We start from the raw sequence: 97,079 nt of genomic DNA, 5'->3' as shown, positions 1-97,079 counted from the left end.
GCGGGAAGGATTCCGGCGGAACTGCTGCAAAGCAAGACACGTACAGTCTTTGGACTGTCCGTGCCTTGCGATTCCCCGGCCGGGGGCCGCTCAGAGTGCTTCGTATTCCGCGTCGCTCACCGGCTCGCACCACTCGTTGGAGCAGGCCTCACCGGGCATCTCGACGGCGATGTGGCTGAACCAGCTGTCCCGCTTGGCGCCGTGCCAGTGCTTGACCTCCGCCGGGATGACGATGACTCTGCCGGGCTCCAGGCTGACCGCCTCTTTGCCCTCCTCCTGGTACCAACCCTCGCCGGCGGTGCAGATCAGCAGCTGCCCGCCGCCCTCGGAGGCGTGGTGGATATGCCAGTTGTTCCGGCACCCGGGCTCGAAGGTGACGTTGGCCAGAAACAGCCCGTCCTCCGGGCGGGTCAGGGGATTGAGATAGGACCGGCCGGCAAAGTACCGGGCAAAAGCGTCGTTGGGCGCGCCCAGGCCAAACACGTTCTGTTCCTCAAATGTAGCCTTGTCCATGATCTTCATGCAACATACCTCCCAATGCTTTCTTATGAATGCGGGGCAGACCGCCGCCCCGGTGTGGATGTTCTGCCGCCAGCGTGTCTCCTGCCGCTCACGGGTGTGAATATCCGCCAGCGCGGCGGCCCGTATCTCCACCAGTAGCCGCAGCCGCATATAGCCCCCCGTCTCCTCTCCGGTGAAGCCGATGTCCCGAAGCGTCAGGATCAGGTTCAGCCGCTCCGGGTCGCGGCCTGCCCGACCTCAGGACCTCCATGGAGATCTGATCGCACTCGCTGGCCTCCTGGATCGTCATCGCCCGCACCTCAGGGCAGAAAGTGGAGACGTCCCCGCAGGGACGCCTCCATTCTAAATCCGGAACTTCGCCTTGTCCAATGCCTATACCGGATGGTCTGATATTCCGCCGACGTATTTCTCGGCAAATCGCAGCAGGGCAGCAGCGGTGGCAGAAAGGACCTCGGTCTTCTTCCAGGCCAGAACCGTGCCCGACTCCAGCGGCGGAGAGAGGGGCACGAACCGCAGCCCGTCATAGGCGCAATCCAGCCGGATCACCAGATAGATCCCCAGCCCCTCCCGGGCCAGCTGGGTCTGGTTGTAAGGCAGGTTGCCGCTGGCCGCCACCTGGATCCGGTCTGCGTAAGGGCCGAACCAGCGGATCATTTCCCGGCGCATCAGCTCCCGGGTGGTCAGGATCAGGGGGCTGTCCGCCAGGTCCCCGGGCGTCACCGCCTCCCGCCGGGCCAGAGGCGAATCCTCCGGCACCAGGACGCCCCAGGATTCCCGGACAGGCAGCCGGAGGATCTGGTAGCGGCTGGTGTCCACCGGCTCCAGCAGAAGTCCCATGTCCAGGAGTCCCTGCTCGATCCGCTCCTTGATCCCGTCGGAGTCTCCGCTGTAAATCTCATACTGGACCCGGGGATGCTGGCGGTGAAAGGCAGCCAGGAGCTTTGCCAGATACGTCATGCTCCGCAGGTCGCCGCTTCCGATGGAGATCCGGCCTGTGATCTCCTCCGCCGGTCGGAGCTCCCGGGCCGTCTTCTCCGCCAGCTCTACGATCTCCTGAGCCCGGCGGCGCAGCAGCATCCCGGCCTCCGTCAGAACGACGTGGTGCTGGCTGCGACGGAACAGCTTGACTCCCAGTTCCTCCTCCAGCTGCATCAGCTGGCGGGACAGGGTGGGCTGCGTCAGATGGAGCAGCGCCGCCGCCCGGGTGATGTTCTCCTCCCGGGCCACAGTCAAAAAATACTTCAGCGTCCGAAATTCCACCGGGCCGCACCTCCTCTTCTCCCCTACCATATCATGGCCGCAGTGGGGCCGCAAGTGTGATATGTGTGAAATGTATGTCTCAGCATAGAAAACAGGTATTCGCTATTTCTCATTTCAGGCGGTATAATAGGGTCATGTGAGGCGCGGCGCCCGGACTCCGGCTGCCGCAGAGCTGCAACAGGAAAGGATGGTTTCGACCTATGGAATACCGTGTCAACCGCCGCACCGGGGACCGGATCAGCGTCCTGGGCGTGGGCACCAGCGGCCTCCCCGCCGTCGGGGCGAAAGAGGGTGCCGCCACGCTGGAGATGGCCCTGGAGCAGGGGATCAACTACTTCGACCTGGCCACTGCCGACTCCGCCTGCTTCCCCATCTTCGGCGCCGCCCTTGCGGGTGTGCGCAGGCAGGTGCTCTACCAGGTCCACTTCGGCGCCAATTACGCCGCCGGTAAACCTTACAGCTGGACCACGGATCTGGAGACCGTCAAGCGGTCGGTAGCGTGGCAGCTGGAGCAGCTGCGGACGGACTACATCGACTACGGCTTCATCCACTGTATGGACGAGTCTGGCGACTGGCGCCGGTATGTGGACAACGGCGTTCTTCAGTATCTGGAGGCGCTGAAAGCCCAGGGCGTCGTCCGCCACATCGGCCTCTCCACCCATACGCCGGCCCTGGCCCGGGAGGTGCTGGACACCGGCCTGGCGGACATGATGATGTTCAGCATCAACCCCAGCTACGACTATCAGCACGGCGAGTATGCCAACGGCAGCGCCACGGAGCGGATGGCCCTTTACCGCCGGTGCGAGGCGGAGGGCGTGGGCATCTCCGTGATGAAGGCCTTTGCCGGCGGACAGCTGCTGGATGCTCGTACCTCTCCCTTCGGTCAGGCCCTGACGGAATATCAATGCATCCAGTACGCCCTGGACAAGCCCGGCGTCCTGACGGTGCTGCCCGGTGTCCGAGACCGGGCGGATCTGGAACGGGTCCTGGGCTTTCTGCGGGCTGGGGAGGCGGAGCGGGACTACTCCGTCATCAGCTCCCTCACCCCCAGAGACGCGGAGGGCACCTGCGTCTACTGCAACCACTGCCAGCCCTGCCCCGCCGGCCTGGACGTGGGCCTCATCAACAAGTATTATGACTTGGCCCGTGCGGGGGATGCCTTGGCGGCAGAGCACTACCGGAGCCTGTCTCTGGGTGCGGATGCCTGCATCAGCTGCGGCCACTGTGACCGCCGGTGCCCCTTCCATGTATCCCAGTCGGCGCGGATGCGGGAGATCGCATCCTACTTCCGGCAGGCGTGAGGGCCCTGGCCGTTCCTTGCACCTTTGCCGGCTACATCAATGAGCGGCTGACTGCTGACATCCCCACCGTCCTCCGCTCCGCCACCGCCCTGGTGCCCCTGAAGATGGAGACGCCCGTCCCCTTCACCGGCACCTGGGCGGATGCGGAGGCCTGTCTGAAGGAATTCTACTGAGTGCCCTTCCCGTATCCATCTCCCAAAATCACCAAGACGGCTGCCAACCCGGCAGCCGTCTTTTTTTCGTTGATTCCCGCCTCCCCCGGAGGTGCGCCGGAATCAGAACTGTTTCAGTTATCTCCGATAGGATAGGGCGGGGGTGCGCGCTCCCGTTTTCACGGGTGTCCCCGCGGCCGGAGCCGCCGGCGGACGGTCAGTCGTCACGTGCCTCGTCCGCCGGCTTCTCCCGCGGGGTCTGCTGTTCCTTTTTCAGGGATTCCAGTCCCAGCCGGATCAATTCCACGGTCGCCTCCGAACGGGTCTGGAACCGGCGCTCAAAGCGGAAATCCTCGATCTGCTGAAACAGCTCATTGTCCACGGATACCGTGTAACGCGGTCTGTCTGTTGCCATCCTTATCACCTCTGGCCCTATTATACACGAGTGAACCACCGGTGTAAAGAGAGCCGCAGCCCCCTTGGCTTCGGTTCAGTGAACCACTATAATAACTTTAATAGGTTCACCAATTCACTTAACCACTATATGGAAAGGAGCTGCGTACATGAACAGAGATCAAAAACGGTTCACCATCTCCGTGACGCCGGAGCTGGCGGCGGAACTGACCGCGGTAAAGCAGAGCAGCTACCCCGGCGTCCCCCGGGACGCGATGTTCCGGGACCTAATCATCCGGGGCCTTGTGGCGTGGGGGAAGCAGTCCGGCAAGAATAGCCAGCCCGTGTGACGGGTGGGGTGCCGGGCCCCATCGAAGCTCCTTCGGCTCTCCCGGCAAACGGCGGCAGACAGAAACAGACAGAAACACGGTGAAAGTCAGAGGCGGCAGGTACGCCCGGTGCGGGCACCCGTGGGCAGCTGCCCGCACCCGCCATCCCATGGAGACAGCAGAACAATTCTGGGCGTTCCTGACCGGGAGCGTCCAAAGCGGTGCAGGGTTCAGTCCGTATGTCATACGGTCGTAACCCGCCGTTCATCGCTCCCCCTGACCGGGAGGAGACGGAACGTGAGCAAAGTAACCATGAGACGGCCGGATGCCCGGGCCATGGCCCAGCTTCTGGCGGAGCAGACGCAGACGGCGGCGGGGCTGATCCTCCGCCTGGCCTGGCGGCAGGGGCTGACCCGGGAGGAGATCCAGCGCCTCGCTTGGAACGATGTGGACTTTTCTGCCCATCAGCTCCGGCTGCCGGACCGGACCATCCCGCTGGAGACGGAGACCGAGGACTGCCTGCGCCGGCAGGCGGAGCGCCCCGACCCGCCTACTCCCTTCGTGGTGGTCTCGGACCGCCGCAGGCAGCAGATGCCGCCGGAGTCCATTTCCCGCCTGGCCAGAAAAACTCTGGACCGGGCGGGGCTGGGCGGCATCAGCCTGATGGATCTGCGGCACGACTTCATCATCCGCCATCTGGAATCCCACGACTGGCCCTATGTGGCCCGGATCAGCGGCATCGCCGTCCCCACTCTGTATGCCGTTTTCTCCGACTATCTGCCGGAGGGGCGGCAGAAGGACTCCCGCCCTCGGCGGGAGGTGGACGGTTTTTTGATGTGGAAGCTGCTCCAGGCGGAGGGCAGCTCCCCGGTGGGGCTTGCCCTTTGGATGGGTTGGAAGCTGGGGATGCAGGTCCGGGAGATGACAGCCCTGACCTGGGACCAGGTGGATCTGGACCGGGGTCTGGTGCGGCTGCCGGACCGGGACCTGGCCCTGGGCGTCACCCTGCGGCGCCTGCTGCGGGCGGCGGCGGGACGCCGGCGGCCGGGTGAGGACCCGCACGTGCTGCTGACGCCCAACTCCCGGCGGCCCTTGGACCAGCCCCGGCTGTCCAAGATGGTGCGGACCGCCCTGATCCGGGGCGGGATGGAGCACATCAGCCTGGGAGATCTCTGCCGGGAGGAGCGCCGGGAGAACGAGGACGCCCGGCTGCTGGCCTACGCCGCCGAAAAAGGCACCATCTCCCGGTCGGAGGCCATGTCGCTGCTCGGCCTGTCCAAGGTGGCGGCCTACGAGCGTCTCCGGCAGCTGGCTGAGCGGGGAAAGCTGGTGCGGGTCGGCGGCAAATACTACCCCGCCGGCCAGGTGGTGCCGCCGGAGGAGCAGTATGACGTCATCCGTACATTTCTGGAGCAGTCCGGTCCGGCCTACCGGCAGGATCTGGCGGCGCCCCTGCACGTCGGCGACAGACAGTGTGCCCTGATCCTCAAGCACATGGTGGAGGACGGGCGTCTGGTGCAGGCCGGGCAGCGGTACGCCCTTCCCATTCGGGAGGAGGTTCTGCTGTGAACGGCGCAAAAGGAGAGCGGCCCTCAGGGGCCGCTCTCTTTTTTGGCCCGCGCCGCGGCCGGAGCAGAAATCGCGTCCGTGTTATGATGGCGTGACATGGCTGTCCATGCGGTTTGTGCGCCGTTTTTCAATTGGATTAAAAGGTTTGCGAAACGCTGGACACCGGCAGTTTTTTCCCGTAAATTGGCCTTGCGAACGGCGGAAGCGCCCCGCATCCGGCTCTGCGGTTGGTGTAGGCCGACACAAGTTGGTTGGCTAGCCCCCACACGAATCCCAGACCCGCCTGGGGTCTTCCGGCGGACCGCAAATTTTTTGAAGGAGGAGAAATCCCAAATGAAGAAGTTCCTTTCTCTGGTGCTTGCTCTGGTGATGACCATGTCTCTGGTCACCGTCAGCGCCGGCGCCAAGGACTTCACGGACGACAGCGAGATCACCTACAAGGAAGCTGTGGATGTGATCTCTGCTCTGGGCGTTGTCGACGGTTATTCCGGCGGCGACTTCCGTCCCGATGATGTCCTGACCCGCGGTGCGGCCGCCAAGATCATCTGCAACCTGATCCTGGGCCCCACCACCGCATCCGCTCTGGCGGCCAGCACCGCCCCCTTCAAGGATGTTCCCGTGACCAACACCTTCGCGGGCTACATCACCTACTGCTCTCAGCAGGGTATCATCAGCGGCTATGCTGACGGCACCTTCCGTCCCACCGGCACCCTGAGCGGCAATGCGTTCATGAAGATGCTGCTGGGCGCTCTGGGCTATGACAGCTCCATCGAGGGCTACACCGGCGCCAACTGGCAGGTCAGCGTCATCAAGCAGGCCAGCGGCATCGGTCTGGACGACGGCAACGACGAGTTCGTGGGCTCCCAGGCTGTGACCCGTCAGGAGGCCGCCCTGTACGCCTTCAACATGCTGCAGGCCACCATGGTCGAGTATGACAAGAAGGACACCATCGTTGTGGGCGACATCACCATCAACACCACTTCCACCCGCAAGGACGTTGAAAACAATACCAACACCGACGGCAACATCGATGGCGAGCGCAACGGCGACGGCCTGATGCAGTTCGGCGAGAAGTATTTCAAGGACCTGGAGAAGGAGGATGCCACCGACATCTTCGGCCATCCCTCCAGCAAGTGGGTCTATGATGGCGACGATGTGGGCACCTATGCCAACGAGGCTGACGCCACTTATGTGGTGGAGGACGACGATATGGACGTCGGCCAGGTGGTCACCAGCTCCAGCTACATGAATTACAGCAACTCCGAAGCCAAGGACGCCAAGTACTTCCTGAACGGCGATGACAATGAGGTGAAGTCCTCTGAGCAGGTTGCCGTGGGCGATATCGTCGAGGCTTACGAGAATGACAACGGCGATGTGGAGACCGTTGTGGTTTCCCGCTACACTGTTGCCAAGATCGACAAGGTCGACACCGACGTCAGCACCGCTGAGAGCCGCAACGGCGCCTCCGAGGTCCTGACCCTCACCGATCTGGACGGCGACAACAGCAACGACTACTACGACAAGTACGACGACGCCGAGAAGACCCTGCGGGGCTATGCCTCCTCCTATGACGAGGGCACTGTTCTGGCCGTGGCCTTCCGCGACGGCAAGTTCGGCGATGAAGTCCTGGCTTCTTACGAGGCCGAGGCTGTCACCGGCGAAGTCACCGCTTTCCGTGAGGACGAGACCGTCACCATGGACGGCACCAAGTATGAGTTTGCCCGCAGCAAGGATGGCACCGCTGGTTTCGTGGACGGCATCACCAGCAACTTCGACTTCGACAAGGAATACACCATCTACCTGACCGCCGACGGCTATGTCATCGGTGTGGAGGGCGCCGCTGGTGCGGACCTGTCTGACGTGTACTATGTGGCTGGCGTCTACGGCGAGGAGAGCCGGTACAACGCTAGCAAGATGACCTATTATGCCCAGGCCGTGTCTCTGGCGGATGGCTCTGTCTCCGACATTGAGCTGGATGAGAAGGACTCCAAAAACGAGTTGGTAAAGTTCCTAGATACGACTGATGGCGATTACGCTCCTGTCAAGGGCCTCTTTACCTTTGATGATGATGTTGCTACAGAGTGGGACGGCGATGATGACTATGTGATCTACGGTATTAACTCTACCGCCGCTAACATTCAGGATAAACTGAATACTGCTCTGAGTGCTGACGGCCTGGCGATGGACGATACCCGGTTCTCTACTGTTGATACCCTGAATAATACTGATCGCTTCTATGTGGACGAAAATACTCAGTATCTGGGTGTTGAAGATTATGCCGATGACATTGATACTGTCTACGCTGCGGGTGGTATGAAGGCCGACAACTCTGGTCATGTCATCGTGATTGCTGACCAGGATGAGGACCGCGATGCTCTGTATGTGATTCTGGTTGACAGCAGCGCTTCCGTTGGCTCCGCCGACATCCTGTACGCCGCCGGCAGCAGCACCGACAAGGTGGGCACCGACAAGTACGTCCGCGAGTTCTGGTCCATGGAGGACAACACCAGCGAGGACATCACCATCGATGAAAAGCTGAGTGCCCATGGCTTCTATGAGGTGGACAGCATCGACGAGGACGGCGTCTACACGCTGAAGGACTATGACAAGACCGCTCATTCTATCGATGAGGACTCCGACGGCATCGTCGTAGAGGATCTGGCGCTGGACAACACGGATCAGATCTATCGCAACGCTCTGAGCGGCACCATCGATAACGTCGAGTTTGACGATGTCAGCATCGCCAATGCCACCATCATCGACGGCCGCAGCCGTGCTGACCGGAACGACTCCGTGTATGACCGCGAGATCAACAGCATCTCCCGTCTGGAGGCCGCTCTGGATGCCGTGAGAGACGAGGACCCGAAGGATCAGGGCACTGTGGAGATCGACCTGTATGTGAAGGACGGCGAGATCACCTTCATCTGCGTCACCGATGTGGGCGGCGTTGCCAAAGACGACGGTGAGCAGGGAAGCAGCGAGCTGGACCTGACCGGTGTGGAGAATTTCGTCTGCAACAGCAATACCGTTACTGTTGACCTGGTCGGCACCGGAAAGATTCCCGCTAACTATCCTGTTACTGTGACTCTGATGAAGGCCAACAGCACCGAGGGCGATGCGGAAGTCGGCTCCAAGGAGCATGTAAACCAGACTGCCTATGAGGTTAATGATTGGAACAACCTGGGACAAATCGCGATCCAGGAAAGTGGTAATTACTATGTAATTATCACCATCGAAAATGAAGACGGCAGAGTTGTGGATGAGTTCACTTCCAACACTGTCCGCTTCGTCTACACTGTCCAGCCGTAAGGCAAATAGTTTCTTTCAAGTAACTTGTTGCGCAAGAAAGCCCCCGCTCATACGAGCGGGGGCTTTCCCTGTTTCCGTCACATCCAGGCCAGTAGTGCTGAACAACGTCGGCATCGTTCCCCCCTGACTGGCCGGTGCCTCGTGGTTGATGAAAAATCCATCGTCCTCCAGCCCCGCGTATTGGCCCGCAGCTTTCAAAAAGGTCTCTCCAGGAGTTGAAGGAGATCCTGTCTGCTCAGATAACTTTTCCCTCTTCCCCATGGGTGCCGGTCTTCCGGCGCTCATTTTTTTGTAAAATACAGCCAGATTCAAGACAAAAGTAAAAAAATATATTATGATAGATTGAAAGGGGGTTCCAAATTCTGGAAGGCAGGCCGCGCAGCCTCCCCACGCAATGGAAGATGTCGAATTTTCTGAGAGATGTCGTTTTTTCAGGCTTTGCTGTTTTTCGTCGTACAATCTTCTCATCGCAAATTTCGAGGAGGTGCTCTCCATGGACACGATCATCCGGGAAACGCTGCGCCCCTTTGGCATTACGCGCAATTACCGCGGTTACCCGCAGACGGTCCGCGCCATTGCTCTGGTCCTGGAAGACGAATCCCGCCTGCTCAACGTCACCGAAGAGATCTATGAAGTCGTGGCCCTGCAGACCCGGTGCCATCCCTCCAACGTGGAGCGGAACATCCGGACTGTCGTTCTCTGCGCGTGGCATACAAACCGACCGCTTCTGGTCAAAATGGCGGGATTTACGCTGACGGCTCCGCCCCGCGCCTCCCAGTTTATTGATATCATTGCCTCCTACATCCAGCGGGAAGTTTTGAGTGACCCCAACCGCCGTGTGCTGATCTGATGCCCCTCGCCTGTCTGTTCCGGGATTTGGTACCGACGGCCCATCTGCGGCCCCCGTGCGGCAGGGATTCCCGCGTCTGCTGATGCAGCGGAATTCCCGCTCTGCGCTGGCGGAAGTGCCGCCGCGGCGGCCTGCCGGAACAGCCGGCAAATCGCCCGCTCCCCTCTCCCCGGCCAATGAATCCGGCACAGGCGGCCGCCTCATTCCGCGGGGCGGCCGCCTGTCAGTCTCTCACTCTATTTCTGGCCGGTGATCAGCGCCAGCCGGGTCTCCACGGTGTCCAGCTGCTTCTTCACATTGCCCACGATATCCGCACCCACGATGTTTCCCTCGCTGTCCACGATATATGTAGTGGGATAGGTGGAAATATCCGCAACGAAGTCCTTGTAGAAATCGCCCTCCGGATCCGGAGAGATATTGTGATAGGTCACGCCCTTTTCCTTCAAAATCTCCCGGGCCGTGTCCAGCTGCTCCCGGCTCTCGCCGGAGTCGGTACCCACACCGATGAGGTTGATGTTTCGCTCTTTGAAATCCTGATACAGCTCCTCCAGTTCAGGCATCTCGGCGATGCAGGAACCGCAGCCATTGTTCCAGAAATTGACGATGGTGGCGTCATAGTCGGCGAAAATGTCGCTGGAGATCTCATCGCCCGCAATGTCCACCTCGGAAAATTCCGGGAAAGGTGTCTTGGACACCAGGGCGTCCTCTTCACCGGAGCTGCAGCCGGTCAATGCGGCGGTCATCAGTACCGCCGACAGCAATAGGATCAGAACACGTTTCATGTGGCAGTCTCCTTCTTCTCTTGTATTGTTTTGATCGAAAATACCCTGGTGATGGCCCCATGGGGGCAGGCAGCCGCACAGTCCCCGCAGCGGATGCACTCAGCATGGTTGGGCGTCCTGAACACATCCACATCCATCCTGCACGCACGACTGCACGCCCCGCAGGCGGTGCACCGGCCCGAGTCCACCTGCAGGCGGCAGATGGAAATTCTGTTGCACAGCCCGTAAAAGGCCCCCAGCGGGCACAGCCACTTGCAGAAAGGCCGGTAGAAAAACACCGCCAGCAGAGCTGTCCCCAGCAGGATGCAGCTCTTCCAGGTAAATAGTCCGCCCAGGCCGGCCCGGATGCCGGCATCGGCCAGCGCCAGCGGGATGCCGCCCTCCAGGATGCCGGCGGGGCAGATATACTTGCAGAAGAACGGGTCGCCCATTCCCACCTCGTTGACCACCGTCATAGGCAGGACAATGACGAAGAGCGCCAGAATCCCGTATTTCAGATAGGTCAAGATGCGGACCCGCCTGGTGCTGAACTTTTTTGCAGGGATTTTGTGAAGCAGCTCCTGGAACCATCCGAACGGGCACAGAAAGCCGCACACCCCCCGCCCCAGCAGCGCGCCTGCGAAAATGAGGAATCCCACCACATACCATGCAAACTGGAACTTGGAGGAGCCGATCACCGCCTGAAGCGCCCCGATGGGGCACGAAGCTGCCGCGGCCGGACAGGAGTAGCAATTCAGCCCGGGGACGCAGACGGCCTTCAGGCCGGTCCTGAAGATCCTTCCATGCAGGAAGTTCATCAAAAAGGGGTTGGAAGCCAGCGTGGCCCCCAGCTGGATCTTCCAGCGATGCTTGTTTTCAGCCAATGCCCACACACTCCAAACACAGGTTGACGCCCTTGTGCAGGACCATGTCCGCTTCCCCGCGCCACAGCCCCAGTCCAATCATCAGCAGGGCGGCTGCCAGACAACAGATCGTGATCTTTCTCATATCAGCCCATAGCCGCCATAGCGGCGCCGCCCTCTGCCGCCGTCCCAGACTGGAACGCGGCGTTCCGGCTCATCTCCACAAAGGCAGCCGCGGACGCAGGCAACTCCTCTGCGTCCACGACGGAATACCATGCAGAGAGGAATGCTCCCTTCACATACCAGGAGGCGACGTTTGGCATCTCCCCGTCCTCCACCATGCTTCTGTTGCTGCCCACAGCTGCTGCCAGAGAGTCGTTGTAGAGGATGACGGGGAAGGGTGCATCGGCAAACATCTCGCTGCCGGTTCCGCTTTTGGTGCAGACCAGGATTTCCGCCCCATTCTCCGCAACGCCCTCATATCCCTCCGCCAGTGCGTTATAGAAGACCTGCGTCCCCTCCGCTTCCGGGTCCAGGAAGGCAAAGAACACCACATCCCCCAGCTGTTCCCGGGTAAACGCCTCTCCGGACAGGGTGGTCGTGGCAAAGTCGCCCACCATGTTGCTCTCTGTTTTGCTGGCGGCGGGAACGCTGTTCTCCTCATAATAGGCATCCACCCACGCCTGATCGACCCAGCCCTTATCCAGGGCGTCCTCGATGGTAAGCGTACCAGCCTCGATGGATTGTTCCACGTCCTCCTGACTGGGCCGCTTCTCTCCGCAGGCCGCCAGGGACAGGGCCATGGCAGCGGCCAGACCCAGCACGGCCAGCTTCCGTTTGTTCTTGCATCGCTTCATAAAAAACCTCCTTGCCGCACCTGCGGCGGATTTTGGACAGGAGACATTGTAGCATGGAAAACGTAAATTTCCTGTCAAGACGGTCTTGATGGAAATTTTATCTGGATGTGCTATAATAGCCGCACATGGAAAAGGGCGGTGAGTGGGATGCGGATTTTGGTGGTGGAGGATGAGCGTCTCCTGTGCGACGGGATCGCGGAGGATCTGAGACTGGAAAAATACACGGTGGATTGCTGCTACGATGGTGCTGCGGCCTGTGAGCGGCTGTTTGTGGAACCCTATGATCTGGTGGTCCTGGATCTGAACCTGCCAGGCATGGATGGGCTGGAGCTGCTCCGGCACATCCGGACGGAACAGCCGGAGCTGCGGGTGCTGATTCTTTCCGCCCGGTCACAGCTCTCAGACAAGGTGGCAGGGCTGGATCTGGGCGCGGACGATTACCTGACCAAGCCGTTCGCCCTGGAGGAATTGGAGGCCCGGGTGCGGACGCTGCTGCGCCGGGAATTTCGTCAGCGGGAGTCCCTTGTACAGGTGGGCGCGCTGACCCTAAACACCGTGACCCGGGAGGTCTCCGGCCGTGGGGAACCCCTTCCCCTGACGCCCCGGGAATTTGCCATCCTGGAGCATCTGATGCTTCACCGGGGATGCTGGATCAGCCAGGAGGAGCTGATGGAGCATATCTGGGAGGCGGATGCCAACCCCTTCAGCAACGCCGTGCGGATGCACATCTCCTCGCTCCGGAAAAAACTGCGGAAGCGGCTGGGCCATGATCCGATCCAGACCAAGGTAGGTCGGGGCTATCGCCTGGCCGGAGAGGAGACGGCATGAGGAAACCGATGTCCCTGCGCCTGCGGGTCACTCTGCTCTGCGCAGCCCTGCTGACGCTCTGCTGCCTCCTGCTCACTGTGACTAACAATTTTTCGGCCATCCGGATGGCCGACGCCATTCAGGCGGTGCCGCTTCTTCCGGCGCAGCGCACAGAGCTGGAAGACAGTGTCAGCCTGCCCATGGCGGAACTGCATATCAGCGATACGATCCAGCAGGCTCAGGGGGCGTTCCACATGCAGAGCCTGCTGGCCATGGTTGCCATCCTGGCGTTGGGCCTGTTCCTCATATACCGGCTGGTTGGAAAAGCCCTTGCTCCGTTGGACACACTTACTTGCCGGATCCGGGAGCGGACGGCTGCGGATCTGGCGCAGCCCGTTGAGATCCCCGACAGCGGAGATGAGGCGGCCGCACTGGCCCTGGCGTTCAATCAGATGTCCCAGCGGCTGAACCAGGTCTTCGTCATGCAGAGGAACTTCTCCCGCAGCGCGGCCCATGAATTCCGCACACCGCTGGCAGTCCTGAAGACCCGAATCGGCCTGTTCCGCAAAAAGCAGGACTTCCGCCCCCGGGCCACACTGGAGCTGCTCCGGATCGTCGAGGGGGAGGTGGACCGCTTGTCCGCCATGGTGAGCGAACTCTTGGAGCTGACCAATCTGGAGCGGGCATCCCGCGGAGAGCGGCTCTCCTCCGGCCAGCCGATCCGGAGCGCCGCGGACCAGGCCGCCCCCCAGGCGGAAGCGCGGAGCATCACCATTTTGGTGGATGCCGCGCCCTGTACCCTGGCCGGAAATGCAGAGCTGCTCCGGCAGGCGGTATGCAATCTGGTGGAAAATGCCGTCAAGTACAGCCCGGCCGGCAGCGTTGTACACATCGCGGGCCACCGGGATGGGGAATGGTTCCAAATCGTGGTTTCCGACCAGGGACCCGGCATCCCGGAATCGCTCCGCCAGCGGATTTTCGAGCCCTTTTTCCGGGTGGATGATTCCCGCTCCCGACAGCTGGGCGGTGCCGGACTTGGTCTGGCACTGGTGCGGGCCATCGCGGAGTTCCACGGCGGTGCTGTTTATGTGGAAAAATCCCGGGGAGCGGGAAGCCGATTCGTCCTGAAGCTGCCATGCGAACAGGATCCTCCGCCGGATTGAGATACAAACTGACGTCTTTTGTCAGACGGGATCGGCGGAAACGCCTCGCGGCAGTTATTTTCATGCCCCTGGCTGTGGGCAAGCTGCCTTTCCGTGCGCCGCCCCCTGGGGCTCAGCTTTTGGGCGGAAGACGCTCTGCGGAGGGAACCGCCGTCCGGAAGCCTGCCTCCGACATGTGGCGGGTCATTCTGCGTACAACGTTTGAAGATATCAGCGTCTCTGCAAACGCGATTCCCGTTGCCTCTCCATACAGCCCTGTAATCTGTGCGCCATTTACAGTAGGAAAGCACCTGAAATCTAAAGATTTCAGGTGCTTTTTGCTTCTCAGCGGACAGTGCGCATCTGTTTTGGGCTTCGCACATCAAGTTTCCTGCGGATAGCAGCAGCGAAGCCCGCATGACGCCCGCATCTCTCCAGGAAAAATGTGCTTCCGGCACACGCAATTCTCCAATCGGCCTCTTAATAAATGCTGACAGTTCAGAAGGATGTACACCTCCAGATCCGTCAGTTGGTCTGCCGGGCTGTTTTCCCCGTGATGGGCTCCTGACTTATGATTGATGCGGCCCATGACGATCTTTGCCACGCCGCTGACCCTTGCGTATTCCGCGATCTGCACCGCAGGAGCCGTCCCGTACACCATGGAAATCTGCGCTTCCTGCTGCTCCGCCAAGTGCAGATTGCAGCGCAGTTGCTTTATATTCCCTGTGGTAAAGAAATTTTGCAGGACCTGTTTGGTCTGGCGTTTCCGACAGACTTTTCCCACCCGAAGAAGCCTCTCCACATCCCGATGCTTGGTATGCCGGCACCCCTGGGTGTTGTTGTGCGCCGCTTCATCCACCAGGACAGTTGGAATCTGATCAATATCAACCCTCCCGGAGTTGAGTGCCGCGGTATTCGTTTTTCTTATTCAGCAAGACCTCCCGTCCGTTCAGCAGGGACAATGTATCCGGTCTTACATGCGGCTCCACATAGCCCACCACCAGATCAGCGCCCTCTTTCTGCGCCTGATGCGCCGCTTACGACAGGGCATACGTTTTGCTCACGCGGCCGCATAGCCAAAAAGGATTTTTAGCCTCCCCGGAGGGGCCTCCGCTTCCGGATCGTATGGGAAATTCGCGCATTCATTGTTTGTCTGCCCCCTATGTACTCACCCTCCCACAACTCGTCATAGAATCAATACCTTGTCCCGTTATCGTATCACGCGTAATACTACCAAACCGTGAATAATGGCGTCATGATCGGAAGATAGAATTGGGGCGCTCCCACCAGCAGCAGGAAAACGAGCGCCAGAATCATTTGGCGCTCGTTTCATAACTGTGTGTATCGTCCCATCCCAAAATCCGTTTGGCCATCAGATAGATTCCCGGCTTGTAAAGGACCAGAACCACATCCAAGGCAGGACTCCGGCGTATAAAGTCCGTAATCGCTTGGCCGGCAATATAGATTGCTTCTTCTCGTGGGATGTGATATTCTCCCGAAAAAATAAGTGGAAACGCAATGCTTTTGCATCCGCTGGTCACTGCCCTTGTCATGGCGCGGCGGTAGCAGTCTGCCAGCAGTAACCGCTCTCGCTCCGCGCCTCCAAACCAGCCAGGTCCGGCCACGTGAATAATATAGCGGGCCGGCAGCCCAAAGGACGGCGTCATCACAGAATGCCCGATAGGACAATGGCCATGACGTCGGCAAGCCTCCTCCAGCTTTGCACTATCCGCTGCGGCGAAAATTGCCTCACAGATCCCCGGCGTACGCTTCAGTTCTGTGTTTGCAGCATTTACAATGGCATCCGTGGCAATATTTACGATATTTCCCATCCAAAGATGATACGGCATAGGCCTTCCTCCTTTACAGCAGAGCACCGCATACCAGATACCCCAAAGCGGAAATTCCGCTGGCACACAGCGCATACGGAATCTGAGACAACGCATGATCCATGTTCTCGATCTTACAGCAGCTGGATGTCAATACCGTGGCATCGGAATAGAAGCAGGCATGGCTGCCGAGCGTGGCGCCCGAGACAATCGCCCCCATGACCAGGAGCAGATTTGTGCCGATGCTCTCCGCCAGCGGCAGCAGGATTGGCGCAACGATGGCCGGAATCCCCCACACGCTGCCTGTACTGAAATTCAGGATCGCCACCACCAGAAATGTCACCAGAGGGAAGATCACGGCATTGACATGGGGCTGCACCAGGGTAATGATGTAATCGGCAATCCCGATATCGGTCATTGCCTCCTGCATGACAAACGCAAAGAAGATGATGGCCACCGTGGGAATCATGTTGCAAAAGCCGTGCATCGCCAGATCACAGAACCTGGAAAAGCTCATTTTGCCTCTGGGAATATAGAGCACAAAGCACACTGCAATCGCAGCAACCACGGCCAGAAACAGCTCTCCGGAAATGATTGCCAAGATAATCAACACGCCCACCGGCAGGATAAAGTCCATGAGGCTGCCCTGTGTCTGAAATTCCGACTCATCCTCCTCGTTGAGCGGTGCGCTCTCCGGCGAATAGACCTTGCCGGTCTCCTGAAGGCGGCGGTAAGCGGTCCGCATCCGCCCCAGCTTGGGAACAACGCCAACGATAAACAGCGGCACGATGATAACCGCTGCGATGGCGTAAAAGGCAAAGGGGATCACGTGATAGAATGTCTCTATCGCCGTTCCATAGCCCAGCTCCGCAATCCCCGGCTGCGTGAAAAATAGCCCGGAAAAGAAGATTGCCCAGGTAGAGAACGGCAGAATGGCACACACCGGCGCGCCGGTGGAATCGATGATGTAAGACAGGGCCTCCCGGGGCACACGGCGTTGGTCGGTCAGTTTTTTCATGCAGGTGCTCAGTGTCATGATATTCAAATAGTCATCCACAAAAATAAGAATCCCCATGATCCAGGTGACCATCATGGTGGACCTTGGCCCCCGGCAGAGCTTTCCAAGCGCCCTTGTAAATCCCAGTGTTCCATGGGATTCTCCCAACAGCGTAATGAGGCTGCCGAACAACGCGCACACCAAAAAGACCCATTGGTGCGAATAATCTGTCGCCACGCGGAAAAAAGCATCCATCCAGTCGGTGGCGATGTGAGACAGTGCATACACTCCCTCGGACGGGATCCGTGCAGCGCTGGTAATCACATAGGTCAGCAGAGTTCCAAAGATCAACGGTTCCAGAGTCCGCTTTGTTTTCAGCGCAAAGGCAATGACGAACAGGACGGGGATCAGTGTCCATATTCCATATTCCATGAGTACAACCTCGTTTCTACCACAGTCGCATTTATTGGAGTGCTTCTGGTGCCCGCTAAAGTCATAATAGAGCACTTCCGATGAAGATAGTGTTAGTTTCCCGGCTCTGGGATAAGGAATATATTAAGAACACCATTTGATTAACACCATTTGATTGAAATGACAAAATGATAGGCCGGCATTCCAGTCGATGGAATGCCGGCCTCTACTGTACAGCGGATATTCCTTTCCGGGCATTTTCTGAGTCCGGAATGTCCCCTGCGCAATTCATCAGCTGCCAGTTTATTTGCCACGCTCCAGATAGTCTGCCGCAAACTGCGCATACAGTGCGGCCCCCCTCTGCAGCACCGGCTCATGGACTGTATAGCGGTCGTTGTGGTTCCCCACCGTCATACCGAGTTCCTCATTTCTCGTTCCAAGAAAACCGAACACCGCTGGAATCTTATCGGCAAAGAAAGCAAAATCCTCACTGCCCATCATCTGGGGAAGTTCTTTCAAACACGCTTCCCCATAGAGTTTCACAGCTGCGTCATGGGCGATTTTATTCAATTCTTCATCATCGTTATAAAGAGAGTTTGCATAGTAATCATATTCAACCGTGGCAGTCGCGCCAAAAGCCTTGGCTGTGTTTTCAGCAATCCGCCGCAGCCCCGCTTCAATCTTCATACGGAATTCTGCGTTATAAGTCCGGGTGGTTCCAAACAGTTCCGCATGGTTTGCAATAATATTATACCGCTGTCCGGCGTGCATCTCTCCGATATTTACTACCAGCGGGTTTAAGGGGTCGTTCGTTCTGGAGACAAATGACTGGATATTGCTGACAATCGCTGCGGCAGCCAAAAGTGCGTCCACACCCAGATGCGGCTGTGTCCCATGGGCGGAAACGCCATCTACCTTGATTACAAAGTTATCCACACTGGCCATGCGGGGCCCCGCCTGCACATTGATGTATGGCTCCTCCAGTGTCGCCCACACGTGCTGGCCCATAATGGCATCCACGCCATCAAGGATGCCCGCTTCAACATAGTATTCCGCACCGTGGCAGGTCTCCTCCGCAGCCTGGAAAATCAGTTTGACGTTGCCTTGCAATTCGTCTTTCGTCTCCATCAGCATCTTTGCCGCACCGAGAAGCATGGAGATATGGCAGTCATGGCCGCAGGCATGCATGACGCCCTTATTTCGGCTTGCAAAGGGCAGGCCTGTCTTTTCCTCTACCGGCAAGGCATCAATATCCGCCCGGAGAGCCACAGTTCTGCACGCCTTTTCGGCCTTTCCCCCCCGCAGCATCGCACATAATCCGGTATGGTCCGGGAAGCGTTGGATCTCGGTATAGCCCATTTTCTGAAGCTCTGCCGCAATATGCTCTGTGGTCTGGACTTCCTCGAGGCTCAGTTCCGGGTTCTGGTGGCACCATCTGCGCTGTTCCACAATGTAATCCAATGCCTGTTCAGCCAGTTCTTTATAGTTCATAACAGTCCTCCTATTTCTGAAGAAGCATCTCCAAAATCAAATCATCACATTTAGAGGAACCCTCATTCCCAAGCCGCACGAAATTTCTGATCGTTTCTTCCGGGTCTGTTTCTACAATTCCATCTGTCGCTTTCACGCTTTCACTCCGAAGGGCCATAGCGGCACATTGGAAGGCGGCAAAGACACAGGTGCTGATCTTCAAGGCGCAGTCTGCCTTGGCACCGTCACAGAGCATTCCGCTCACATTCCCAAACATATTGTTTACAGCAAATCCGATCTGCTCCAGCGTGCCTCCTTGTAGATACACCAAGCCGCAGGCTGCGGCGGCAGCGGCAATGGTCGCCCCGCAGAGCCCGGAGAGCGGCCCGAAATCCGCGTGGATATGAATCGCCATCAGATTGCTCAGCGTGACAGCGCGAAACGTTCTCTCTTCATCAATACCAAGACTCTTCGCGGCAGACAAGATGGGAACTGTTGCGGTAATGCCCTGATTGCCGGATCCGGAATTTGTGATGACTGGGGCATTGGCTCCCGCCATTCTGGCGTCCACCCCGCTGGCAGTCATGGCTACGGCATCCATGACAACATCGTGCCCCATCAGCCCCGCTTCCTGATTGTTCCGGATACCATGGCCGATATTCAGTCCGTAATCACCCACTGCGCCCAGCTGCGCGATATGCCCATTGACTTCGATGGCCTCTTGGATCATGTGTAAATCATCCTGTCGGCGATCCATCGTCTCCACAAATTCATAGATCGTCCGGATATTCAGCGTCCTGCTGATCTGCTCCGGCGTGATATCCGTTTCCATCGTCTGCCCGGGCAGCTCACAGCCCACCCTCTGGTGGTCCCGCTCCACAAGGATCACATTGGTATGCGCTCCCTTAATAATGGCGCGGGACTGGTGTTCTTTATTCACCAGTTCAACTTCCACATACAGCTTGTCCGGATCAAACGCCCTTCTCACGTCCACATATCCATTTTCCACAAGATGGGCCGCTCTTTCAATGTCTTCCGGGCGGGCGTCATCCACAACCCGGAGCTGGCGGTCCACCGCCCCGCACACAGCACCCAAAGCAGCTGCATAATTTATTCCAGTATAGTTCGTTCCGGGTATCCCCGCAGACATCGCGTTCTTGATGATATTCGCGCTGGCCCTGACCTTGATATGCTCCAGTTCTCCATCCAACTGCTCTCGGGCAATGGCGGCTGTCAGCGCAATCGCGGCAGGCTCTGTGCAGCCGGTGGCCAGCATCATCTCATGATTCAATATTTGACAAATCAGTTTCCGATTCATAGCGATACGCTCCTATTCTATGATCCCAACCAACATTTGATTCTACAAAAGCGGAACACTTCGTGTCCCGCTTTTGTAGATGATATGGCCGTTACAATCAGAACATTTTGGCAAATACGCTTGCAATGATAACGGACGTGATCGTCACAGTGGTAAAGCCGCCGACAATCATGGGCGGGAACATCTTGCTCATCAGATATTCCTTTTCCTCCGGGGTCGCCGCCAGAGCGTTGCAGGTGTTTTCAGTGATAATTGCATTGGGCGGGAACCCATACAGGGCAGTCAATGCGGTGGCAAAGGCCAGCAGGAACGGGATCTTCAGTATTTTTGCGCTGACGAAGCACAATACCGCCATGCCAGCAACACCGACAACAATCAGAATGACCATCGGCCCGATGATGCTGCCCAGCATCTGGGGCGTGCAATCCTTCAGGCCGTCAAAGATATACATCATCAGAGCGAACATGACAATGCCATAGGAATTGCTTTTATTCAGTGCGTTCTCATCCAGAAAACCAATGCTGGTGAAAATAATGCCCAGAACCAGCGCATACACAGCGCCGCTGATCGTCATGTTCAGGCCGGGGATGACAACTCTTCCCAGCTGTGTGGCCAGCCAGGCCACGAATCCCAGCTTGCCCAGCATCACCACAACAGAATTCCACTTGGCAGGCGTGGGGGGCAGCAGCTTCTTGCGCGGACTCTCGGTGGTTTCCAGCTTTCCGTTGACTGCATCTACCGCATTTGAAACGCCGGCAACCGACACACCGCCGTTCCGGTATTCTTTCAGGAGCTTTTTGCCCTCCAGCTGGAGGCAGACCGCCGTAAGCGGATACCCCGCGAACCCCTGGACGCAGTACATGGCGATAGCAAACACAGCCGCTTCCTTGAGGCCGGCAGCATTGGCCGCCTCCATCATCGTCGTTGCAGCCACAATGCCTCCGGTGAGAGGAGGCAGTCCCGCGACAACAAAGCTGCGGTCCATGAGCAGGGGGCAGACGAACAGTGCCAAGACGCACATACCCGCAAGTCCCGCAAGGCAGACCACAATGGTCTTCCACTGCTCCAGCAGCTGCTTGATGCTGATCACGGTGCCCATGTGCGTAATCAGCAGATAGATACCGATTGTGCTGCCAAAGGGAATCAGTACGGCGTCGCTGATCAGCGTAGTGGGAAGGACTGTCCAGTAGCCCACCAGAATGATAGCGGCAGTTACGAATACCGATGGAATCCATGCTTTTGTTGCCGTGGAAACGACCTCGCCAATGATGTACACTGCAGCGCAGAGCACAAACGCTAGTGCAAAGTTATACATGTCTTTTCCCCCTCTTTACTTATTCAGCACATATTTCGGCGGCAGAACTGCCTCCTTTCATGGTTTTGCATTCTCCCACCCAATATGAGTCTGACCAATTACTGTGCGTTGAAATCCATTGCCACCTGCGCATAGAGCATGGCGCCCTTCAAAAGCTGTGCCTCATCCACGCAGAAATTGCCGGAATGGTTTGGCCAAACGGCTCCGCAGGCCTCGTTTCCGGTTCCCAGCAGTGCGATTGCTCCCGGCACCCTCTGCATGAAGTAGGAGAAGTCTTCGCCGCCGGTGGTAGCCGGATTGGATGCGAGGCAATTCTCACCCAGGACAGCAACCGCGGATTTTTGGGCGATGGAAACCACCGCCTCATCATTGACAGTGGGCGGCACGATGCGCAGGTACTCCAGCTCTGCCTCAGCGCGGTAAGCCTCGGCTGTGCCTTTGATAACTCTTTCCATCCGTTCCTCAAAGGTTTCCCACACCTCATTGCTGAAGCAGCGGGTGGTTCCTGTCATATAGCTGTTCTCCGCCACTACATTCCAACGGGTGCCCGCCTGGATCGTCCCTACGGTAACGACCGCCGGGTCCATAGGCGAGATCTCCCGGCTGACGACGGACTGCAGGTTATTGATGATGGCAGCCGTTACAACAGCTGCGTCCACACCCCGCTCCGGCTGTGCGCCGTGGCACCCCTTTCCCTTCACAGTGATATGGAATTCGTCTGCCGACGCCATCCGGGGGCCGGCTTCCAGAGAAACCATGCCGGACTTCACATCTGTCCACACATGAATGGCAAAACATGCGTCCACGCCGTCCAAAGCGCCCTGCTCAACCATGGACTTGGCACCCAGAGCTACCTCCTCCGCAGGCTGGAAAGCCAGTTTTACCGTGCCGCACAGTTCTTCTTTCATGTCATGAAGGATGCGGGTGGCGGTCAGGAGCATCGCAATATGGCAGTCATGGCCGCAGGCATGCATAATGCCCTCGTTTTTGCTCGCATAAGGCGCCCCGGTGGTTTCCTGAACCGTCAAGGCATCCATATCTCCGCGAAGCAAAATGGTCTTGCCGGGCTTTGCGCCTTGAATGGTGACCAGCACACCCGTCTCCAGCCCACAGGGCCGCCAGGAAACGCCTATCTCGTCCAGCGCCTCTTTGATTGCCTTGCTGGTGTGATATTCCTTGGTGCTGACTTCAGGATGCTGATGGAAATAGCGGCGCTTTTCGATCAGATACTCTCCGTATTGGGCGGCGACCTCTTGCACATTCATAACAATTCTCCTTTTCTCGCGAATTTTTTCGCTTTAAATGGTTAAATCATTTTGAACTTTCCAAATCTGATTACTTCAGGAATTCCAGAGCAATAGAAACCAAGGTCCTGATGCCTGCCGGCATAACATCCTCCCGAACCGCACACTTGGGATTGTGCAGGGGCGCCAGCTCTCCCTCGTGTCCTGCATAAAGCATCAGATAGGCGCTGGGGATACCACCCAGCTTTCCATAGAAGCTGAAATCCTCACTGAAAGGCATTGGATCGGGCATGGGGACCACCGCGTCCTCACCCAATTCCTTTCGGACCGCGTCAGCGGCAAGATCCATCAGCTCTTTGTCATTGAAAGCGCTGGGATATCCGTCGGCATAGTGAATATGTACTGTATTTCCGGAGGCGGCCTCGATACCTTTTGCAATTGCCTGGACCTGTTCCTTAATCACGCCTCGCACACTTTCCGAATACGCTCTGGTCACGCCGCCGAACTTGACCTCCGCCGGGATCACATTGGGCGCGTCGCCGCCATGGATGCTCCCCAGGGAGAACACTGCCATCTCCATAGGGTCCACCCGGCGGGCGACGATCTGCTGCATCATCACGATCATCTGGGCGGCAGCCAGCACGGGGTCCGTTGTATTCTGCGGCTGAGAGCCATGTCCCCCTCTGCCGGAGACGGTGAAGTCGAACAGGTCCACGGAAGTTGTTATGGGCCCGATGTGGAACCCAACCTGTCCTGCCCGGTGGGCGTCCGGCAGCACATGCATTCCATAGATCGCGTCCACATGGGGGTTTTCCAGCACGCCTTTTTCCACAAGCTCCTTGGCGCCGCCAGGTAATGTATCTTCGCTATGCTGGAATATCAGCTTGACACAGCCCGCAAAACGCTCTCTCATTCCGCACAGGATCTTGGCCGCGCCCAGCATCATGGATGCATGCATATCGTGGCCGCAGGCGTGCATAATCCCCGGATTCTCACTGGTATACGGCAGTCCGGTTTCCTCCTGCACGGGCAATGCGTCGATATCGCAGCGCAGTGCCACGCAGCGGCCCGGGCCTCTGGCTCCATGGATCAACGCTACAACGGCGGTTGGTACAGGCCGTTCGATTGCATCAACCCCGTATTCCTCCAGCTTCTTTCGAATCAGGGCCGATGTCCTTACCTCGTTTCTTCCAATCTCAGGATGGCGGTGAATATCCCTGCGAATCTCTACCATCTCCGGGAAATATTCCTCCGCTCTTTCTTTTATCGTACTCGTCTCAAATTTCCTCCTTCCTGCATGGCTTCCGGAAGCCATTGTTTGTTCAGCATGGTTTCTATGTTTGCTTCGCAAACATAGAAACAGGGATCCCTGTTTCCGACAATACGATATTGCTTTAACTATACTTTATCTATAATAATCCTAAACCACAAAGTATATCAAGTCAATATTTTTCTCCTGACTTTTCCTGACTCCAGCATTTTGAGCACTTCCTTGTTAGAGTCGGAGACCCTTTTCCGGGTCTTGTTGAACGCATCATGCTTCTTGTCTGCCTTGACGACGGCCGCTTGTCTGGAGGCGTGCCCTTATCCCAAAAATATCCTATATCCTATCGGCGGAAAGCCAGAAGCGCACTGACACAGGCGGCAAACTTCCACATGGCGAAGGTGCTCTGACGCCCGATCAGATACTCAATGCAGAATGTAGTTGCAATATCCGCTCATCGTACGTCCATCCAGCGCACGTTTCCAGGCGGTCAGGCCCATTGGTCTTGCTGCGGTCTGCATTGGTGCAAATGATCTCTGCCCCACCGCGCCCTGTGACGGCGTAAAAGCCCGCAGAACTTATTTTATACCACGGTATAGAAGTCCCGTACGGTGGCGCCCGGCACAGATGTCAATGATCTGCTGCCAGATACGGCGCTCACTGGTCCGAATGGAATTACCTCCGCTCCAGCGGTTTTGAAGGAGCCGACGCTGAAAGTAGTCCTACCCTGCCTGAGGCGTTCATCACCCAAGGCAAAGTTCTTGGTTCATTACTCTTTCAGTTCACTGGTGGCCCAAATGCGGATGTGGGCGGCCCGCAGCGATGGTCCAGGTTGTAAAAGCGGGCTTCCCTCGTTTTGGTCTTTCTACCCATCGCTCCGTAGAGCGTGCTTGTTACATTTTTTGCAACAACTTGGAGGCGCATTGCACATCTCAGTCATCATTCCCGCTGATATGGAAGTCATATATTGCATGACGAATACCTATACAGAAGAAAAGACTGCTCACGGCGTAGTGTCTGAAGTGGATGGACTTGGGACCTTCGAGGTCGTATTTGTAGATTTTTTGGCCGCTAGCTGTCTCAATACAATCGGCGACTAAGGGTGACCAGATTTCGGCCCCCCCTGCCTCTATCTGACGCAAACTCTTTGCTACTTCGTTTGACGCTTACGGTTTACCCAACAATGGGAAAGGGAGCGGCATCGCCACGCCCCTCTTTAGGGATTCAGACCACCTTTTTCCGCTTACCCCATTCCTTTACCATCCCGCAAAGGTCCGGTACAAAAATGTCACAATCTGCGCACGGGTGCAAGAAGCCGATGGAGAGAACGTAGTGGCACTGGTTCCACTGGTAATCCCATTTGCCACAGCCCAACGGACCGCTGACGAATAGTAATCCCCGATTTTTACATCATCAAAAGCGCTTCCTGTGCCAGACGCTGGAGAACCGGCATTCCGATACAGGAACATCACTGTCTGGCCACGTGTTATGATGGCATCCGGACTGAAGGTCGTGGAACTCGTTCCACTGGTGATCCCCTGCTCCACCGCCCACAATACAGCTTGGTAGTAATATGCGCCGGAATTTATATCCCGGAACGGGTTGACGCTGCTTCTGGGTGCCGGACTCCCGGCCGCCCGCCACAGAAAAGTCACCATCTGTGCCCGGGTGCATGCAGCATCCGGGCTGAAGGTCGTGGCGGTTGTTCCACTGGTAATCCCCGTATTCACAGCCCATTTGACGGCGTCAAAATAATAGGCGCTGGAACTGATATCCCGAAATGGAAGGTACCCGTCAATCGTGGGTGGCCCCCCTGCGGCGTAAACTTGAATCTCAACAACACCGGAAAATGTTGCTCCCCCGCTGCTTCTGCCGGTATAGTTGATGGAGACCATGCCGGTATAGCCAGGCACAGCCAAAAAAGATACTCCGTCCAGCAACCGGCTGCTGCCGGAGCGGTAATAGTTGGTGAAGCTGGTCACGGCGGACCCCTGTAAACCGCTGTATTGATCGTACAGTGTGCCGGATCGGGAGGCAGGCGGCGTAAACCGGACATAGCTGAGGCTGTCTCCTGTAATTTCACGGCAGGCTGTATTGAAGTCAGCAGCGTTAAAATGCACGCTCCCTCCGCTGACGGTATGATATTTCACGATTCCGTCTCCAGAGGTTCCCACAGAAATGCGGACGGAGCCTGTAAACCGGCTGCCATCAACGTCATAGCCGCTAAAGGGAATTGAAACTGTTCCGGTATAACCGCTTTTGGGAACAAACGTCACCTTGGACAGCTGCGGCGTACCGGAGCGGTAATAACTGGTGGACGAGGACACCCTGGAGCCGCCGGAGCTGCTGGTATAGTCGTAGTACAGCCCACCCCTGCTGGAGGCAGGCAGATCAAAGCTGAGGCGGCTCAGGCTGGCGCCATTGCTGCGCAGGCAAGCTTCATTAAAGTCTGCAGCCTCAAACTGCAGGGGCTTTCCGGCACCTGTGGAGTAATACACCGTACCGTCCTCATCCGCCAGCCGGATGATCACATTCCCGGTAAAGGATTCCCCCGCGGTATCATATCCAGTGTAGGAAATCGTCACTGTTCCACTGAAGCCATCCGCCGGCACAAAGGTGATCTGAGAGATTCTGGGGCTGGAATTCCGATAGTAACGGGTCGTATCGGAAACCCTGCCGCCGTAATCATTCTTGCTGGTGTAGTCGTAGTAGAGAGTCCCCTCCCGAGAGCTTGGCAGGTCAAAATAGACATAGTTCAGGCTTGTGCCCTGGACTTCCCGGCATACATCGTTGAAATCCGAGGAATCCAGCCGCACCTTCTCCCCAACGCCCGCCGTGTACTCCACATCTCCGCGACCGGTCCCGCTGGCACTGTACACGGTGATCGTCACCTTGCCGCTGTAACTGCCGCCGGCGCTATCCACACAGGTATAAGGGACCGTCACCGTACCTGTGTAGCTCTCTGCCGGGACAAAGGTGACGGCGTTCACACTGGGCGTGCTGGTGGTATAATACTTGGTGTTGCCATCCACTCGCTGGGAAAACTGCCCTGTGGAACTATACTGATAGTAAAGTGTGCCCCGGCTGGCGGAAGGCTGCTCAAACAAGATGTATTTCACAGAGCGGCCGGTCCGCGCCTGACAGATGGCCGTGAACTCTTCTGCCGTAAACTCCAACGGGCGGTTTGAGGCAGTGCTGTAAGAAACGTCACCCGCATTCTCCACCTCGACGCGGATGGTCCCGCTAAACGATTTTCCATTGGTTGCGTAGCCCATGTAAGAAATCACGGCAGTACCGCTGAAATCCGTGCGGGGCACAAAAGAGACCTCCGACAGGCTCATTTGGCTGGCGCCTGCCCGATAATAATATTTCTCTGTGCCGCCGACGCCGTGTCCATGGGCATCCGGGGAAACATAGCCATGATAGAGGATGCCCTGGCTGGTGGGTACCGACAGGCTGATCAAATAGTCCAGGCCCGCGCCGGTTTTCTCCCGGCTACGGCTGTTCAGCGTGGAGAGCAGGCCATCAAAGCCGCAAAACTGTCCGGACTGGACCGTGCAGTTAACCGCGTCGGCTACATCCTCCTCCACCACCACAGTACAGGAAGCTGCATAGCCGGTGCCATAGACGACAGCAGTAACAGTTGCGGTCCCAGGATAATGGCCTGTGATCCGCCCGGCCGCCGCGTCAGCCACCGAGGGATTGCTGCTGCTCCAAACCACATTTTTTCCGCTGGCCGCCCCATAACAGGGGAAACTGAGGCTCTCACTCTCATTCACCAACAGGGTCATGCTGGTTTTGGAAAGGGCGATGCCGGAGCACTCCACCTCGCGGGTGGCCGTAAAGCCCCCGTCCTCCGTTTTCGCGGTGATGACAGTCTTTCCAGGTGCGGCACCAGTGACCGTTCCATCCGCGTCTACTGACGCCACATCCGGATTGCTGCTGCTCCAAGAGACGGCCTGGTTGGTGGCGTCAGTTGGATAAACCACAGCTTCCAGCTGCAGTGTGTCGTTTTTTTCCACGGTGTTTAGCATGGCAGCCGTTGAGATTTCCACGCGGCTCACAGGAACCGCGGGTTCTGTTACCGTAATGGCACAGGTGGCCTGATGGGTGGCCCCGCCATCTGTAGTAATACTTGCAGTGATGGTGGCGGCGCCAGGCGCTTCCGCTGTGACCGTGCAGGCGGCCCCGCTTCCTTGAACCGCCGCAACCGCCGGATTGTTGCTTTTCCAAGAAATTCCGGCACTGGCCAGCATATCAGCCACATCGGCAGTCAGCGTCAGTGTGTCACCGATCTCCATCGCTGCCGCGGTGTGGTTAAGACTGATCTCTCCCTCCGCCATGGCCACCGGGACCGCCAGAGAGCATATCAGCACCAGGGCCAGCAAAAAGGCCTGGACGCGTTGTATGCAATTCTTTTTCATAAGTATGGCTTCTCCTTTGATACAGAGTTTGGGAGGGCGGGCGGAAACGCCCGCCCTCCCGCGGTTTGCTACTGCATGGAAAATCAGTTTCTGGTGGCGTCCCAGCCGGACGATCCGGGGGCAATCACAAATTGAGCAGTCCAATAGTTCCCCACCCTCACAACCTCAAGGTTCAGAACCAGGGTTCCATCTGCCGCGCCGCTATTTCCCGCGCTGTCGGAAATAGCGTCCGTGAGACGAATGCTATTGCCGGGGCCGATTCGCGTGAAGGAAAGCGTCAAAGAATTACACTGGTCTCTTCCCGATGTCGATTCTTTCACCTCTGCGTTATTGCTTTCCAGCAGAGTCTTGCTAGTCACGTATCCAGGGGGGACAGGAAGAGGCTTATTTGTGACGGGCGACCACTTGTCGACACTCTCCTTTAAGTACAGGTCCTCATCAAATGTGATGTAAACCGTTCCACGATAGGAATTCCTCCATGCATCCAGCTCACTTTCAAACACTTGGTTTCCCGGAGTCTCCGTGGTCAGTGACGTGACCATGGGATGCTGACCGTCCACCGCAGACAGGTAGGAATTGGAACGGAACGCATAACCGGAACCCAATGGACTCTTTCCTACCGCCACAATCCAATAGGAAGTGCCGACAGTCATATTCTTTGTAAAGTCATTGGTAAACGTGAGATTGTTGCTCTTGGTCAAGCTGACGCTTCCGTTGGCAGCAATGGTGGTGCCTGTCGTGCTGCTGTAGAGAACCGCATTGGTAACCTTGTCCTTTGCCACGCTGTCAGCGAAGAAGTCAAACACGGAGCCAATATCCCTGTTTCCGGTTCTCACCGATTGCCGCATCGCCTCCAAAAGCGTCAGATTTTCCCAGTTCTGATTCCAATAGTTGGCATATTCTTTGACAGCACCCCGATCCAGATAAGCACCCAGCTTTTCGTTAAAGGGTTCGCCCTCTTTGCCGGCCACCATCAGCATATAGTTGACGTCTGCCTCCCGGTCAGATTGAATCATGGCGCTGGGATTCATCAGGGTGATGGTCAATACCGGCCGGGTCACCACCTCCGTCTTGAAACGGAAGGCGTAGACGCCGGAGTAGGAATCCTGGGCTTCGCCCTTCAGAACGAAGTAGGCGATGTATTCCGTGTCGGCACTCAGTCCGTCCAGAGAAATGCGTGCTGTACCGGCTCTGTAGGTCCCGTACCCGGTCTTGTACTCCAGCCCTGCATATCTGGGGTTCATGATATCGTTGCTGCTGGGCATAGTGACGTGCTGGTCCGTCACCGGACTTCCGTCTGCTCCCAGCCCGCTCTCCGGCAGCTTCTTCCACATGTCTACGGTGTTGATTACATCTCCATCATACACTGTCTGGATCTTTCCCAACGGAGCGACTACATAGTAATAGGTCGTATTGCCGCGGCTGAGAATCACGTCAATGTTGACGCCCTCATCGCCGGGGTCAAAGAGGGGCGTGCCGCTGGCAAAGGTGGGTGCGGTGGTGTCCCGGAAAGTGTGGGTCACTGTGTACTCAGTGGGCACGCCGATCTCCTTCACACTGTAAATCCCCGCCTGCTGCTCCGCGTATCTCTCCGGGGTAAGCGACATCTGGGACATCTCCCGCAGAGCCACCTGCGTGCCGGCAATGGGAACCACCGTGATGCTCACAGGCTCGCTCCACTCGCCCGGGTCTGTGGAGTCATTCAGCTTTTTGATCACAATGCCGTATTCCCGGCTTTCCCCCATGAGATTCAACTGCTCAAAGTCGGGGTTGTTGGCAGGCCCCACCAACTGCTGGGCGATACTGACGCCGATTTTGGGTGTGTCCGGCATGGTCTGGATTTTTGCGGTCTTGCCAGCGCCGCCGACCTGCTTCCAGCTCCCGCTCTTGTCCTTGGCATAAAGCTCAAACTCAATAGAGGATTCGGACCAAAGCAGCAGATCCCACAAAGTCTCGTCACTGACACTGGCGGCGGTGGCCGGTGTGAGCTGGAAGGTCATGTCAAAAATGGTCGTGCCGCCATCTGGAGAAATTGCCGTACTCTGAGAGAAAATCAGTTGCGCGTCAATTGTGGTGAACTCCGGCAGCTTGGTCACACCCCGGATGCCCTCCATTCGATTGGCAGCGGCGGAAGTGTCCGCAATGCCCTGCAGCTCAAAGTAATAGGTGGCGCCGCTGGACAGATTCAGTCCACTCAGCCCGCTGTCCGTATTGTAGGGGAAGGTGATGATCATCTCCCCGCTGCCCGATGGGTCCATGGCAACGATAGCCTTGCGGTAATCAATCACCCAGTCCCCATCGGAGGGGGTGTCCGCAGTACGTTCTGCGGCCTTTTCCGGCTGGCCGCTGGCCGGTTTGTAATACAGGCTGATATGGGTTCTCAGGGCGTCAGCCAGGGCGTTCTCAGCCGCCGTTTTTTCGGGGCTTCCGGCACTGGCCTTTTGAACGTTGTTATACAGCTCCAGAAAATTGCTGGTGACCTGCTGGCCTCCCACGTCCTGAATGCCCTGCACGCTCTCTGAGAACACCAGCCTGATGGAAGTGTCCGGATAGGGCGTCGGGGCAGCCGGGTTGTCCGTTCCGTCATGGGTGAACTCCTGGGCAACCGTAGGTGACTCATTGTCCAAGGTGTTGATCTGCATGGGCGGGGTCAGCTCCGCTGTGTAAACATTATAATTGCCCGCTCGGTCCTTGGCCACATAATACAGATCATATGCGGTCTGGGAGTCCAGCCCACTGACCGTAAACCGCACATCGGTGGCAGCCTTAGAAGCAGTGCTGCTGCCCTTTTTCAGCGCACCAGTGCCGGATTCCACCTGGATTTTAGCCACCAGTTCCTCCGGGTCATCAATGCCCAAGGCATAGAACTGCGTTCCCCGCTTGACTACAGCCCAGTAAAGCGTTCCCGGCTCATCCAGGGAATAGGTCAGCGTCACAGACCTGGCTGCCACATCCGTCACTGTCAGATGCTGAATCACCGGGGGCGTCTTGTCCAGTGTGGTCACCGTCAACTTCTTCACCGACGAGCTCTTCCCGTTGTCTGCATCGTTGAGCCACAGATACAGGTCATAGGTTGTCTCCTCCGCCAGGTACGAGGTATTGACCTTGGGGATCAGATACTGGGTGTTCTTTTTTACATCCACCACGCCGTAGCCCAGATTTCCAGTGACGGCGGCAGCCTTGAAGTCAGCGGCCGTGGGAGCTGCGGAGCCCTTTGGCAGCAACGCATAGTACAACTGGCAGTCCTTTGTGGGCATCACCATGGCCTGGACCACCTGCTGGTCCCCGTCTGTTGTGACAGAGGCGTAGGGATAGCCGGTCGAGAAATTCGGCACCGAGTCATCCGGGGTTGTAAACGCCGTTACCTTCACAGGGCTGCGGCGGCCGCGGCTGTCCTCCAGGATGGCAGAGAGGTAATAGGAGCCGTCCACAGTCAGGCCGGAGAGCTTCGTGGTCATCTCCGTTTTGGAGGTGCCGACCTTGACCGTACCATTTTTGATAATCTTGGCGGAATAGGCCGAGGGATTTACCAGTGTTTCCTCATCCACGGATCCATCCATCAGCGCGGTAAGCGCCCAGTAGATAGTCCCGCTCTTATTGGTGCTGAACACAATGTCCGCCGTTTTGGGCGCCACATTTCTGGCGGCGGGATACCCGGCCAGCAGCCTGGGGTCCTCAGAGGATTCGGCCGCAGCGGTGGAGTCCATCACGGTATGATTGATATCAGCGGTAACGCCCGGCCGGATTATGATGGTGTCCGGCAGCATAGGTACAACAGACCCGTCAGAGTTGACGGTCAGGACACCGATATCACCAGTACCGGTTACCGTTGTGCCTGTGTCCAAATTCAGCTCCCGGACAGTAGCGCTGCTATCAATATTCAGTGTGGTGCCAGTGGCCCTTTCGTCCACCGTCACCTTGTTCGCAACGCCCTGTGCAAAAGCAAGTTTGGAGTCCGGCGTAAGGTTGATAACCTCCTTAATATTGCCAGCCAACTGCAGCTGTATGCCGCTCCCGCCTTCCAGCCTGATGTACTGCAGACCCAGCCCGTCTTCAGTCAGATCCTCCAGATATGCGGAGGTGCGGACCGTGGTCTCCTTGATATTGGTCAGGCCATCGGAGCGCAGGCTTATAAACTGACCGGTCAGGCTGTCAACCTCCAGGCCACCCGCCGTTACATTGCGCAGGACAATGCTACTCTCACCCTTCTGACTTGTGCCGGCACCGCTCACCACGATCTTTCCCATCACCGTCACATTTTCCAGCACCACATCATCCAGTCCAACACCGCCGGTCAGATACAGATTGCCGGTAACGACGGTGTCCCGGAGTGTGACGCCTGAAGTGTTGATGGTCAGATTGCCATACACTCCTCCCGCTGTTTGCTCCCCAGGCTCCTGAACCAACGTGCCCAGAGCCCGGACCAGAAAGCAGGCCACCTGGCCGCGGGTAATCTTGGCCTTGGGGCGGAAGGTTCCGTCCTTATAGCCCTGGATAATCCCCATATCGGCGGCCTCCTGCACAAGTCCGCGGCTCCAGGCGCCGATCTGCTGGTTGTCTGTAAAGCTCGTGATGGCGCCCGCGCCGCCTTGAAGCCGCAGGTTTCGTCCAAGCATGGCCGCTGCCTGCTCCCGCGTTACCAGAGCATTTGGCGAAGCCGTGGTGGCAGATGTTCCGTTAAAGTAGCCCGCCCTGCTGGCAATGCGAATATCCTCTGCGTACCAGGCATTGTTCGGTACGTCTGTAAAGGGATTTGCCCCTGCTTCCGTATACCCGAACGCCCGGTTCACCATCGTAACAAACTCCGCCCGGGTAATCTGCCGGTCCGGATTCAAATTGCCCGATGCGTCGCCCCGCATGACGCCCCATTCCACAACCTGTTCCAGATAAGGCTCCATCCAATCAGCGGCCTCTGCCGGCGGAGACACCATCGGTAAAAGCCCGAAGCAGAGTGCCGCGGCCAGCACAAATGCAGTCAGTCTCTTGGCAGTTCTTCCCTTTCCATACTTCCGTTCGGATGCGCGCTTGGTCATCTCTCTACCTCCATATCTCCATTTCCCGCGCCGGAGCGTCTCGGCCTGCCTTCCAGCTGGACACGAAACACAGCCTCTCTCAGCAAAGTCTCCTCATCGTTGCACATATCCACAAACTTCGCCGCGTAAAACGCCCGATTGTTCCGCAGCATCTGCTGACGGAGAATCTGGCAGCGCAGCACCATCGGCTTTGCCGTGATTGGAATCACAATCTCCAGCGTCTCTCCATTCTCCAGTCCATACTGTCCATAAAACGCGATGCCGCCGCAGCTGATATCCACGGACTGGACTTCTCCACGGCCCTTCCACATTCCGCTGAGCGGATAGATAAAGCTTTGAAATTTCACTGGAACGCGCAGGTTCCGCCGGAATTCTGATCCCAGGGACGCCACCTTGTTCAGAGAAATCCTCTCTCCCCGCTGCCGAAGCAACTGACATTGTACGGCCAGTCCACCGCTCTCCATTCCCACCAGCTGGATAACCTCATGCTGTGCGACCTCATCCTCTTTTCCATCCAAGATATGAATTTGGAGAACAGGGCCGTCCGGCGCGGTCTCCAATACGCCCCGGGCCAATGGCGCACTTTTACTGTCCAGCAGCAGGTATATCTGCTTTTTTGTCATTGCTGTGCCCTCCCTGTGGATTGCTTTTTGCCTGATCCAACTCCGGTTCAAAATGGAGAAAATATACATAGATCTCCACAATCGCCTGGTACAGGCTTTCGGGGATCTCCTGGCCAAGCTCCAATTGTGTCAGGACTGTGGCAAGTGAGTTGTCCTCGTAGATGGGAACTCCATTGTCCGCAGCTGTCTCAACGATCTTTTCTGCCATATAGCCCATGCCTGAGGCAACAATCACCGGCGCCATGTCACCCTCACCATACTGAAGCGCAACCGCCTTTTTGGCCGCGCCGCCCGTTCGTTCACGCTTTGACATTCACGCAGTTCTTCCCTTCAAAGATTTTGGGGAACACCTCGGTCAAGGTGACCGGGCGCTCCAGCTTCCGCACGATTACCTGTGTAGGTGATAATCCATTCCTCTCCAGAATCTGTGATATGGATTGTTCAATCTGCCTGGAAAAAGGAACCACACGTTCGGGGCAGGACACCTGAATGTCCACCTCATTCCCACGGCTGTTCAGAATGATATCGAACAGGCCCAGCGGCTGGACATCCATTTTAAAAAGGATTTTCATGGTATGCCGTTGCCTGCTCCCGGCTCTTCCGCCATCGCCCTCCGCATCCGGATCAACCCACAATTCCGAAAACAGCGCACGATGATTCCACATCAGCGGCAGCAAATAGTGGTTGACCGGCATATATACGCTCTCATTGACCAAAACAGCCCCCATCAGGCTCTGAAACGCCTGCTGCATTTCGGCACTGCACTCCCCCCGCATGGCCCGCTGCACGGCGGCGGTGATAGAATTGGCAAACCGGACCGCGCCGGTCTCCCCGTCAAACCAGCTGCTCCGCAGCAGGGCCAGCAGGGATTGCCCGTCAATTCCCCTCAACTGGTCTTTGAAAGCTGCATATCCGCTGAGCTGGTGAAAGGCCTCCAGCAGCCGTTCTTCCGTCCCATTTTCATACCTGACGGCATTGAGTGACAGCATGGTCAAAAGGCTTCTTGGCAGCCCCATGTCATGGGTGCGCCCCACATAGTCCGACATATACGGAAACAGCTCCCGCTGGAGCAGCAGCACATTTCCGCGCCGGTCTCCGGCCGCCATCCCGTTTTCCAGCCGTGCCGCCATCTCCCGCAGCTTCTCCGCCCAGCTCGCCGGCATGGCGTCCGCCATATCCTCTAAATTTCGCAGGATGCTGCCTTCCAAGTGAGCTGTGGAAGAGTAGTCTATGTAGCACTTCAAGAAATTTAAGATATCCGACCGCATTCCGTCCGAGGCGGCCTTCGCGTATGCGCTGCGCAAGAGGGCAAACAGCGCGCCATGAAACCGCGTGCCTGTTCTGGCCTGTCCTTTGAGAAATTCCAAAAGCTGCGCCGCATCCATCTGCAGCATCTCAAGCACCCTGGACATTTCCTCAGCCATGCCCGCGCTGATTCCAGAACTGACCTCTGTCCGGTCCCACCCAAAAATCCTGGACAGACTTTCTGACATTCCCGGCGTCTCTTGCAGCCGCTGTAAAAATGTCTGAAAATTGGAATCATACCGGATGCGTCCGTCCCCCTGCAGCGTGCTGTCCTGACGCTCCGTGCGTCCGTCTGTCCGGCTGACCCTGGTCGGGTCCGGAATATTTTGAATCTGCGTATTCTCTGGCGATACGGGAAGATTCCGGTTGACCGCTGCCTTATCATAGCCCGGGACTGGGTTGGTCGCGCCTAAAATATCCGGCATATTGATGTCACCTCGCAGAAAAAACTTCGGGCAGTTCTTATCTTTTGACCTGACCGCGCCGATAAATATAAAAAAGGCAAAAGGTGGTGCTGCTATGGGCAGTAGTGGAAACGAAATCCTTGATATGTATATTTATGAGACCAACACGCTCCTGGAGCAATTGGAAACCATTGTCTTGGAGGCCGAAAAAGCCGATACATTTTCACAGGACGATGTTAATGAGATTTTCCGCATTATGCATACCATCAAAGGCTCTTCCGCCATGATGGAGTACGACTCATTGGCAACCGTTTCCCATCGAATCGAGGATCTGTTCTTTATTATCCGTGAAAATACTATGTCGGTTGTCTCTGTGGAACACAGGCCCCGTCTCTTTGATCTGATGTTTCAATCCATTGACTACTTCCGCTCGGAGATGGAAAAAGTAGAGGCTGGCCAACCCCTTGATAAAAATATCGACACCTTTCTTGAAAATGTTAATAGCCTGATTTCCAAAATTAAAGGGGAAGCGCCTTCAGAAGCTGCGGCTTCCGCTCCCACTCCGGCACCTGCTGCTTCATCTTCGGAATCGTCCGCCTTCGTAAAAACCGGTGGCAATCCCGATTTTCCCTATGAGCTGCATGTCTTTTTTGACGAGGGATGCGGCATGGAGAATCTGCGGGCCTACATGTTGGTGGTGTCCATCCAGGACTTCTGTGCAGAGGCGGATTTTCTTTTTGAACCCGCGGCAGTGGAAAATGACGCCTCCACCGCGGAACAGGTGATCAAGGACGGCTTCCTCCTGATGTTCAAACACGCAGAGGATCGGGAGAAGGCCATTCCCGTTGTGCGCACGGCGGGTTCGGTGCGCTCCTACCAGCCTCACGATTACCATCCTGCGCCGGTGCCGGCTTCCCTCCCCGCGCCAGAGTCCAGTTCTGCCCCAGCGCAATCGCCGAAAGCATCTGTCCCACTCCCCGCCCCAGGTGCCGCAGCAGGTATCGCTCCCGCGCATCAGAAGGAGAGCCTGATCAGCGTCAATCTCAGCAAGTTGGATCAGCTGTCTGCCATTGTTGGAGAGATCGTCATTACAGAGTCCATGGTGACCGCTTCCCCCGACCTGAAGGGGCTGCACCTTGATATTTTCTCCAAAAACGCACGCCAGCTCCGCAAGCTGACGGATGAATTGCAGGATATCTCCATGTCCCTGCGGATGATTCCCATGTCCAATACCTTCCAAAAGATGAACCGAATTGTCCGTGATATGAGTAAAAAGCTTAATAAGCGTGCTAAGTTGACGCTTGTCGGCGAGGACACGGAGGTAGACAAAACCATTGTAGACAGCATTGGCGACCCCATTATGCACATGATCCGCAACGCCATGGACCACGGCATTGAGGCAACCGAGGAAGAGCGCATTGCCGCCGGAAAGGACCCGGTGGGAGAGATCGTCCTCTCTGCACAGGACACCGGCAGCGAGGTCATCATCGTGATCAAAGACGATGGCCAGGGTGTCAATGACGAGAGCGTATTGAAAAAGGCCGTCAAAAACGGCATCGCCGCACCGGATGCAGAATATTCCCACCGGGACATTCTGAACTTTTTGCTGATGCCGGGCTTTTCGACCAACACGGAGGTCACAGAATACTCCGGGCGCGGCGTGGGAATGGATGTGGTAAAGAAGAGCGTGGAGGAACTGGGCGGTAATGTCACGATCACAAGTGAACTTGGTAAAGGAATGACTACCACCATCCGCATTCCCTTGACCATGGCAATCATGGACGGCATGGAGGTATCTGTGGGGGATTCCATTTTTACCATCCCCATCAACAACATCCGCCAGAGCTTCAAGGTGTCTAAAAGCGATATTCTGCGCGATTCCGTAGATGGTGAAATGATCAAGCTGACGGACCGGTACTATCCTGTCATCCGGGCCAAAGACTTTTACCGTCTCCCCAGCGGCACGGACGTGATCGATGAAGGCATCCTCCTTTGGCTAGAGTCCGGGGATCTTTCTTATTGCCTGTTTGTGGATGAGCTTTTAGGCGAGCAGCAGATTGTTGTAAAGCCCCTCCCGTCCTACATCAACAATTTCAATGTGAAAAATTACGGAATTATGGGCTGCAGCATTCTGGGCGATGGCAATATCAGCATTATTCTGGATGCCGGCAACCTGTATACCGCTGCGCAGAGCGCATAGCCATTACAAAGGAGTGAATGGAATTGAACGCAGTGAAGGAGCCTGGCCTGCTTGATGCGGAAGAAGATCAGATCCTTTCTTCAGAAGATGAGAGCAGTTGTCAAAAATATCTCATTTTCGTGATTGATAACCTACGGCTCGGAGTCGATGTGAAGTATGTGGTGGAAATTCTCAACAATCATTCCGCCACCTATCTTCCGATGATGCCGGACTACATACGCGGCATCTTCAATATGCGGGGACAGATTATCCCGGTATTGGATATCCGGCTGCGGCTGGGCAAGGCGGCGAATGAGACCGATGATTTGTTAGTCGTGCTCAACTTCGACAATACCCAGATTGGAATTCTGGTGGATGCCGTCGACCAGATGATTGAAATTCCCAGTGATGACATCCTGCCTGTACCTTCTCAGAGTTCTCAACAGCTGGTTTCCGGTATGTGTACCATTCCGGATGGCTCTGGTACTATGCTGGTTTTGGATTGCGAACGTTTGCTGAGTCATGAGTATTGAGGAAAACGCTGTTCATGCAGGGAATTCTTTTTCCCCCATGCTGATTTCTGACGTGGACTTTCAGCGCATGGTGACTTTTGTCAAGTCCAACTATGGGATTGATTTATCCCGCAAGCGTCAGCTGATTACTGGCCGCCTGTCCCCAAGCATCCGAAAGATGGGCTATTCCAGCTTTTCTGATTTCGTGGCACACCTGCTGGAAAAGAAGGACGCTGATGAAATCACGATGATCCTGAATAAGCTGACAACCAACTATACGTTTTTTATGCGAGAACAGGAGCATCTGGAATATTTTCGGCAGAGAATTATCCCTGATCTGATCCGCCGCCATCAGCGGGACAAAGTCTTATCAATCTGGAGCGCTGGCTGCTCAAGCGGAGAAGAGCCCTATAACATCACCATGTATCTCTTTGATTATTTGGGGGCGCAGGCCCGGCAGTGGGATACCCGCATCCTTGCCACGGATATCTCAGCCAATGCCTTGGCATCTGCCAAAAAGGGTATTTATGAGCTTCCCGAAACGATGCCCGCAGACTGGAAGCGCAAATATTTCACAAAGAATCCGGACGGCACCTATACAGTAGTTCCATCCGTCCGGAATAATGTGCTTTTTCAAACCTTCAATTTGATGAACCCCATCAATTTCCGCCGCAAGTTCGATGTCATATTCTGCAGAAACGTCATGATCTATTTTGATCAATCCACCAAGGACGCTCTTGTGGGACGTTTTTACGACGCAACGGTTCCTGGGGGCTATCTGCTGATCAGCTATTCAGAAAACCTGAGCCAAAACTCTCCCTATCATAGATTGACCACAGCGACATTTCAGAAATAACTGAAGGAGGTCCAACATCTCGGCTATGACCAGCAAAAAAGTTCATGTTATGGTGGTAGATGACTCGATGGTGGCCCGCAGTATGATTATCAGGGGGCTGTCTGCACACCCAAGTATTGAGGTCATCGGCTATGCTATCAACACGTTGGATGCAAAGGTGAAAATTCCCAAGTTGAATCCCGATGTCATTACTATGGATGTGGAGATGCCCGGCAAGAGCGGAATTGACTTTCTAAAGGAGTACCTCCCCCAGCATCCAATTCCCGTGATTCTTGTCTCGTCGCTGAATTTAAAAGTGTTCGACGCTTTAGACGCCGGCGCGGTGGACTTTGTTCGCAAGCCTGCCTCTCAGGACAACATGGATGCCTTTGTCACCACACTGACGCAAAAAGTCCTGATCGCATCTGCCGCCAAGGTTCGGTCCACCCCAGCAACGGCGGGAACTTCCCCAACGCAGGCCCCACACCTCTCTGCCGCCCCTCTTCCTCTGGGCCAGGCGCCCGCACTGAACCAGGTTCTGATAGGTTTGGGTGCGTCCACCGGCGGAACAGAGGCGACTCTGGAAGTCATGAAGCGGCTGCCGGCAGACATTCCGGGCATGGTCATTGTGCAGCATATGCCGCCCGGCTTTACCAAAATGTATGCTGACCGGTTGAACCGGCTTTGCCGCATGGAAGTGCGGGAGGCCCGGAATGGTGATGAGCTTCATCGCGGACTCGCTTTGGTTGCACCCGCTGATTTGCAGACGCGTGTGGTCCGTATTGGCAGCAAGTATACTCTGTCCTGTATGCCAGGTGAAAAAGTGAGCGGCCATCGCCCCTCTGTAGATGCGCTTTTTCAGTCCATGTCGGAAGCAGTCCAGTGCCGAATGGTGGGTATTATCATGACCGGAATGGGGCAGGACGGAGCCGCTGGTCTGTTGGCCATGCGGAAAAAGGGGGCCTATACCATTGGACAGGACAAAGAGTCCAGCGTTGTTTATGGAATGCCGGCAGTTGCCCATGAGATTGGAGCCGTCTGCGTCCAGGCATCCTGTGAAAATATCGCCGGTGTTCTGATCCGCCATTTGAAATTGCTGCGTTGATGCGCAGGTTCTTCATGAAGCCACAGACGGAATTTGCAGGACTGTAATTCCTGCAAATTCCGTCTGTTTGTCTCAATAAAATTTTTCCTGCGTCCTTATCTTTCCAGTAATGATGACGATATAAATAGTGAATGATTTTATTTAGGCAACTACATATCGCATGGAAATGAACGGAAAGGTGTGAGATATCGTGCTGACTTCTTCTGGTGGCATCCCCCCTATCAGTTCCCCAAGAACATATTATCCCGGTGTCAGGCAGGGATCCGCATCCAGGCCTCATATGGACCGCAGCCATGATTCTGTGTCATTTTCCGTCTCTGTGAACGGGGAGGACACCTTTAAGAGCCTGGTCAGCCGTCTCTCTTGCGAGGTGCGGACTGCCACAACAACCGGCGATATCCATGCTCTTCGTCAGGCAGTGTCCTCTGGTAACTATACTCCGGACCCAGTGGCCATTGCCGGCAAAATACTCTTTTTGATGGGAGACTAACTGATGGAACATCTTTTCCGTTCCTATTTGGAGCTTCTGCAGTCTATACTCAGCAATCTGAGTCAGCTCACGAAATTGGTGCATCGCAAAATTGAGGTTGCCCAAATGGATGACCTGGAAGCGCTGGATGAAATTTTGAACGAAGAACAGGCATTGGCTCTGGCATTTCGCGGTTTGGAGCAAAAGCGGCTGAACCTTCTCCGGGAGTTGGATTTGTCCGAGGTCCCGCTCGCCCAGCTGCCTGCTCATTTCCCGCCCGAAATGGAGGAAGCGGTGCGCCAAACAGCCGCCGAACTGATGGAGCAGTATCGGACTTACCACGATGGCGCGCAAACGGCCCGCGGCATTCTGGAGCACAACCTCCGCGAGGTGGACCGGGTCCTTGCAGTCCTGAACGCCGACCCCGCCGGAAATCCCGGGCATGTGACGCAGACCCCGTCCTCCCCATCTGCAAAGGCAGATTTCCGGGTATAACCGATAGTCTCCGCTGCGGCGGATCAGTTTTTGAGGAGTTTTACGATGAGTTCGATTGGTACATTTGGCTCTTATACCCAGGCCCGACTGGCAATCTATGCGTCTCAGGCAGGACTGAGTGTCACCGGAAATAATATCGCAAATATCAATACCTATGGATACACCCGCCAGCGTCTGGAACAGAGCAGTTTCTATGCAGGTGGTGCTGACCGGTATTATTCCTCTTTTGGCGCCCGCACAGGAAATGGCGTGCTGTGTACCGGTGTGTCCCAGCTGCGGGATCCCTATCTGGACATCCGTTACCGCAGCCAGATGTCCAACGTGGGAGCCATGGATGCAAAGCTGGGCGGTCTGGAGGGAATTCAGGCAATTCTGGACGAGGTGAGTGACGGTGAAGATGGCTTTGGCATCATCAGCGCACAGCTGGACAAGATGTACGACGCCCTTCAGCAGTTGACGGATCAGACTGGGCACGATGTATATGATACTCAAGTTCGTGCCGCCGCGGATGCGCTGGCCAAGCAAATCAATTCCTACGCCAACAGGCTCAGTGAACTGTACAACAACACATTGGCCGGCTACAAGCAGGATGTAGAAACCGTCAACAATATTCTGTCGAATATTCGGGATCTGAACGCCTCTATCCGCAAGAGCGAGATTCACGGCGACAACGCCTTGGAGCTTCGGGACGAGCGCAATTTGCTGATCGACCAGCTCTCCGAATACATGAAAATTGACGTGATTTACACCGAAGAGGATATCGGTGCGGGCCAGACCGTTGAAAAGCTGACAATCCGTTTGGGAAACGCCAACCCTGACGCTGATGTGACAACGGACTCCACACTGCTGGTTGACGGCACCTACGCCGCCCAGTTTTCCATGACTCAGGTCCCCCAGCCAAATCCCAACTTTGATCCCACCAAGCCTCCGAATGGGGTGGATAACTTCCAATACCTGAAGCCGGACGGGAGCGGGACCAACAATGCCAACTTGGCGCAGCTCATTGACAGCCCCAACTTTGATCTGACCGTCTCTGAACTGCGGGACTCCAATGGCCGGCTCCTGTATACCATGGAAAAAGGTCGCCTGGAGACAATTACGGAGGCTGATTACAACGCCAGCGGCGGCAAGGCTACAACCGTGACCGACCCGGATACGAATGTCACAACCATTACGGTTTTTACAAAGTCTGGAAATCAATACTATAAACAGGTTTATACCAAAACACCCTCTGCGGCCGTGGCGCTGGATGACAATGACCTTTACGGCGCCCTCCAGTCTGAGCGGGAGTTGCTGACGGAAGCTGGGGAGTATTCCACCGCAGATACCATTGCAAAGATTGATGAAAACGCTGCCGGCAAGCGTGGAATTCCCTACTATCAAAAAGTCCTGGATTCCCTGGCAGTCCAGCTTGCAAGCGCCTTTAACGCAGCCAACCAGGGATTCATGCGGAATGAAAAGGGCGAATACATCGACAAGGATGGAAAACCGCTGATTCTGGATGGGACCATTCTGACCACAGATATCAAGCTGACGGATGACCAACTGGCATATTTGGAGGCCAACGGCAATAAGGTGGGCTTCAATATGTTCAGTGTTCGCGGAGATACAGATAATGCCGAAGGTATTACTGCTTCGAACATCTCCGTCTCTGCCACGTGGGCCAGCGGTGAGCAGATCATCTCTTCCTTTGTGCGCCCCAGCAATCAAGATATTGCCACCACTGACAGCACGAATATCCTGCACATGGTTGCTCTGTTTACCACCAAGATGGATTACCTCCCCAGTGCGGTGGCGCCCGACAGCAGCGATATTCCCCTGTTTAACGGAACCTTCGGGGAGATGTGGGACAACATCGGCTCTGTCCTTGGCCATGATATGAAGGGAACCAGCACGCTTCTGGACAACTATTATGCCGCCTCCGTCACTCTGGACACCAGCAGAGACTCTGTCTCCGGCGTGGATTTGAATGACGAGGCAATGAATCTGATGCAGTATTCAAAATCCTACAACGCCGCCTGCCGCCTGATGACCACTCTGGACTCCTTGCTTGACAAGCTCATCAACGGTACTGGCATTACGACCTGATAAGGAGGCTACCTGACCATGATGATTCGATCCACTACCAACGGCGTATTAAAGAGTTATCGCTATAATCTGCAGCGGTCTTCCTATACGCTGAACAAAGCTATGAACACCGTTCTGACGGGGCGGAATTTTGACACTTACGCAGCAGATCCCGCCACAGCCGCGCGTTGCTTCCAGATGCGCCGCTCTTTTCAGCGTGTCAACAGCCAATACTCCGTGAGTGAATCTGTGACCCGCAAATACGAGCAGGCCTGGAGCGCCCTTGGCAGCGTGGTGGATGATGTCAACAACCAAAAGACCTCCTCTGCCTATCAGGACATCCTCCATAGCATCAATGACCCCACCGCCTCCGGCCGCAATTCCCTGGGGCAGTCCCTGACGGAGCTGGCAAAGGGCATTGTGCAGACCATGAATGGCCGTTACGGTGACAATTTTATTTTCGCCGGCGCGGATGGGCTGAAGGTTCCTTTCACCTGGGGAGAGGACGGCACCCTTTGCTACCGTGGAATCCCCGTAGACGCGGCAGTGCCGGATATAGCCATGAGCAACGGCGCTCCCCTTACCCTGAACGATCAGGGGCAGTACGACCCTGCCGGGACCAACTATCTTCTCTCCGGCGGGGTAAAAACCATCAGTGTGGACGATTATGAGGCGGCGGTCAAGGCCGGAAATGCCCCCACGGTGCTGCGAGACACTACGGGCGCCGGACAGCTTGTGGATGCGGATGGAAATATCAGCACAACGGAACGCTATTATCTGGTACTGGACAATTCTAAGACCATCTCCAAGGCCGATTATGAGCAGGCGGAGAAAGATCTGGCCTCTCTGGACTATCTCTCCAAGAGCGAGGTCAAGTATGCAGATCTGGGCCTGGGCCTGCAGGAGGACGGCAAGACAGGCGAAGTGATCGGCTCCAGCGTGTTCAATGTGGCCTTGCAGGGCATCAATTTCCTGGGCTATGGCGTTGACGCGGATGGCGACCCCAAGAATATCGTCTCCATCATCTCCCGAATGGGCCAGATTCTTCTGAACTGCGACGCAACCACCGGCGCCTTTGCCGAAGGGGAGCGGGATGAATTTCAGCGTCTGGCGGATAAGTTTGAAGCGTCCGCCGCCTTGCTGCAGGATAAGCATATCGAGCTGGACACCCAGGCCGACTTTCTCAAGAGCAATCAGACCCAGTTGGAAAACATGGCACATACACTGGAGCAGCAGTTCCTGGGGATTGAGGATGTGGACCCGGCGGAGGCAATTTCACAGCTTTCCTGGGCGAAATACTGCTATAACACAGCTTTGAAGGTGGGAAACAGCATCCTTTCCCAAAGCCTGATGGATTATATCAACGCCTGATCCAAAGAGAAGTGTCATTTAAGAAAAAGGAGCTGAGGCACTGCTATGGGACCGCTCATTGAAATTACGAATGTACCGATTGAAATTGAGATGAAGGTATCCCACGCGAAGCTGGAATACACGCGGGGTACGGCGGAATTGGAAATTTCCAGGGACAATGGCGGCCTGAGCATCAAAAGCCGCCCTATTCGTCTGAATATTGACACATTTGAATCCCGCAATTCAGTTGTTCCCACTGCGGTCCGGTCTATCCAGCAAAGCGCGGAGAAGGGCCGGCAGGCGGCCTATCAGGCCACCGCCACCTATGCCCAGCAGGGCGAGCTTCTGCTGAAGACTCAGATTGGCGAAGAACTGGTGACACAGTTTGCGGCGGACACTGCGGCGAAGGACGTGAAAACCAATATTGGGATTCAGTTCCTCCCATCGGTGGGACCGGAGCTGGACTGGGACCCGGGCGAGGTCAACATCCGCTTTGAGATGGATAAGCTGAACTTTGACTGGCGGGTGAACCAGACGCAGTTCAAATTTATTCCCGGGGACATTGAAATCTCTGTCAAGCAGCAGCCGGATGTGATTATCAAATACATTGGCGGGCCGCTGTATGTGCCGCCTTCCGCCGATCCCGACCATGAGCCCATCGATGTACAGGCGTAAGGGGGAGTCACCTCATTGAAATTACAGACCAAATATTTCGGCGAGATCGACTATGAGCCGGCAGAGCGTATCCGGTTTCCGGCAGGAATGTTCGGCTTTGACGATGAGCACGATTTTCTGCTGCTCCCCTTTGAGGGCAGTGGGCACAGTATGCTGTGCCTGCAAAGCATTGCCACGCCCGCACTGGCCTTTATCCTGCTGGATCCCTTCTCCCTGTGTCCGGACTATACGCCCGTTCTGCGAAAGACGGAGCTGGAGCTTTTTGCTGTGGAGGACACGGGCGCCCTGTGCTTTTATGTGCTGTGCGCGGTGAAAAATCCGGTGGCAGCCAGCACAGTCAACTTGAAATGTCCTGTGGTCATCAATCCCGGGACCAATGAGGCCCGGCAGATCATTATGGAGACAGAAGCCTATGATATGCGGCATCCCCTGGCGGACTTCGGCCGCGGGGAGGAGGGGGCCACATGCTGATCCTGCAGCGCAAACCCGGCGAATCCGTGATGATCGGCTCCGACATCTCCATCTCCGTCATTTCGGTGGAGGGCGGCCGTGTGCGGCTGGCCATTTCCGCGCCGGTGGAAGTCCCCATTTTGCGCAGTGAACTGATTGCCGCCGCCGCTGTCAACCAGGATTCCGCCAGGGAGGAGGCCGACCCCGCCGCCCTGCTTGACCTGTTAAGCGGCCCCCCGCCGTCTTCCCCCTGAAAGAGACGGTCCATATTTTTGTGAAGGAGCGTGTTTGCATGTTAGAATCCATTGCGGGCGCAGCCATGGATATGAGCGCCGCGCGGTTTTCCGTGGAATACTCCATGGCGGTGACGAAAAAGGTGATGGACACCCAGGAGCTGGCCGCTCAGGAACTGCTGGAAATGCTGCCGGCCGCGCCGTCCATGGGACAATATATTGACGTCTACGCCTGAACAGAAACACCGTGGACAGACAAGAAAAGTCATGGGATGACCCATGACTTTTTTCTTTTATTCTCTTCAGCCATATGCAGCTCTTCTGTTTCTATAACGCGGCCATGTGCCTGCTCCACCGGCAGGCCGGTGTAAATTCCGCCTTCCTGCGGCGGCAGGCGCCGCCGCGGCGTCCTCCGGTTCCCATGCCAGACGCCCACGCTCCCTGTGGAACAGCCGGAGAACAGAGAGGGCTTTCTTCCGGCTCTCCACGGACCGTGCGGACAGGAAAAGAGGGGACGGAAAACCGCCCCCTCGTGTCGCCGGTCCCGTATGATACAGCCGACCGCCGTGCCCGTGTTACTGCAGCAGCTGCAGCACGCCCTGCGGCACCTGGTTGGCCTGAGCCAGCATGGCCTGCGCGGACTGGATCAGGATGTTGTTCTTGGTGTAGGACATCATCTCCTCGGCCACGTCCGTGTCGCGGATGGCGGACTCAGCGTCGGTGATGTTCTCCGTCATCACAGAGAGGTTCTTCTGGGTGTGCTCCAGACGGTTCTGGACAGCGCCCAAGTCACCGCGGACAGAGGACACAGTATTGATAGCATCCCGGATGGTCTCGATAGCGGCGGCAGCGCCATCCTGCTCGCTGATGTCCAGGGTGTCGATGCCCAGGGCCTTGGTGTGCATATCACCCACAGAGACCATCATCTGGTTGAACTGGTCGGCAGAGTCGCCAATCTGCAGAGTCAGACCGCCCTTGCCGCCAGCAACAGCTCCCTGAGAGGCTTTGAACTCCAAGGTGAGGTTATCTGCATTGACGGTGGGCTTGTAACCAGTCTTCTGCTCGATAAGGTCAGCCATCTTGGCCACCTCTTTATCAGTAGCATCAATACCGCCAGTGGTTTTGTCTACCACGATTACATTGACGTCTTTGCCAAGAGCCACAGCGGCATCCTGGTCCGCCGCAAAAGCAAACTTCTTGCCGCCAATCGTAAATACATCGCCCACAGTGTATCCGTTTTTGAAGTTGATAGACTGATAGGCGTCAGCTCCCGCAGTATTGTGCGTTACTTTAATCAGAGCATCATCCTGATTTGCACCGGCGGCGCCCCAATCGATAATCGCACTGTCGACCTTCATGTTGGCGCCTTTTACCTTGGACTCAAAAGACAATGCGCCGCTGGTGTTTGTGACCTTAAAGGAATCACCAAGAGCATCCTTTGCCAGCTTTTCAAAGGCGGTTCCCAGCTCTGTAGCCGAAGCCACGCCTTTGGTACCGGCTAAAGACGCCAGCTTATTACCGTCCTTGTCATACAGCGCGCCCTTGGTCTCGGCAGGATCCTTTTCAGAATAGACAGCCGAGAGGGTGACGGACTGCTTTTTGCCGTTGGCATCCGTATAATGGATGGTGAAGTTTAACTCGTCGCCCTCTTTAAAAGCCGTTGTATTCGCGGTCAGTGTCGCGAGGGTTCCCTTGTCGGCTACTGCTGCGTTTTCGGTCAGCTCCAGGCCGGAGATGGAAGGCACACCGGCGGCACCGGAAGCACCGCTGGCAGACAGGGAGCCATCCAGCAGCTTGGTGCCGTTGAAGTTAGCGGAGTCCGCGATGCGGTTGATCTCAGTCTTAAGGGCATCGACCTCTTTTTGCAGGTTGGCGCGGTCCACCTCTTCGTCATAGGTGCCGTTGGCGGACTGGGTGGCCAGATAGTCCATGCGGTTGAGCATGTCCTGGATTTCCTGCATAGCGCCCTCGGCGGTCTTCACCAGGGAGACGCCGTCCTTCACGTTCTTCTGGGCGGCCTCCAGGCCGGTGATCTGGGCCCGCATCTTCTCGGAAATGGCAAGACCCGCGGCGTCGTCGCCGGCACGGTTGATCTTGTAGCCGGAGCTGAGCTTCTCCAGGTTCTTGCTGAGGGCGGAGGTGTTGTTGTTGTAGTTGCGGTAGGCGTTCATCGCCATGATATTGTGCTGAATACGCATATGATAAACTCCTTTTTGATGATCCGGACAACTCCTTTTGTCCGGTCCGTCGGTTGTTGGGGGGACCTTTCGCGCCACGCCGGCCGGTCATGGCCAGTCGGCCCCCGCGCCCCTCCCTCCACAGCCGTGGGGAGACGGACGTGCGGCTTCTCTGGAACCGCTACATGATACCTATCGGCTGTTTTTTGGAAAAATTAAGTGGTTTTCCAAATTTTTTTTGCTGTGTGCTCCGGCAGGTTTGCCCTCTCCGGTTTCCGGGAATACTGACACATGCCGGCTCCCCCGGCGGAAGGAGGACTGTATGTCCGCTGCATTTTCTCAATTCTGCACCGCCTCCCAAGCAGGCTACAACGCCCTGCGGCAGTGCATTGACCTGTGCGCCCGGCAGGAACACAGCTATGAATTCCCCGGCTGCCTCATGCCGGATGGCTGTGTCCCGGAGCGGGCGCTGCTGGGCTTTTCCCGCCAGCGGGACGGCAGTTATTTGCTGTACTGGCGGCCCGCCGTGGACTATCATGGGGCCAGCCGGGTTCTGGCCGCCCTCTTCCGCCGGAATCTCTGGCGCTTCCAGAGCTACGAAACCCTGGCGGAACGGCTGTCCTCGCTGCGGTGGGAGCTGGGCCGTCCCACCGCGGCGGCCGCGGCGGCGCAGAACTGGCCGGAGCCGTGCCTGCGCCTTATCAGGGACCTGAGCCAAAGCGTGCTGGGCCAGGACCAGGCTGTGGAGGCCGCCGCTTTTCGGCTGTACAGCCATCTGGAAAAACGGAAGCCCGCCCGGCCCCTTTCCCTGGTGTTTTACGGCCCCACAGGGGTGGGCAAGTCGGAGCTGGGCAAAGCCCTGGCCCCGGCCTTGGAACGCTGCCGGGGAGAGCGCTATCAATCCGTCTGGACAGAGCTGAATACCTTCACCCAGCCCCACTCCGTCCACCGCCTGACAGGCGCGCCGCCGGGCTATGTGGGCTATGAGGACCAGCCCATCCTGGAGGCGGTGCGCCGGAATCCCCGGACAGTATTCATGTTCGACGAGCTGGAAAAAGCCCACCCGGAGGTTCTCAAGGTCTTTATGTCCATCCTGGACGAGGGGCGCTGCACCGCCCACCGGGCAGATGAGTCGGGGGATCGGGAGCTGGACTTCCGGCGCTGTGTCTTTGTCTTCACAACGAACGCGGACCTCTCCCCCTCTGGCGCGCGCCCCCTGGGCTTTTCCTGCCGGGGCGGGGACGCTCCTCAACCCGAAAAAAAGGCCGCCACACCAGCGGAGCTGGCGGAGCGGCTGTTTCAGGAAAATGAAGAGGCCCGGCAGGCCATGGTGCGTCAGGGGGTCCTTCGGGAGATCGCGGGGCGGTTCAGCGCCCTGATCCGCTTCCAGCCCCTGGATGCCGCGGCGCGGCTTGCCATTGCGGTCAAACAAATCATCTCCCTAGGGCAGGAGTTTGGCCTGCGGATCATCCAGGTGGACCCGGCCACGGTGCGGGCCCTCTCCCCTGAGCGGGAAGCCCTGTCCGTCCGCTCCATGACCAGTGTGCTGGAGGGCGTGCTGACGCCGGTTTTCGCCCAGGCAGCCCTGAACAGCCGCGGTGCCTTCCGCCTCACAGGCCTTCCCGGTTCCCTGCGGCTGATTCCGGCTTATCCGGCCACCTCTTCCACGGTGCCGGTGTCTGTATCCAGCCTGTAAATACAGCTCTGGTCAGAGGCCAGGAAAAAGCTGCCCTCCACCACGTTTGTATCGGTATTCTCCGCTGTCCGGTACACCCCCACCGGAATGCAGGGAATGCCATCGATCAGCGCCATGCCGTCCAGTGCATAAATCCGGTAATCCTCCATGGAGCTCCCCTCCAGCCCAAGCAGGGCGGGCGGCAGCCCCCGGACATAGTCCAGCGCCTCCTCCATGGTCATTCCCTCCGGCGCAGGCGGGTCTGTGATCTCCCCCTCAGGGGCGTCTGTAACAACGGTGCAGGTCCCCGCCGCCCAGGTCAGTTGGAGACGCATAACCTTACCCGCCTCTGCCCCCCGATGCGCCAGATTCACATCTCCTGATTCAGCGCTGAAGTCCGGGGCGTCAGCCCTGCACAACGCTTCGTCCACGATGTCAAAGCCCAGATCCGGCGATGTCAGCACTGCCGTGTACGCCGAAACCAGCGTCCCGGCGCCGGACAGGCCCTCATAACGGTAGGCAACGGCGTCGGCGGTGTTTTTCACCTCCGGCGCTGCACCATCCTTTGTGCCGGTGTCTGTGTCAGCTTCTGTGCCGGTATTTGCAGGCTCCTCCTGATAGACGGCAACGCCGTCCGACATCACCGGCAGCGCTATCACGTCCACTCCGCCGATCCGGTATTCCTCAGGCGGGTCGATGCTCCGCTCCCCATCCGCAGAGCTGTCCCCCCGCATCCAAAAAAATGCCACGCCCACGGCTGCCACAATCCCTGCGGCGGCAAGGACCGCTCTCTTTTGTTTCAACTGTTCTCATCCTCCATGTTGATAGCTTCCGCCCACACACTCCGCGCTCCTGTATCATACGCAGGCGATGGTGACGGAATCTCCGTCCTTGAGGACCTGCCGGAAGCCGCACTCTGCGCCGTTCACCTCTAGGCGGACCGGTTGCTCCAAATGGTCGAAATCCAGGCCGGAAAATTTCAGCAGATCCATGAGATAATAGGGGGCTCCGTCCTCTTTTCCGTCCAGATGAAGCGGCTTTTCATTCAGCACAATATCCAGGGTCCTCAGACTTACATACGGCGCCGCCGGCTCTGCCGCAGCCTCCGCCACGGAGGCGGGGGATTCCAGTGTCAGGATCACATCCCCTTGCTTCAGCTGCGTGTCCGCTGGCGCTTCCCGGTTGTTCACCAGCGCACGGACGGGCCTTCCCAGCAGCTCCGCAAGCGTCCTGGCGGCATCCGCGCCAGAGCGCGCCGGAATAAAGCTGATCTGGTCCCCTGCGTGAACCATCGCGCTGACCGGCGCGTCCTCTCCGTTGAGTCGCAGAACAGCCGGCGCCGCCGGCTCTCCCCGCAGAACCACACGTCTGCCGTCCAGCGTGACAGAGAGGCTCTTCCCTGATTTTCCAAGGATCTCCTCATACGTATAGCCATTCATCAGCAGAATGTCCCGCAGCGTGAGCGTCCCGCTGCGAAACAGCTTTGCCGGTTGCCCGTTGAGCATCACCAAATAGCTGTCGTTTAGCAGGCCAAGCCCGGCGGAGATGGCAATGCCAAGCGGTGTGGCGTATTCCGGACGCTCCAGGTCAAGCTCTTCAGAAAAGGCGCTCTTAGCGTAATGATTGCCCGCCATGGATACGCGTCTCTCCTCCATTCCCAGGCACTGTGCCACCTCCTCCCGCAGCTCCCGCAGCCTGCTCCCGCCGCCGGCCAGGAACACCGCCGAGGGCGCTCCGCCGTTCACGCTGCTTACCTGTGCGGCAATCGCCTCTGCGAGACGCCTCATAGGCTCCTGAATCACCTCATAAACGGCCGCATAAGAGGTGGTGTTCTCCACCCCCAGGATATCGGTGTAGTGGAGATCCGCCCCGTTCCACAAGTCGCGTTTGATTGCCTCCGCCGTCCGAAAGTCCACCAGAAACGCCCGCATCAGCGCCTCCGTGATCTCATCTCCCGCCAGCGTCACCATGGTATAGCCAACCACGCTCCCGTCCCGGCAAACCGCGATATCCGTGGTGCCGGCGCCGATATCCACCAGCGCCAGATTTAAAAGACGCAGCTCCGCCGGGATTGCGGCATTCATTGCGGCAATAGGCTCCAGTGTCATGCTGGCCACCTGCAGTCCGGCCAAATGCATGGCGGCATACAGGCTTTCCACCACCTCGCCGGGCAAAAAGGTTGCCACCACATCTGCCTCCATCGTCTTGCCGCCATGCCCCAGCAGGGTGGATAAGGGATATCGGTCCAGACGGTATTGCGCAACCGTATAGCCCACCAAAAAAAACTGGCGGCGATTCTCCTCATCCATCTGCAGTGCCGCCTCCGCCGCAGAGACCGCGCCGGTTTCCAGCTGGCTGATCTGTTCCGCAGCAATAGGCTGGCCGTCCGACAATTCCAGTGCGAAGGTTCCGCTTTGAGTCCGCAGCGCACGTCCAGCTGCTGCCACACAGACCTTTTCCAGATGGACCTTCAGCTGTCTTTCCAGCCGTTCCGTCACGATGCGTGCCAAATCCGCCACCTGCTGGATATTGTCAATCTGTCCATCCATCATGGCACGGTTTTTATGCTCTTCCATTTCGATACCCAAAACCTTGAGCCGGTCTCCCACAGGCGTCCCCACAATGCCCACGACGCTGCGTGTGCCAATGTCCAGAGCGAACACAATATCGGTATCCTGCGCTTTATATTCCGTCATACAGGCAGCGCTCCTTTTACATATGAATGGCTTTGAATGCTCCCTTCAAGCCCTCCAGCAGTGTTTCCCTGGTGAAGGGCTTAAACAAAAAGCCCTTCGCACCCAATGCGGCGGCACGGTCGATCATATCGTCATACGCCATGGAGGATACCATGAAGATATTGGCCTCCGGGTAATGCTCCCGCAGCTTTTTACAGGTTTCTAGGCCATCCATTCCCGGCATGACAATATCCAATGTCACCAGATCCGGCTTCATCGTACCATACTGCTCCAGTGCCTCTTCGCCGCTCCGGCAGTAGCCGATGATTTCGATGTCACTGCCCTCAAGCATTTTTTTCATCTCCGCGCAGATCACGCGGGAATCGTCAACCACCATGATCCTATACTTGGACATGCATGCTCCTCCTCAATAAATCATTCACAACTTCGGCCGTCCAGGAAAATGCTGCCAATTCCTCTTCATCGCTGATAAAATAAACGGTACTGAGCGAGGTATCCCCGCCCAGCCCTGTAGGGTTCGGCAATGCCTCATACCGCGTCGGAAAAAAGCGCGTGGTTGTCTCAGTCGCCTTGTAGAGTTCAGAAATAAATCTGCCGCACAGAATATTAAAAAATTCCATTGCGTATTCTTGCGCCTCCCCCTTTTCCGGCTCGCTTCCAAGCATATTCCGGGCCAAGCGGGAGAGCATACGGGGCTCTGCAAGAAAGCGCAGCTTCATTGGAACGTCTCCCTCCACAAAGCCATAAATCGCATCTATATCTCTTTCCTTTGCGGCTTCTTCCCAAGCGGGATGGTTCCGCAATTGAATTCCCGCCATCAAATCTATAATTTCGCAGACCAGGGTTCCGGCCATTTGATTGACCCAGTTGCAGTCGCATAGCGCCTCCAAGATTTCCTCCCTCCATCTGATAAGCCCCTCAGTGAAGCTCCCTCAATTCGTCCATCTTGGCATCATACACCACTTTGCAGTTCCTTCGGACGGTTGTGGCTGTCCAGATGGCAGTTTGCACCTCCAGACTGGTGACCGGATAAATGATCTCGCCTTCTATCCGGCATCTGGAGATGTCCGGCGCCATTGGCTGCAGCCGCTCTCTCCGCTTTACCAGCTGCTGCTCCTTGATTCTAAGCACCGACCAGCGCATACGCGCTTTGGCCAGTTTTTCACTGATTCCTTCCATACCCTGCTTTTGTTCCAGATATGCGAGTTCCTGATCCAAGCGGCTTTTTTCAGAGTTGATTGTGTACAAATCCTCTTTGATATCGCGCAGCTCGTTTTGCACATAGGGCAATATCCCCAGGGTGAGTTCCGTCTTTCTTCCGGACTGTGCTCCAATCGTGTGTGCCTTGATAGAGACTGCGGCTGTCAGCGCCCCGCCAATGATGCTGCCTCTTCCGCTGGTCACATCAATCGAGCTGTCGCTGAAGATGCGGGAGGCTATGATGCAATCCGCATAGATGTCCCCCTTTGCATAGACGGCACAGTTTTCCAGATAGCGCACACGGACGCAGCCATTGCTTTTCAGTAAAGCCCTTCCGTCCCCCACTACGCCGCGGGCAATGACCAAGTCGCCGCCCGCTTCCACTGTGGCCGCCTCCACCAGCCCATCCACAGTCACCGTACCCTGCGCGTGGACGGTAAAGTTTTCCCGTACATCCCCGCAGATGTGGACATCCCCGGAAAAGTCAATGTTCCCTGTCGAATAATCCACATCGCCCTGGATTTCCAGCAGAGGGCTGACCTGGAACGTCTCATTCACAAATGTCAGGTGTCCGTCCCGTGTGGCAATCAGCCGCAAACCATCCTCCGTCACTGCGGTGTTCTTCCCGGCGGGAACTCTCGCCGCTCTCACTGGCTTTGGCTCCACCACCTTGCCGTCTACCCGCACCCCGGCTTCCCCGGGCTGCGGCAGGGTAATATCACAGATAACCGCGTCTTTTTCCACCACTTGGACATAATTCAATGCACGGTAGTCCGCCACGCCATTCTCATCCAGCTTGACCTCATGAGCGATCTCCCGCGGATAACGTTCGGTCACGCTGCCGCTCACGCCCTCCACAGGGGGCGTGCCAATGGCAATTGGCACCAATTTAAAATACTGCGGCTCCTGAAAAATGCACACCATGGAAGCCGGGTCAATGCCCGTGGTGACGCCGCTCTCCTCCAATGCCTTGCCAATGGTCTCGCCGTGCAGCTCCCCCTCCCCCACCGGCGGGAAAACAAAGCTCCATGCGGCCATCTTATCCCTGGACAAATAGACGCGGCATACTGCATCTATGGACCCGCCCTTGTTTTTCTCCGCCTTTTCTATCACTGCAAGGCGCTTTTGGGCGTCCTTCTCCAGCATCACCATTAACCGCACACGCTCTTTTTCCAGCGTCTGCGCGTCCATATGCAGGTCCTCCATTTGCTTTCCCGTGGTCAGGGAAAGCACCGGAGGCAAATTCCTTCCGGCCCACTGACGCCAGACTTCAAGCAAGGCTCCCTTCAGTTCGGAACGCGCAGCGGCATCTTCCGCAGCAGGGCACCTCTCTTGGGCCAGGGCGCTTCTGTCCTCTTCCGCCTGTTCCACAGGCGGAAAATTTTTCATCTCTGCGCCTTTTGTCAAGGTGCGCAGGAATGCTCCGATGTTCCATTTTGCCATCACAGATTCCCCTCTTTCCATGATCAGATTGAGGCGGCCACTCATCAATGACCGATACAGGAAAATGCCGGAAGGCGGAACCAAGGCCGCCTTCCAGCATACCGCAGGGAATATTCGCAGAAAGGCTGCTGCTTAACACATATGCGCCGTCATCAAAATGGTGCCTCAGTATTTGCTGAACGCACTGGCAGCTCCGCCGACTTCAGCCGGCTCCTCGCCGCGAAATTCGGCCTTGCCTGCAGCACTATAGACATCATCCGTACTGCGCAGCTTGAACTTTGCCAGCAGCTCTTTCATCAAGGCTGCCTGGCTGGAGAGTTCCTCGCTGGCCGCCGCCGATTCCTCACTGGTGGCGGAGTTCGTCTGAACCACGGAAGAGATCTGGTCAATGCCCTCTCTGACCTGGGAAATCGCCTCGGCCTCCTCCTCGGCCGCCTTGGCAATATCCTGAATCACACCCATGACATTTTCCGCAGCATCCACCGTTTTGTCGAGAGAATCAGACACCTTCTTCACGATCTCACTTCCCCTCTGCACAGAGGTGATGGACCGGTCGATCAGCTCCTTGGTCGCCTTGGCCGCCTGGTCCGACCTTGTGGCCAAATTGCGCACTTCGTCTGCCACCACGGCAAAGCCCTTGCCGGCGCTGCCTGCCCGGGCGGCCTCCACTGCAGCGTTCAATGCAAGGATATTGGTCTGGAACGCAATATTCTCGATTGTGGCGATAATCTTTCCGATCTCCTGGGAGGCTCCGGAAATCTCGTCCATGGCCTCCACCATTTCTTCCATGTATTTTGCACTTTCCTCGACTTGGCTGCCCGCGCTTTTCGCGTGCTCCATGGCCTTTTCGCTGTTCTTGGCGTTATTCTCAGAATCCGTGGAAATCTCCGAGATAGTAGCGGACAGCTCTTCCACGGCGCTGGCCTGTTCTGTTGAACCTTGCGCCAGTGCCTGGGCCCCGGTAGACACCTGGTCGGATCCAGCGGCCACCTGCTCCGCGCTCAGGTCGATCTGAACCAGCGCATCGCTGAGATTGTGATTGATGGTCTTGATAGACTGGAAAACGGAATAGAGCGCGCCTACATACATACTCTCGTCCTTGGTATGGACGTCAAAGTTTCCATGCGCCATCTCCTCCAGCAAGCGGCATTCATCGCTGATCACACCGCCCAGAACCTGCTGACTGGTCCGCAGTGCCTGACACATATCACCCAGTTCATTTTTGCTCTCAAACTCCACCGGGATGTCAAGCTTGCCCTCGCTGAAGCCCATCAGGGCCTTATGTACCTGAGCTGTCGGCTCCACAATGCTTCGAATCAGCTTTGTGGCCATCATCAGGACGACCGCTGTGGCGATCACCATCACTACGATGATCACGAGCATCGAGATCTTGCTGGAGCGCTCCTGCTGGTCAATCGCCGTTTGCTGCGCCTCGCTTAAAGAGTCATCCAGCGTACCGGCATACGTGGTCAGCTCGTTCAAGTGCGGAGAACAGGAATTCAGAATCATCCTGACAGCCTCCTCGCCCCGGCCGCTGTCAACCGCATTCATGATATCGGGGACCTGTTCAGCCCACACTTCAAGATCCTGAATCAGGGTATCTAAATCGCGGTCATCAAGAGGATAAATCTCCCGCAATTCCTGGATTTTCGCATCCAGGCCGGTCAGAACGCTGTTGATGTAGCTCTCCAATTCCGCATTGGCGCTGCGGTCATCGGGATTCAGCGCCATATCGCGGACGCATCTGGCCGCACCAGTGGCATCCAGCCGAATGGATGTGATCAGTTCATTGGCCCGCATCTCCGTCTCAATAACACTTGTATAGGCATTCTTCTGATTGAACAGAAGCCCCAGCGTGCTGATAATAATCAGCAGTGACACAACAATGGTAATTCCGAATCCCAAAATCAAACTCTTTTTAATTTTCATATTTTTGAGCATGACTGCCACTCCTTCTTCTTTCTTGCACTTGTTTTCATCTATATCAATCGGCTGTGCGGCGCGCCCGTTTTTTACACCACATCACCGTATCTTCCCTTTCTCACATCGCCGAAAAGCCGCCCGTCCACCAGTGTCACCACCCTGCGGCGCATAATATTGACATATTTGCTGGCGTGGGTCGCCATGATTACGGTTGTTCCCCTGTGATTAATTTCCGTCAGCAGATGAAAAATATCCCAAATGTTGTCATCATCCAGGTTTGCCGTAATCTCGTCAAGGATTAAAATCGGCGGGCTGTTGATCAGCGCTCTTGCCAGCTCCACACGGCGGCATTCACCGATGGACATCTCCGCAGGATATCTTTTCCCAGTCCCGGCCATGCCTACCAGCCCAACGACCTTTTCAATCCGCGCCTGCAGCTGTCTCGCTGATTCCAGCTTTCTTCCGACCCGGGCCGCAAGCATCAAATTCTCCTCCACCGTCATCTTCCGGATCAGGGATTGCTCCTGCGGGACCTTTCCAAACAGCATGGCGGTCCGGGTATAATTCCAGCGCATCAGCTTTGACAAATCCCTGCCTTCTAGGCGGACAACGCCCCGATCCGGCCTCATCTGTCCTGAAATCAAATCCAGCAGGGTACTCTTGCCTGCGCCGCTGCTGCCGATTACAAATACAAAATCGCCTTGTTCAATCGTAAGGCTCACATCTTCTACGCCAGTCTCGACCTGTTTTTCAGTCCAGCCATGCTTGCCTGTCTGATAATACTTCGTTACATTTTCCAGTGCAATTGTGGGCATATACATTCTGCTCCAGTCTGCGGATCACCGTGTGGGTGCTGCAAACGCCTTTCTCTTGAAAACCGCCTTGATTCTGATATAATGACAAATAACGTCGATATCTGGTGGTGGAATTGTGAAAAGAAAAAGCGGGAAAAAGCATACAGGGCGAACCTATCTTCTTTTCGCACTCCTTGCCCTGCTCTGTGTTGGGATCGCAGAGCTGGCTGCCTGCCGCTTTTTTGCCCCTGCCCTCTATCAGCAAATTACATCACCGGTCCGTCGATGTCTGCAGTCCGTTGCGGAACTTGGCGTGCACACAGCCGCAGAAGTCTCTGCCTGGTGGTCCGCTTATACCGCGCAGGAGGAACTGTCCGATCCGCAGCTTGCGGGGGAGCCGGCAATCCCCAGCGATACGCCCATATCTGACCCATCTCTTACGGAACTCAAGGAAATTGACGGCAAAGAGGTCCTGACCGGGGGAATCATCCCAGTGGTTTATTATAACCAGGGGGATGCAGCCTGGGCGGATCAGCCATATGGCGACGATGATATCGGGCACTACGGCTGCGGACCGGTCACCATGTCCATGGCCGTGTCCAGCATGGGCGGTTGGGACAGTAATCCCGTACAGATGGCACAGTGGTCCGCAGAGCATGGATACTGGGCAAAGGGCGGCGGATCCTATCTTTCGATTATAGAAGGGACCGCGACAGCCTATGGCCTGACGGCCAGCTCCCTTGTGGAACGCACGCCGCAAGCCGTTCGGGAGACGCTGCTGTCTGGAAACCTCCTGGTCGCACTGATGGGTCCCGGCCACTTTACGCAGGGGGGCCACTTCATTCTTCTGCGTGGTGTTACACTTTCCGGCATGATTCTGGTTGCCGACCCAAACAGCGAGGAACGCAGCCTGATGGAATGGGATCCACAGTTGATTCTTGATGAGCTCTCTGCCAGCACCGCCAGCGGCGCTCCTCTTTGGGTCCTCTCCCTCGCCGATTCTTGACACGCTTTCCCGCTCTGCCTGGACATCAGCCCGTCGGGCTGGTGTCCAGGCTTTTATGATAGAGCGATTTTTTGCCCCCCAGCTTTCGATTTAAAATCCTGTCAAGCTCCACAAGCTGCCTGAGCAGCCGTCCGTTGACCGCCACCTGCTCTGCCAGTCTCTCTTCTTCCTTCCCCGCTGCCGCGGCCCCGTTGAGAAGCTCCGCCAGCTGACGCGCCTGCGCCGGCGCAAGCGCGTCCCGCTGTTCCTCCAAAGCACGGCGGATCCTGCGCAAACTCTCCAGCGGTTCTCTCCGCATGGAAAGCAGGATGCGTATGGTGACCTGATCGCCCCGTTCAATTGCTTCTGCGAGCTGTTTCGAGATGTCAAAAGCTTCGTTCAGCAATGCATACATCCGTTTTTCCAATGACAAAGCCTTCTGCAGCTCCAACGCCTCCATACCTCGACTACCTACTTCCTCTGTTTTGCGTTCTGGCCGCCTCACGGAATGCGTCCCGCAGCTCAGCCGCCTTGATTTTCACCCCGGTCAGCGGCTCCTTCCGCCTGCCGATTTTTGCGCGTCCCAACTCATAATCGAAATATTCATACAACCGCCCCAGATTGTGGCTGATCTCATATTTCCGATCCAGAGTGCTGTCCAAATAGTCTATAATCTCAATACCGCGCTGCACAGATGCCTCAAAAAGCGGATACTCCTTTTTGTCCAGTGCCAGTTCCGCCTGCATCAGCCGCTTGACCAGCTCATCATACAGCAAAAGCAGCAGTTCTTCCTGTGTCATGGTAGCGATGCTCTGTTCCTTATATTGCTGATAACCCTTCAGATCCATAACGACCGGCTCACCGCCCTTTTCAATAGCCGCCCATCAAACCGGCGAAGTAAGAACTCTGCGAATTCATTTCGCTGACCAACTGCTCCAGCGCCGAAAATTTTGCGGTATAGCGGTCAATCTGGTCGGACATTTTATCCTGCCACTTCTGAATCTGCTCATCCAGCGCATCCAGCTGCTTCTGAATCGTGTTGGAATACAGTGTGCTGCTTGCCAGTGGAGAACCTGCCTTCTCCACCAGGATTCCCTTGCCGCCCTTCGTCTTTCCGTACAGGTCCAGAGGCGTCTTCAGCGCCTGCATCAGGCCGCTGCTAGAAGCGCCGCTCTCCGTGCTCTTGGTAAAGATGTCCCGCACCTTATCCGGGTCAGTCTCCAGAGTGGCGCGCAAAGCGCTCTCATCCAAAGTCAGTGTCGTCAGGCCGTTGTTGTAAGCTGTGGTAATCCCAGCGGCTTTCAGTGCTGCGCCGTCGCTGCCGGTCATGGAGACGGCATTGAGCAGGCGGCTGTACAGGGCGGAGAGATCAGAATCGCCAAACAGCAGCCCCTGCTTTGCTTTCTCCTCGTAGGCGGCAATAGCGGACTCAGACATTCCCTCCATATCCTTGTCCGTCAGCGGTTCATAATATGCGCCGCTGGACTTCTGGGCAGGCAGAGTAGAGTAGGCGTTCTTAATCTCCGTCACCATGGCGTTGTAGTCCTCCACCATGGATCGGACCGCGTCCACAATTTTATCCGCGTCAGAGGTAGCTGTAAAGGTCACTGCCTCTGGATCCTCCACCAGCGTCCCCGCCGCTGTTATGACTGCCCCGTTTTCATCCTTTACATCCGTCTCCGCATAGTTAAAGGTTCCCTTCAAATTCACATTCAGGCCATCCACGTTGAAGGTATTGCTGCTGCGAGTAATATCTTCCAGAATCTGACCATTGACCGACATGGAGAGGATTGCATCCTGCCCCTTCTCCTCCGTGCCGCCCCCAAACAGGGCACTGGCCAGGCCGTCGCCCATCTCCACACGGCCTGCGGCCCCGCTCTCCTTGGCCACAAACTGAAATTGGTTGGTGGTTTTGGAATAGTTGACAGTGACTCCCACATCCGCGTTTCCGTTGATTGCGGTCAGAACACTCTCCAGGGCGGTGTTTTTGTTGAAGCTGCCCACCACCTGATCGTTGACCTTGAACTCATACAGAAATTCGCCCTTGTCGTCCACTCGGTAATATTCACCATCTTTGCCGTCGTAGCTCTTGGCCACTTTGTTACCCTTGGAATCCACATAGTAGGAATAGGCAGGGGTGTCCTCAGTGGCCTCCACATCGATTTTTTTGACCTCGCCTTCGGCTTTTGCCATGGTAAACTTGCCCCAGTCCGCGTCCTTCAAGATATCTCCCAATGTCTGGCTGGTGTCGACATAGGTGCTGGCACCGCTTCCCAGGCCAAGCGCCTCGGCCGCATTGCCGGAAACCGCCATAGTAGAGCCTTTCTGAATCGTCAGCTTCAGAGAGAGCGCATCCCGACCGCTGACATTGTTGAGGTCCACTTCAATCTTACCAGCGCCGAAGCTATCGTCCAGCTTCTGTTGCAGCGCCTTGAGATACTCCGTATTGGTCCATGTGTGCCCATCCGGCTTTCGATAGTCGGGCAGAGTGATCTTCTTTGTCACACCGTCCAGAGTGACCGTCAGCTCCTTACCGGAGAGATAGTCCCCCACAGTGCTGTCCTCATTCACAAGCTCCACGCCAGACAGGTCCAGACTCTTGGTGCTCTCGGATGGGGTGAGTCCCAAAGTGTTTTTGATATCCCCGCTGGCCGAACTGATGTAGACATTGTTGCCAGCGCCGCCCTTGTCATAAAATTCAATGCTTTCGCCGTTGACGCGCACTCCGATTCTTGTATTTGCCTCCACCATTGTGCCGTCCGAAAGCGTCATGCTTTGCTTGCTCAGCTTTTCGTCAATCGCCTTGGCCAGCTCGTCGGCGCTGCTGTAAATATCCAGTTCACCAAATTCGACGGTGTAAGTCCGTCCCCCGCCATAGTTAATCGTCAGTGAACCAGAGATGTTGCTCAGCGGCTGCTTCTCTTTCAAATTGATTTGCTCTCCGGAAACAGAAGGCTTATCACCGCTCCCGCCGGCCAAGCCGGAGACCGTGTAGATTGCCGCCTTGGCCAACTGCTTGACACCCAAGATCTGTACATCGCTGTTGGTCCTGCCACTGGCGGATATCTTATCCGCATAAGCGCCGACCGTGCTGACCTTAACTGCGCTGTCAAAGAAGGCTGTGGACATCAGGTTTGTAGCGGACATATACGAGGTATATTTATCGGTGAAGGCCGACATTTTTGCAATAATACTGCGGTAGGCCTCCTGCTGCCACTCCACTTTGGTCCGCTTTTGTTGCAGGCCCTGAATTTTCAGTTGATAGCCGGAGACCGCATTCTCAATCAGAGTTTCCGTGTCAATTCCACTGGCCAAGCCTGAAATGACATTCCGGGTGCCGTAGATGCTGCTGGAGCTGCTGCCCACGCTGCTGACAGATGCCATATGCTTTCACTCCTTTGAAAAACTGGGCATTGCCCTCTTATTTATTGGCTGAATTTGTCGATATTCTCTATGAGCGGATTTCATAATTCTTCTATTTTTTTATCGGCACATCTCTTTAGAAAAATAAGAGGGAATCTCACAGTTTTTACATTGGGAGGCGGAATTCCTTGCCAGAGATTATTACTGTTACCAATCAAAAGGGCGGCGTCGGAAAAACGACCGTCGCCGCAGCGCTGGTCTGCGGTCTTCATCAAAGAGGTGCTCGGGTGCTGGGTATCGACCTTGATCCCCAGGGAAATCTGGCCTTTGCCCTTGGCTTGGATATTGGAAGCGGTCATACTGTTTATGATGTGCTCACTGGCACCGCTGCGATTCAAGAGGCCGTAATATCCACTCAATATGGAGATGTCCTTCCCTCTGACATCATGTTGTCCACCGCCGAGGTTTCATTTACAGCGCCGCGCCGCGAGTTTATGCTCGCCCAGCAGCTGAATCTGCTCTCAGGCACCTATGATTTTGTTGTGATTGATACTCCGCCGGCGCTGAATATTCTGACCATCAACGCCTATGTCGCCTCAACAAGCCTCATCATTCCCATGGAGGCAGAGGTTCTCAGCCTGGTTGGAATTTCTCAGATTCAAGACACCATAGAAGCGGTCCGTGAATCCTTTAATCCGGGCCTGAAGGTTCTGGGCATTCTCCTCAATAAGTTTAACGCCCGCCTGACTCTCTCCCGGGAGATTCTGGAGCTGGCGGAAGAGGTTGCCTGTCAACTAAACAGCCAAGTGTTCCCCACGAAGATTCGAAGAGGCGTCGGCGTCGCTATGGCCCCCGCCCATGGTCAGAGTGTTCTTACATACCGCCCATCCTCCAATCCAGCACAGGATCTGCAGAGGATCGTAAGCATTGTGGCGGGAGATCAGTTTCCACTTGCGGAAAAAATCTGATTGCCGGTCGCTTTTTGAACATAAAGGAGTATCGCTCATATGGCCTCAGTAAAGGGTTCCAATACCAGCAAAACCGCCCATGTCATGAATCTGCTCAGCAGAAGCCGCGGCACCGAGTCCCCTCTGCCCACGGACAGCGCGGCTACATCTGCTGCTTTGCCGGAAGACGCCCACAGCCCGCAGCCCCCCCCTATCCTGGCATCTCTGCAAAATGATATGGCAGTCTCCTCTGCCATTAAGGACGCCCTGCAGGCATCCTTGGAAGACGAAACAGAAGCACCAGCGCATCCTTCCCCCATATCCAAGCCGCCAGCGCCCTCCCTTTCACAGGAAAATCCCCTGCAGAACGCACCCCCTTCCTCGAAAGTGCCGCCGGCCACACCCCCAGCCACCGAAAAAGATGCTGAAACGCAGCCGCCCGCGGAACCGCTTTCCACTCCCACAGTCTGCGAGACCGCCTGTGAAAACATTATGCAGCTTCTAGTGGAGGAAAAAGCCGATCATTATATGGGCCTCTTTGGTCTATGCCGCTGTAGCCGTTGCAGGAATGACGTCTTGGCGCTGGCACTGAATCAGCTTCCCCCTAAATATGTTGTCATGCCGGTCCATGAACTCACCTCCAGGCTCTCTATATATGAGGGGCGCTTCAGTTCCGCTGTCACCGCCCAGATCCTGCGCGCATGCAAGGAGGTCCTGGAGCATCCCCGGCATGACATATCATAGGTCTATCATATTTGAAAGCCTGACGCGATGCTGCGCCAGGCTTTCACTTTTTATAGGCTTATTGCGACTCTTCCGGTGTGCTCTCCCCAGGCTGTTCCTGTCCCACATATGGATGGTTCAACTGCTCCCACAGCATATTGACGTTTTCCATGCAGATAAAATACACGCTGGTCAATACCTGATTGGGAATCCCCAGTTCTTCCGCGAGGCTGCTGATTTTGTTCCAGTTTGCAGCTTCATAGCTCAGTACCAGATCATACAGCTTTCCGCAGCGGCCCTCCTTGCGTAGCAGTGCCGCCTTAATCTCCTCCGCAATCGGGACCTCGTTTAAAATTTCTTCCAGCGGCGCATCAATAAGGTAGTTGAGAGTAGAAAACATCCCCATCAAATATGCCTCTGACCTGGAAACCGGCATATCCTGGGCATACTTCATCAGTTCACTGCAAAAGTTTGCCCGCATAAAAGATAATTTCAGAAACTCTTCCGCTCCAACATCCATTTGGTTATCCGTGCCGCCGACGCTGAGCAGATAAATCCATTGCTTCAGCTGGCCTAGTCCCAGCGTCATAATAGCCTGGTGAATCGTTGTCGCCCGGTGACGCAGAGCGAAATACACAGAGTTTGCCATCTTCAGCAGGGCAAAGCTAAGGCTGGCGTCCATGGAAATCATCTGCTCGATTTCGTTGACATCCGGCTCATCCTTCGTCACCGCCACCATCAAGCGGAAAAAATTGCTTTGAAGATACGCCCCGCTATGAGCCTTTGTCGTAAGCTTCTCTGCGACATGAGTTCCCTCCATCGCATCCGCACCCAGCGCCACCGCCTTTTGGTACTGTTCCTCCGTCTCAATATTCGTGACAATGCATTTTTTGTGCATGCTGTGCGCAATGTCAATAATATTGTGCATGGCGGCATCTGTCGTTGTCTTGGAATTGAGCTTGATATAATCGAGGCTATCCAGCAATGTCAAATACCGGGGTGCAAACTGGAATTCGTTGGCTGCAATTTTATATCCCTCTCGGGCATATTGATTCACAAAATGCATGGACAGCGGATGTATAATCACACTGTCGTCAATCTGAATCACAAGCTCTGACTTATCAAACAGCCTCGGCGTTTTTTTCATCAGAAGCATGGTGGTAAAGGTCATGAAGTTCAAGGACCCCTTCAGGCTTTTTGTGCTGTTCTGCGTCAGAAAATTATAGATGGTATCTGCCGCGGCAAACTCATTGGCCGCACCGGCATCTCCAATAAAGGCTTGGTTTTCACCGTGATATAGAATCTCATATCCCAGGATTTCGCCTGCCGCATCTTTAATCGGCTGTCTTACAATGTACTTGCTGCCCATGGCCCATGCCTCCGTGCTCAGCTTTTTGTATGTTCCAGCAAATGGTCAATCACCTGAACCAAATGACCGATTTCCGGCTTGCTCATCTGCTCATCCGCCCCCAGTTCCTTTCCTTTGCGCCGCATCTCCTCCGTAATCAAAGAGGAAAAGATTACCAGGGGAATATGTTGAAACTCTTTGTCGCTCTTTACCAGTTTTGTAAGCCTATGCCCGTCCATCTGCGGCATCTCAATATCCGTAATGATTAGCGAAACCAGTTCATCCAGCCTGTCATTGCCCCGCAGGGTGTTCAGATAGTCCCACAACTCCCGTCCGTTGGAGAACATCTTTGTGTTAACATAGCCGGACTTATGCAGCGCCTCCTCAATCATCTTGCTCAAAAGTATGGAATCTTCCGCCACCACAATAGCAGAGTTACTGCGGTTCCGCGGTCCCAGCTGATCAATCTCAGACATCTGTATGGTGGTCTCCGGCGCGATCTCCGCCACAATTTTTTCAAAGTCCAGAATCGTGACCAAATCTTCCCCGCACTGGGCAATTCCTGTGGCAACGCCCTCTCTGCCGCCGGATATCGTCTTGTCAGGTTTTTGGATATCCCGCCAGGAAATACGGCTGATCCCCACCACGGTATGAACGCGGAACGCAATATTCATTTTGTTGAAATTTGTGACAATAAACAGGTCTTTTGGCCCTTTTTCTTTCGAAACTCCCAGTAAATATTTCGGCAGGTCCACCACTGTGATCACGACGTCCCGCGGCTTGAAAATCCCCTCCACCGCAGCGTGTGCGTGGGGCATGGGCTTAACCGGAGCGGAAACCAGAATTTCTTTCACCTTTGCCACGTTGATGCCGTACAGGCTGCCATCAATGGTGAACTCCATAACTTCAATTTCATTTGTACCAGACTCCAGCAAAATGCCCTTTTTATCTTCTTCCAGCATATTGGGCCACTCCTCTCTGTCGGTGATTCTCAAATAATAAGCTCTGGTTTGCCATAGCATCGGACGCATCCCATGCCCGTTGATACATCAAACAGCAGCGTACGCGCCACAGTTCCGCCTACATCCTCTTTCAAAAGCCGGATACCCTCCCGCTTCAAGTTCATGTGAACGCTTTCGATATTGCGCTGTCCGATATTTCCCAGTGCGCCGCCGCTGACTTCAAACATTTTTGCCCCGCCCGCGATCTTGGCGGTAATGCGGGAGCGCATCGCCCCTTTTGACTCCATCATCCTCAGCGTCTCGCGGATACCTGTATCTGCGTATTTCATGGTATTGGTGCGGCCGGTCTCCATATTCAGCGGCAGCATGACATGGACCATAGCTCCCAGCTTCTTCAGCGGATCGTACAGGCAAATGCCGATGCAGGACCCCAGCGCGTATGTCACCAGCATCCCGCTGTCCCTTGCCATCTTCATGTCTGCAATACCAACAATCAGCTTATGCTCCACCGCTCACGCCCAGCTTCCTTAATAAAAAGTTTAATGATCGGATGTCAGGAGACAACAGCAGCCTGCAGGGAACTGTTTGTCCATCGCGGACAAAATTGCCGCCGATAGTCATGATATAATCCGACTGTCCCCCATATTCTGCCATAGGCACCGCCATAATGGCCCCCTGCATATCCACAGTAAAGGCAGGTACCGTCAGCTCAATATCAATTCCCGCCAGGCTGCTCAGGGCATTGATAAAGGTAGAAATCATAATATTTCCCACCTCAATCAGGGCAGAGCACTCCATCTCATGAAGCCCGCTGTAATCCTCAACACCTTTTCCCAGCATACTCTCCAGCACCAAGTTGACAAATTTCAACTGCTGTACAGAGAGCATGATCCCGTTCACCTGCCCGCTCATCTTGACCAGCACGCCTGCTGTGATCTCCTCAGGGCCTCCGATCCACTCAATGGCTTCGTTATACCCCATGATGCGCACCTCCGGCATCTCAATCCGCACCTGTTGTCCGATCAGTGAGGACAATGCGGTAGCGGCATTCCCGGTGCCAATACTCCCGATTTCCCTGAGTGTGTCAAGCTCTAAAGAATTCAGGTCGCTGTAGCTTTTAATGGTCATTCGCTCCTCCTCCCTCAGCCTCGCAGATTGTTGATGACAGTTTCGATCTCATCAGATGTCTGGACCATTTTCAATGCCATGCTGTAAGCTCTCTGGGATTCAATCACCTTCGTCATTTCCTCCGCCAGATCCACATTGGATGACTCCAGCATCCCGCGAACCAGCGTCCCATCCCCAACCCGGAGACCGCCGTTTTTTTCAACTGCGAGAAACCTTGTTCCATCCAGATGCTCCATACCGTTATAATTGATATAATCGAAGATTCCCACCGGCTGGTCTGCGTCACCGTCCGTCACTTCAATCATGCTGCCTGTATCGCTGAGAACAAAGCGGCCGTCTCCATCGGACAGGTACATCACTCGCTCTATGACAGGCTGTCCCTGTTCATCTGTCTCGCCAGTGGCCCGTTGCAGCTCCGCGATGGAAAACGCTCCGTTTCTGGTGAGTGATACTTCATTGGTGGCCAGATCCACCAGGGCGAAAAAGCCGTCTCCTGAAATCATATAATCCTGCGCTCTTCCTGTATCAACGCCAGCGCCGGAAGAAAAGTCAGTGTCCGTGGTCCACAGGCAGGCCCCCGCGCCTGCAGGCAGCTGCGCATCGTCAACCGCCTTGATATCCTCATACATCAACGCCGCAAAGCGCCCTTTTTCTGCCTTGAAACCGTATGTATTGACATTTGCAATGTTGTTTCCCTGAACATTCAGTCTCTTCTGCTGTTGATGTGCGCCAACTGCGCCGATAAAGAAAGATTGATTCATCTCTCCGTCATCTCCTTACATCCGTCCGATTTCCGTGGCCGCCTTTGTCATCAGCTGATCGTACATCTTAGAAACCTGAGCCGCACTTTGAAGCGCCCGCTGGTATGTGATCATTTCTGTCATCTGCTTGACGATGTCTGTATTGGAGCGTTCCAGATATCCGTTGAGCACCTCCGCATCCTGCGCTGCCGTGCCCTGTGCGCCCACAAACAGTCCTTCTCCATTGCGCTCCAGCGCGCCGGTATCCTCGAAGAGGAACACACCCAACTGCCCGATAAGTCCGCCTTCATCGTAGTAGATGGTTCCCTGATTTCCTCCGTAAATCTGATCTGTTCCCAAATAAATGGGCTGCAGCTCCGGATCCAGCACCTGTCCATATCCAGGCAGGCAGAGATAGCCCTCATCATCCAGCGAAAAATTGCCCATACGCGTATATGCAATCCCGCCATCCGGGTCCTGAACAGCAAAAAAGCCGTCTCCATGAATGGCAAAGTCCAGCGCTATCCCCGTGGGCTCCAGTATTCCTTGTGTATAGTCAGTGTAAATCCTACTGGCGGCGCGGATATAGCTCTGTCTTCCAATCTCCTGTCCCGTATTGTGCTTGTTCCCCATCCGGCTGTACATGACATCGTCAAATGTGCTGGCAGTGTACAGGTCCTGCTTATATCCCGCTGTGGAGATATTCGCCATATTATTGGCAATGACATTCAAGTTCTGCTGATGTGTCAGCATAGATGATGTCAGGTTGTAGAATCCCTTGAACACTTGTAATTCCCGCCTTTCCTTGTGGTAGCTTTTGTCCCATGAAAATACTGCTCCATGTGATCCCTCAGCTTTTGAATGGCTCGGGCATGTATCTGGGAAATTCTTGGGCTGCTGAGATCCATGACCTGCGCAATTTCCTTCATATGCAGGTTCTTTTCGTAATAGAGGGACAGCACGATCTGCTCGTTCCTGGACAGCATTTGAATGCCCTCTGCCAGTTTCTGCTGCAATTCCTGTGTTTCCAGCGCCTTCTCGGGCTGCGTTTGGGTATCTCTGGACGGAACCTCCACACGAAAGTCATCGGCCTCCCGCGCATCCATCAACAGGTCCAGAGACAGTACGCTGCTCAGCGCAATTCCCGCTATGTCCTTTTGGTATCGCTCCTTTGTGATCCCCAGTTTTGCGGCCACCTCGACCTCTGTCGGATGTCTCCCCAGCAGGGTGGTCAGTTCTGAAATGGCTTTGTCAATCTCTCTGCCCCGCTGCCGAATGGTGCGGGGAATCCAATCTTGTTTTCTCGCCAAATCAATGACCATGCCACGAATTCTTTTCGAGACATACGTTTCAAACTTTACCCCCTTGCTGGGGTCATATTTATCAATCGCGTTCAGCAGGGTCAGTATTCCCTCATTGACAATATCATCCACCTGGGCAAAGCTGCTGTATACACCTCTCACTTGAATTGCCGCGCTCTTAATCAGGTCCGTGTAGCGCAGAACCACCGGCCACTTCAGTGCCTCATCCCCAGTCTCTTTATAAAGCCTCAGCAGCTCCTGGGTATCCAGGTTTTCAACTGCATCCTCTGTATAGCTGTGACCAGCGCAGGCTGTTGCCTCACTCACCGGGCCACCGCCTTCCGTGACGCCGTGTCCATAGCGATATTTCCGATAGCCTGAATCTGTACAGAACTTGTGACCTCATTGAATGAAAGCACATAGACACTGGGATAAAATTGTGTGATCATCTTGCTGAAATATCCGCGAATCACTTGGCTGACCAAAATTACCGGCGTCTGGGACAGCTCATTGAACTTGCGAATATACTCCGCCATTTGCGTGACGATCTGCTGCATCAGGTCCGGCCCCATCGCCAGATAGACGCCCTGCTCATTTCTTGTCAGCGAGGAAATAATCTTCTTCTCCACCTCAGCATCCAGCGTGACGACACGCAGCTGCCCATCTTCGCAAAACCGGCGGGTAATTGTCCTGGCCAACGCGCCGCGCACCTGTTCAATGGCTGCATCTACATCCCGTCCCTGGCCCAAGGCGTCCACCAGAGTCTCCAGAATCGTCCCAAGGTCCTTGATCGGTACGCCTTCTTTTAGAAGACTGCGCAGAACCTTTTCCAAGGTGGCATAAGAGACCACGTTTGGAATTGCCTCCTCCACAAGCTCTGGAGAGAACTGCTTCAAATTTTCCACCAACTGAATCGTCTCTGCTCGGTTCAGCAGCTCATACGCATACTTTTTGATGGTCTCCGAGAGATGGGTCAGCATCACGGACAGGGGGTCAATCACAGTGTAGCCATAGACCTCCGCCATCTCCCGATTCTCTGGTAAAATCCAACGAGAGGGGATTCCATAAGCCGGTTCCACAGTCTCAATGCCATCAATCTCCCCCAGAGGATTCGCCGGCTCCAAAGCCAAGTAGTAGTCCACCAGAATCTCTCCCCTGGCCACCTCTTCTCCCCGGATGCGGATCACATACTGGTTTGTTCCCAGGGAGGCGGCATCATGCAGACGGATGGATGGAAATACAAAGCCCATGTCCTGGGCGTACTGCCTTCTGAAAATCACAATACGGCTGATCAACTTTCCCCCCTGGCCTTCATCCACCATAGGGATCAGGCTGTAGCCGAACTCCATTTCAATTGGCTCAACCGTCAGCAGGGAGTATACATTGTTGATATCCTTATAGTAATCACTTTCACTGGGCGGCACCTCTTCCGTCTGTGACACTGCGCTCTCGGCGGCGGCCGCAATGGTTTTCTGCCTTTCCATACCGCGTTTGACCAAATATCCACCGCCCACAAGACCGCCGCCGCCGATGATCAGTGCGGCATGCGGCGTATTTGGAATAACCCCCAGGAAAAGCAGGATGACGCCCGTTGTCATCATCGCCCTTGGCTGGGCCTTAAACTGCGCAATAACATCTCTGTTGAGACTGCCCTCTGAAACAGACCGGGTAACAACCATACCAGTAGCAGTGGAGATCATCAGTGCCGGCAACTGGGACACCAGGCCATCGCCAATGGTTACAATGGAGTAGGTTTGTAAAACCGTAGTGAAGTCACCGCCGCCCATCACCATCCCAATAATGACACCGCCCACAAAATTGATCAGGGTAATGACAATCGACATAACTGCGTCACCCTTAACTATTTTCGTGGCACCATCCATAGCGCCGTAGAAGTCCGCCTCTTTTTGTATTTTCTGGCGCCGGGCCCTTGCCTCCTGCTCATTAATCAGGCCGGAGGACAGATCCGCGTCAATGGCCATCTGCTTGCCCGGCATCGCATCCAGCGTGAAGCGAGCCGCCACCTCAGCCACACGCTCGGCGCCCTTTGTAATCACAATAAACTGCACCAGCACAATGATTAAAAAAATCACCACACCGATGACAATATTTCCGCCGGTAATCAGCTGGCCGAAATTTTGAATGACCTCTCCCGCATAGCCGTCTCGGAGAATCATCCGGGTACTGGATACATTCAGTCCCAGGCGGAAGAGCGTGGTTACCAGCAGCAGGGATGGAAATATCGAAAATTCCAGCGCCTCCGAGATATTCATGGTAATCATCAGGATCATAATCGCCAAACCGATATTGACGATCAGTAAAAAATCCAGCAGAAAGGTGGGCAGCGGGATGATTAAAAACAAGACGATGACTACGACGCCCAACGCCACCGCATTATCCAAGGCTATGTTAAGCAGCCGTTTCATGTGTGCTTTGCCCTCCATTGCTCACTGCCATCTCTGCAGCTTCTGAACATCTAACGCCAAAAACCGCCCGCCCCGGTCTATCGGGCAAGGGACGAACCGCTTCAGAGCGTTCTCTTTGTCAACTTGAAAATGTAAACCAGCACCTCCGCCACCGCTCCATACAACTCCGGCGGAATCTCCTGGTTCAACTCTGTCTGCGCATAAAGCGCCCTGGCAAGCGGTACGTTCTCAACAACCTCCACCTGATGTTCCTGCGCAATCCTCACAATGCGCGCAGCTAATTCATCCTGTCCCTTTGCCAGCACAATGGGCGCGCTGTCCTTCTCCGGCTGATAGCGCAGTGCCACCGCAAAATGTGTGGGATTGCGGATAACAACATCCGCATGAGGAACCTGCTGCATCATACGCCGCTGTGCCATTTTTCGCTGATTCTCTTTGATTTTTCCCTTGATTTGCGGGTCTCCCTCAATCTGCTTATACTCTTCCTTGATCTCCTGCTTACTCATTCTCAGCTGCCGCTCATATTCCCACCATTGATACATAAAATCCAGCGCCGCAATCACAATAAATGCAATAATGATGGAGATTGCCATGCTTTTTCCACTCTCAAATAGGTGGCGGCATGCAGCTCCAATATCCGTGTACAGGTATTTCGCGCTCTCTAGAAATTGCGACTTCAAGCTCAGGTACACAATCACCAGAAGCAGCGTGATCTTCACTACTCCCTTCAATGCATCTATGACGCTTTTCAGGGAGAAGAGACGTTTGATGCCCTGCTTTGGGCTGATTCTGCTAAATTTGGGCCGCAACAACTCGCCGCTGACCAGAAATTTTGTCTGCGCCAGCGTTACCGCCACAGCACAAAAGCCGGTCACCAGCATGATAGGAAGCACAGTCTTTGCGAGAATCCAAGATGCCTGCTGTTCAATCTCCCGGAGGAGCTCTGTCCCCCCCGTCGGGCTTTCGCAGGCAGACAGGCAATAGACGATAAATTCTCCCATCGCCGTGGTCATAGTCTTGGCCAGCAAAAAAAGCATACAGACTGCGGCCGTCAGCGTTGCCACAGCCACTGCATCCTGGCTTAAAAACGTATTGCCCTTCTTGCGTTCGTCACGTCGTTTCTTTGGGGTCGCCTTTTCGGTTTTAGAGCCCTCCGCCAAGAATTGTCCCCCCTGTCCTCCCGAGCTGTCCGCCGTCTACCCGGTCATAGCCAGCAATTCCCGCAGGCTGTCCAGCATGGTTATTTCAGTCTGCAGCAAAAATTCACTGAAGGGTGAAATCAGCAACAGCAACAGAACAAGCCCGATTAGCACCTTCAGTTCGATATTGATGGAAAATACATTGATTTGTGGAATCGCCTTCATCAAGATTCCCATCCCCACTTGGCCCAGCAGCTCCGCTGCCAAAATCGGCATACAGAGTTTTACAGCCAACACGGTGCATTCTACGAATAGCTCCAGGGCCGCTCCTGCAACATCCGGGCTGATGGCAACACTGCCAAAGCCCACAATCTGTCCTGAAGCTGCCATCATACGCAGCAATGTGTGATGTCCGTTTGCCGCAAAGAACAGCAGTGTCATCAGAACATTCAAAATCTCTCCCGTTACAGACAAATTACCCTGTGCTCCTGCGTCGTAAATCTGATTCATGGTCATACCCATCTGGGTATCAACCGTCAGACCTGCAAGCTGGACGATGTAAAAGAAAAAATTCATCACCATGCCGAGGACGAACCCCAGTGCCAGCTCCAAAAGGATCTGAATGGCGAAAACAATGGTCTCCCCCGGCGCATCCACCTTCTGTTCCGTTACGGAAAACACAAACACGGATAGCACCAAAATGAGGCCGCCCCGAAAAATACCCGGAATATTCCGCCGTCCCAGCACCGGATTGAACAAAACAAATCCGCTCATGCGGGCAGTGATATATAAAAACAGGGTCAACTCTCCCCAATCGACCATATGTCCGCACTCCTGCTAAGCGGCAATCATTGCAAACAGTTCCCTCGTATAGTCCTGCAGTGTCTCCAGCATCCAGCCGCCGCCGACCAGCAGCACCAGCACCACAACAATCAGCTTCAAGGCAAACGAAATCGTCTGCTCATGAATTTGTGTCACCGCCTGCAAAACCGCAACTACAACACCTACCAGCATACTCAGAAGCAGCATCGGACCGCCAAGCTTCAGCGTCACTCCCACTGCATCGCGCATCACGCTCATTACAACTGTCGTATCCATATTTCCTGTCTCTTTCCGCTAATGAAAGCTCTGCACTAAGCTGGAAAAAAGCAGTTCCCAGCCATTGATCGTAACAAAAAGAAGCAGCTTGAAGGGCATTGAGATCATGGATGGCGGCAGCATAATCATGCCCATAGACATCAAAGTAGAGGAAACAACAATGTCGATCAGCATGAATGGAATATATAGCACCAATCCAATCATGAAAGCTCGCTGCAATTCGCAGGTCATAAACGACGGCACAACCACGCGCAGCGGCAGCTTCATCGCTGTCTCTGTATCAATCTCTGCCCCCACATCTATATGGGCCAAGTCGCAGAACATGGTCAGCGTGGTTGTCTTTGTATTGCGGAGCATAAACTCCTTTAAGGGGACCTCTGCCCGGCTCAGAAATTCCTCCTGAGAAATTTCCTCCGCGGCATATGGCTCATATGCCTCTGTGCGGATCTGCGTAAACACCGGCTGCATGGTAAAATACGTCAGAAACAGTGCTATTCCGATCAGCACAATGTTGGGCGGAGTCTGCTGCGTTCCGATTGCCGAGCGTAAAAAGGAAAAGGAGATGATATATCTGGTGAAAGAGGTCATCATCACCAGCAGGGAGGGAAGAAGAGCGATTACAGTGGTAAGAAACAAAATTTCCAGCGTCTGCACATGATCGCCGTTAATATTGATGATTCCTTCGCTCACCGGGCATTCACCTCCGCTGTTGTTTTAGGCTTTTTTGAAGCACTTCGATAAATCCCGGCCTCCCGCCGTTCTCCTGATCTTTCGGCTTCTCTCTCAAAATCGCTGTCTCTTCCTCGGTAAATTCAGCCAGTACTGTGATGGCATTGGCCGTAACGCCCAGAAGAAAACAGCGCACGCCAGCTTGTACCAGAATCAGCGCCTCGCTTTTCCCAATGGCAGTCTGTGCAAGAATTTCTATTTGCCTCCCAGTTCTCTTGATATGAGACGCCGGAATCCCTCCCACGATCCGCCGTGTCGCCCAGCAAGCCAGGATCAGAACAGCTATGATAGAAAAAAGGAGCCACAGCAGGGCAGAAATATCAGAATCCAGCATGGCTCTCCATCAGGGAGTTCCCAAAATATTGTTCACGGTCTTCAGCACACGATCCGGCTTGAAGGGCTTTACAATGAAGTCCTTCGCTCCTGAGCGGACCGCATCCATTACCATTCCCTCCTGTCCCATGGCGGAACACATGACCACATTCGCGCTGCTATCCTTGCTTCTGATTGCCTTGAGCGCCTCCAGACCGTCCATATTGGGCATGGTGATATCCATAATCACCAAATCCGGCTTGATCTCGCTGTACTTTTCCACCGCATCCGCTCCGTCAACGGCCTCATACAAATCTGTGTAGCCGTTTTTGCTCAGCGTATCCTTGATCATTTTCCGCATAAAGGCGGCGTCATCTACCAGCAAAATTTTCTTAGCCATTCTCATTCCATCCTTTTCAAGCGAATTTATTCACGGCGTTTCCGCGCATGTTAATTACTTCTTAATGCTGTCCATCAGACCGGGCTTTTTGACAATCTCCGTAATACGGATTCCAAAGTTATCATCAATAACAACCACGTCTCCCTTTGCGATGCACTTTCCGTTCACAAACAAATCCACCTGGTCTCCTGCCAGCTTATCCAGCACAACAAGAGACCCTTTGGAAAAGCCCAGGATTTCCTGCACCTTTCTCTGAGTCCGCCCGATTTCCACGGTAATCTGCAGCGGGACCTCCATGATCAGGTCCAGATTTTCCGCCTGCTCCTTCCCAAGCACCTCCTGCGCATCCATTTCCGGCATATCGACAGGCATTGTGTTGATCACCTTCGGTTCGGGAGGCATGGCCCCCACTTGAGCCGGGAGAGGATACGGGTAGGGTGGATACGGGTAATATGGGGGATAGCCGCCCATGGTCCCTCCGGACGGGTTCCCGCTTTGTACGGGGGCCGGTGTCTGCATCGCCGGCTCTGAAGCCGCGGGCTTGGTCTGCGTCAACTGATCTGCCGGTTCCGAAGAGGCGGATGGCGGCTGCTGCAAGGGTTCCGCCGGGGCCTCCCCCCAACTCCCTGCCATCATCTTTTCAATCTCCTCCTGGCTCAGCTGTTTTCCACCGCTGGAACCGGAAGGCATCTCCTGAGCGGACGGCGCTTCTTTCCCGCTCCGCTCCGCCGCCAGAAGTTTTTCAATCTCTTCCTGACTCAGCTGCTTCCCGCCGCCAGAGGCCATCGAGGGCTCTGCAGGGGCCGGACAGTCATCCTCCTCTTCCAGGCCCAGACCCGCTAATAATTCCTTGGCCAGAGAGACACTCATGACATTCATGAACTCACTCTCCAGCGCTTTTTCGATTTTCAGAGAAAAGCGGACCACCACAATGGTCTTGGCCCCTTGCGGAAGATGGTTCTCCTTAAATTCCTGCAGGTTTTTCAGCTCAAAGGGGATCGGCGTGGAAATATTAACCGGAAAGCCCAGGAAATCCGACATCGCTGTGGAAGCGGCGCCCATCATCTGGTTCATGACCTCACAGACCGCGCTAATAGTCAGATCATTGAGCTCAAACTCCTCCTCCGGAGTTTCGCCTCCCATGAGGATATCAACAATTACCTTGATGTCACTGCGGCGCAGCAGCATGATATTGCTGCCCTCCAGACCCTCCACATACTTGATCTCCACGCCCATGGCCGGTTCCAGATTTCCAATGGAAAAATCCTCCACCTCCACCACAGTGACCTCCGGCGTTGTGATGTCCACTCTTTGATCCAGCAGATTGGAAACCGCTGTAGCCGAGGAGCCAAGGCTGATGTTCATCATTTCCCCGATGGCATCAATTTCCATCGGGCTAAACAGTTCCTTCTTCATATTGCCTCTTCGCTCCTTTGTTCAGCCTGATAGCATACCTCATCTATCCTGACTGCCATATTTTTTTTGTGCGTTCCCATTTTGCCCGTAAACCAGTGGTAGCCGCCGATGTCCAGGTAGACGGAGGATTGCTTGGACCGTCCCAGGTCAATCACATCCCCAACGTTCAAATGATAGATATCACGCAGGGAAAGCTGTGCCTGCCCCAATGTGGACACAATTTCCAGAGTGGAGTCCCGCAGGCTGTCAAAGATCTCTTCCGACTTGTCCTCTGCCGCCGCCTTGCGGATGGGATTTTCCTTGCTGATTTCCGCAAAAATATTGCTCAGCATCTCTCCCGGCAGGCAGATGCTCATCCGTCCGGACGCATCGCTGAACTGCATCTTCATATCCACAATGATGACAATTTCATCCAGCCCGATAATCTGGCTCAGCGTGGGATTGACGTCTGTTTTGCTGTAGGAAAACTGAATGGGTATATAATTCTCCCAGCTGCTCCCCATAACGGACACCATGTCGTTCACCAAGTCTTCATACAGCCGCAGCTCCAAATCCGTGTAGCTATACTCGGTGGTCGATGCCTCATCAACCGCTCCGTCGCCGCCCAGCAGCCGGTCCATCATACTCAACGCAGTGGAAGTAGAGAGATAGAACATCACCGGCGTGTCCTCTTCCTTCCCCTTCACAGATGCGTTTACAAGCGCCAGGACATCGCCTTCCGTCAGAGCGTTGGAGAATTCATAGTACCGCTGCTCCTCAATACTCTCCACGGTGATCTCGCCGTTAAAGCGCAGCCTCGCGTTCAGCCGGGAATTAATGATACGGGCATAGTTTTCAAAAATGCCGTTGAGCATCTTAATCCGGTCCTTGGTAAATTTCCTCGGACTGCTGAAATCATATTTCCGGTATTTCTTCTCCTGCTGTTCCTCCGCAGGTTCATTTAAATCCTTTTCGCCGCTGCGAACCGCATTCAGCAGAGCATCTATTTGACTTTGTGATAATACTTCTGCCATGAAATCCCTTCCCACACTCTTCAATCGGATGCAGCTCCACACGACGCATGGCAATATGAAGCCTCTGGCACCCGCTCTCGCAGCTCATTCGGTTGTGTACTGCAAAATGCCGCCCTGCAGCTCCTGCTCCAGGTTTCGGCCGCTTACGATCATTTCCACTCGGCGGTTCTGCGCCCGTCCCTCGACAGTATCATTGGTGGCCACAGGCCGCCACTGGCCAATTCCCTCGCTGACCAGCCGCGCCGGGTCAAGTGAACTGTGCTCCTGGACATAAATCACCACATTGGCGGCCCGCTGACTTGCCAAGGTGCGGTCTGTTGCCACGTTATTGGGCCGCTTCGGACTTGCCTGCGCCGTATGCCCCAGCACCCGAACTTCATCAATGGACTCCGCCGCATTGCTGAGCATCCCGCTCACTGTATCTAGGATTGGTTTTGCCTCCTCTTTCAAAACGGGGCTGTCACCGTCAAAGAATACCACTTGGTTGAAGGAGATATAAATTTTACCGCCGTCCTTTGTAACGGAGATATTGCTCTCTTCCCCAGCCTGTGCGATAAATGCCGTCAGCTCCTGATAAAACTCCTCGATATCCTCGTCAATTTGCTCCTGGAGATCCACAGGTCCACCTGCCTCGTCGGCGTCTGCGTTCGGTCCGTCTCCTCCAGGAGTAGCAGTCAATGTCTCCGTTGCCAATGGATTAAAGCTCATCACAAGCGCCTTCCAATTTTCTTCGCTGATGGTGGACATGGAGTAGAGGAGCACAAAAAAGCAGAGCAAAAGCGTCACCATATCGCCATAGGTATCCATCCAGTTGGCTCCTCCGCCCCGATTCTTTTTTCCTTTTAGATTTTTCAAGGCTGCCTTCCTTCTCTCCCTGTCAGTCCCTTGGCCATTTACTTATCTGCCTTTTTGGCCTTCTTCCTGGATTTTTTCCCGCCTTCGCCGCTCTCGCCGTTGGCAAGCTCGCGCTGCATCTGTTCCATATAGGTCAGCAGCCGCTCTCTCAGAAACTTGGGATTCTCACCCGCCTGAATGGACATGACACCTTCCACAATAATCATCTTGCACAGCACCTCTTCCTCGTCCCGGTTGCGCAGCTGCGTGGCAATCGGTCCAAAAAACATATGGGCCAGAATGCAGCCGTAGAGCGTGGTGATCAGAGCTGTGCCCATGTCAGAACCGATATTGGTGTTTCCTTCCTCGAGGTTCATTTCCTTAAGCATATTGATTAAGCCCACCAAGGTGCCCACCATACCGAAGGCGGGCGCCACAGAAGATGCCTTGTCGTACATGGCGGCCGCGTCATCATGCCGTGCGGACATGCACTCAATGTCGTTTTCCAGGATGCTGCGCACCTTATCCGGGTCATAGGCGTCCACGATCATCATGATCGCCTGCTTGAAAAAAGGATCAGGCTGTTCATTGGCCTTCTCCTCCAAGGACAGCAGTCCGTTCTTTCTGGCAATCTGGGCCAGCTCCACCAACTGGTCGATATATGTAATGGGATCGAATCTCTTTGTGCCGAGAATAATCTTGATATGCTTTGGAATCTCCCTGAGCATCTTCCCTGGGAAGCTGGCCACCACAACGAAGATGGTGCATCCGATGGTGATGAGGATGCTGGCCGGGTCCACGAAGTTCAGCAAGTTTTGCGGTGTTACGCTGACCGGCGGCCTCTCTCCCAAATTGATTTTGGTAATCATACCGAACAGGCAGACAGCCAGGGCTCCCACCACGCCAATGATATAGTTCAGATTCATAACGAAGCTCTCCCTTTCACCGGACGGCGGTGCCCGGCTTCGGATTTTGATCTATCTGTTTCAACGCCGGTCCGTTACCGTGATTTCCCGGTGGATATCCTGGACTTTGGCATTGTACTCAGCTATTTTTTGAATGATCTCCTCCACGGTTTCCCGCACCAAAAAAAAGTCGTGGTTCATCATGGTGATCTTTACCTCTGGAATGCTCTCGATGCTCTCAATCTGCAGATGATTCACCACAAACTGTTCCTTGCTTCTCTTTGTCAAAACGATCATGCGCAGTCACCTCTCCAATTTCCCGCCGGGACGCCCCGGAGCGCCCCGGCGGGCGCCATTTCTCCCCGGAATGTAAAAATTATCGCTTCATGTTTACCAGCTCTTCCAGCATACTGTCCGTCACTGTGACAATTCGTGTATTGGCCTGATAGCCGCGCTGGGTCGTGATCATCTCCGAGATCTCCGTCGCCAGATCTACATTGGAGGTCTCCAGGCCGCCGGTGTACAGCTTTGTGGTGCCTGCGCTGCCAATTATGGCCTTATCGCTCAAATCCACCGGATCTCCGTTCGCGTCATCAGGGGCCAGACTGCCGTTCACATGCTCCAGCGTGCCGCCGCCCACAGTTTTCAGCGTGCCGCCGATGCCGCCCAGCATGGAAACCTGCAAATCACCTGCGCCGGCGCCGCAGTTGTAGTAGGACTCTCCTGCGTGGCTCACTCCGTTGGGATTTGTCACATTGCCCACCGCCAGAAAACCGATGCTGATTTGTTCATCCGTATCCTTCAATGTAGCGGTAATCTGTCCGGATGCTCTGTCGATGGTGATGCTGTCAATCTGGGCAAAGGCCAGGGGGTTCGTGTCCCCCACCTTATCCCCAGTGTCATCCACAGGCCAATAATCCTCCAAACGGCTGGATGTCACATTCTCATCCAGAAGATCACTGCCGCTGACAGGTACTCCTTGGTCATCCTTGGCCACCACAGGATAGCGGACAACGGTCCTATACTCCCACTTAACGTCAGCAGGGGGATTATCGGGGTCGAAATTCTCAAGAATTTCACCCGTATCCGTATTTACCGCTACCTTCTCGACCCTGGGCAGGCGAATCGGCACCAGCTGGTCACTGACAATCGGTTTGCCATCCAGGTCTGTGCCCACTGTCAAAAAGCCGTAGACAGTGCTTCCATTGCCGTCCACCAAGTATCCATCCGGGCCAAACTGGAAATCGCCCACCCTGGTCAGGGTCAGGCTTTTAAAGCTGGAGGGGTTGGAGGGGTCAATCACATTGGCCACGTCTTTATCTCCTACCAGAAAGAATCCATCTCCATAGAGCATACAGTCCATCGGATTGCCCGGGGCAAAGTTGCTGGTGGTCATATTCAGGTCAATGCTCGCCACCTGGGAGCCGTATCCGATCTGGGCGGGATTTTTGCCGCCCACCGTGGCGGTACCATCGGACCCACTGCTATACATGGTATACAGCGCATCCCGAAATACCGTGCGCTGGGTTTTATAGCCGTTGGTGTTCACGTTTGCGATATTGTTTCCGATTACGCTCAGCTTGTTCATGTGGGTTTTCATACCCGCAATCGCCGCGTACATTGCTCCAGTCATGTTTTCGCTTAGTCTCCTTTCGATTTTGGCGCCGCCCGCGCCCCGTCAATCGGACTGGGTGCGAAGGCCTCCGAAAACCGGTCCTGCCATCTGTAATACGTTACAGGAACACGGCGCCGTCTATGTTGGTGAATACGCTATCCTTCATTTCGTCCTGCGTGATGGCTGTGATCACTTTGGCACTTGGCACATTGATAATGAATGCCTTTTCCGTGTCCATCGCCAGGATGTTGGTGGCCCCCTTTGCCTGGGCCCGTACCATACTGCCCTTCAACTGGTCAAGCAGACTGGGCGTGATTTCGATGCCCCGCTCCTCCGCTCTGGAAATCGCGTGTTTGGAAAACGCAACGCCATCTGCGGCCTGCCTGCTCAGCTCCCGCTGAAACGCAGCTTCAAAGCCGCCAGCCGCTGCCAGCCGGTGCTGTACCGCCTGCTGAGGCTGCCGCTGGCCGGATATCCGTTCAATCATCACGGGTCCTCCTTACACTTCAGGAGCAGCATCTGTTCCATTCTCTCCGCCGTCTTGACTCCCGTCGCCCTCCGTTTCGCCTTCGCCAGGGTCTGTCTCAGGTTTCGGCAGGGTGCCTACCGCCAGGATCTCGCTCAACAGGTAATACTTGTCACCCACAAAAACCACCTGGTTGCCATCATAAGTACCGGTCCCCGTGACCACGCCCACGACCTCCTGCAGGTTGCCATCGGCATCGTACTGGGCCACGGTAACTTCCTTGCCCACCAGAGACGCCGCATAGGACATCACAGAGGCGTCCGTCATGTTTACCAACGCCTGCACCATCTGCATCTGCACCAGTTGGTTCAGCATGTCGGAGGTATCGGCCGTCTGGTCAATGCTTTGGTTTTTCAGTTCTGTCACCATCAGGGTCAGGAAATCTGTCATATCCAGGCCCATCTTGTCTTCCTGCGTCTCCACCTTCAGACCCTTGGGCATTTGATTGACCGATCCCGCCGCCAAATAGCTTCCAATATCAGCCATATAACTCATATAAGCTCACTTCCTTTCCATGAAAAAATTTCTCCGTCCAGGGAAACGAGTCCCAGCCGCAGCTGATGCAGAAAATCCTGCCCATTCTGCTGCCGGCCTTGGTGCTGCTCTTGCTGCTGGCGGCCATTCTGCCCGCCGCTCCCGCCATCGTAAAAGTTCTGCTGCTGGCTCTCTTGCTGCCGGGATACTTCCACACGGACTTCCTGCTGGGTATTCTGGCTTAAAACAGACCGCAGTCCCGCCAGGTCCTGCTCCAGCAGGGTCCGGGTGCGGCTGTTCTCCGCATACATGGAAACGCGCAGCGTTCCCTCCTGATCCCAGGTCATCTCTACCTGAACACGGCCGAGATTTCTCGGCTCCAGCTGGAGTTCCACCTTGCTTTCTCCTTGTTTCAGGACCTGCGTCAGCTTCTCGCCCAGCTGAATTTCCAGCGGCCTCGCCTCGCCTGGCTGTTCCACCGTCTCAGTCTCACCGACTTTGATTGGAATGTCGGAGACCTCCTGAAAGACCGGAGTCTCTGCAAAATATGCCGGCTTCTGCTCAGGCTCGTCGGCCCGTTTGATCTCCACATCTGCATTCCGGAGTTGTTCTGGCCCAGCGCTGGTGTCCGCCACTTCCGCAGGCCGTTCCAGTTCCTGTGCGCGCATAAGCGGCTGCTCCTGCGGTTGGGCTGTCTCCACGGCTGCCGCCGCGTCAGATGCCGATACCTGTGGCTTTTGCAGCTCATTCTGGACTCCAGATGTCCCGGTTTCCGACAAAATGAGCAGGGGCTCGCTCCCCTGACTCTGCACATTCTCCGGTGTTGGCATCTGCTTTTCCGGAGACGCCGGCATCAGCATGAAGGCCGCCCAGAGCATCCGCTCCATATCGGAATCGGTTCGGCTCACCGTGGACTCTCCGTGATTCTCCTCTTCCGGTTTTTCAGTGGGGAAAGCCTCCTCTCCGCCTTTATCCAGCGCCTTCCGCCTGTCCGCAAGCATCTCTCGAAAGCTGCTCTGTGTCTGGCTGTTTTCTGCAGCGGGGGGATTCTGCCGTTTCTCTGTTACGGCCTGCGCCATACTCAACACGCTGATCTGATCCATTTCTATTCACCTCCTTCCCACTTCTTCTTTCTATTTCCAAACGGCAGGATTTCTGCCGGTTCGGACATCATCAGGGTCCTAATTGGCTGCCGCTCTCACTCGGCTTGTACTGACAAATTCCTCAATAAATGCCTCTTCACTTTTTTCCAGAGCCTTTTGGTAATCCCGTGCCTTTTTTTCTCTCACTTTCTCAATGGCAGTGGTCTCCTGCTTCGCCGCAACAACCTCTTTCCGCTTGGACTCCGCGCGCTCTCTCAACTGCTCCAGCCGCATTGTCTCGCTCTGAATTTCCCGCTCCATTGCCCTCAGTCCGCTTTGATAAACCAGGACCTCTGTCATCGGCAGACCACGCCCGCATCGCTCACGGTATTCCACGCTGTATTCCCGGTACCGTTCCCAGCGAGACTCTACCAAGGCCTCCTGCGCGCGCACCAGAGCCAGAATCTCTGCGTGCTCGCTTCGAAGCGCCTCCTGCTTTTGTTGTTTATAGGAGAGCACCTTCTCCAGGGAAAACTGGAATTTTTTCACAGGCAGCCCCCTCTTTTCTGATGCTTACTTCAAAATTTCCCTCATTTGGCAGATACACGCCTCGTAGCTAAAAGACTCATCGACTCCCTGGGTCAAGAAGCCGTTGACCGCATCGATCTTGGACAGTGCGAAATCCAGTTTTCGATTGCTCCCCGCTTTATAGGCGCCGATAGCAACCAGATCCGCATTTTTTTCATAGATGCTTAAAATATCCCGAATTCGGGAGGCCAAATTCCGGTGCTCATCGGAGACAATTTCCGTCATGAGACGAGAAATACTGGCGCTCACATCAATCGCCGGATAATGATTACTGTTGGCAAGTGCGCGGGAAAGTACGATATGCCCATCCAAAATACCGCGCACTGTGTCCGCAATAGGCTCGTTCGTATCGTCTCCCTCCACCAAAACCGTATATACACCTGTAATGGAGCCTTTGTCGAAATTCCCACTGCGCTCCAGCAGCTTCGGTAGTTCCGCATAAATGGAGGGCGTGTAGCCTCTGGCTACGGGCGGTTCGCCCACAGCCAGTCCGATCTCCCTCTGCGCCATGGCAAAACGGGTCAGCGAATCCATCATCAAAAGCACGTCATACCCCTGATCCCGAAAGTACTCAGCGATCCCCGTCGCCACGCTGGGGCACTTCATACGAAGCATAGCAGGTTGGTCTGATGTTGCCACTACCAATACAGAACGGCGCATCCCCTCTTCCCCCAGGTCTTTCTGCACAAACTCGAGAACCTCCCGCCCCCGCTCACCGACCAGAGCTATCACGTTGATATCCGCCTTCACATTTTTGGCAATCATCCCCATCAGAGTGCTCTTGCCAACGCCGGAACCGGCAAAGATTCCGATGCGCTGTCCTTTTCCAATAGTGAGCATACTGTCAATGGCTTTGATGCCAAACTCCATCCGCTCCCGAATGGGCGGCCTCTGCAAAGGGTTGACATAGCTTCCGCCTGTACAGTAGGAAACGCCGTTTTCAAAGGCTCCCTTCCCATCCAGCGGTTGTCCCAGCGCGTTGATGATACGGCCGCGCAGAAACTCGCCCACCTGCAGAGAGAGCTGTTTGCCAGTATTGCGGACAAAGCTTCCGGCGGAGATCCCGTTCATATCGGAGTATGGCATCAGCAAAACATGGTTGTTTTTAAACCCCACGACCTCTGCAGTCACCTGCCTGCCCGATATGCTGTTGTAGATTCTGCAGATATCGCCCACCGCTGCTTGGCCGCCGGAGGCCTCAATGGACATCCCAACGATATTTTCAATCTTTCCCGTCAGGCTGTAGGTTTCCGCATGATAGACCTGGCGGATCATCTGTCGGAACATGTCCTGGACTCCTTTCCTCCGGGTTGGGCGGACTCTCTGTCTCGTCTGCCGGAATATCAGCCAGCATAGAGCGGATATTGTGGATCTGCGTTGCCGCGCTGGCATCAATAATTTCATCCGGCATCTCAATGATGCAGGTGCCGGACTCGTCATCTGCCATGGGCATAATCCGCACCTGACTGGACAAGGAAGCCAGTGCGGCCGTCAGTGCGGGCGAAAGCCGCGCCATCCGCTTTGCGTCACATTCCGCAATATAGATCCGCACCCATTCCCTACGCTTACGCTTATCCACCGCTGCCTGAATCATGCGGCCTATCACCTCGGAACTGCTTCTCAGACTGATGGCAATGACCTTCTCCGCAACGGCAATCGCCAGTTCTCTGAGCTCACCGATATTTTCATCCATCTGCCGGTCCAGCGCCGCGTTGGCCCGCTCAAGAAACCGCGCCACCTCCCCAGACAGCGTTTTCATTTTCTCCTCGCAGACATGCCGGTTTTCCTCCAGCGCCTGGGCAGAACCCTGGCTGACTCCCTCTGCGTGTCCGGTTTCCCAGCCGCTTCTGCGGGCGTCTTCGTACAGCATCTCCGCGCGTCTTTGCGCCTCCTGCCGGGCATCCTCCAGGATTTTCTCCGCCTGCCGCCTGGCTTCAAGCAGCATTTGATCCGCCTGAACCTGTGCGTATTGCAGAGATGCCGTGCTGGCGGGCGGCTCCTCAGCGCGGCTCTGCTCAGGCTCCTCCATCGGAGGCAGAGGTTCCTCTGCCTCCGCAGTCTCCAGTTCCTTGGACTCCAGCTCTTCCGTATCTGGAAACAGATATGTCTCAGCCTTAGGGTGGGACGAACGCTTCCATATATTAAGCAATGATATCGTCCTTTCCGCCCTTCAGAATAATAATTTCTCCTTTTTCCTCCAGTCCCCGGATAATTCCAACGATTCGCTGCTGCGCCTCTTCCACATCTTTCATGCGGACATTGGTCGTAATCTCCAGATCGTCCCGGATGCTCTGCGCCATCCGCGTGGACATATTGCTGAAGAGTTTGTTGGCCACCTCGCTGTTGGATGCCTTGAGCGACAAGACCAGATCCCGGGGATCGCAGTCCCGCACAAAGCGCTGGACAGAGCGGTCATCCATCGTGATGATGTCCTCAAACACAAACATTCTCTTCCGGATTTCATCCGCCAAATCCCGGTCGTGCTCTGAAAGGCCGTCAAAAATATTTTTCTCGCTGGTCCGGTCCAAATTATTCATGACATCAGCCACATAGTCGATGCCGCCCACCTTGACGTTTGTGCTGGTCACAATGCTGGAGAATTTCTTGCTCATCTCGGCCTCGACAATCTTGATTGCCGTGGGGGAAACGCTCTCGATTTTCGCGATGCCCTCCACCACCTGAATCTGCTTATGTTCTTCCAGCTGTGCAATCACGCCCGCCGCCTTGTCCGCATCCACGTAGGACAAAACCAGGGCGATGGTCTGTGGCCGCTCGTTCTGTAAAGCAGAGTACAGCGATTTTACATCTGCCTTGTTCATAAAAGCAAACTCACGGTTTTTCAGCGACTTTGTCACCTTGTTCAAAAGGTCCTCCGCCGCCTGTTCTCCGTACGCCTTCTCAAGGACCGTCCTGGCATACTCCAGCCCACCCTCTGTCACAGCCTTGTTGGTCATGCACATCTGATAGAACTCTGTCAAGACGTCTTCTGTCGCCTTAGAATCCAGATAGCCAAGACGGGCAACCTCAAGAGTGATTTGTTCCACATCGTCCGGCTCCATATACTTGTAGAGGAGGGATGCCTTTTCCGCGCCCAGCGCGACAATGACAGCTGCCGCCTTCTGGGCACCGCTCAATTCCATTTTGGGCGCTTTATGCTTCCCCTTGCTCTCCTTGGCGGCGGCTCCAGGGGCTGCCTCCGCCGGAATGGTTTCAGCCATTCATCTCGCCTCCCCTCAGCCAGCCTCGCACCATCTGGGCGGCAATCTCCGGGTTATCATTGGCAAATTGCCGGATGTCCTTCCGAAGCTCCATGCTCTTCTCTGTCTGCAAACTCATGACGTCCGCGCCAGCAGGCGCCGCGACGTCCGGCACAAACCCGGCAGCCACCAGCATATCGTCCAGCTCCTGTTTCTTCCTCTCATCCACTTTCTTTCTGCGCCTTCTGCGAATCAGCAGGATAATGACCAGCAGCAGGAGGAACAGCAGCAATCCGGCAGACGCCGCCAGCAGCACCCACAGAGGAACCGTCCGGCTGTCCGGAAGCCGCACGGCCTGGGAATCATAGAAGTCCATGGATAGCACGGATATTTTATCGGCAAGATATTCCTCACCGGTTGTCTCGTCAACGACTCCCACAATACCGGCGGCCCGCGCCGCATGCTGACGGATATTGTCAAGATCCACCGCGCCCGCCGTATCGGAGTCAATGCTGATTGCCACTGTGCAATCCGTCAGATAGCCCGCTGTATACAGGGCCTCCGTCTCTGTAAAGGAGTTGTCATAGTCCGTCTGACCGCTGCCTGTGATCGTCGTCTCCGTACCATCCGGGTCTGCCAAACCCTCCACATATTCCGGCAGGTCGCTGTTGGTTTCAGAACCCACCAGTCCGCCCGCAGTGCCATCATCCGGGCGCCCCACGTAATATTCATAAATCTGACTTCCGATAATTCCCTTGCCATCGGTGCCGCCGTCCTGCGCCCATTCCGGCATCTGCACATCTCTGGAATTTACCGTCCGCCGGCTGATATCCACTACGCAGCTGACGCTGACCCGCACATGGTCCTCGCCAAAGAACGGCATCAGCGCCTGCAAAACCTCTGTGCGGATTTTATTTTCATATTCTTCCTCCAGCTGAAGCTTCAGGGCGGAATCATTTCCGGCTTCGGCAGATGCGTCCGCGCTGTATGTATTTCCAAGCGTGTCGCTGATGGCCACCGAATCAATTTCCAGCCCCTGAACAGCGTGGGAAACCAGATTGCGAATGGCCGCAGCCTGCTCCCCGCTCAGCTTTGCCGCGCCGTCCATCGTCACGGTCACAGTTGCCGAAGCTTCCACCACATTGCCGCTATCCAGTACATAGCCATGGTCCTCACCCGGAGAAATATAAACCGTGGCGTCCTTTACATTTTCAAAAGTCCGGATGGTGTTGCTCATACTCTCCTGGAGGAACATCAAATACGCATTGTTCCGTTCCGCTTCTGTGGAAAGCGAGCCCACATGGTCGTAATATGTAGAATAGGCATATCCGGTCTGCGGATAGCCCGCCATCAAAATACGCCCTTTTAGAGCCGCCTCCTGCCCTCTGGGCACCAGAATTGTATCATTGTTTTCCACCTTGTAATCTGTGACACCCAGGCTGTCCAGATAGCTCAGGATCGAGGACGCCTCTCCCGAGCTGACGCCAGTAACCAACACCTCATAGGGCTTGTTATAAAGCACAAGGACCACAACGGCCGCCAGAGCCACCAGTGCAACGCCGGCAAAAATGTAAACCTTCTTGGATATTTTTTTTAAACGCTCCTTGAGCTTTGCCCAAAGCGCTTTCAGCTTCTCAGTCAACCACCGACACCCCGTTTTCCTGCCTCATGTCGTTTGGACAAATATCTTTCATGGTTGTTTCACAACCACGAAAAGGAGGGTGACCTCCTTTTGGCCCAATTTTGTTCTTTATAATTATAGGCTGATCCGCGTCAACTCGGAGTAGGCGTCCAACGCCCTGTTCCGCAGCTGCACCAACAGGCTCACCGCCAGCTCACTTTTTGATGAGGCAATCATTAAAGAGGCCGGATTGTCCAGCTGCCCTGTAGCCAGCAGATATTCCGCCTCCACCTTCTCTGCGTCAGTCTCTTTTACATGGTCAATCGCCGACTGAAAAACCAAGCCGAACATGCTGGGATTCTCCGCCGCCAAGCCCGGCTCCTGTACGCTGCCCGTAATCGGAGTCAACCGCTCAATGGGTGAAATCATAGCCACTCTCCCTCTCTCAATCTTACCTGCCGATTTCCAGACCCTTCGCCACCACGCTTTTCAAGGTGTTGAACGCAGTCACATTGGCGGAATACGCCTGTGTGGCCGCCATTGCGTCGGTCATCTCCTTCACCATATCGACATTCGGCATCTCCACATACCCGTCCTCATTGGCATCCGGATGCGCGGGGTCATAGACCAGCTTCATCGGGGAGGGATCCTCCACGATCTGCGTAACCCGGACGCCGCCAGCGGCAGAAGCGCCGGCGTTCGGCGCCAGGCCGCCGGCAGCTCTGGCCATGGCCATCCGGAAGTCGTCTCGTCCGGCCACAGACCGAAACACCACCATTTTCCGGCGGTATGGGCCGCCGGCCTCCGTTCTGGTCGTGGTGGAATTCGTCACATTTTCCGCCACCACATCCAGCCGCAGCTGCTGTGCCGTCATTCCGGAGGCCACAATGTTCATGGAACTCAAAAATGCCATATCGCTTCCGCTTCCTTTCCTGCCGCAATCGATTCCGCGCCAGCTTCACTCAACCTTGAATCGCCGTCCGAAGTGTGGACAGATCGCTGTTCATCGCGCTCATCACATACTGGAGCTGGTAGGCGTTACGAATCATCTCCGCGCTCTGCTCTGTCACATTGACGCCGTTTTCATCCATACGGGTGGACACCATCTGTTCCACCACCGCAGCGTCTGAACCGTTCAGCACCGCCTCCACCGCGCTTTTCGGCGCAGGGGAATGCCGGGCCTCCTCCAGCCTGGCCTTCAGCGTCTCCTCAAAGGTCACGATCTTCGCCTTGTATCCAGGCGTTTCCGCATTGGCGATGTTGTCCAAAATCGCAGCCTGCTTTGTCCACAAAAACATCATGGACTTCTCCATCATCAGGAAAGAGTTGCTTGACAAAAAATCCATATGTTCCTCCTGAAACCTGACTGTTTTCCATTCCCCGCAGGCATTCCCTGCGTACCGCCCGATCTTCTATGCCTGACACGAGCCATGACAGTTTTCTCCATGGAACATTATAACCAATGCCGATTTAAAACACAAGAAGAATTTATTACTCAAATTCCCCCTTTATTTGCTCAATTTCCCTAAATTCCTTATTGCAGCACTCCCCCCGTTTTTGCAGAGCCCCCGGTTGGTGCACGAGCCTTTTTCACAGCGGTGCAGCATCACTTTTTTGGATTTATTTTACTAGGTTTTTTAATTCCAATACTTATGTTTTTGGAATTTATGCCGAAAAAATATAATATAATTTACTTAAAGGAACACCGGGAGGTCCACCATGCTTTTGGAAGAAGAATACTACATCGGCGTACCGCATCTGGACGCACAGCACCGCGCCTTGTTTAAGACCATGGATCGCGTAAAAGACATCTTGATGAAAGACGATTACGAGCGGAATAAACGTCTTTGTAAAGAGGCCATCAAATTCTTTGTGGACCACGCTTCCCGCCATTTCTCCGACGAAGAGGCGTATATGCGCTCCATTCACTTTGCCAATTATGAGCTGCACAAAGCGCAGCACGACGCCATCAAAGAAAACCTCCTCCTTTTTGAGCAAGACATTATTGCCAGCGACTATTCTCCCCAGTCCATCAAACATCTGTTAGGCATCATGATGGCCTGGCTCACCTATCACACCATTGAAATCGACAGCGTCATCGGGAAGGAGATTCCCCGGATTGACTGTTCAAATGACGCAGCGGTTGCCTTGAAAAAGGCCGTTGTCCGCATATCCTCCGAACTTTTCCGCATTGTTTTGACCCTCGCAAACGGAAATTATCGCGGCTTTCCCTTAGGCCAGAAAATCTTTTGCTATACGGACTGCAGCCACCCGGATGGCCGCCGGTTCTGTATCTTGTCCGCTCTCAACAAACAGGTAGTGCTGCAGGCGGTCTCCCTGCTCTTTTCTTCCAGACAGGCCGAGGTAGACGAGCTGGCACTTTCCGCTACAGAGGAGCTGAGTGCGATGCTGGCTATCCACTTTGTCCGGAATTACCAAAACGGGGACTTTTTTCATGTGGACTGTGTAAAAATCCTTGACGAAAACCAGCTCACCAAAACGCTGCCAAGTCACGAGCCATTGTGCAGCCTGCTGTTCGACAGCGTGTATGGTGCTTTCCTGCACCGGGTCTGGGATTTTCCTGATTGAGACGGCAAAAACAATAGCAAATAAAATGCAGCTCCCAGACGGCGCTCAGAGTGGTGGTGATACATATCATTTTTGTAACGAGTACAGGCAGGGAGCCGAAAACATCTGCAGTCTGTCAGCGAAGAAAGACTGCTCGCACAAAAGGGCTTGAAACTCCTGCCAACTGCGGAAATGTGGAAAGTCCCCATTGATGTCCGAGCCTCAGGGGCTTTCATCAATGGGGACTTCATTATTTTGCAAACTTGGGTGCGGTCACTTCGTTTCCCGCGAAGGCGTTGGGGCCGCGGTTGGAGAGAGAAATACATTTTTGCCGCTTTGGTCGTGCCGAAGTCCCGGTTGGAACCGCTGTCCTGCACCTCGTTAAAAGTGTCCCGGAACATCTGATTGTAGGCTTCCTCCCGGTTGAGCAGGAAATCGACGGTCTCCCGCACTTTTTGTCCTCAATCTGGCGGTAGAGATATTCGCACACCACCTTGGCCCGCTGCTCAGACGCAATATTGCTCAGCAGATCTGCGCAGAGGTCACCCGTCACAGTGACATAGTCTGCCGTCCAGGAATAGCCGGAGGCGTTGATAAGGCCGGGATTCAAGCCCAGCAGAACGTGTGTTTCGATCTCGCCTACCTGGACCTTGTCGGCCTTCACACCATGACCATTGAGCAAGTTGATGGCCTGCGCCGCCATCTCCATGTGGCTCCGTTCCTTTGCCGCGATATCCATGAACAAATCTTTGATCTTCGGGTTTTTGATGCGAAAGCTCTGAGACATATACTGCATAGCGGCTTCAGCTCTCCGTTTCCGCCGCCAAGCTGTTCCTGCAGCAGCGTTGCGTACTACGGATTAGGCCGCTCCACCTCTACCGGGTGAAACAACTGTTTTTCGTGCTTGAACAAGCACATCACCCCTTCCATTTGGCTGGGGTTAGGTTTCCACAATTCTGGAAAGCTATGCGCACTGGTCCGCTGTCTTTCAGTGTGAGACCTTTGGACAGGCAAAAGATGGCAGGCAGTCTCTCCCCATCGTGTCGTTGGACGATTTCGCCATACAGTGATGGATTTGACCCAAGATGTCGAGCGGCCTCTGGGACAGGAAGTATCTGTACTCATAATTATCCTGATGCCATTTTCCCCAGCTTTACAGCCAGAAAAGTGGCTAAACAGGATTAATCTATTCCCTGTCTGACAGTAGATTGATAGCACTTGTCAAAGCCGTACTTGCTGATTTACAGCCAAGTTGCAAGCGGTTTACATGTGCGTTGAAAAACTTATTTACAGAAAAAGATCTAACCAATTTTTGTAAGTTGATTAGACCTTTTTTGTTTGTTCTTTTTCAGTTTCTCGGCCGGCATATCGTTCAATCCCTGCAGGATAACCTTTGCCTAGATACAGGCGGTGTCGTACTCCGGGTAGTGGTAGCGTCAGCGGTCATACGCCCGCTTTCAGTCTGGCAGCCTGTTCTCGTCACGCACACAGAGAACGCCAGAGTTCTTGGGCTCTCGTCCTACCGTCCGGCATACTTTCTCCGTGGAAGTAGGCGATGATAAGAACCTGCCCAGAAGAAAAGACAACGGCACAGCGCCGGAAAGGGTTGCCTGTTAGAGTCTGGAAGATAGAGCGGCAAAGCAAAACTACGAAAAGCAAACGATTACGACAAGGAGCGGAAAGTATTTCTCCTGCGGCAGGACAGATTTTTATGCGAGTGGATAAGGTCACCTTTGAATTGGGAGTCCCCAGGCCCTACGCATACAAGCTCATCAAAAAGATGAATGAAGAATTGAATCAGACCGGGTGTATTACGATCCCCGGTCGGATTGACCGCAATTTTTTCTATGAGAAGTTTGATATGCTGCTCATAAAGTAGGCAAGCGGAGAGGAATAATCTGCAACTACGCAGATGCGGGGTATTTTATGCCAGTAATAAATTGCGTGAGTTCAGAAGTAAAAATCATTGCGGTAAAACACAGTCTCACTGGAGCAGAAAGCCTCAATACGTCTACATCAAGATTTGGTGTGAGTCGGAGCACACTGCAAAAATGACTGCTAAATTGGAATTTGGATGCCGCAATAACATGAGAGATTATCGCTGACTATGGCAAAGTAATGCAATCCTCTGAAAGTCTTGAAAACAAAGGAATTTTTGCAATGTGCCCTCCTTATCCCTTTATTCGGTTTCACACAGTTTTGCTCCCGCCCTGGCTGCTCATAAGGGCAAAAACAAGGGCAACAGGATATAAGAAAGTGTGGTAACCGGAAAACTGCGATGTATGTGCGAATATATGACAACGGAGGATTTCATTATGGATAAATACATTTATGACGAGAATAACGACTTGTGGTACGAACTGGTTGGCGATCATTATCTCCCCTGCCTGGATGTACCGGCTGAAGAAAAATAGCCTGTCGGTATCTGGGGCCAGCGGCGCAGGCGGTATCTGCAGGAACACCGGGAACCGCTCTACACGGCCTGCTTCTCAGCGGGAAACTGGACGCACACCTTGCGGACATGGACCGGCAGGCGGAGGAACTGTTTTCTCAGTTGGTAGAACAGATGGCGGAGCGCGAGGGGGTGACAGAACAACTCAAAGCGGCGCATCAGATGGAATGGGTAGGACGCATGAACAATATCCGGGACCGTGTGACCGAGATCATCCACGCAGAACTGATCTTTACATGACTATGACCCAGCGGAGGAGCGGCGCAAACGCCACCCCTCCGCCTTTTGCGTATTTCAGGAGAAGTTCAACACCGGCTGAAAAAGTGCTTTTGAAATCCCGGAAGATGTGATAAAATTATCCCCACAAAAGTCGAAAAAGGGGTTGACAGCCCATGAAAGAGCGCAATATGCTGACAGCAGAGCAGGCTGAACTCTGTCATTTTTTGCTGTCCAAAACTTATACCTTGATGCAAAAAGACACCTTTTCGGCACGGGAAATCGTGCTGGAAAAGCGTCTTTTCATGTTTCGTCCGGGATGTGGACCAGGACCTCCTCCACCTTACAGGACAGGATATTGCACAAATCATTCAGGGTAGCGGTGGAGATATTGCGGTTTTGTTTGAGAGAGTCCAGCGTCCCACGGCTGAACGAATATTTTGTAATGAGCGCATAAGTTGAAATGTCCTTGCGCCGCAGGGTTTCCCATAGCGGATCATAAGTGATAATAAGAACCACCTCCAATGATGTCAACCCTAGCGACTGGTATGCCCCGGCCATCGAGGCCCTGGCTGCCGCCGGGATTATTCAGAGCGGTACTGATGGTGGGTTTCTTACCTAAAAACACAATTATCATTGGAGATTTAAAATCATCTTAATCAGTGTGATACATCCAAGTTTAGTTCCTCTAACGGCGTGCTGCGGGGTGAAATGGCTCTGGAGACTTACAACAAATGCAAGGACAGCCCTTATGCACAGCAGAAACTCGAAGCAGTCGATCTAGACTGGAAATCCAATCTACGGGACATTGACGACTGTGACTCGGACACGAAAGAAGCAATTCTGTTATACCACATTTGTATCATTATGCCAGAAAGCACACTTGCAATGATAGAAAGGACCGATGCCCATTTTGTGGGTGTCGGTCTTTTCTGTTCTAAGAAGATGCCTTGACATGGGTATTGTGCTTGAAAGTCAAAAACCTTACCATATTTAACTGCCGACCCAATTGGCATCCACTTTAACCGTGGAGAGTTTAGTCAAGCTCGAATACCTGTGTCCGGTCAGTGAACACACGAGTGCAAGCAATTGTCAGTTCTTCAGTTTTGAGTATACCAACAAAATCAAGCGGAAAAAGCCTTAATAACCTGGCTTTTCCCGCTCGACTTATTTGTATGTATCTTTGTACGTCTATCCCATGCTCTTCGCTTCGCCTGGACGCCTTACTTAAATTTATGGCGCTTATATAAAGCGTTTTAAGAGAATCCTACCACTCTGCCACCGTGCCGTCGTAGTTGCGCCAAATAGGATTCTTCCACTTGTGTCCCTTACGTGCCACCTCCTGGACCAGTTCCTCATTTACCTCTATGCCCAGGCCAGGACCGTCCAAAATTTTTGTAAAACCGTTTTCATACGCAAATACACTTTTATCCGCCAGATAGTCCAGAAGATCGCTGCCCTGATTATAATGAATGCCCAAGCTCTGTTCCTGAATAAACACGTTGGGGGTGCAGGTGTCCATCTGGACACAGGCCGCCAGGGCAATGGGTCCCAGCGGGCAATGAGGCGCTACAGCCACGTCGTAAGCCTCGGCCATTGCCGCAATTTTGCGGCATTCGCTGATGCCGCCCGCGTGGGATAGGTCCGGCTGGATGATGTCCACATAACCGTCACTCAACAAACTTTTGAAGTCCCACCGGCTGAACATTCGCTCTCCAGTGGCAATGGGAATAGCGGTATGGCCGGCGATTTCACGAAGCGCCTCATTGTTTTGGGGGAGGACCGGCTCCTCGATAAACATAGGCCGCAGGGGCTCCAGCTCATGGGCCAAAATCTTGGCCATGCTCTTGTGAACGCGGCCGTGAAAATCCACGGCAATGTCCATCTCATTGCCCAGAGCGTCCCGAATGGCGGCCACCCGCCCTAAGACAGCGTCCACCTTATCATAGGTATCGATGTAGTGTAGTTCCTCGGTGGCGTTCATCTTGACTGCCCGATAGCCCTGCGCGAATTTTTCTTGTGCCTGGCGCAGAATATCGTCAGGGCGGTCGCCGCCGATCCAACAGTAGACTTTTAACTTGTCCCGACAGGCACCGCCCAGCATCTCATAGATTGGCAGGCCGTGATATTTGCCTTTGATGTCCCAAAGGGCCTGGTCCACACCAGCCATGGCGCTCATCATGACGGGGCCACCCCGATAGAAGCCCGCCCGGTACATCACCTGCCAGTGGTCCTCAACCCGCAGTGGGTCCTGTCCGATGAGATAAGAGGAGAGCTCCTCCACGGCGGCCTGTACAGTGTGTGCGTGGCCCTCTACCACGGGCTCACCCCAGCCGGAAATGCCCTCGTCCGTATCGATTTTCAAGAACAGCCATCGAGGCTGCACGGAGTAGAGTGTCAGTTTTGTGATTTTCATGACGGCACCCCCTTCAGCGCTTTACGCGGCCAATGGCGTCGCCGTTTATCAAGGCCAGTACCTCGTCCACAGTGGCCTGATTGAAGTCAAATTCGATGGAGTGCTTTAAGCAGGAGGCGGCGGCGGCAAATTCGATGGCCTCCTGCTGGGTGTATCCGTCGCGTAGCGCGTAAATCAGCGCACCGCCAAAAGAATCCCCGCCGCCTACCCGGTCCACAATATGCATCAGATAGGATCTGGAAAAGCAGGCCCTCTCTTTTTCATACAGCATAGCGGACCATCTGTTGTCATTGGCGCTGATGCTCTCCCGCAGTGTGACGGCCACTTGGCGGCAGTTGAAACGACGGCACAACTCCCTGGCCACGTCCATATACCCCTCCCGGTTGATTCTCCCCGCGTCTACGTTGTTGTCCGCCGGACGGATGCCGAATACCTTGTCCGCGTCCTCCTCATTGGCAATACACAGATCCACATACCGCATCAGCTCACCCATCACCACGCCGGCTTTCTCGGAACTCCACAGGT

General features: G+C 55.2%; 93 protein-coding genes and 1 pseudogene (1 of these 94 running past the window's edge). 28 read left to right on the top strand and 66 right to left on the bottom strand.

Translation table 11 applies throughout. The annotated features are described in order from the left end of the window. Positions 1–90: 90 nt before the first annotated feature. A complete protein-coding gene (locus tag ACLTXB_RS02515; protein ID WP_267288536.1) occupies positions 91–522 on the bottom strand; it encodes a cupin domain-containing protein in 432 nt (143 codons plus the stop codon). Between the two features lie 372 nt (positions 523–894). Continuing rightward, positions 895–1,782 carry a LysR family transcriptional regulator gene (locus tag ACLTXB_RS02510; protein ID WP_276895767.1) on the bottom strand — a complete coding sequence of 296 codons (888 nt, stop codon included), beginning with the start codon at positions 1,780–1,782 and terminating at the stop codon, positions 895–897. A 200-nt stretch (positions 1,783–1,982) separates the two neighbouring features. On the opposite strand from ACLTXB_RS02510, the gene ACLTXB_RS02505 reads away from it, so the two are divergent. Further along, complete coding sequence (locus ACLTXB_RS02505; RefSeq protein WP_287555468.1) at positions 1,983–3,083, top strand: aldo/keto reductase; 1,101 nt, start codon at positions 1,983–1,985, stop codon at positions 3,081–3,083. Further along, entirely contained in the window at positions 3,080–3,256 is a 177-nt protein-coding gene (locus tag ACLTXB_RS02500) for a hypothetical protein (protein ID WP_256264656.1), read from the top strand. Before ACLTXB_RS02505 ends, ACLTXB_RS02500 begins: the two co-directional genes overlap by 4 nt. A 196-nt stretch (positions 3,257–3,452) precedes the next feature. Here the strand turns inward: ACLTXB_RS02500 and ACLTXB_RS02495 are convergent, their stop codons facing one another. Continuing rightward, a complete protein-coding gene (locus tag ACLTXB_RS02495; RefSeq protein ID WP_021750310.1) occupies positions 3,453–3,650 on the bottom strand; it encodes a ribbon-helix-helix domain-containing protein in 198 nt (65 codons plus the stop codon). Between the two features lie 148 nt (positions 3,651–3,798). Here ACLTXB_RS02495 and ACLTXB_RS02490 point away from each other — a divergent pair, with 148 nt between their 5' ends. The 3 genes from ACLTXB_RS02490 to ACLTXB_RS02480 all read left to right on the top strand — a co-directional run bounded on the left by ACLTXB_RS02490 (position 3,799) and on the right by ACLTXB_RS02480 (position 8,835). After that, a complete protein-coding gene (locus ACLTXB_RS02490; protein ID WP_287555469.1) occupies positions 3,799–3,978 on the top strand; it encodes a hypothetical protein in 180 nt (59 codons plus the stop codon). Positions 3,979–4,254: 276 nt separating this feature from the next. Then, positions 4,255–5,526 carry a hypothetical protein gene (locus tag ACLTXB_RS02485; RefSeq protein ID WP_412260166.1) on the top strand — a complete coding sequence of 424 codons (1,272 nt, stop codon included), beginning with the start codon at positions 4,255–4,257 and terminating at the stop codon, positions 5,524–5,526. Positions 5,527–5,859: 333 nt separating this feature from the next. Further along, entirely contained in the window at positions 5,860–8,835 is a 2,976-nt protein-coding gene (locus ACLTXB_RS02480) for an S-layer homology domain-containing protein (RefSeq protein WP_428226088.1), read from the top strand. A gap of 15 nt (positions 8,836–8,850) precedes the next feature. Here ACLTXB_RS02480 and ACLTXB_RS02475 read toward each other — a convergent pair whose 3' ends face one another. Further along, the gene (locus ACLTXB_RS02475; protein ID WP_428226087.1) at positions 8,851–9,294 is read right to left on the bottom strand and encodes a hypothetical protein; all 444 of its coding nucleotides are present in this window, start codon (positions 9,292–9,294) and stop codon (positions 8,851–8,853) included. Between the two features lie 34 nt (positions 9,295–9,328). On the opposite strand from ACLTXB_RS02475, the gene ACLTXB_RS02470 reads away from it, so the two are divergent. Next, the gene (locus ACLTXB_RS02470) at positions 9,329–9,685 is read left to right on the top strand and encodes a sporulation initiation factor Spo0A C-terminal domain-containing protein (protein WP_025543633.1); all 357 of its coding nucleotides are present in this window, start codon (positions 9,329–9,331) and stop codon (positions 9,683–9,685) included. 236 nt (positions 9,686–9,921) lie between these two features. On the opposite strand, the gene ACLTXB_RS02465 is transcribed toward ACLTXB_RS02470, so the two are convergent. Genes ACLTXB_RS02465 through ACLTXB_RS02450 form a run of 4 tightly spaced genes read right to left on the bottom strand, consistent with a single transcriptional unit; the run spans position 9,922 to position 12,166 of the window. Then, a complete protein-coding gene (locus tag ACLTXB_RS02465) occupies positions 9,922–10,467 on the bottom strand; it encodes a TlpA family protein disulfide reductase (RefSeq protein WP_119311713.1) in 546 nt (181 codons plus the stop codon). Further along, the gene (locus tag ACLTXB_RS02460; RefSeq protein ID WP_337601143.1) at positions 10,464–11,330 is read right to left on the bottom strand and encodes a 4Fe-4S binding protein; all 867 of its coding nucleotides are present in this window, start codon (positions 11,328–11,330) and stop codon (positions 10,464–10,466) included. The genes ACLTXB_RS02465 and ACLTXB_RS02460 overlap by 4 nt, the downstream gene beginning before the upstream one ends. Then, positions 11,323–11,454 (bottom strand): CD1871A family CXXC motif-containing protein, encoded by a 132-nt coding sequence (locus tag ACLTXB_RS02455; RefSeq protein WP_256264661.1) that lies wholly within the window; start codon positions 11,452–11,454, stop codon positions 11,323–11,325. The genes ACLTXB_RS02460 and ACLTXB_RS02455 overlap by 8 nt, the downstream gene beginning before the upstream one ends. A 1-nt stretch (position 11,455) precedes the next feature. Further along, positions 11,456–12,166, bottom strand: a complete 711-nt coding sequence (locus ACLTXB_RS02450) for a hypothetical protein (RefSeq protein ID WP_287555223.1) — start codon at positions 12,164–12,166, stop codon at positions 11,456–11,458. A 147-nt stretch (positions 12,167–12,313) separates the two neighbouring features. Between ACLTXB_RS02450 and ACLTXB_RS02445 the strand changes: the two genes are divergently transcribed. The 3 genes from ACLTXB_RS02445 to ACLTXB_RS02435 all read left to right on the top strand — a co-directional run bounded on the left by ACLTXB_RS02445 (position 12,314) and on the right by ACLTXB_RS02435 (position 15,208). Beyond that, positions 12,314–12,994, top strand: coding sequence for a response regulator (locus ACLTXB_RS02445; RefSeq protein WP_267288519.1), 681 nt, complete (start codon positions 12,314–12,316; stop codon positions 12,992–12,994). Next, positions 12,991–14,136 (top strand): sensor histidine kinase, encoded by a 1,146-nt coding sequence (locus tag ACLTXB_RS02440; protein WP_412260155.1) that lies wholly within the window; start codon positions 12,991–12,993, stop codon positions 14,134–14,136. The genes ACLTXB_RS02445 and ACLTXB_RS02440 overlap by 4 nt, the downstream gene beginning before the upstream one ends. A gap of 550 nt (positions 14,137–14,686) precedes the next feature. Next, positions 14,687–15,208 carry a hypothetical protein gene (locus ACLTXB_RS02435; protein ID WP_287555209.1) on the top strand — a complete coding sequence of 174 codons (522 nt, stop codon included), beginning with the start codon at positions 14,687–14,689 and terminating at the stop codon, positions 15,206–15,208. A 220-nt stretch (positions 15,209–15,428) separates the two neighbouring features. On the opposite strand, the gene ACLTXB_RS02430 is transcribed toward ACLTXB_RS02435, so the two are convergent. From ACLTXB_RS02430 to ACLTXB_RS02375, 12 genes are all read right to left on the bottom strand, one after another. After that, entirely contained in the window at positions 15,429–15,965 is a 537-nt protein-coding gene (locus tag ACLTXB_RS02430; protein ID WP_025543626.1) for a macro domain-containing protein, read from the bottom strand. A 13-nt stretch (positions 15,966–15,978) separates the two neighbouring features. Continuing rightward, positions 15,979–17,373: a Na+/H+ antiporter NhaC family protein gene (locus ACLTXB_RS02425; protein WP_021747956.1), complete on the bottom strand. Its 1,395-nt coding sequence runs from the start codon at positions 17,371–17,373 to the stop codon at positions 15,979–15,981. A gap of 282 nt (positions 17,374–17,655) precedes the next feature. After that, positions 17,656–18,843 carry an amidohydrolase gene (locus ACLTXB_RS02420; RefSeq protein ID WP_119311717.1) on the bottom strand — a complete coding sequence of 396 codons (1,188 nt, stop codon included), beginning with the start codon at positions 18,841–18,843 and terminating at the stop codon, positions 17,656–17,658. Between the two features lie 10 nt (positions 18,844–18,853). Continuing rightward, entirely contained in the window at positions 18,854–20,140 is a 1,287-nt protein-coding gene (locus ACLTXB_RS02415) for a serine dehydratase subunit alpha family protein (RefSeq protein WP_412260150.1), read from the bottom strand. Positions 20,141–20,237: 97 nt separating this feature from the next. Further along, entirely contained in the window at positions 20,238–21,455 is a 1,218-nt protein-coding gene (locus tag ACLTXB_RS02410) for a hypothetical protein (RefSeq protein ID WP_021747960.1), read from the bottom strand. A gap of 98 nt (positions 21,456–21,553) precedes the next feature. Continuing rightward, positions 21,554–22,720: an amidohydrolase gene (locus ACLTXB_RS02405; protein ID WP_021747961.1), complete on the bottom strand. Its 1,167-nt coding sequence runs from the start codon at positions 22,718–22,720 to the stop codon at positions 21,554–21,556. A gap of 70 nt (positions 22,721–22,790) precedes the next feature. Further along, positions 22,791–23,933, bottom strand: a complete 1,143-nt coding sequence (locus ACLTXB_RS02400) for a M20 metallopeptidase family protein (RefSeq protein ID WP_317335204.1) — start codon at positions 23,931–23,933, stop codon at positions 22,791–22,793. A gap of 1,286 nt (positions 23,934–25,219) precedes the next feature. Beyond that, the gene (locus tag ACLTXB_RS02395; RefSeq protein WP_412260146.1) at positions 25,220–28,387 is read right to left on the bottom strand and encodes an S-layer homology domain-containing protein; all 3,168 of its coding nucleotides are present in this window, start codon (positions 28,385–28,387) and stop codon (positions 25,220–25,222) included. Between the two features lie 83 nt (positions 28,388–28,470). Further along, positions 28,471–33,420 (bottom strand): S-layer homology domain-containing protein, encoded by a 4,950-nt coding sequence (locus ACLTXB_RS02390; protein WP_412260143.1) that lies wholly within the window; start codon positions 33,418–33,420, stop codon positions 28,471–28,473. Next, entirely contained in the window at positions 33,417–34,043 is a 627-nt protein-coding gene (locus ACLTXB_RS02385; RefSeq protein WP_317336493.1) for a PilZ domain-containing protein, read from the bottom strand. Before ACLTXB_RS02385 ends, ACLTXB_RS02390 begins: the two co-directional genes overlap by 4 nt. After that, entirely contained in the window at positions 34,006–34,356 is a 351-nt protein-coding gene (locus tag ACLTXB_RS02380) for an EscU/YscU/HrcU family type III secretion system export apparatus switch protein (protein WP_317336494.1), read from the bottom strand. The genes ACLTXB_RS02385 and ACLTXB_RS02380 overlap by 38 nt, the downstream gene beginning before the upstream one ends. Continuing rightward, the gene (locus tag ACLTXB_RS02375; protein WP_428226086.1) at positions 34,343–35,467 is read right to left on the bottom strand and encodes a hypothetical protein; all 1,125 of its coding nucleotides are present in this window, start codon (positions 35,465–35,467) and stop codon (positions 34,343–34,345) included. Before ACLTXB_RS02375 ends, ACLTXB_RS02380 begins: the two co-directional genes overlap by 14 nt. Before the next feature lie 280 nt (positions 35,468–35,747). Between ACLTXB_RS02375 and ACLTXB_RS02370 the strand changes: the two genes are divergently transcribed. The 11 genes from ACLTXB_RS02370 to ACLTXB_RS02320 all read left to right on the top strand — a co-directional run bounded on the left by ACLTXB_RS02370 (position 35,748) and on the right by ACLTXB_RS02320 (position 46,358). After that, complete coding sequence (locus tag ACLTXB_RS02370) at positions 35,748–37,952, top strand: chemotaxis protein CheA (RefSeq protein ID WP_428226085.1); 2,205 nt, start codon at positions 35,748–35,750, stop codon at positions 37,950–37,952. A gap of 32 nt (positions 37,953–37,984) precedes the next feature. Further along, positions 37,985–38,464 (top strand): chemotaxis protein CheW, encoded by a 480-nt coding sequence (locus tag ACLTXB_RS02365; RefSeq protein WP_410764033.1) that lies wholly within the window; start codon positions 37,985–37,987, stop codon positions 38,462–38,464. 37 nt (positions 38,465–38,501) lie between these two features. Further along, positions 38,502–39,299, top strand: coding sequence for a CheR family methyltransferase (locus ACLTXB_RS02360; protein WP_317336526.1), 798 nt, complete (start codon positions 38,502–38,504; stop codon positions 39,297–39,299). Between the two features lie 25 nt (positions 39,300–39,324). Continuing rightward, the gene (locus tag ACLTXB_RS02355; RefSeq protein WP_412260134.1) at positions 39,325–40,383 is read left to right on the top strand and encodes a protein-glutamate methylesterase/protein-glutamine glutaminase; all 1,059 of its coding nucleotides are present in this window, start codon (positions 39,325–39,327) and stop codon (positions 40,381–40,383) included. Between the two features lie 493 nt (positions 40,384–40,876). Then, the gene (gene flgN / locus ACLTXB_RS02350; protein ID WP_317336076.1) at positions 40,877–41,347 is read left to right on the top strand and encodes a flagellar export chaperone FlgN; all 471 of its coding nucleotides are present in this window, start codon (positions 40,877–40,879) and stop codon (positions 41,345–41,347) included. Between the two features lie 45 nt (positions 41,348–41,392). Continuing rightward, the gene (locus tag ACLTXB_RS02345) at positions 41,393–43,435 is read left to right on the top strand and encodes a flagellar hook-associated protein FlgK (protein ID WP_412260131.1); all 2,043 of its coding nucleotides are present in this window, start codon (positions 41,393–41,395) and stop codon (positions 43,433–43,435) included. Positions 43,436–43,453: 18 nt separating this feature from the next. Further along, complete coding sequence (locus ACLTXB_RS02340) at positions 43,454–44,785, top strand: hypothetical protein (protein WP_337547692.1); 1,332 nt, start codon at positions 43,454–43,456, stop codon at positions 44,783–44,785. Between the two features lie 45 nt (positions 44,786–44,830). After that, on the top strand, positions 44,831–45,439 hold the full coding sequence (locus ACLTXB_RS02335; RefSeq protein WP_317336081.1) for a DUF6470 family protein: 609 nt from the start codon (positions 44,831–44,833) through the stop codon (positions 45,437–45,439). 15 nt (positions 45,440–45,454) lie between these two features. Continuing rightward, positions 45,455–45,910: a flagellar assembly protein FliW gene (fliW, locus tag ACLTXB_RS02330; RefSeq protein WP_412260126.1), complete on the top strand. Its 456-nt coding sequence runs from the start codon at positions 45,455–45,457 to the stop codon at positions 45,908–45,910. Next, the gene (locus tag ACLTXB_RS02325; RefSeq protein ID WP_317336084.1) at positions 45,904–46,143 is read left to right on the top strand and encodes a carbon storage regulator; all 240 of its coding nucleotides are present in this window, start codon (positions 45,904–45,906) and stop codon (positions 46,141–46,143) included. Before fliW ends, ACLTXB_RS02325 begins: the two co-directional genes overlap by 7 nt. A gap of 38 nt (positions 46,144–46,181) precedes the next feature. Continuing rightward, positions 46,182–46,358, top strand: a complete 177-nt coding sequence (locus tag ACLTXB_RS02320) for a YjfB family protein (RefSeq protein ID WP_187029517.1) — start codon at positions 46,182–46,184, stop codon at positions 46,356–46,358. 339 nt (positions 46,359–46,697) lie between these two features. Here the strand turns inward: ACLTXB_RS02320 and ACLTXB_RS02315 are convergent, their stop codons facing one another. Continuing rightward, positions 46,698–48,320, bottom strand: a complete 1,623-nt coding sequence (locus tag ACLTXB_RS02315; RefSeq protein ID WP_412260121.1) for a flagellin — start codon at positions 48,318–48,320, stop codon at positions 46,698–46,700. A 301-nt stretch (positions 48,321–48,621) separates the two neighbouring features. On the opposite strand from ACLTXB_RS02315, the gene ACLTXB_RS02310 reads away from it, so the two are divergent. Beyond that, positions 48,622–49,995, top strand: coding sequence for an AAA family ATPase (locus ACLTXB_RS02310; RefSeq protein ID WP_412260118.1), 1,374 nt, complete (start codon positions 48,622–48,624; stop codon positions 49,993–49,995). Here the strand turns inward: ACLTXB_RS02310 and ACLTXB_RS02305 are convergent. From ACLTXB_RS02305 to ACLTXB_RS02275, 7 genes are all read right to left on the bottom strand, one after another. Next, positions 49,947–50,777 carry a hypothetical protein gene (locus tag ACLTXB_RS02305; RefSeq protein WP_412260115.1) on the bottom strand — a complete coding sequence of 277 codons (831 nt, stop codon included), beginning with the start codon at positions 50,775–50,777 and terminating at the stop codon, positions 49,947–49,949. The genes ACLTXB_RS02310 and ACLTXB_RS02305 overlap by 49 nt on opposite strands. A gap of 54 nt (positions 50,778–50,831) precedes the next feature. Further along, positions 50,832–52,670, bottom strand: coding sequence for a cell division protein FtsA (locus tag ACLTXB_RS02300; protein ID WP_317336090.1), 1,839 nt, complete (start codon positions 52,668–52,670; stop codon positions 50,832–50,834). A gap of 16 nt (positions 52,671–52,686) precedes the next feature. After that, complete coding sequence (locus tag ACLTXB_RS02295; protein ID WP_317336092.1) at positions 52,687–53,064, bottom strand: response regulator transcription factor; 378 nt, start codon at positions 53,062–53,064, stop codon at positions 52,687–52,689. Continuing rightward, positions 53,051–53,560 (bottom strand): hypothetical protein, encoded by a 510-nt coding sequence (locus ACLTXB_RS02290; RefSeq protein ID WP_412260111.1) that lies wholly within the window; start codon positions 53,558–53,560, stop codon positions 53,051–53,053. The genes ACLTXB_RS02295 and ACLTXB_RS02290 overlap by 14 nt, the downstream gene beginning before the upstream one ends. A gap of 28 nt (positions 53,561–53,588) precedes the next feature. After that, positions 53,589–55,061 carry a FapA family protein gene (locus tag ACLTXB_RS02285; RefSeq protein WP_337601158.1) on the bottom strand — a complete coding sequence of 491 codons (1,473 nt, stop codon included), beginning with the start codon at positions 55,059–55,061 and terminating at the stop codon, positions 53,589–53,591. 417 nt (positions 55,062–55,478) lie between these two features. Next, a complete protein-coding gene (locus tag ACLTXB_RS02280; protein ID WP_412260107.1) occupies positions 55,479–57,254 on the bottom strand; it encodes a methyl-accepting chemotaxis protein in 1,776 nt (591 codons plus the stop codon). Between the two features lie 71 nt (positions 57,255–57,325). Continuing rightward, positions 57,326–58,051: a cell division ATP-binding protein FtsE gene (locus tag ACLTXB_RS02275; RefSeq protein ID WP_317336099.1), complete on the bottom strand. Its 726-nt coding sequence runs from the start codon at positions 58,049–58,051 to the stop codon at positions 57,326–57,328. 115 nt (positions 58,052–58,166) lie between these two features. Between ACLTXB_RS02275 and ACLTXB_RS02270 the strand changes: the two genes are divergently transcribed. Then, entirely contained in the window at positions 58,167–59,036 is an 870-nt protein-coding gene (locus tag ACLTXB_RS02270) for a C39 family peptidase (protein ID WP_317336101.1), read from the top strand. A gap of 25 nt (positions 59,037–59,061) precedes the next feature. Here ACLTXB_RS02270 and ACLTXB_RS02265 read toward each other — a convergent pair whose 3' ends face one another. The 3 genes from ACLTXB_RS02265 to fliD are packed head-to-tail and all read right to left on the bottom strand — an operon-like array spanning position 59,062 to position 62,399. After that, positions 59,062–59,475, bottom strand: a complete 414-nt coding sequence (locus tag ACLTXB_RS02265) for a hypothetical protein (RefSeq protein ID WP_337601161.1) — start codon at positions 59,473–59,475, stop codon at positions 59,062–59,064. Positions 59,476–59,482: 7 nt separating this feature from the next. Continuing rightward, positions 59,483–59,863: a flagellar export chaperone FliS gene (gene fliS, locus ACLTXB_RS02260; protein ID WP_317336105.1), complete on the bottom strand. Its 381-nt coding sequence runs from the start codon at positions 59,861–59,863 to the stop codon at positions 59,483–59,485. A 22-nt stretch (positions 59,864–59,885) separates the two neighbouring features. Continuing rightward, on the bottom strand, positions 59,886–62,399 hold the full coding sequence (fliD, locus tag ACLTXB_RS02255) for a flagellar filament capping protein FliD (protein WP_412260101.1): 2,514 nt from the start codon (positions 62,397–62,399) through the stop codon (positions 59,886–59,888). Between the two features lie 167 nt (positions 62,400–62,566). On the opposite strand from fliD, the gene ACLTXB_RS02250 reads away from it, so the two are divergent. Then, on the top strand, positions 62,567–63,346 hold the full coding sequence (locus ACLTXB_RS02250) for a ParA family protein (protein WP_412260098.1): 780 nt from the start codon (positions 62,567–62,569) through the stop codon (positions 63,344–63,346). Positions 63,347–63,385: 39 nt separating this feature from the next. Then, on the top strand, positions 63,386–64,069 hold the full coding sequence (locus ACLTXB_RS02245) for a late competence development ComFB family protein (protein WP_410763948.1): 684 nt from the start codon (positions 63,386–63,388) through the stop codon (positions 64,067–64,069). Between the two features lie 58 nt (positions 64,070–64,127). On the opposite strand, the gene ACLTXB_RS02240 is transcribed toward ACLTXB_RS02245, so the two are convergent. The 31 genes from ACLTXB_RS02240 to flgB all read right to left on the bottom strand — a co-directional run bounded on the left by ACLTXB_RS02240 (position 64,128) and on the right by flgB (position 90,248). After that, positions 64,128–65,417 carry an EAL and HDOD domain-containing protein gene (locus tag ACLTXB_RS02240; protein WP_317336429.1) on the bottom strand — a complete coding sequence of 430 codons (1,290 nt, stop codon included), beginning with the start codon at positions 65,415–65,417 and terminating at the stop codon, positions 64,128–64,130. Positions 65,418–65,434: 17 nt separating this feature from the next. Beyond that, the gene (locus tag ACLTXB_RS02235; protein WP_412260094.1) at positions 65,435–66,358 is read right to left on the bottom strand and encodes a chemotaxis protein; all 924 of its coding nucleotides are present in this window, start codon (positions 66,356–66,358) and stop codon (positions 65,435–65,437) included. A 29-nt stretch (positions 66,359–66,387) separates the two neighbouring features. Further along, positions 66,388–66,867: a chemotaxis protein CheD gene (locus tag ACLTXB_RS02230; RefSeq protein ID WP_317336428.1), complete on the bottom strand. Its 480-nt coding sequence runs from the start codon at positions 66,865–66,867 to the stop codon at positions 66,388–66,390. After that, a complete protein-coding gene (locus ACLTXB_RS02225; protein ID WP_317336427.1) occupies positions 66,857–67,486 on the bottom strand; it encodes a chemotaxis protein CheC in 630 nt (209 codons plus the stop codon). Before ACLTXB_RS02225 ends, ACLTXB_RS02230 begins: the two co-directional genes overlap by 11 nt. 14 nt (positions 67,487–67,500) lie before the next feature. Then, on the bottom strand, positions 67,501–68,247 hold the full coding sequence (locus tag ACLTXB_RS02220; protein ID WP_317336426.1) for a flagellar hook-basal body protein: 747 nt from the start codon (positions 68,245–68,247) through the stop codon (positions 67,501–67,503). Positions 68,248–68,262: 15 nt separating this feature from the next. Continuing rightward, entirely contained in the window at positions 68,263–69,012 is a 750-nt protein-coding gene (locus tag ACLTXB_RS02215) for a flagellar hook-basal body protein (RefSeq protein ID WP_276895231.1), read from the bottom strand. Beyond that, on the bottom strand, positions 68,988–69,854 hold the full coding sequence (locus ACLTXB_RS02210) for a sigma-70 family RNA polymerase sigma factor (RefSeq protein ID WP_276895234.1): 867 nt from the start codon (positions 69,852–69,854) through the stop codon (positions 68,988–68,990). Before ACLTXB_RS02210 ends, ACLTXB_RS02215 begins: the two co-directional genes overlap by 25 nt. After that, on the bottom strand, positions 69,851–71,953 hold the full coding sequence (flhA, locus tag ACLTXB_RS02205; protein WP_317336424.1) for a flagellar biosynthesis protein FlhA: 2,103 nt from the start codon (positions 71,951–71,953) through the stop codon (positions 69,851–69,853). The genes ACLTXB_RS02210 and flhA overlap by 4 nt, the downstream gene beginning before the upstream one ends. Positions 71,954–72,054: 101 nt before the next feature. Further along, positions 72,055–73,113, bottom strand: coding sequence for a flagellar biosynthesis protein FlhB (gene flhB / locus ACLTXB_RS02200; protein ID WP_276895240.1), 1,059 nt, complete (start codon positions 73,111–73,113; stop codon positions 72,055–72,057). Between the two features lie 36 nt (positions 73,114–73,149). Then, positions 73,150–73,914: a flagellar biosynthetic protein FliR gene (locus tag ACLTXB_RS02195; RefSeq protein ID WP_337601166.1), complete on the bottom strand. Its 765-nt coding sequence runs from the start codon at positions 73,912–73,914 to the stop codon at positions 73,150–73,152. Positions 73,915–73,929: 15 nt separating this feature from the next. After that, positions 73,930–74,190: a flagellar biosynthesis protein FliQ gene (gene fliQ / locus ACLTXB_RS02190; RefSeq protein ID WP_276895737.1), complete on the bottom strand. Its 261-nt coding sequence runs from the start codon at positions 74,188–74,190 to the stop codon at positions 73,930–73,932. Positions 74,191–74,208: 18 nt separating this feature from the next. Next, positions 74,209–74,880: a flagellar type III secretion system pore protein FliP gene (fliP, locus tag ACLTXB_RS02185; RefSeq protein ID WP_276895735.1), complete on the bottom strand. Its 672-nt coding sequence runs from the start codon at positions 74,878–74,880 to the stop codon at positions 74,209–74,211. A gap of 7 nt (positions 74,881–74,887) precedes the next feature. Beyond that, positions 74,888–75,253, bottom strand: a complete 366-nt coding sequence (locus ACLTXB_RS02180; RefSeq protein WP_276895733.1) for a FliO/MopB family protein — start codon at positions 75,251–75,253, stop codon at positions 74,888–74,890. Positions 75,254–75,262: 9 nt separating this feature from the next. After that, positions 75,263–75,631: a response regulator gene (locus ACLTXB_RS02175; protein ID WP_317335801.1), complete on the bottom strand. Its 369-nt coding sequence runs from the start codon at positions 75,629–75,631 to the stop codon at positions 75,263–75,265. A gap of 54 nt (positions 75,632–75,685) precedes the next feature. Further along, positions 75,686–77,047, bottom strand: a complete 1,362-nt coding sequence (gene fliN, locus ACLTXB_RS02170) for a flagellar motor switch protein FliN (protein WP_412260086.1) — start codon at positions 77,045–77,047, stop codon at positions 75,686–75,688. Further along, entirely contained in the window at positions 77,044–78,060 is a 1,017-nt protein-coding gene (fliM, locus tag ACLTXB_RS02165) for a flagellar motor switch protein FliM (RefSeq protein WP_317335797.1), read from the bottom strand. The genes fliN and fliM overlap by 4 nt, the downstream gene beginning before the upstream one ends. Before the next feature lie 84 nt (positions 78,061–78,144). Next, entirely contained in the window at positions 78,145–78,915 is a 771-nt protein-coding gene (locus ACLTXB_RS02160) for an OmpA/MotB family protein (RefSeq protein WP_317335795.1), read from the bottom strand. Positions 78,916–78,953: 38 nt separating this feature from the next. Continuing rightward, positions 78,954–79,820 (bottom strand): motility protein A, encoded by an 867-nt coding sequence (locus tag ACLTXB_RS02155; RefSeq protein WP_412260081.1) that lies wholly within the window; start codon positions 79,818–79,820, stop codon positions 78,954–78,956. A gap of 60 nt (positions 79,821–79,880) precedes the next feature. Continuing rightward, positions 79,881–80,096: a flagellar FlbD family protein gene (locus ACLTXB_RS02150; protein ID WP_317335791.1), complete on the bottom strand. Its 216-nt coding sequence runs from the start codon at positions 80,094–80,096 to the stop codon at positions 79,881–79,883. A gap of 79 nt (positions 80,097–80,175) precedes the next feature. Further along, positions 80,176–81,432: a flagellar hook-basal body complex protein gene (locus ACLTXB_RS02145; protein WP_317335789.1), complete on the bottom strand. Its 1,257-nt coding sequence runs from the start codon at positions 81,430–81,432 to the stop codon at positions 80,176–80,178. Positions 81,433–81,532: 100 nt separating this feature from the next. Further along, positions 81,533–81,901: a TIGR02530 family flagellar biosynthesis protein gene (locus ACLTXB_RS02140; RefSeq protein ID WP_317335787.1), complete on the bottom strand. Its 369-nt coding sequence runs from the start codon at positions 81,899–81,901 to the stop codon at positions 81,533–81,535. A gap of 12 nt (positions 81,902–81,913) precedes the next feature. Then, complete coding sequence (locus ACLTXB_RS02135) at positions 81,914–82,435, bottom strand: flagellar hook capping FlgD N-terminal domain-containing protein (RefSeq protein ID WP_317335785.1); 522 nt, start codon at positions 82,433–82,435, stop codon at positions 81,914–81,916. Further along, a complete protein-coding gene (locus ACLTXB_RS02130) occupies positions 82,432–83,517 on the bottom strand; it encodes a flagellar hook-length control protein FliK (protein WP_317335783.1) in 1,086 nt (361 codons plus the stop codon). The genes ACLTXB_RS02135 and ACLTXB_RS02130 overlap by 4 nt, the downstream gene beginning before the upstream one ends. Before the next feature lie 78 nt (positions 83,518–83,595). After that, the gene (fliJ, locus tag ACLTXB_RS02125; protein ID WP_317335781.1) at positions 83,596–84,045 is read right to left on the bottom strand and encodes a flagellar export protein FliJ; all 450 of its coding nucleotides are present in this window, start codon (positions 84,043–84,045) and stop codon (positions 83,596–83,598) included. A gap of 24 nt (positions 84,046–84,069) precedes the next feature. After that, positions 84,070–85,371 carry a flagellar protein export ATPase FliI gene (fliI, locus tag ACLTXB_RS02120; RefSeq protein ID WP_337601170.1) on the bottom strand — a complete coding sequence of 434 codons (1,302 nt, stop codon included), beginning with the start codon at positions 85,369–85,371 and terminating at the stop codon, positions 84,070–84,072. After that, positions 85,307–86,029, bottom strand: a complete 723-nt coding sequence (locus ACLTXB_RS02115; protein ID WP_317335779.1) for a FliH/SctL family protein — start codon at positions 86,027–86,029, stop codon at positions 85,307–85,309. Before ACLTXB_RS02115 ends, fliI begins: the two co-directional genes overlap by 65 nt. Before the next feature lie 196 nt (positions 86,030–86,225). Continuing rightward, the gene (gene fliG, locus ACLTXB_RS02110; RefSeq protein WP_410763650.1) at positions 86,226–87,302 is read right to left on the bottom strand and encodes a flagellar motor switch protein FliG; all 1,077 of its coding nucleotides are present in this window, start codon (positions 87,300–87,302) and stop codon (positions 86,226–86,228) included. Beyond that, positions 87,295–88,923, bottom strand: a complete 1,629-nt coding sequence (locus tag ACLTXB_RS02105; RefSeq protein WP_317335777.1) for a flagellar M-ring protein FliF C-terminal domain-containing protein — start codon at positions 88,921–88,923, stop codon at positions 87,295–87,297. Before ACLTXB_RS02105 ends, fliG begins: the two co-directional genes overlap by 8 nt. Positions 88,924–89,037: 114 nt before the next feature. Further along, positions 89,038–89,331: a flagellar hook-basal body complex protein FliE gene (locus tag ACLTXB_RS02100; protein ID WP_317335775.1), complete on the bottom strand. Its 294-nt coding sequence runs from the start codon at positions 89,329–89,331 to the stop codon at positions 89,038–89,040. 22 nt (positions 89,332–89,353) lie between these two features. Further along, a complete protein-coding gene (gene flgC, locus ACLTXB_RS02095) occupies positions 89,354–89,815 on the bottom strand; it encodes a flagellar basal body rod protein FlgC (RefSeq protein WP_317335773.1) in 462 nt (153 codons plus the stop codon). 49 nt (positions 89,816–89,864) lie between these two features. After that, positions 89,865–90,248 (bottom strand): flagellar basal body rod protein FlgB, encoded by a 384-nt coding sequence (gene flgB / locus ACLTXB_RS02090; RefSeq protein ID WP_317335770.1) that lies wholly within the window; start codon positions 90,246–90,248, stop codon positions 89,865–89,867. A gap of 379 nt (positions 90,249–90,627) precedes the next feature. Between flgB and ACLTXB_RS02085 the strand changes: the two genes are divergently transcribed. Further along, positions 90,628–91,491 (top strand): bacteriohemerythrin, encoded by an 864-nt coding sequence (locus tag ACLTXB_RS02085; protein ID WP_428226084.1) that lies wholly within the window; start codon positions 90,628–90,630, stop codon positions 91,489–91,491. A gap of 229 nt (positions 91,492–91,720) precedes the next feature. Here ACLTXB_RS02085 and ACLTXB_RS02080 read toward each other — a convergent pair. Further along, positions 91,721–92,382 (bottom strand): annotated as a pseudogene (locus ACLTXB_RS02080) (manganese catalase family protein). A 799-nt stretch (positions 92,383–93,181) separates the two neighbouring features. Between ACLTXB_RS02080 and ACLTXB_RS02075 the strand changes: the two are divergent. Both ACLTXB_RS02075 and ACLTXB_RS02070 read left to right on the top strand, forming a co-directional pair. Further along, a complete protein-coding gene (locus tag ACLTXB_RS02075; RefSeq protein ID WP_337601223.1) occupies positions 93,182–93,349 on the top strand; it encodes a DNA-binding protein in 168 nt (55 codons plus the stop codon). Between the two features lie 642 nt (positions 93,350–93,991). Beyond that, positions 93,992–94,162 carry a TnpV protein gene (locus ACLTXB_RS02070; protein WP_428226083.1) on the top strand — a complete coding sequence of 57 codons (171 nt, stop codon included), beginning with the start codon at positions 93,992–93,994 and terminating at the stop codon, positions 94,160–94,162. Between the two features lie 279 nt (positions 94,163–94,441). Here ACLTXB_RS02070 and ACLTXB_RS02065 read toward each other — a convergent pair whose 3' ends face one another. Beyond that, the gene (locus ACLTXB_RS02065; protein WP_428226082.1) at positions 94,442–94,672 is read right to left on the bottom strand and encodes a helix-turn-helix domain-containing protein; all 231 of its coding nucleotides are present in this window, start codon (positions 94,670–94,672) and stop codon (positions 94,442–94,444) included. Between ACLTXB_RS02065 and ACLTXB_RS02060 the strand changes: the two genes are divergently transcribed. Then, positions 94,641–94,760 (top strand): S-layer homology domain-containing protein, encoded by a 120-nt coding sequence (locus tag ACLTXB_RS02060; RefSeq protein WP_428226081.1) that lies wholly within the window; start codon positions 94,641–94,643, stop codon positions 94,758–94,760. The two genes, ACLTXB_RS02065 and ACLTXB_RS02060, sit on opposite strands and share 32 nt — an antisense overlap. Positions 94,761–95,405: 645 nt before the next feature. Here ACLTXB_RS02060 and dgoD read toward each other — a convergent pair. Both dgoD and ACLTXB_RS02050 read right to left on the bottom strand, forming a co-directional pair. Further along, positions 95,406–96,554 (bottom strand): galactonate dehydratase, encoded by a 1,149-nt coding sequence (gene dgoD / locus ACLTXB_RS02055; protein WP_317335764.1) that lies wholly within the window; start codon positions 96,552–96,554, stop codon positions 95,406–95,408. A 13-nt stretch (positions 96,555–96,567) separates the two neighbouring features. Beyond that, a protein-coding gene (locus ACLTXB_RS02050; protein WP_317335762.1) for a sugar kinase crosses the window boundary here: on the bottom strand, positions 96,568–97,079 show its 3' portion. 514 nt of this gene lie beyond the right edge of the window; the window shows 512 of its 1,026 coding nt (coding positions 515–1,026); the start codon falls outside the window, past its right edge; its stop codon occupies positions 96,568–96,570.

The sequence above is a fragment of the Flintibacter sp. genome (assembly GCF_046973065.1).
Note: the sequence above shows the minus strand (reverse complement) of the source record. Positions and strands in the feature narration are given on the sequence as shown.

Coding starts and splice junctions, on each gene's coding strand:
- flgN (WP_317336076.1), top strand. CDS start 40,877: ATGGAACATCTTTTCCGTTCCTATTTGGAGCTTCTGCAGTCTATACTC.
- ACLTXB_RS02470 (WP_025543633.1), top strand. CDS start 9,329: ATGGACACGATCATCCGGGAAACGCTGCGCCCCTTTGGCATTACGCGC.
- ACLTXB_RS02425 (WP_021747956.1), bottom strand. CDS start 17,373: ATGGAATATGGAATATGGACACTGATCCCCGTCCTGTTCGTCATTGCC.
- ACLTXB_RS02335 (WP_317336081.1), top strand. CDS start 44,831: ATGGGACCGCTCATTGAAATTACGAATGTACCGATTGAAATTGAGATG.
- ACLTXB_RS02390 (WP_412260143.1), bottom strand. CDS start 33,420: ATGACCAAGCGCGCATCCGAACGGAAGTATGGAAAGGGAAGAACTGCC.
- ACLTXB_RS02415 (WP_412260150.1), bottom strand. CDS start 20,140: ATGAATCGGAAACTGATTTGTCAAATATTGAATCATGAGATGATGCTG.
- fliG (WP_410763650.1), bottom strand. CDS start 87,302: ATGGCTGAAACCATTCCGGCGGAGGCAGCCCCTGGAGCCGCCGCCAAG.
- ACLTXB_RS02430 (WP_025543626.1), bottom strand. CDS start 15,965: ATGCCGTATCATCTTTGGATGGGAAATATCGTAAATATTGCCACGGAT.
- ACLTXB_RS02345 (WP_412260131.1), top strand. CDS start 41,393: ATGAGTTCGATTGGTACATTTGGCTCTTATACCCAGGCCCGACTGGCA.
- fliD (WP_412260101.1), bottom strand. CDS start 62,399: ATGGCATCTGTCAGCAGCGTGGGCAGCAGCTCCAGCAGCATCTACGGC.
- ACLTXB_RS02220 (WP_317336426.1), bottom strand. CDS start 68,247: ATGAATCAATCTTTCTTTATCGGCGCAGTTGGCGCACATCAACAGCAG.
- ACLTXB_RS02150 (WP_317335791.1), bottom strand. CDS start 80,096: ATGATCGTTTTGACAAAGAGAAGCAAGGAACAGTTTGTGGTGAATCAT.
- ACLTXB_RS02395 (WP_412260146.1), bottom strand. CDS start 28,387: ATGAAAAAGAATTGCATACAACGCGTCCAGGCCTTTTTGCTGGCCCTG.
- ACLTXB_RS02495 (WP_021750310.1), bottom strand. CDS start 3,650: ATGGCAACAGACAGACCGCGTTACACGGTATCCGTGGACAATGAGCTG.
- ACLTXB_RS02450 (WP_287555223.1), bottom strand. CDS start 12,166: ATGAAGCGATGCAAGAACAAACGGAAGCTGGCCGTGCTGGGTCTGGCC.
- ACLTXB_RS02405 (WP_021747961.1), bottom strand. CDS start 22,720: ATGAATGTGCAAGAGGTCGCCGCCCAATACGGAGAGTATCTGATCGAA.
- ACLTXB_RS02465 (WP_119311713.1), bottom strand. CDS start 10,467: ATGAAACGTGTTCTGATCCTATTGCTGTCGGCGGTACTGATGACCGCC.
- ACLTXB_RS02180 (WP_276895733.1), bottom strand. CDS start 75,253: ATGCTGGATTCTGATATTTCTGCCCTGCTGTGGCTCCTTTTTTCTATC.
- ACLTXB_RS02070 (WP_428226083.1), top strand. CDS start 93,992: ATGGACCGGCAGGCGGAGGAACTGTTTTCTCAGTTGGTAGAACAGATG.
- ACLTXB_RS02295 (WP_317336092.1), bottom strand. CDS start 53,064: ATGTCCAAGTATAGGATCATGGTGGTTGACGATTCCCGCGTGATCTGC.
- ACLTXB_RS02275 (WP_317336099.1), bottom strand. CDS start 58,051: ATGCCCACAATTGCACTGGAAAATGTAACGAAGTATTATCAGACAGGC.
- ACLTXB_RS02360 (WP_317336526.1), top strand. CDS start 38,502: ATGCTGATTTCTGACGTGGACTTTCAGCGCATGGTGACTTTTGTCAAG.
- ACLTXB_RS02410 (WP_021747960.1), bottom strand. CDS start 21,455: ATGTATAACTTTGCACTAGCGTTTGTGCTCTGCGCTGCAGTGTACATC.
- ACLTXB_RS02320 (WP_187029517.1), top strand. CDS start 46,182: ATGTTAGAATCCATTGCGGGCGCAGCCATGGATATGAGCGCCGCGCGG.
- ACLTXB_RS02235 (WP_412260094.1), bottom strand. CDS start 66,358: ATGCTGGAAGAAGATAAAAAGGGCATTTTGCTGGAGTCTGGTACAAAT.
- ACLTXB_RS02115 (WP_317335779.1), bottom strand. CDS start 86,029: ATGCTGCTTGAAGCCAGGCGGCAGGCGGAGAAAATCCTGGAGGATGCC.
- ACLTXB_RS02340 (WP_337547692.1), top strand. CDS start 43,454: ATGATGATTCGATCCACTACCAACGGCGTATTAAAGAGTTATCGCTAT.
- ACLTXB_RS02440 (WP_412260155.1), top strand. CDS start 12,991: ATGAGGAAACCGATGTCCCTGCGCCTGCGGGTCACTCTGCTCTGCGCA.
- ACLTXB_RS02130 (WP_317335783.1), bottom strand. CDS start 83,517: ATGGATCAGATCAGCGTGTTGAGTATGGCGCAGGCCGTAACAGAGAAA.
- ACLTXB_RS02490 (WP_287555469.1), top strand. CDS start 3,799: ATGAACAGAGATCAAAAACGGTTCACCATCTCCGTGACGCCGGAGCTG.
- fliQ (WP_276895737.1), bottom strand. CDS start 74,190: ATGGATACGACAGTTGTAATGAGCGTGATGCGCGATGCAGTGGGAGTG.
- fliN (WP_412260086.1), bottom strand. CDS start 77,047: ATGAAGAAGGAACTGTTTAGCCCGATGGAAATTGATGCCATCGGGGAA.
- ACLTXB_RS02140 (WP_317335787.1), bottom strand. CDS start 81,901: ATGATTGAACGGATATCCGGCCAGCGGCAGCCTCAGCAGGCGGTACAG.
- ACLTXB_RS02505 (WP_287555468.1), top strand. CDS start 1,983: ATGGAATACCGTGTCAACCGCCGCACCGGGGACCGGATCAGCGTCCTG.
- flgB (WP_317335770.1), bottom strand. CDS start 90,248: ATGGATTTTTTGTCAAGCAACTCTTTCCTGATGATGGAGAAGTCCATG.
- ACLTXB_RS02300 (WP_317336090.1), bottom strand. CDS start 52,670: ATGACGGAATATAAAGCGCAGGATACCGATATTGTGTTCGCTCTGGAC.
- flgC (WP_317335773.1), bottom strand. CDS start 89,815: ATGGCATTTTTGAGTTCCATGAACATTGTGGCCTCCGGAATGACGGCA.
- ACLTXB_RS02285 (WP_337601158.1), bottom strand. CDS start 55,061: ATGGACGCGCAGACGCTGGAAAAAGAGCGTGTGCGGTTAATGGTGATG.
- ACLTXB_RS02515 (WP_267288536.1), bottom strand. CDS start 522: ATGAAGATCATGGACAAGGCTACATTTGAGGAACAGAACGTGTTTGGC.
- ACLTXB_RS02375 (WP_428226086.1), bottom strand. CDS start 35,467: ATGGCTGAGGAAATGTCCAGGGTGCTTGAGATGCTGCAGATGGATGCG.
- ACLTXB_RS02455 (WP_256264661.1), bottom strand. CDS start 11,454: ATGAGAAAGATCACGATCTGTTGTCTGGCAGCCGCCCTGCTGATGATT.
- ACLTXB_RS02155 (WP_412260081.1), bottom strand. CDS start 79,820: ATGAATCTGAACTATATCATTGGCGTGGTGGGAGCCCTGGCTGTCTGC.
- ACLTXB_RS02265 (WP_337601161.1), bottom strand. CDS start 59,475: ATGGAGGCGTTGGAGCTGCAGAAGGCTTTGTCATTGGAAAAACGGATG.
- flhA (WP_317336424.1), bottom strand. CDS start 71,953: ATGAAACGGCTGCTTAACATAGCCTTGGATAATGCGGTGGCGTTGGGC.
- fliS (WP_317336105.1), bottom strand. CDS start 59,863: ATGGATCTGAAGGGTTATCAGCAATATAAGGAACAGAGCATCGCTACC.
- ACLTXB_RS02380 (WP_317336494.1), bottom strand. CDS start 34,356: ATGTCAAAGCGTGAACGAACGGGCGGCGCGGCCAAAAAGGCGGTTGCG.
- ACLTXB_RS02135 (WP_317335785.1), bottom strand. CDS start 82,435: ATGAGTTATATGGCTGATATTGGAAGCTATTTGGCGGCGGGATCGGTC.
- ACLTXB_RS02225 (WP_317336427.1), bottom strand. CDS start 67,486: ATGACCATTAAAAGCTACAGCGACCTGAATTCTTTAGAGCTTGACACA.
- ACLTXB_RS02435 (WP_287555209.1), top strand. CDS start 14,687: ATGATTGATGCGGCCCATGACGATCTTTGCCACGCCGCTGACCCTTGC.
- ACLTXB_RS02385 (WP_317336493.1), bottom strand. CDS start 34,043: ATGACAAAAAAGCAGATATACCTGCTGCTGGACAGTAAAAGTGCGCCA.
- fliM (WP_317335797.1), bottom strand. CDS start 78,060: ATGGCAGAAGTATTATCACAAAGTCAAATAGATGCTCTGCTGAATGCG.
- ACLTXB_RS02240 (WP_317336429.1), bottom strand. CDS start 65,417: ATGGGCAGCAAGTACATTGTAAGACAGCCGATTAAAGATGCGGCAGGC.
- ACLTXB_RS02355 (WP_412260134.1), top strand. CDS start 39,325: ATGACCAGCAAAAAAGTTCATGTTATGGTGGTAGATGACTCGATGGTG.
- ACLTXB_RS02175 (WP_317335801.1), bottom strand. CDS start 75,631: ATGGCTAAGAAAATTTTGCTGGTAGATGACGCCGCCTTTATGCGGAAA.
- ACLTXB_RS02420 (WP_119311717.1), bottom strand. CDS start 18,843: ATGAACTATAAAGAACTGGCTGAACAGGCATTGGATTACATTGTGGAA.
- dgoD (WP_317335764.1), bottom strand. CDS start 96,554: ATGAAAATCACAAAACTGACACTCTACTCCGTGCAGCCTCGATGGCTG.
- ACLTXB_RS02310 (WP_412260118.1), top strand. CDS start 48,622: ATGTCCGCTGCATTTTCTCAATTCTGCACCGCCTCCCAAGCAGGCTAC.
- fliI (WP_337601170.1), bottom strand. CDS start 85,371: ATGTTCCGACAGATGATCCGCCAGGTCTATCATGCGGAAACCTACAGC.
- ACLTXB_RS02075 (WP_337601223.1), top strand. CDS start 93,182: ATGCGAGTGGATAAGGTCACCTTTGAATTGGGAGTCCCCAGGCCCTAC.
- ACLTXB_RS02280 (WP_412260107.1), bottom strand. CDS start 57,254: ATGCTCAAAAATATGAAAATTAAAAAGAGTTTGATTTTGGGATTCGGA.
- ACLTXB_RS02315 (WP_412260121.1), bottom strand. CDS start 48,320: ATGCGTATTCAGCACAATATCATGGCGATGAACGCCTACCGCAACTAC.
- ACLTXB_RS02325 (WP_317336084.1), top strand. CDS start 45,904: ATGCTGATCCTGCAGCGCAAACCCGGCGAATCCGTGATGATCGGCTCC.
- ACLTXB_RS02445 (WP_267288519.1), top strand. CDS start 12,314: ATGCGGATTTTGGTGGTGGAGGATGAGCGTCTCCTGTGCGACGGGATC.
- ACLTXB_RS02100 (WP_317335775.1), bottom strand. CDS start 89,331: ATGATTTCACCCATTGAGCGGTTGACTCCGATTACGGGCAGCGTACAG.
- ACLTXB_RS02195 (WP_337601166.1), bottom strand. CDS start 73,914: ATGGTCGATTGGGGAGAGTTGACCCTGTTTTTATATATCACTGCCCGC.
- ACLTXB_RS02245 (WP_410763948.1), top strand. CDS start 63,386: ATGGCCTCAGTAAAGGGTTCCAATACCAGCAAAACCGCCCATGTCATG.
- ACLTXB_RS02145 (WP_317335789.1), bottom strand. CDS start 81,432: ATGACTGGAGCAATGTACGCGGCGATTGCGGGTATGAAAACCCACATG.
- ACLTXB_RS02400 (WP_317335204.1), bottom strand. CDS start 23,933: ATGGTAGAGATTCGCAGGGATATTCACCGCCATCCTGAGATTGGAAGA.
- ACLTXB_RS02480 (WP_428226088.1), top strand. CDS start 5,860: ATGAAGAAGTTCCTTTCTCTGGTGCTTGCTCTGGTGATGACCATGTCT.